General features: G+C 68.2%; 109 protein-coding genes (1 of these 109 cut by a window edge). 50 read left to right on the forward strand and 59 right to left on the reverse strand.

All coding sequences use genetic code 11. From position 1 onward, the window contains the following. The first annotated feature begins 87 nt into the window (after nt 1-87). The gene (locus tag OXS27_RS11570; RefSeq protein ID WP_267356345.1) at nt 88-783 is read left to right on the forward strand and encodes an esterase; all 696 of its coding nucleotides are present in this window, start codon (nt 88-90) and stop codon (nt 781-783) included. A gap of 3 nt (nt 784-786) precedes the next feature. Here the strand turns inward: OXS27_RS11570 and OXS27_RS11575 are convergent, their stop codons facing one another. The 3 genes from OXS27_RS11575 to OXS27_RS11585 all read right to left on the reverse strand — a co-directional run bounded on the left by OXS27_RS11575 (nt 787) and on the right by OXS27_RS11585 (nt 3835). Then, on the reverse strand, nt 787-1959 hold the full coding sequence (locus OXS27_RS11575; protein ID WP_267356346.1) for an HPP family protein: 1173 nt from the start codon (nt 1957-1959) through the stop codon (nt 787-789). Between the two features lie 83 nt (nt 1960-2042). Then, nucleotides 2043-3293 (reverse strand): formyl-CoA transferase, encoded by a 1251-nt coding sequence (gene frc, locus OXS27_RS11580; protein ID WP_267356347.1) that lies wholly within the window; start codon nt 3291-3293, stop codon nt 2043-2045. A 59-nt stretch (nt 3294-3352) separates the two neighbouring features. Continuing rightward, complete coding sequence (locus OXS27_RS11585) at nt 3353-3835, reverse strand: PAS domain S-box protein (RefSeq protein WP_267356348.1); 483 nt, start codon at nt 3833-3835, stop codon at nt 3353-3355. Nucleotides 3836-4133: 298 nt separating this feature from the next. Here OXS27_RS11585 and OXS27_RS11590 point away from each other — a divergent pair, with 298 nt between their 5' ends. Beyond that, nucleotides 4134-4787, forward strand: coding sequence for an ABC transporter ATP-binding protein (locus tag OXS27_RS11590; protein ID WP_243925617.1), 654 nt, complete (start codon nt 4134-4136; stop codon nt 4785-4787). Nucleotides 4788-4923: 136 nt separating this feature from the next. Next, nucleotides 4924-6165, forward strand: coding sequence for a capsule biosynthesis protein (locus OXS27_RS11595; RefSeq protein ID WP_243925616.1), 1242 nt, complete (start codon nt 4924-4926; stop codon nt 6163-6165). A 316-nt stretch (nt 6166-6481) separates the two neighbouring features. On the opposite strand, the gene OXS27_RS11600 is transcribed toward OXS27_RS11595, so the two are convergent. Further along, nucleotides 6482-6685: a hypothetical protein gene (locus OXS27_RS11600; protein ID WP_267356349.1), complete on the reverse strand. Its 204-nt coding sequence runs from the start codon at nt 6683-6685 to the stop codon at nt 6482-6484. 209 nt (nt 6686-6894) lie between these two features. Here OXS27_RS11600 and OXS27_RS11605 point away from each other — a divergent pair, with 209 nt between their 5' ends. Further along, entirely contained in the window at nt 6895-7227 is a 333-nt protein-coding gene (locus OXS27_RS11605) for a helix-turn-helix transcriptional regulator (protein ID WP_267356350.1), read from the forward strand. A 330-nt stretch (nt 7228-7557) separates the two neighbouring features. Here the strand turns inward: OXS27_RS11605 and OXS27_RS11610 are convergent, their stop codons facing one another. Next, nucleotides 7558-8136, reverse strand: coding sequence for a hypothetical protein (locus tag OXS27_RS11610; protein WP_267356351.1), 579 nt, complete (start codon nt 8134-8136; stop codon nt 7558-7560). Nucleotides 8137-8349: 213 nt separating this feature from the next. Here OXS27_RS11610 and flhA point away from each other — a divergent pair, with 213 nt between their 5' ends. After that, the gene (gene flhA / locus OXS27_RS11615) at nt 8350-10488 is read left to right on the forward strand and encodes a flagellar biosynthesis protein FlhA (protein WP_243925612.1); all 2139 of its coding nucleotides are present in this window, start codon (nt 8350-8352) and stop codon (nt 10486-10488) included. A gap of 461 nt (nt 10489-10949) precedes the next feature. Here the strand turns inward: flhA and OXS27_RS11620 are convergent, their stop codons facing one another. The 3 genes from OXS27_RS11620 to fliI all read right to left on the reverse strand — a co-directional run bounded on the left by OXS27_RS11620 (nt 10950) and on the right by fliI (nt 13976). After that, nucleotides 10950-12017 (reverse strand): lysylphosphatidylglycerol synthase domain-containing protein, encoded by a 1068-nt coding sequence (locus OXS27_RS11620; protein ID WP_267356352.1) that lies wholly within the window; start codon nt 12015-12017, stop codon nt 10950-10952. 137 nt (nt 12018-12154) lie between these two features. After that, nucleotides 12155-12562, reverse strand: a complete 408-nt coding sequence (gene fliJ, locus OXS27_RS11625) for a flagellar export protein FliJ (RefSeq protein WP_243925610.1) — start codon at nt 12560-12562, stop codon at nt 12155-12157. Nucleotides 12563-12623: 61 nt separating this feature from the next. Next, a complete protein-coding gene (fliI, locus tag OXS27_RS11630) occupies nt 12624-13976 on the reverse strand; it encodes a flagellar protein export ATPase FliI (RefSeq protein ID WP_243925609.1) in 1353 nt (450 codons plus the stop codon). Nucleotides 13977-14393: 417 nt separating this feature from the next. On the opposite strand from fliI, the gene OXS27_RS11635 reads away from it, so the two are divergent. Further along, entirely contained in the window at nt 14394-15095 is a 702-nt protein-coding gene (locus tag OXS27_RS11635; RefSeq protein ID WP_244008164.1) for a response regulator transcription factor, read from the forward strand. 88 nt (nt 15096-15183) lie between these two features. On the opposite strand, the gene OXS27_RS11640 is transcribed toward OXS27_RS11635, so the two are convergent. Next, nucleotides 15184-15945: a trypsin-like serine protease gene (locus tag OXS27_RS11640; RefSeq protein WP_267356353.1), complete on the reverse strand. Its 762-nt coding sequence runs from the start codon at nt 15943-15945 to the stop codon at nt 15184-15186. A 91-nt stretch (nt 15946-16036) separates the two neighbouring features. Continuing rightward, entirely contained in the window at nt 16037-17428 is a 1392-nt protein-coding gene (cysS, locus tag OXS27_RS11645) for a cysteine--tRNA ligase (protein ID WP_267356354.1), read from the reverse strand. 287 nt (nt 17429-17715) lie between these two features. Between cysS and OXS27_RS11650 the strand changes: the two genes are divergently transcribed. After that, on the forward strand, nt 17716-18063 hold the full coding sequence (locus OXS27_RS11650; protein ID WP_243925605.1) for a hypothetical protein: 348 nt from the start codon (nt 17716-17718) through the stop codon (nt 18061-18063). Between the two features lie 28 nt (nt 18064-18091). Here OXS27_RS11650 and OXS27_RS11655 read toward each other — a convergent pair whose 3' ends face one another. Next, complete coding sequence (locus OXS27_RS11655) at nt 18092-18604, reverse strand: CreA family protein (protein WP_267356355.1); 513 nt, start codon at nt 18602-18604, stop codon at nt 18092-18094. A gap of 158 nt (nt 18605-18762) precedes the next feature. Between OXS27_RS11655 and OXS27_RS11660 the strand changes: the two genes are divergently transcribed. After that, on the forward strand, nt 18763-19827 hold the full coding sequence (locus OXS27_RS11660; RefSeq protein ID WP_267356356.1) for a DUF2865 domain-containing protein: 1065 nt from the start codon (nt 18763-18765) through the stop codon (nt 19825-19827). Here OXS27_RS11660 and OXS27_RS32650 read toward each other — a convergent pair. Beyond that, nucleotides 19824-20774: a hypothetical protein gene (locus tag OXS27_RS32650; protein ID WP_346732988.1), complete on the reverse strand. Its 951-nt coding sequence runs from the start codon at nt 20772-20774 to the stop codon at nt 19824-19826. The genes OXS27_RS11660 and OXS27_RS32650 overlap by 4 nt on opposite strands. 258 nt (nt 20775-21032) lie before the next feature. Between OXS27_RS32650 and OXS27_RS32655 the strand changes: the two genes are divergently transcribed. The 6 genes from OXS27_RS32655 to OXS27_RS32660 all read left to right on the forward strand — a co-directional run bounded on the left by OXS27_RS32655 (nt 21033) and on the right by OXS27_RS32660 (nt 25608). Then, a complete protein-coding gene (locus OXS27_RS32655; protein ID WP_346732989.1) occupies nt 21033-22016 on the forward strand; it encodes an OmpA family protein in 984 nt (327 codons plus the stop codon). A gap of 490 nt (nt 22017-22506) precedes the next feature. Beyond that, nucleotides 22507-23715 carry an MFS transporter gene (locus OXS27_RS11670; protein ID WP_267356358.1) on the forward strand — a complete coding sequence of 403 codons (1209 nt, stop codon included), beginning with the start codon at nt 22507-22509 and terminating at the stop codon, nt 23713-23715. 98 nt (nt 23716-23813) lie between these two features. Further along, entirely contained in the window at nt 23814-24065 is a 252-nt protein-coding gene (locus OXS27_RS11675) for a type II toxin-antitoxin system ParD family antitoxin (RefSeq protein ID WP_267356359.1), read from the forward strand. Nucleotides 24066-24166: 101 nt separating this feature from the next. Next, a complete protein-coding gene (locus OXS27_RS11680; RefSeq protein ID WP_267356487.1) occupies nt 24167-24352 on the forward strand; it encodes a type II toxin-antitoxin system RelE/ParE family toxin in 186 nt (61 codons plus the stop codon). A gap of 111 nt (nt 24353-24463) precedes the next feature. Next, nucleotides 24464-25231: a class I SAM-dependent methyltransferase gene (locus OXS27_RS11685; protein ID WP_243925598.1), complete on the forward strand. Its 768-nt coding sequence runs from the start codon at nt 24464-24466 to the stop codon at nt 25229-25231. Nucleotides 25232-25506: 275 nt separating this feature from the next. After that, a complete protein-coding gene (locus tag OXS27_RS32660) occupies nt 25507-25608 on the forward strand; it encodes a hypothetical protein (RefSeq protein WP_346732990.1) in 102 nt (33 codons plus the stop codon). Between the two features lies 1 nt (nt 25609). On the opposite strand, the gene gltX is transcribed toward OXS27_RS32660, so the two are convergent. Continuing rightward, nucleotides 25610-26950, reverse strand: coding sequence for a glutamate--tRNA ligase (gene gltX / locus OXS27_RS11695; protein ID WP_267356360.1), 1341 nt, complete (start codon nt 26948-26950; stop codon nt 25610-25612). Nucleotides 26951-27103: 153 nt separating this feature from the next. On the opposite strand from gltX, the gene OXS27_RS11700 reads away from it, so the two are divergent. Further along, the gene (locus tag OXS27_RS11700; protein WP_267356361.1) at nt 27104-28381 is read left to right on the forward strand and encodes an FAD-binding oxidoreductase; all 1278 of its coding nucleotides are present in this window, start codon (nt 27104-27106) and stop codon (nt 28379-28381) included. A 3-nt stretch (nt 28382-28384) separates the two neighbouring features. Here OXS27_RS11700 and OXS27_RS11705 read toward each other — a convergent pair whose 3' ends face one another. Then, nucleotides 28385-28855: a hypothetical protein gene (locus tag OXS27_RS11705; protein WP_243925595.1), complete on the reverse strand. Its 471-nt coding sequence runs from the start codon at nt 28853-28855 to the stop codon at nt 28385-28387. Next, complete coding sequence (locus OXS27_RS11710; protein WP_267356362.1) at nt 28855-29268, reverse strand: hypothetical protein; 414 nt, start codon at nt 29266-29268, stop codon at nt 28855-28857. The genes OXS27_RS11705 and OXS27_RS11710 overlap by 1 nt, the downstream gene beginning before the upstream one ends. A 300-nt stretch (nt 29269-29568) precedes the next feature. Between OXS27_RS11710 and OXS27_RS11715 the strand changes: the two genes are divergently transcribed. Genes OXS27_RS11715 through OXS27_RS11725 form a run of 3 tightly spaced genes read left to right on the forward strand, consistent with a single transcriptional unit; the run spans nt 29569 to nt 32463 of the window. Continuing rightward, nucleotides 29569-30108, forward strand: a complete 540-nt coding sequence (locus tag OXS27_RS11715; protein WP_267356363.1) for a pilus assembly protein — start codon at nt 29569-29571, stop codon at nt 30106-30108. Continuing rightward, a complete protein-coding gene (locus tag OXS27_RS11720; protein WP_243925593.1) occupies nt 30102-30749 on the forward strand; it encodes a TadE/TadG family type IV pilus assembly protein in 648 nt (215 codons plus the stop codon). Before OXS27_RS11715 ends, OXS27_RS11720 begins: the two co-directional genes overlap by 7 nt. Beyond that, nucleotides 30733-32463: a TadE/TadG family type IV pilus assembly protein gene (locus OXS27_RS11725; RefSeq protein ID WP_267356488.1), complete on the forward strand. Its 1731-nt coding sequence runs from the start codon at nt 30733-30735 to the stop codon at nt 32461-32463. Before OXS27_RS11720 ends, OXS27_RS11725 begins: the two co-directional genes overlap by 17 nt. A gap of 88 nt (nt 32464-32551) precedes the next feature. On the opposite strand, the gene dksA is transcribed toward OXS27_RS11725, so the two are convergent. The 5 genes from dksA to OXS27_RS11750 form a co-directional block, all read right to left on the reverse strand. Beyond that, nucleotides 32552-32971, reverse strand: a complete 420-nt coding sequence (gene dksA / locus OXS27_RS11730) for an RNA polymerase-binding protein DksA (RefSeq protein ID WP_243925591.1) — start codon at nt 32969-32971, stop codon at nt 32552-32554. 174 nt (nt 32972-33145) lie between these two features. Further along, on the reverse strand, nt 33146-34162 hold the full coding sequence (locus tag OXS27_RS11735; RefSeq protein WP_267356364.1) for a hypothetical protein: 1017 nt from the start codon (nt 34160-34162) through the stop codon (nt 33146-33148). A 2-nt stretch (nt 34163-34164) separates the two neighbouring features. After that, nucleotides 34165-35538 carry an MBOAT family O-acyltransferase gene (locus OXS27_RS11740; RefSeq protein WP_267356365.1) on the reverse strand — a complete coding sequence of 458 codons (1374 nt, stop codon included), beginning with the start codon at nt 35536-35538 and terminating at the stop codon, nt 34165-34167. 185 nt (nt 35539-35723) lie between these two features. Then, nucleotides 35724-36422, reverse strand: coding sequence for an HAD-IA family hydrolase (locus tag OXS27_RS11745; RefSeq protein ID WP_267356366.1), 699 nt, complete (start codon nt 36420-36422; stop codon nt 35724-35726). A gap of 274 nt (nt 36423-36696) precedes the next feature. Continuing rightward, on the reverse strand, nt 36697-37944 hold the full coding sequence (locus OXS27_RS11750; RefSeq protein WP_267356367.1) for an Hsp70 family protein: 1248 nt from the start codon (nt 37942-37944) through the stop codon (nt 36697-36699). Between the two features lie 156 nt (nt 37945-38100). Here OXS27_RS11750 and OXS27_RS11755 point away from each other — a divergent pair, with 156 nt between their 5' ends. Continuing rightward, nucleotides 38101-39597 (forward strand): DUF87 domain-containing protein, encoded by a 1497-nt coding sequence (locus OXS27_RS11755; RefSeq protein ID WP_267356368.1) that lies wholly within the window; start codon nt 38101-38103, stop codon nt 39595-39597. On the opposite strand, the gene OXS27_RS11760 is transcribed toward OXS27_RS11755, so the two are convergent. Beyond that, on the reverse strand, nt 39598-40026 hold the full coding sequence (locus OXS27_RS11760) for a flagellar assembly protein FliX (protein WP_267356369.1): 429 nt from the start codon (nt 40024-40026) through the stop codon (nt 39598-39600). A gap of 243 nt (nt 40027-40269) precedes the next feature. Here OXS27_RS11760 and OXS27_RS11765 point away from each other — a divergent pair, with 243 nt between their 5' ends. From OXS27_RS11765 to OXS27_RS11775, 3 genes are read left to right on the forward strand one after another with little or no spacing between them, the layout of a single operon-like run. Beyond that, entirely contained in the window at nt 40270-41406 is a 1137-nt protein-coding gene (locus OXS27_RS11765) for a flagellar basal body P-ring protein FlgI (protein WP_267356370.1), read from the forward strand. Nucleotides 41407-41432: 26 nt separating this feature from the next. Then, nucleotides 41433-41777 carry a rod-binding protein gene (locus tag OXS27_RS11770; protein ID WP_267356371.1) on the forward strand — a complete coding sequence of 115 codons (345 nt, stop codon included), beginning with the start codon at nt 41433-41435 and terminating at the stop codon, nt 41775-41777. Beyond that, nucleotides 41764-42237, forward strand: coding sequence for a hypothetical protein (locus tag OXS27_RS11775; protein ID WP_267356372.1), 474 nt, complete (start codon nt 41764-41766; stop codon nt 42235-42237). Before OXS27_RS11770 ends, OXS27_RS11775 begins: the two co-directional genes overlap by 14 nt. Before the next feature lie 20 nt (nt 42238-42257). Here the strand turns inward: OXS27_RS11775 and OXS27_RS11780 are convergent, their stop codons facing one another. From OXS27_RS11780 to OXS27_RS11800, 5 genes are all read right to left on the reverse strand, one after another. Continuing rightward, nucleotides 42258-42578: a hypothetical protein gene (locus OXS27_RS11780; protein ID WP_267356373.1), complete on the reverse strand. Its 321-nt coding sequence runs from the start codon at nt 42576-42578 to the stop codon at nt 42258-42260. A gap of 1 nt (nt 42579) precedes the next feature. Next, on the reverse strand, nt 42580-42840 hold the full coding sequence (locus OXS27_RS11785; RefSeq protein WP_243925579.1) for a hypothetical protein: 261 nt from the start codon (nt 42838-42840) through the stop codon (nt 42580-42582). A 150-nt stretch (nt 42841-42990) separates the two neighbouring features. Then, on the reverse strand, nt 42991-44547 hold the full coding sequence (locus OXS27_RS11790; RefSeq protein ID WP_267356374.1) for a flagellin: 1557 nt from the start codon (nt 44545-44547) through the stop codon (nt 42991-42993). A gap of 2 nt (nt 44548-44549) precedes the next feature. After that, complete coding sequence (gene flgK, locus OXS27_RS11795; RefSeq protein ID WP_267356375.1) at nt 44550-46379, reverse strand: flagellar hook-associated protein FlgK; 1830 nt, start codon at nt 46377-46379, stop codon at nt 44550-44552. A gap of 31 nt (nt 46380-46410) precedes the next feature. Further along, nucleotides 46411-47757: a flagellar hook-basal body complex protein gene (locus OXS27_RS11800; protein WP_267356376.1), complete on the reverse strand. Its 1347-nt coding sequence runs from the start codon at nt 47755-47757 to the stop codon at nt 46411-46413. A 290-nt stretch (nt 47758-48047) separates the two neighbouring features. Between OXS27_RS11800 and OXS27_RS11805 the strand changes: the two genes are divergently transcribed. Both OXS27_RS11805 and OXS27_RS11810 read left to right on the forward strand, forming a co-directional pair. Continuing rightward, a complete protein-coding gene (locus OXS27_RS11805; protein ID WP_243925575.1) occupies nt 48048-48515 on the forward strand; it encodes a BLUF domain-containing protein in 468 nt (155 codons plus the stop codon). A gap of 8 nt (nt 48516-48523) precedes the next feature. Continuing rightward, on the forward strand, nt 48524-48982 hold the full coding sequence (locus tag OXS27_RS11810) for a response regulator (protein ID WP_243925574.1): 459 nt from the start codon (nt 48524-48526) through the stop codon (nt 48980-48982). A gap of 64 nt (nt 48983-49046) precedes the next feature. Here OXS27_RS11810 and OXS27_RS11815 read toward each other — a convergent pair whose 3' ends face one another. Beyond that, nucleotides 49047-50660 (reverse strand): peptide chain release factor 3, encoded by a 1614-nt coding sequence (locus OXS27_RS11815; RefSeq protein WP_243925573.1) that lies wholly within the window; start codon nt 50658-50660, stop codon nt 49047-49049. 179 nt (nt 50661-50839) lie between these two features. On the opposite strand from OXS27_RS11815, the gene OXS27_RS11820 reads away from it, so the two are divergent. After that, the gene (locus OXS27_RS11820; protein WP_243925572.1) at nt 50840-52369 is read left to right on the forward strand and encodes a DUF1800 domain-containing protein; all 1530 of its coding nucleotides are present in this window, start codon (nt 50840-50842) and stop codon (nt 52367-52369) included. After that, a complete protein-coding gene (locus tag OXS27_RS11825; RefSeq protein ID WP_267356377.1) occupies nt 52366-53553 on the forward strand; it encodes a DUF1501 domain-containing protein in 1188 nt (395 codons plus the stop codon). The genes OXS27_RS11820 and OXS27_RS11825 overlap by 4 nt, the downstream gene beginning before the upstream one ends. 240 nt (nt 53554-53793) lie before the next feature. Here OXS27_RS11825 and OXS27_RS11830 read toward each other — a convergent pair whose 3' ends face one another. After that, nucleotides 53794-54840: a low specificity L-threonine aldolase gene (locus OXS27_RS11830; protein ID WP_267356378.1), complete on the reverse strand. Its 1047-nt coding sequence runs from the start codon at nt 54838-54840 to the stop codon at nt 53794-53796. Between the two features lie 221 nt (nt 54841-55061). Between OXS27_RS11830 and rpsU the strand changes: the two genes are divergently transcribed. Continuing rightward, a complete protein-coding gene (gene rpsU, locus OXS27_RS11835; protein ID WP_243925569.1) occupies nt 55062-55397 on the forward strand; it encodes a 30S ribosomal protein S21 in 336 nt (111 codons plus the stop codon). A gap of 434 nt (nt 55398-55831) precedes the next feature. On the opposite strand, the gene OXS27_RS11840 is transcribed toward rpsU, so the two are convergent. Further along, the gene (locus OXS27_RS11840) at nt 55832-56224 is read right to left on the reverse strand and encodes a response regulator (protein ID WP_243925568.1); all 393 of its coding nucleotides are present in this window, start codon (nt 56222-56224) and stop codon (nt 55832-55834) included. Between the two features lie 320 nt (nt 56225-56544). Between OXS27_RS11840 and OXS27_RS11845 the strand changes: the two genes are divergently transcribed. Next, the gene (locus OXS27_RS11845; protein WP_267356379.1) at nt 56545-57330 is read left to right on the forward strand and encodes a class II glutamine amidotransferase; all 786 of its coding nucleotides are present in this window, start codon (nt 56545-56547) and stop codon (nt 57328-57330) included. Nucleotides 57331-57431: 101 nt separating this feature from the next. Beyond that, nucleotides 57432-58865, forward strand: a complete 1434-nt coding sequence (locus tag OXS27_RS11850; RefSeq protein ID WP_267356380.1) for an NAD-dependent succinate-semialdehyde dehydrogenase — start codon at nt 57432-57434, stop codon at nt 58863-58865. Nucleotides 58866-58873: 8 nt separating this feature from the next. On the opposite strand, the gene OXS27_RS11855 is transcribed toward OXS27_RS11850, so the two are convergent. Further along, nucleotides 58874-59080 carry a SlyX family protein gene (locus OXS27_RS11855; RefSeq protein ID WP_244008210.1) on the reverse strand — a complete coding sequence of 69 codons (207 nt, stop codon included), beginning with the start codon at nt 59078-59080 and terminating at the stop codon, nt 58874-58876. A gap of 835 nt (nt 59081-59915) precedes the next feature. Between OXS27_RS11855 and OXS27_RS32565 the strand changes: the two genes are divergently transcribed. After that, on the forward strand, nt 59916-61391 hold the full coding sequence (locus OXS27_RS32565) for a PAS domain-containing methyl-accepting chemotaxis protein (RefSeq protein ID WP_276592380.1): 1476 nt from the start codon (nt 59916-59918) through the stop codon (nt 61389-61391). Nucleotides 61392-61410: 19 nt separating this feature from the next. Here the strand turns inward: OXS27_RS32565 and OXS27_RS11870 are convergent, their stop codons facing one another. The 3 genes from OXS27_RS11870 to OXS27_RS11880 form a co-directional block, all read right to left on the reverse strand. Continuing rightward, entirely contained in the window at nt 61411-62568 is a 1158-nt protein-coding gene (locus OXS27_RS11870; RefSeq protein WP_267356381.1) for a GGDEF domain-containing protein, read from the reverse strand. Between the two features lie 339 nt (nt 62569-62907). Beyond that, a complete protein-coding gene (locus OXS27_RS11875; RefSeq protein ID WP_267356382.1) occupies nt 62908-66978 on the reverse strand; it encodes a Pls/PosA family non-ribosomal peptide synthetase in 4071 nt (1356 codons plus the stop codon). 111 nt (nt 66979-67089) lie between these two features. Beyond that, nucleotides 67090-67677: a histidine phosphatase family protein gene (locus OXS27_RS11880; RefSeq protein WP_267356383.1), complete on the reverse strand. Its 588-nt coding sequence runs from the start codon at nt 67675-67677 to the stop codon at nt 67090-67092. A 97-nt stretch (nt 67678-67774) separates the two neighbouring features. On the opposite strand from OXS27_RS11880, the gene OXS27_RS11885 reads away from it, so the two are divergent. Continuing rightward, the gene (locus OXS27_RS11885) at nt 67775-68749 is read left to right on the forward strand and encodes a polyphosphate kinase 2 family protein (protein ID WP_267356384.1); all 975 of its coding nucleotides are present in this window, start codon (nt 67775-67777) and stop codon (nt 68747-68749) included. 15 nt (nt 68750-68764) lie between these two features. Then, entirely contained in the window at nt 68765-69919 is a 1155-nt protein-coding gene (locus tag OXS27_RS11890) for an AAA family ATPase (protein WP_267356385.1), read from the forward strand. A gap of 13 nt (nt 69920-69932) precedes the next feature. On the opposite strand, the gene fabI is transcribed toward OXS27_RS11890, so the two are convergent. Further along, a complete protein-coding gene (gene fabI / locus OXS27_RS11895) occupies nt 69933-70757 on the reverse strand; it encodes an enoyl-ACP reductase FabI (protein ID WP_267356386.1) in 825 nt (274 codons plus the stop codon). 85 nt (nt 70758-70842) lie between these two features. Beyond that, nucleotides 70843-71769 carry a DnaJ C-terminal domain-containing protein gene (locus tag OXS27_RS11900; RefSeq protein ID WP_267356387.1) on the reverse strand — a complete coding sequence of 309 codons (927 nt, stop codon included), beginning with the start codon at nt 71767-71769 and terminating at the stop codon, nt 70843-70845. A 218-nt stretch (nt 71770-71987) separates the two neighbouring features. Here OXS27_RS11900 and OXS27_RS11905 point away from each other — a divergent pair, with 218 nt between their 5' ends. Continuing rightward, nucleotides 71988-72371: a VOC family protein gene (locus tag OXS27_RS11905; RefSeq protein WP_267356388.1), complete on the forward strand. Its 384-nt coding sequence runs from the start codon at nt 71988-71990 to the stop codon at nt 72369-72371. Nucleotides 72372-72476: 105 nt separating this feature from the next. On the opposite strand, the gene OXS27_RS11910 is transcribed toward OXS27_RS11905, so the two are convergent. Then, the gene (locus OXS27_RS11910; protein ID WP_267356389.1) at nt 72477-73235 is read right to left on the reverse strand and encodes a Crp/Fnr family transcriptional regulator; all 759 of its coding nucleotides are present in this window, start codon (nt 73233-73235) and stop codon (nt 72477-72479) included. 134 nt (nt 73236-73369) lie between these two features. Next, on the reverse strand, nt 73370-74254 hold the full coding sequence (locus OXS27_RS11915) for a glycoside hydrolase family 25 protein (protein WP_243925685.1): 885 nt from the start codon (nt 74252-74254) through the stop codon (nt 73370-73372). Nucleotides 74255-74456: 202 nt separating this feature from the next. On the opposite strand from OXS27_RS11915, the gene OXS27_RS11920 reads away from it, so the two are divergent. Further along, nucleotides 74457-74894, forward strand: a complete 438-nt coding sequence (locus OXS27_RS11920; protein WP_267356390.1) for a DUF488 domain-containing protein — start codon at nt 74457-74459, stop codon at nt 74892-74894. Nucleotides 74895-75318: 424 nt separating this feature from the next. On the opposite strand, the gene OXS27_RS11925 is transcribed toward OXS27_RS11920, so the two are convergent. From OXS27_RS11925 to OXS27_RS11940, 4 genes are all read right to left on the reverse strand, one after another. Next, entirely contained in the window at nt 75319-75708 is a 390-nt protein-coding gene (locus OXS27_RS11925; protein WP_243925555.1) for a catalase, read from the reverse strand. Nucleotides 75709-75739: 31 nt separating this feature from the next. Next, nucleotides 75740-75949 (reverse strand): hypothetical protein, encoded by a 210-nt coding sequence (locus OXS27_RS11930; protein ID WP_267356391.1) that lies wholly within the window; start codon nt 75947-75949, stop codon nt 75740-75742. Between the two features lie 114 nt (nt 75950-76063). Continuing rightward, a complete protein-coding gene (locus tag OXS27_RS11935) occupies nt 76064-76978 on the reverse strand; it encodes a DNA-binding response regulator (RefSeq protein ID WP_243925554.1) in 915 nt (304 codons plus the stop codon). Then, nucleotides 76971-80330 carry an ATP-binding protein gene (locus OXS27_RS11940; protein ID WP_267356392.1) on the reverse strand — a complete coding sequence of 1120 codons (3360 nt, stop codon included), beginning with the start codon at nt 80328-80330 and terminating at the stop codon, nt 76971-76973. The genes OXS27_RS11935 and OXS27_RS11940 overlap by 8 nt, the downstream gene beginning before the upstream one ends. Nucleotides 80331-80559: 229 nt before the next feature. Here OXS27_RS11940 and urtA point away from each other — a divergent pair, with 229 nt between their 5' ends. The 10 genes from urtA to OXS27_RS11990 all read left to right on the forward strand — a co-directional run bounded on the left by urtA (nt 80560) and on the right by OXS27_RS11990 (nt 90170). After that, nucleotides 80560-81816 carry an urea ABC transporter substrate-binding protein gene (gene urtA / locus OXS27_RS11945; protein WP_267356393.1) on the forward strand — a complete coding sequence of 419 codons (1257 nt, stop codon included), beginning with the start codon at nt 80560-80562 and terminating at the stop codon, nt 81814-81816. 158 nt (nt 81817-81974) lie between these two features. After that, nucleotides 81975-82901 (forward strand): urea ABC transporter permease subunit UrtB, encoded by a 927-nt coding sequence (urtB, locus tag OXS27_RS11950; protein ID WP_243925548.1) that lies wholly within the window; start codon nt 81975-81977, stop codon nt 82899-82901. A 14-nt stretch (nt 82902-82915) separates the two neighbouring features. Beyond that, nucleotides 82916-84100 (forward strand): urea ABC transporter permease subunit UrtC, encoded by a 1185-nt coding sequence (gene urtC / locus OXS27_RS11955; protein ID WP_243925546.1) that lies wholly within the window; start codon nt 82916-82918, stop codon nt 84098-84100. A gap of 7 nt (nt 84101-84107) precedes the next feature. Further along, on the forward strand, nt 84108-84893 hold the full coding sequence (gene urtD / locus OXS27_RS11960; protein ID WP_091712405.1) for an urea ABC transporter ATP-binding protein UrtD: 786 nt from the start codon (nt 84108-84110) through the stop codon (nt 84891-84893). A gap of 2 nt (nt 84894-84895) precedes the next feature. Further along, complete coding sequence (urtE, locus tag OXS27_RS11965; protein ID WP_267356394.1) at nt 84896-85660, forward strand: urea ABC transporter ATP-binding subunit UrtE; 765 nt, start codon at nt 84896-84898, stop codon at nt 85658-85660. Nucleotides 85661-85669: 9 nt separating this feature from the next. After that, on the forward strand, nt 85670-86689 hold the full coding sequence (locus tag OXS27_RS11970) for an alpha/beta fold hydrolase (protein ID WP_267356395.1): 1020 nt from the start codon (nt 85670-85672) through the stop codon (nt 86687-86689). Between the two features lie 62 nt (nt 86690-86751). After that, on the forward strand, nt 86752-87981 hold the full coding sequence (gene fmdA, locus OXS27_RS11975) for a formamidase (RefSeq protein WP_243925540.1): 1230 nt from the start codon (nt 86752-86754) through the stop codon (nt 87979-87981). Between the two features lie 149 nt (nt 87982-88130). Then, nucleotides 88131-88448 (forward strand): zinc ribbon domain-containing protein, encoded by a 318-nt coding sequence (locus OXS27_RS11980; RefSeq protein WP_243925538.1) that lies wholly within the window; start codon nt 88131-88133, stop codon nt 88446-88448. A 46-nt stretch (nt 88449-88494) separates the two neighbouring features. Then, complete coding sequence (locus tag OXS27_RS11985) at nt 88495-89550, forward strand: aliphatic amidase (RefSeq protein WP_267356396.1); 1056 nt, start codon at nt 88495-88497, stop codon at nt 89548-89550. A 50-nt stretch (nt 89551-89600) separates the two neighbouring features. Continuing rightward, nucleotides 89601-90170 carry an ATP-dependent Clp protease proteolytic subunit gene (locus OXS27_RS11990; protein WP_243925534.1) on the forward strand — a complete coding sequence of 190 codons (570 nt, stop codon included), beginning with the start codon at nt 89601-89603 and terminating at the stop codon, nt 90168-90170. 47 nt (nt 90171-90217) lie between these two features. On the opposite strand, the gene OXS27_RS11995 is transcribed toward OXS27_RS11990, so the two are convergent. The 4 genes from OXS27_RS11995 to OXS27_RS12010 all read right to left on the reverse strand — a co-directional run bounded on the left by OXS27_RS11995 (nt 90218) and on the right by OXS27_RS12010 (nt 94467). Continuing rightward, nucleotides 90218-91066 (reverse strand): oxidoreductase, encoded by an 849-nt coding sequence (locus OXS27_RS11995; RefSeq protein WP_267356397.1) that lies wholly within the window; start codon nt 91064-91066, stop codon nt 90218-90220. 11 nt (nt 91067-91077) lie between these two features. Then, the gene (locus OXS27_RS12000; protein WP_243925530.1) at nt 91078-93039 is read right to left on the reverse strand and encodes a cytochrome C oxidase Cbb3; all 1962 of its coding nucleotides are present in this window, start codon (nt 93037-93039) and stop codon (nt 91078-91080) included. 105 nt (nt 93040-93144) lie between these two features. Then, entirely contained in the window at nt 93145-94086 is a 942-nt protein-coding gene (locus OXS27_RS12005; protein WP_267356398.1) for a glyoxylate/hydroxypyruvate reductase A, read from the reverse strand. A 93-nt stretch (nt 94087-94179) separates the two neighbouring features. Next, nucleotides 94180-94467: a hypothetical protein gene (locus tag OXS27_RS12010; protein WP_243925526.1), complete on the reverse strand. Its 288-nt coding sequence runs from the start codon at nt 94465-94467 to the stop codon at nt 94180-94182. Between the two features lie 158 nt (nt 94468-94625). On the opposite strand from OXS27_RS12010, the gene OXS27_RS12015 reads away from it, so the two are divergent. Continuing rightward, nucleotides 94626-96098 (forward strand): MFS transporter, encoded by a 1473-nt coding sequence (locus OXS27_RS12015; protein ID WP_267356399.1) that lies wholly within the window; start codon nt 94626-94628, stop codon nt 96096-96098. A 53-nt stretch (nt 96099-96151) separates the two neighbouring features. On the opposite strand, the gene OXS27_RS12020 is transcribed toward OXS27_RS12015, so the two are convergent. From OXS27_RS12020 to otsB, 3 genes are all read right to left on the reverse strand, one after another. Further along, nucleotides 96152-97156, reverse strand: coding sequence for a glucokinase (locus OXS27_RS12020; protein ID WP_267356400.1), 1005 nt, complete (start codon nt 97154-97156; stop codon nt 96152-96154). Between the two features lie 191 nt (nt 97157-97347). Then, complete coding sequence (locus OXS27_RS12025) at nt 97348-97752, reverse strand: DUF4260 domain-containing protein (protein ID WP_267356401.1); 405 nt, start codon at nt 97750-97752, stop codon at nt 97348-97350. 27 nt (nt 97753-97779) lie between these two features. Then, entirely contained in the window at nt 97780-98523 is a 744-nt protein-coding gene (gene otsB / locus OXS27_RS12030) for a trehalose-phosphatase (protein WP_267356402.1), read from the reverse strand. Nucleotides 98524-98636: 113 nt separating this feature from the next. Between otsB and OXS27_RS12035 the strand changes: the two genes are divergently transcribed. Next, the gene (locus OXS27_RS12035; protein WP_267356403.1) at nt 98637-99146 is read left to right on the forward strand and encodes a DUF427 domain-containing protein; all 510 of its coding nucleotides are present in this window, start codon (nt 98637-98639) and stop codon (nt 99144-99146) included. 52 nt (nt 99147-99198) lie between these two features. Further along, a complete protein-coding gene (locus tag OXS27_RS12040; RefSeq protein ID WP_267356404.1) occupies nt 99199-100422 on the forward strand; it encodes a serine hydrolase domain-containing protein in 1224 nt (407 codons plus the stop codon). A 7-nt stretch (nt 100423-100429) separates the two neighbouring features. Here the strand turns inward: OXS27_RS12040 and OXS27_RS12045 are convergent, their stop codons facing one another. The 5 genes from OXS27_RS12045 to OXS27_RS12065 all read right to left on the reverse strand — a co-directional run bounded on the left by OXS27_RS12045 (nt 100430) and on the right by OXS27_RS12065 (nt 105329). Next, on the reverse strand, nt 100430-101050 hold the full coding sequence (locus tag OXS27_RS12045) for a DUF2147 domain-containing protein (RefSeq protein WP_267356405.1): 621 nt from the start codon (nt 101048-101050) through the stop codon (nt 100430-100432). Between the two features lie 198 nt (nt 101051-101248). Beyond that, nucleotides 101249-101779 (reverse strand): GNAT family N-acetyltransferase, encoded by a 531-nt coding sequence (locus OXS27_RS12050; RefSeq protein WP_267356406.1) that lies wholly within the window; start codon nt 101777-101779, stop codon nt 101249-101251. Nucleotides 101780-102016: 237 nt separating this feature from the next. Then, nucleotides 102017-102217, reverse strand: coding sequence for a hypothetical protein (locus OXS27_RS12055; protein WP_243925508.1), 201 nt, complete (start codon nt 102215-102217; stop codon nt 102017-102019). A gap of 97 nt (nt 102218-102314) precedes the next feature. Next, nucleotides 102315-103418, reverse strand: a complete 1104-nt coding sequence (locus tag OXS27_RS12060; RefSeq protein WP_267356407.1) for a helix-turn-helix transcriptional regulator — start codon at nt 103416-103418, stop codon at nt 102315-102317. Between the two features lie 597 nt (nt 103419-104015). Further along, on the reverse strand, nt 104016-105329 hold the full coding sequence (locus tag OXS27_RS12065) for an MFS transporter (RefSeq protein ID WP_243925505.1): 1314 nt from the start codon (nt 105327-105329) through the stop codon (nt 104016-104018). A 182-nt stretch (nt 105330-105511) separates the two neighbouring features. Between OXS27_RS12065 and OXS27_RS12070 the strand changes: the two genes are divergently transcribed. After that, a complete protein-coding gene (locus OXS27_RS12070; protein WP_267356408.1) occupies nt 105512-106663 on the forward strand; it encodes a dimethylmenaquinone methyltransferase in 1152 nt (383 codons plus the stop codon). Nucleotides 106664-106759: 96 nt separating this feature from the next. Here the strand turns inward: OXS27_RS12070 and OXS27_RS12075 are convergent, their stop codons facing one another. Beyond that, a complete protein-coding gene (locus OXS27_RS12075) occupies nt 106760-106957 on the reverse strand; it encodes a DUF2283 domain-containing protein (RefSeq protein WP_267356409.1) in 198 nt (65 codons plus the stop codon). Further along, nucleotides 106954-107226 carry a DUF4258 domain-containing protein gene (locus OXS27_RS12080; protein WP_267356489.1) on the reverse strand — a complete coding sequence of 91 codons (273 nt, stop codon included), beginning with the start codon at nt 107224-107226 and terminating at the stop codon, nt 106954-106956. The genes OXS27_RS12075 and OXS27_RS12080 overlap by 4 nt, the downstream gene beginning before the upstream one ends. 135 nt (nt 107227-107361) lie before the next feature. On the opposite strand from OXS27_RS12080, the gene OXS27_RS12085 reads away from it, so the two are divergent. Together OXS27_RS12085 and OXS27_RS12090 are read left to right on the forward strand one after the other, a co-directional pair. After that, nucleotides 107362-108045 carry an MFS transporter gene (locus OXS27_RS12085; protein ID WP_267356410.1) on the forward strand — a complete coding sequence of 228 codons (684 nt, stop codon included), beginning with the start codon at nt 107362-107364 and terminating at the stop codon, nt 108043-108045. 34 nt (nt 108046-108079) lie between these two features. Beyond that, complete coding sequence (locus OXS27_RS12090) at nt 108080-108652, forward strand: hypothetical protein (RefSeq protein WP_267356411.1); 573 nt, start codon at nt 108080-108082, stop codon at nt 108650-108652. Here the strand turns inward: OXS27_RS12090 and lptB are convergent. The 4 genes from lptB to htpG all read right to left on the reverse strand — a co-directional run. Continuing rightward, a complete protein-coding gene (gene lptB, locus OXS27_RS12095; protein ID WP_243925494.1) occupies nt 108547-109398 on the reverse strand; it encodes an LPS export ABC transporter ATP-binding protein in 852 nt (283 codons plus the stop codon). The two genes, OXS27_RS12090 and lptB, sit on opposite strands and share 106 nt — an antisense overlap. Nucleotides 109399-109406: 8 nt before the next feature. Beyond that, a complete protein-coding gene (locus tag OXS27_RS12100; RefSeq protein ID WP_267356412.1) occupies nt 109407-110087 on the reverse strand; it encodes an LptA/OstA family protein in 681 nt (226 codons plus the stop codon). Next, nucleotides 110084-110803, reverse strand: a complete 720-nt coding sequence (gene lptC, locus OXS27_RS12105) for an LPS export ABC transporter periplasmic protein LptC (protein ID WP_267356413.1) — start codon at nt 110801-110803, stop codon at nt 110084-110086. The genes OXS27_RS12100 and lptC overlap by 4 nt, the downstream gene beginning before the upstream one ends. Before the next feature lie 214 nt (nt 110804-111017). Then, nucleotides 111018-112147, reverse strand: the 3' portion of a protein-coding gene (gene htpG / locus OXS27_RS12110) for a molecular chaperone HtpG (RefSeq protein ID WP_267356414.1). It continues 703 nt past the right edge of the window; the window shows 1130 of its 1833 coding nt (coding positions 704-1833); its start codon lies off the right edge, out of view; the stop codon is at nt 111018-111020.

The raw sequence follows: 112147 nt of genomic DNA on the forward strand, positions 1-112147 counted from the left end.
CCCCCGCCGAGGGGGAGGGAGAGATGCGGATGCCATCGCTCCCATCCCGACAGCATCGAACCCAATCAGAGCGAGCGATGTCCTGAGATGATCGATCCCGACCTCGCCGGCCGCCTGAACTTTCGCCACCGCCTGCCCACCCAGCAGCCCCTCGCCCCAGGCCGGCATGACCTCGGCCTGTTTGCCGAGCGAGACGCGGTGCTGGTGGTCCCCGAAGGTCTCGATCCGCGCCGGCCCTGCCCCCTGATGGTGGTGTTCCACGGCGGCGGCGGCAGCGCCGAGCGGATCCTGCCGATGCTGGAGCGGCACGCCCACGCCGAGAAATTCCTGCTCCTCGCCCCGCAATCGCTGTTCCCGACCTGGGACATCGTCATCGCCGGCCACGGGCCGGACCGCGAGCGGGTCGCAACGGCGCTCGGCTACGTGGCGGACCGATTCCTGCTCGACCCGGGACACCTCTGCTTCGCCGGCCATTCCGACGGCGGCAGCTACACCCTCTCCCTGGGGCTCGCGAACGGTGACGTGGCGAGCCACCTGATCGTCTCGTCCGCGGGCTTCCTGTCGGCGCACCTGCAAGTCGGCGTTCCAAGAATCTTCCTGTCGCACGGCACGCAGGATGAGCAGATCCCCATCGACCGCAGCGCCCGGGTCCACGTTCCGGCTCTGCGCGAGGCCGGCTACCCGGTCACCTTTGTCGAGTATGACGGCCCGCACGCCCACCAGCCGGCCGTGGTGGCGCAGGCAGTCGCGTTCTTCCTGGACGATACATCCGACGCCCGTTGAGGCTCAGGCCAGCGCGGCTCGGGCCTGCGTGCGGAGCGGTTCCTCGGGCGCATCGGCCTCGGACAGGAGGGCCGGAATCAGGTCCGTCTGCGAGACGATCCCGACCAGCCGGCCGTCGGCGTCGACCACGGGCAGGTGGTGGAGCCCCGCCTCCGACATCCGCGGCACCAGGGCGGCGATGGGTGTATCGGGAGCGACCGGCTCGACCGCACTCATGATGTCGGCGGCGCAGCCATGGGGCGCCCTGCCCCGCTCGGCGGTCAGACGCAGGCGGCGGCCGAGTCCGAGCCGCGGCCCGGCCCGGTCCCAGGCGGCCTTGTCGAGAAGATCGGTCTGCGTGACGATTCCCAGCACCCGTGCGCGCTCGTCGGTGACCGGCAGCGCCTTGATCCGGTGGCGACGCAACAGCCGCATGGCTTCGTCCAGCGACGCATCCGGCGCCACCGCGATCACGTCGCGCGACATGATCGCCGCGCAGGCGATCGGCCCCGAGCGGCGACCGTAGACCCGCATCTGCACCCGCCGCAGGATCTGCTCCAGGTCGCCGCGATCGACATCGAGCAGCTGGTCGAAATCCTCCAGCGCGGCGTCGAGATCCGAGGCCCGGAACCCCACGCGGGCGTCGGAGGGCGGATCGGAGGTCCGCGGGCCGGCCGGGCGCAGGTGCGGGTAGGTGCGCCCGGTCAGGTTGTTGAACAGCAGGGCGGCGGCAAGCAGGATCAGCGAATTGGCCGCCACCGGCCAGAGCACGAAGCCGTAGCCCAGCGCGTGGATCGCGGGGCCGCCGAGGACCGCCGTCAGCGCCACGGCGCCGCTCGGCGGATGCAGGCAGCGCAGGAGCATCATCAGGGCGATCGCTACCCCAATAGCACAGGCCGCAGCCACGAACGGATCGGCGATCCAGGCCGCCGCCGTGACGCCGACCAGAGCGGCGACCAGATTGCCGCCGAGGATCGACCAGGGCTGGGCTAGGGGACTCGCCGGCACGGCGAAGAGGAGTACCGCCGAGGCGCCCATCGGGGCGATCAGGATCGGCAACGCATCGGCCGGGGCGGATGCCCGGCAGACGAGGCCGGTCGCCAGGATGCCCACTAGGGCGCCTGCGGCGGAGCGCAGGCGCTCGCGCTTGCTGACCGGGGTCAGCTCCGGCAGGAAACGACTGAGGAACGCACGCATCGGGTCCGAGGCTCACACATGGACAGGACGGCGCCGCGGCGACGCCGTCCTGTCTCAGGATCGCAGAAGGTGTCCGGTCCCTATCAGACCGCGCGGGCCTCGTGCATGGCCCGGATCTGCTCCTGCGTGTAGCCCAGATCCGCCAGCACCTCGTCGGTATGCTCGCCGAGCAGGGGCGAAGCCTTCACCTCGACCTTCATGTCGGAGAACTTGATCGGGCTTCCGACGGTCAGATACGTGCCGAGCTTCGGGTGCGCGACCTCGACCACGGTGCCGCTCTCGCGCAGGGACTTATCCTCGGCGATCTCCTTCATCGACAGGACCGGCGCGCAGGGGATGTCGTAGGTGCGCAGGATGTCCACCGCCTCGAACTTGGTCTTGTCGGCGAGCCATTCCTCGATCGTCTTGAAGATGTCGAAGATCTTGTCCTGGCGGGCCCGCGGGGTGTTGTAGGCGGGATCGGAGATCCACTCCTCCTTGCCGAGCACCTTGCAGATCGGCGCCCAGGCGTGGCCCTGAATCGTGAAGTAGATGTAGGCGTTCGGGTCGGTCTCCCAGCCCTTGCACTTCAGAACCCAACCCGGCTGACCGCCGCCGCCGGCATTGCCGCCACGCGGCACCACGTCGGAGAACTCCCCGTGGGGGTATTGGGGGTACTCCTCGAGGTAGCCCAGCGCGTCGAGGCGCTGCTGGTCGCGCAGCTTCACCCGGCAGAGATTGATCACCGAGTCCTGCATCGACACGGCGACCTTCTGGCCGGTGCCGGTCTTGTTCTTCTGGTGAAGGGCCGTGAGGATGCCGATGGCCAGATGCATACCGGTGTTCGAGTCACCGAGTGCGGCGGCGCTGACGGTGGGCGGCCCGTCCCAGAAGCCCGTGGTCGAGGCGGCACCGCCCGCGCACTGTGCCACGTTCTCGTAGACCTTCAGGTCTTCATAGTGGTGGCCGTCCGAGAAGCCCTTCACCGAGGCGAGGATCATGCCCGGGTTCAGCTCCTGGATTCGGGCCCAGGAGAAGCCCATCCGGTCGAGCGCGCCGGGGCCGAAATTCTCGACCATGACGTCGGAATCCTGGATCAGCTTCTCGAGGACTTCCTTGCCGGCCTGGGTCTTGGTGTCGAGGGTGAGCGAGCGCTTGTTGGAGTTCAGCATTGTGAAGTAGAGCGCGTCGGCGTCCTCGACGTGGCGCAGCTGCGTGCGGGTCACGTCGCCGGAGCCGGGGCGCTCGACCTTGATCACGTCGGCACCGAACCAGGCGAGGAGCTGCGTGCAGGCCGGCCCGGCCTGAACGTGCGTGAAATCGATGATCTTGATGCCTTCCAGCGGCTTGCTCATAGGGCGTCCTCCCTTGGAATGTTGGGCGTTCGGGTGAAGGCGATGCGCGGCGGGCCCGGTCAGGCCGGCACGGTGGCTTCGAGCTCGGCCACGCGCTGGCGCAGCCGCTTTTCTTCCGTCCAGCGCTCGGTCTCGTCGCGGATCACCGCCACGATCCCGGTCACCCGGTCGGCGGCGTCCCGCACCATCCCCACCGTGAAGGCGATGGAGAGCTGGCTTCCGTCCTTGCAGATGGCCGGCACCCTCAGGGTCTCTGCCCCGTAGCGGGTGGTGCCGGTCCGCATCGTCTTGGCGTAGCCGTCCCAGTGGCGACGGCGGTGCCGTTCGGGCGTGATCAGGTCGAGCGTCTGGCCGAGCGCCTCTGCGGCGGAGTAGCCGAAGATCCGCTCGGCAGCCGGGTTCCAGACGGTAATCAAACCCTCCGGATCGGCCACCACCACGGCGTCGCCGATGGCCGCGACGAGATTGGCAAACTCGGATCCTGACCCTGTCGTCGTGCTGGCCGCTCCGTGCGGGATCGGTTCCAGCGGGGGATGCGTCATGGGCGGCCTTTCTCTCCGGACTTGGAGCTAAAGTTCCGACTTACCGGTGCAGCGCCGGCGTTTAACCGCGCCGAACCGTTGGTATTTGGTATGCCAAATGTGGAATGGCGTCAACGACCCGCCAAGAGCTGCACTTTCATTCCGACCCGTTCTGTATCCCGGGGAATGCGCGCGACGGGGCCGGAAGCGGGGTCGGTTCGGCCTATCGTGTTCTCAGATTTGCCGCTTTCGGCGCGCAGGAGCGCCGCAGCCGACAGCTCGGACCGGCGGTTCGGCACCCCGCCCTGGAGTTCATCCGGTGATCCGTTTCGAGAAAGTCAGCAAGGTCTACCGCACGGACGGTCACAAGCGGACCATCCTCGAACAGGCCTCGTTCACCCTGAAGCCAGGCATTTCTTACGGGATCCTCGGCATCAACGGCGCCGGCAAATCGACCACGATGCGGCTGATCGCCGGGACGGAAGATGCCACCCGGGGCAAAATCTATCGCGGGCTGCGGGTCTCCTGGCCGCTGGGCTTCGCGGGCGGCTTCCACCCGAAGATGACCGGCCGCGACAACGTGATTTTTGTCGCCCGAATCTACGGCGAGGACCCGCGAAAGGTGCTGGATTTCGTCGAGGACTTCTCAGAGCTCGGCAGCTACCTCGACGTGCCGATCTACACCTACTCGTCCGGCATGGGCGCGCGCCTCGCCTTCGGCATGAGCATGGCAATCCCGTTCGATTGCTACCTGATCGACGAGATCACCTCCGTGGGCGACGCGCGCTTCTCGAAGCGCTGCGACGAGGTCTTCTCCCAGCGCCGCAAGAACGCCGACATCATCATGGTCTCCCACTCCATGGAGACGATCCGGCAATGGTGCTCGCAGGGCCTCGTGCTGCTCAACGGTCGCGCGATCATCTACGAGGACGTGAACGACGCCATCGAGGTCTACCGGCGCCTCAACGCGTGACGCGACGCCGTCCGCGGCTGGCGGACATGCTTTTGCCGTGACCGCGTGAGAGACGATCCGGACGCGTGTGCCGCTATGCGGCCGGGTGCTTCCGGACGGATCGACCGTCAGGGCCGGGGAGGCCAGGAATCAAGCCATGAATATGGAGATCCGGAAAGCCGAGGGGCAGCCGGTCACGACCGCGGAGCGCCAGCAGGCGATTACCGAGTCGCTGCGGCAGATCGCGCGGATGTCGCGCTTCGCCGATCGCAAGAAGGGCATCCGCTCCTACCAGAGCCACGTCAAGAACGACCCCTGGATCCCGATCCTGTTCGTGGTCTGCTTCGTGCTGCCGACGCTGGCCGGGGCCATCTACTACGGGTTGATTGCCTCAGACCGGTATGTGACCGAAGCGCGATTCGCGATCCGGCCGGCCATCGGAACAGCCGACAAGGCGGCTCCGGATTCGGTGGGAACCAGCGCCGGCGTTCCGAGCCAGATGGTCGCGCAGGACACGCTGATCACCAAGGAATACATCGTCAGCCGGCCCATGCTGGAATCGCTCGAGGCGCAGCTTCCGCTGCGCGAGTGGTTCGGCAGCGACAGCATCGATTATGTCTCGCGTTTCGACCCGAGCAAGCCGATCGAGAAATTCATCCGCTACTGGAAGCGGCGCGTCGACATCGACATCGAGCCCAATTCCGGGATCATGGCGGTCACCGTCGAGGCGTTCAACCCGGATCATTCCCTCGCCATCGCCAAGGCCGTCATGAAGGAGGCCGAGCGGATGGTGAACGACCTCAGCGTGAAGGCGCGCGAGGATGCGGTGGCGGAGAGCACCCGCGAGTTGAAGCTCGCCGAGGAGCGAATGACCAAGATCCGCCTCGCGATGCGCGACCTGCGCAACCGCGAAGGCGTGCTTGACGCCCAGAAGTCGAACGAAATCAATTTGAAGATGATCGCCGAGCTGCGATCTGCGCGGATCAACCTTGCGGTCCAGCTTGCCATCGGCCAACGGGATCTCGGTCCCGAATCACGCCGCATCATCGACATCAAGCAGCAGATCAAGGATCTCGACGAGAACATCGCACGGATCGAGCGGCAATCCGCCAGCCAGGATCCGGAGCAGAAGCGCCTTCTCTCGGACGCGCTGACGCGGTTCGAGGCCCTCGAGAACGATCGCAAGAACGCCGAGAAGTACTATCAGCAGGTGCTGACGGCCTACGAGCGCTCCCGGATGATCGCAGCCCGCCAGATCGAGTTCTTCAGCCCGATCGTGGAGCCGGTGCGGGCCGAATCCTCGACCGAGCCCCGGCGTCTCCTGATGATCAGCCTCGTCACGGCGGGCGCGGCGGTGCTGTTCGCCGCCTCCATGTTCGCGCGGAAGATGATGGCCTGAAGGTTATCGTTTGAGCCACACCGACTGGGCCAGAAAAAGCTCCGGACGTCCGGTCGGAATGATTCTCGACGACGATGATCCAATCCATCCGATCCCATTCTAAAGGACCGGAGCGCAGCGGAAGCCTCCAAGGCGCACTCCAGAAGGGTGTGTGATATCTGGAGCCCCCATCCAGGCCCGCGTCGGGGTCACCTCAGGTGAGGGGTATGGGTTGGACGAAGTGTGCGGGATTGGCCACTCAGTTAGCCCTCCCAAGAACGCCCCGAGAAGTCTGTCAGGGCTGAGCGCAGCCGCGGCCGCTTCTCAATGGTCTCGCTTAGCGAAGAGAGGCGCGGATCTGCCTCCGCACGCGGCGCCATCGCATTTGCTCGCGCATTTGCGACCGAAACCAAGCCGCCTGTTCTTCAATGAAGGCGGCCTCTTCAGGATCGTCCGGGTAGCGACCCATGATATCGTTTGCTAGCCGCTCGATCTCGGCGCGCGGGATCGACGCCGGCAGGATGAAGCCCCAGAGGATCATCAAAGCGATTGCACAGGCAGGGGGCGAGAGCGCGAGCGCGATTAGCAATCAAGCCGTAATCGAGGTTGGCGCTTCGGCCATCGGCATATCCGTAAACAAGGAACCGATTGATCATAATCAGAACCACTGATTCGTTAAGATAGGAATCAGAACTTTCAGTTCCTCTAAACCCGCCGTCCTACCTCCGATGAAGGCTCCGGAGGTGAGGCGTGGATCTCAGACAGGCATTCGGAACCAACGTGCGCCAGCATCGCCGGGCTGTCGGCATGACCCAGGAGCATCTGGCCGAGCGCGTCGAGGTTTCCATCGAGACGATCGGGAAGATCGAGCGCGGTGTTGCGGCACCGTCCTTCGACACGGTCGAGCGGATCGCTTCGGCGCTCCAGATCTCACCGCTCGCCCTGTTCGGCGCGGGCGACGGCGCTTTGCCGAACGGTGACCGGGGCCGATTGATCGCACACATCCAGGCGATCCTCGCCGACATGAACGAGGATCAGATGGCCCGGGCGGCGAAGATGCTCGACGCCTTCATGGGGCGCTAAGCGAACGGCCGCTCGGCTGGTCCTGTCGCGATAGTCGGCAGAGATGTGAAAGCTCCGCCGAGATGGATCCAGGCCCCCCTTTGCCGAGCGCATGCAGCGCCAGCGGAATGCGATCTGGGATCCAGCACAAGACGTCGCGCAGCGTCGATCTGGATCATTCTGAGCCGCTACCGCGGCGCTCTTTGTGCTGAATTCCGGATCAGGTTCCGCTTCGCTGCACCTGTCAGGGACAGGCGCTTCATAAGCCCAAGGCGCCGACAACGCGCGGCGCGCCCGGCCGACCCGCCTCCGAGATGTCGACTGCGGATCTCCGATCAACCCGGAACCGCTTCAGCGGCCGGCGCCCGCCGGCCCGACCGTGCCGCCGGTCCAGCCCTGCGCGCGCCAGCCCTCGGCGCGCTCGTCAAGATCGATCGAGCCCGCCTGAGCGAGGATGCCCAATACGCCGTCGGCCTGTGTCTCGTCGGCCCGGACGGTCACCAGCGTCCCGCCGCGACGCACGCCCTCGGCGTAGGTCTCGGCCTCGCCCTCGCTCAGTCCCGCCCCGGTGAGCCCCCCAATCAGCCCGCCGGCGGCGGCACCAACGCCCGCGGCCGTTACGGTCGCCACAAGCCAGCCCGCCGCCACCACCGGCCCGAGGCCAGGAATGGCGAGGAGCCCGAGGCCGGCGAGCAGGCCCGCACCACCCCCCAGCACCGTTCCGACCGTTGCGCCGGTGCCGGCTGAATCGACCGCCTCGTCCGGTTCGTGTGCCTTATCGATCGGCGACAGCGCGGCAGCCTCGGGGTCGGTCCGGTTCGAAATGATGCTGATGTCGCCATGGGCGATACCGGCGGCCTCGAGCTGATCCACCGCCCGGGCGGCAGCCTCGTAATCGTCGAACAGGGCGGTCAGCGCGCGTGCAGCCATCGGAATCTCCCGGATCGGTGGCGACGCTGCGGGCGGGATACGGCGGAGCCGATGCCGGGCGGGTGCGTTCACCGACCGGTCAAGCGGCAGAGGCGCGCCCGGTTCCCCACTCCGGCCGGTCTCGTCTTAACGGGCCGCTAACCATCCACCCGGCAGATCTTGCCGGGTTCGCTGCGGGGAACGCGTCCAGGCAGGCGGCGACGGGTGGGATCGATGGCGGACACGGCGAGCGCGCCGACACGGATGGGCCCGGCGGCGCTGCTGGGACAGTTCGCGCTGCCGACCCGCGGCGACATGCAGGCCCTGTCGAAGCGCTCGGACCTCATGTTCGCCACCGGCGTGCTGGGGATCCTCGCGGTTCTGATCTTCCCGCTCCCCGCGATGCTGCTCGACCTGCTGCTGGCGGTCTCGATCATCATCTCGGTACTGATCATGATGACCGGGCTGTCGATCGACAACCCGCTGGAATTCACCGTCTTCCCGACGCTGCTGCTCATCGCCACGATGCTGCGGCTCGCGCTGAATCTCGCCTCGACCCGCCTGATTCTCGGCCACGGCCACGAGGGCACGGCGGCGGCCGGCCACGTGATCGAGGCCTTCGGGCATTTCGTGATGGGCGGCAACTTCGTGATCGGGATCATCGTGTTCGCGATCTTGATCATCGTGAACTTCGTGGTGATCACGAAGGGTTCGGGCCGCATCGCCGAAGTCGCTGCGCGCTTCACCCTCGACGCGATGCCCGGCAAGCAGATGGCGATCGACGCCGACCTCTCGGCGGGGCTGATCGACGAGAAGGCCGCCAAAGCCCGGCGCTCGGCGCTCGAAGAGGAATCGTCCTTCTTCGGCGCCATGGACGGCGCCTCGAAATTCGTGCGCGGCGATGCCGTGGCGGCGCTGCTGATCACCTTCATCAACGTGGTCGGCGGCATCATCATCGGCGTGGCGCAGCAGGGCCTGAGCTTCGGCGACGCCGCCAAGAGCTACACGCTGCTCACCATCGGCGACGGCCTGGCGAGCCAGGTGCCGGCCCTGATCGTCTCCACGGCCGCCGGCCTGCTGGTTTCCAAGGCGGGCGTGAAGGGCGCGGCCGACAAGGCCTTGGGCAAGCAGCTCGCCCATTATCCGAAGGCGCTCGGCATGTCGGCGGCGGTGATGCTGCTGATCGCGCTCCTGCCCGGGATGCCGATGCTGCCATTCCTGCTGCTGGGCGGCGGCGCCGGCTATGCCGCGTGGCGGATCAACAAGACCGCCAAGGAGGCACCACCGCTGGATGCGGAGGGTGCGCCGATCGACGCGAAGGCGGTGGCGGCCGCGAAGGAGGAGACCGTCACCGATCTGCTCAAGCTCGACGACCTGAAGCTCGAGATGGGTTACGCGCTGCTCGCCCTCGTGAACGGCGAGGGCCAGGACCGGCTCACCGACCAGATCAAGGCGCTGCGCCGCCAGCTCGCAGCCGAACTGGGCTTCGTGATGCCCTCCGTGCGAATCCTCGACAACGTCCAGCTCGACGCCAACACCTACGTGGTGCGGGTAAAGGAGATCGAGGCCGGCACCGGCCGGATTTTCCCCGGCCAGTTCATGGCGATGGATCCGATGGGCGGGCAGGTCCAGCTACCGGGCCAGCACATGCTGGAGCCGACCTTCGGCCTGCCGGCGACCTGGATCGACGCAGCGCTGCGTGATCAGGCACAACTCAAGGGCTACACGGTCGTGGACGCCGCCACCGTGGTCTCGACGCACCTCACCGAGTTGATCAAGGCACACGTCTCCGAGCTTCTGAACCACGTCGAGGTCTCCAAGCTGCTGCGCGAGCTGTCGAAGGATCACACCGACCTGCTCAAGGAGATCGTGCCGTCGCAGATCTCCACGACCGGCATTCAGCGGGTGCTGCAGTTCCTCCTGGCCGAGCGCGTCTCGATCCGCGATCTCGGGGCGATCGTGGAGGCGGTCGCCGAGGTTGCGGGCGGCGTGAAGAACCCCCGCGACGTGGTCGAGCATGTCCGTGCCCGGCTCGGGCGCCAGATCTGCGCCCAGTATCAGGATCAGAACGGCGCGTTGCCGATCATCACTTTGTCGCCGGCCTGGGAGCAGGCCTTCTTGGAATCGATCGTCGGCGAGCGAGAGGAGCGCTACCTCGCGATGCAGCCCTCGAAGCTCAGCGAATTCGTGACGGCGGTGCGCGACCGCTTCGAGGCGGCGGCGCGGCAGGGCGAGATGCCCGTGCTGGTGACCTCGGCGCAGACCCGGCCGTTCGTGCGTTCGATCATCGAGCGCTTCCGCCGGGAGACCCCGGTGATGAGCCAGGCCGAGATCCACCCGCGCGCACGGCTGCGGACGGTGAGCTCGATCTGAGGGCAACACCGCCGCCGATGACCGAGCACGATGGCCCACTCTACCATGCAGGCGGGGGTCGAGAGCGTTGGAGGCTAGGCGCGCCGCAGCGGTGCGTTTGAGTCGAACCCCGTTCTGGGCGTCCTCATCCCTCAACCTATCCTTGTCCCGCACGGGCTACGATGTTCACACATCGCTGGCCGCGGGGTTCTCTCCTCCCCCTTGCGGGGAGGCTTTGGAGGTGGGGGTCGTGCAGATGGCACCGCTGCACCTCATCCCGAACCACCCCCACCCCTGGCCCCTCCCCGCACGGGCAAGAGGAAAGGCGCTCGGCTCTCAGGGCGATGGCGCCGGAGGGAGATCTGTGAATCGGTAGCCCAGACGAGAGACGGGACCCGTGCCACGTCTCGCGGCGATCACCAGCCCACGCTGCGCAGATCAGCAAGCCACTTCTGGAGCGGAGCTACGTCCGCTTGCCCGCCTCAGATCGCTTTCTGCTTCAGTTCCCGCTCGAGCTCATGGGGATTGAGCCCCGGGACCACGACCGGCGGATCCGGCACCACAGTCGCCTTCGGCCCGTGCGCCGCGGAGCCGATCGCCGCCGCCAGCCTGGACCGCTCGAACGCGATCACCACGACCACGGAGATCAGCGCCGGGATCCAGAAGTAGAAGATCCGGAAGATGATCACCGCCGCGATGATCGCATCCTTCTGCGCCTCGTCGGTGATGTGCATCGCGGTGATGAACACGATCTCGAACACGCCGAGACCGCCCGGGGCGTGCGAGGCGAGCGCGACCGAGAACGACGCCAGGAAGATCGCCAGCACCGGGATGAAACCCGGATTCATCGCGTCGGGAAGCGCGAAGTAGATGATGCCCGCCGCGCCCAGCAGCTCCAGCGGCGCCGCCAGGAGCTGGCGGCCCATGATGCCGGGCCGCGGATATTCCAGCTTGAACGAGCGGATGTGCAGCGGGCGCAGGCGCAGGATCGATCCGATCACGTACAGGCCGACGAAGGCCAGCATGCCAATGCCGACGATCAGTGCGGCCTTCGGATCGGTGAGGAAGCCCGGCAGCTTGCCGTCGAGCCGCGACAGCAGGTGCGGATCGACGACCAGCGTGAAGCCGCCGAGCAGGATCGTGCCCAGGAAGAAGGTGAAGGAGCAGAGCGCCACCAGCACGGCGACCTGCGCCGCGGTCAGGCCCTTGGCGGTGTAGGCCCGATAGCGCACCAGGGCGCCCGAGAAGACCGAAGCACCAATATTGTGCGACAGCGCGTAGGTCGTGAACGAGCAGAGTGAGACGAACAACAACGAGATGTGGCGGACGCCCAAATGTAGCAGTGCGATTCGGTCGTACCAAGCGAGCGCCGCGTAGGCGACCAGCGTCGAGAGCGCCGCGAGTAGGATCCGATGCGGCGGGATCGCCAGGATTGCGGCCCAGATCGCCGACAGCGAGGTCGACTTCAATTCCTGATAGAGAAAATAGCCCGATATCAAGACGGCGGCGAGGCCGATCAGTGGCCAGATGAACTCGCTAATCTTCTTCATGAACACCGACGCCCCGGGGATAACCCCTGATGCGCCGTCACGCGGCGCCCTGCAAGCGGCGTGACGCCACCAAGGGGCCCCCTTGTCAGCTGATCATGACGGTTTCGTGCCACGCACCGGCTCGGGGGCCGATCGCATCAGCCGCGGGCGCGGTTCAGTCCGATCCCGTCCATCGCGGCCTGGTCACGGACCAGTTCTGCGGCCCGCTCGGCAGTACGTTCGCGGTCGTTGAGGATCTCGACCTTCTTCAGCTCCTCGAAGGCCTCGCCGAGCTCGGCTTTGGCCTCTGCGAGCTGGCCCTCCAGGGCCTGGGCGGACTGGCGCATGTTGTCCCGGCGGGTGGCCGCCGCGCGGGCGTAGGTCGGGTAGGCGAAGTGGCCCACATCGGTGATGCCGGCGCGGGCCTCCTCGACGGCGACCTCGCGGTCGAGTTCCACCGCCATGCGCTGGAAGTCGGCCATCATCATCTCGATCTGGGTCACACGCCGGCGCTTCTCATCGACCTGGAAGCGGCGCAGGCGGATCAGCGTGTCACGCGATTTCATCAGGACGCTCACTCCACGCAACGCTCAAGGCCGTGCCGAGGATCGCGCCTGGCCCGTGCCCCTAGGCCCCGCCGACGATCTGACCGAGCCGTGCGTAACCATCGCCGATGGACGTTGCTTCTTCCTTACCCTGCCCAAGAAAAGCCTCAAGATGAGGCATGAGCGCCACGGCCTCGTCGACCTCCTGGGATGAGCCGGCGCGGTAGGCACCGAGCCGGATCAGCTCCTCCATATCGGCATAGGTCGAGAGCACCCGGCGCGCCCGCCGCACCACCGGCAGGTAGGCCGGATCGCAGGATCGCGGCATGGTCCGCGAGACCGAGCGCAGCACGTTGATCGCCGGGTAGCGGCCCCGCTCGGCGATGGCCCGCTCCATCACGATGTGACCATCGAGGATGCCGCGCACCGCATCGGCCACCGGCTCGTTGTGGTCGTCACCCTCGACCAGCACCGTAAAAAGCGCCGAGATCGTCCCCTGCCCCACCCCGGGCCCAGCCCGCTCCAGCAGGCGCGGCAATTCGGAAAAGACGGTCGGTGTGTAGCCCTTGGCGGTGGGCGGCTCGCCGGCCGCGAGGCCGATGTCACGCTGAGCCATGGCGAAGCGCGTGATCGAATCGATCATGCACAGCACCTTGGCGCCCTGATCGCGAAAATGCTCCGCCACCGAGAGGGTCACGTAGGCCGCGTTGCGGCGCATGAGGGCCGGTTCGTCGGAGGTCGCCACCACGACGACCGAGCGCGCGAGGCCGGCGGCACCCAGATCGTCCTGGAGGAACTCCTGCACCTCGCGGCCGCGCTCGCCCACGAGCCCGATCACCGCCACGTCGGCCGCCGTGTAGCGGGCGAGCATCGAGAGCAGCACCGACTTGCCGACGCCGGACCCCGCGAAGATGCCCATCCGCTGGCCGGCGCACATGGTCAGGAAGGTGTTGATGCAGCGGACGCCGAGATCCAGCGGGCCGCCGACCCGGGTCCGGGCATGGGCGGGCGGCGGATCGGCCCGCAGACTATAGATGTCCGGTCCCTGCGGCAGGGGCCCGAGCCCGTCGACCGGTCGCCCCAGGGCGTCGACCACGCGCCCGAGCCAAGCGCCCGAGGGGCGGATCGCCCCCGCGGCCTCGTCGCGCACGAAGGCCGGGCAGCCGCGGCGGACGCCCTCCAGGGACCCGAACGGCATGGCCAGCGCCCGGTCGCCCTGGAAGCCGATGATCTCGCAGGGGACCAGCCCGTGGCCGTTCGCGCCCTCGACGTCGATCCGCCCGCCGAGCCGCATCGCCGCCACGGGGCCGGCGACTTCCACCAACAGGCCCCGGATCGCCACGACCCGGCCGAACGTCTCCAGCACCTCCACGCGCTCCAGCGCGGCCTGCGCCGCTGCGAGGGAGGAGACGGATCTTGCCGAATCCTGTGTCATGAGCCGCGCTCTCAACGCTTCGTTTACCGGGCTCCTTAACACTGCGACCCACGAGCACGCAGCGGTTCGGTCCGGCAGAGGTTCACGGCCAAGCTCGATGAAATCGGGCGCTGTGTCCGGTGAACCACAGCTCGGACCGTAGCGTTTCGTGAGAAGTACTTAGACCGCCGGGGCGGACGCCCCGGTCGCAAGTGAAGCGGAATTACGGTCCCGGACGGGGTCGGGGGAGCCTTCTTTCTCCGGTCACGCTCGCAGATTGGCGAACGTAGCGCTTGCGGTCGGGAATCAGGTTTTGTTAACGATTAATCCATAGCGTCCCACGTCAAGAGCGACGAGGCGCCCGTCCACAGGCCGGTGGCGGGCGAACGACGGGACGTGTCTACGCGCTGATGCGGCCGGCGGGGCTGGGGACCGACGATGCGGGTACTTCTGATCGAGGACGACAGCGCGACTGCGCAGAGCATCGAGTTGATGCTCAAGTCCGAGAACTTCAACACCTACACCACCGATCTCGGTGAGGAGGGTATCGATCTCGGCAAGCTGTACGATTACGACATCATCCTCCTCGATCTGAACCTGCCCGACATGTCGGGCTACGAGGTGCTGCGCAACCTTCGGGTGGCGAAGGTGAAGACGCCGATCCTGATCCTCTCCGGCATGGCCGGCATCGAGGACAAGGTGAAGGGTCTCGGCTTCGGGGCGGACGATTACCTCACCAAGCCGTTCCACAAGGACGAGCTTGTGGCGCGGATCCACGCCATCGTGCGCCGATCGAAGGGCCATGCCCAGTCGGTCATCACCACCGGTGATCTGATCGTGAATCTCGATCAGAAGACCGTCGAGGTCGGCGGCGCCCGGGTGCACCTGACCGGCAAGGAATACCAGATGTTGGAACTCCTCTCGCTGCGGAAGGGCACGACGCTCACCAAGGAGATGTTCCTGAACCATCTCTACGGCGGCATGGACGAGCCGGAGCTGAAGATCATCGACGTCTTCATCTGCAAGCTGCGCAAGAAGCTCGCCAACGCCAGCTCGGGCAAGAACTACATCGAGACCGTCTGGGGCCGCGGTTACGTGCTGCGCGAGCCGATGGACAGCGAAGAGCGCATGGCGGTCTGATCCGCCAAGAGATCCGCTTCCGAAAAACCCCGTGCGGTCCGGCCGCGCGGGGTTTTCGCGTTCTCGATGGGCGCGCGGCTCCGAAACTTCAGCGCGCTTTCGAAAAGACCTGCGCGGCCGGCGCGATCACCACGTAGCTGCCGCACGGCGCGGCCCGGCTGATCACCGCGCTGGCGACGCCCCAGACGTAGAGGCCACGCCGGTCCTGGGCGACCACCGGCCCACCGGAATCGCCGAAGCAGACCCGGGCGCCCCGAGCCTGCGCGATGGTCAACCCGGTGCTACTGGCGGCCAGCGGCGTCAGCGTTGCCGTGCGCAGGCGCCCGACGCTGGTCCCGGACAGGCCGGCACCGGCGATCCGAAGGGTCTTCGGAACCCGCCCGGCATCGGCCGCCAGCGCGATCGGCCGGTGGCCGCGCGCCGGCTCCGTGAGGCGCAGCACCGCCAGATCCAGGGAGAGGTCGGCGAGGCTCACGTCGGGGGCCGCGTTCGGCAGCATCTCCCCCGGATCGGGGCTGTAGCGGGCCGCGACGCGCGCGCCGTAGACAGGCTGCGCCGGCTCGGTGCCGCGGAAGAAGACGACCAGCGCGCCGAGGGGATCACCGTTCACGCAATGCGCCGCCGTCAGCACGAGGTCCGGCGCGATGAGGACGCCGGTGCAGCGGGTGAGCTTCAGCGCCTCCTCGGGCTGCGTGATCGTGCCGATAGCGACGGTGGCCTGCGCCAGGGCGTCCCGCCCGGCCGGCGCGCCGCCCTGGATCGCTGCGGCCGGCCCGGCGAAGCCGAGCCCGAGCGCGAACGCCGATCCGGCGCGGGTGAGGCGCCACCCAAGGGTTCCAAAGATGGTCACGTGCGGATCCCTTTTTCCGGCGAACGGTCCTGCCTGACAGATGCCGCCCGCACGCTCCGGGGCAAGCGGGCGCGAGGACGCGGCCGAAACGTCAGCGCGCCACCGTCCACGTGGTCGTGCCGTCCTTGTTGTCCTTGACGGCCACGCCCATCGCGGTCAGCGCGTCGCGCGCCCGGTCGGAAGCCGCCCAATCCTTGGCAGCCCGGGCCGCGCGTCGTTCGGCGATCAGTGCGTCGATCGCCGCGACATCGACGCCGGAGGCGGCGACCGCATCCTGCTCCCGGTCGCTGCGGGTGCGTGCGAGGAGGCCGAACAGGTTCGCGCCAGCCCGCAGCGCGGCGGACTGCCCCTCCGAGCCGAGCCGGTGCAGCTCGTTGATCGCCGCCGGCGTGTTGAGGTCGTCACACAGGGCCTCGACGACCGCGTCGGGGATATCGCGCGCCACTGGCGCATCCCCGGCGGCGTTGTACCAGCGGTCGAGCACCCGGCTCGATTCCTCGAGCCCGCGCAACGTCCAGTCGATCGGCTGACGGTAGTGCGTCTTCAGCATGGTGAGCCGCACCACCTCGCCGGGCCAGTCCTTCAGCACATCGCGGATGGTGACGAAGTTGCCGAGCGACTTCGACATCTTCTCCCCCTCTACCTGGAGGAAGCCGTTGTGCAGCCAGACGTTGGCCATGACGGGCGTGTCGAAGCAGCAGCGCGATTGCGCCACCTCGTTCTCGTGGTGCGGGAAGATCAGGTCGATCCCGCCCGCGTGGATGTCGAAGGTCTGACCCAGATGCTTGGCCGACATGGCGGAGCACTCGATATGCCAACCCGGACGCCCCGGCTCGGGGATCCCGGCCGGCGACGGCCAGGACGGCTCGCCTGGCTTCGAGGGCTTCCACAGCACGAAGTCGAGGGGCGAGCGTTTGTAGGGCGCGACCTCGACCCGGGCACCGGCCTCCATCTCGTCGAGGGGGCGCTTCGACAGACCGCCGTACTCCGGCATCGACGGCACATCGAACAGGACATGGCCCGCAGCCACGTAGGCGTGGCCGGAGCGGACCAGCGCCTCGATCATCGCCACCATCTCGGCAATGTGATCGGTGGCGCGAGGCTCGATGAAGCGGGGGCGCTCGCCGGCCACGTTCACATTGTCAGGCATCAGTACGCCGAGGTCGCGCACGTCGCGGTGGAACTGCGCCAGCGTCCCATCGGTGAGTTCGCGGATGGTGATGCCGCGCTCGGCCGCCCGGGCGTTGATCTTGTCGTCCACGTCCGTGACGTTGCGCGCGTAGGTCACGTGCGCGGCGCCGTAGAGGTGGCGCAGTATCCGGAACAGCAGGTCGAACACGATGATCGGCCGGGCGTTGCCGATATGGGCGGCGTCGTAGACCGTCGGGCCGCACGCATAGATGCGGACATGCTCCGGATCGATCGGCGCGAAGCTCTCCTTGGCGCCGGTCAGCGTGTTGTAGAGCCGCAACATCAGCGCCATGAATCCCACCCTCCTCCCGGCGCGATCGCCGACGAAAACGAGCCTGCCTTCAGAGGCCTACGGGGCGCACGCGGCCAAGAAGGGCCGAAACGTGGCGCGGCGACCGGTGCCGCCACGGCATCCTGTTGCATCGCCGCGACGGCGCGGCTCGCGCGATGGGGCTAACGCAAAAGCGTGAGGAATTCGAGCAGGCGCTCGCATCGTGCGGGTAAGGCTTCCTTAACCGCGGCGTCGGACCGTCCGGGCAACGAACCTCACGCCGCAGTTCCTGTGCTCAAGGACCCTCGATGCGTCGCTCGGCAAACGGTATCCTCGCCCTAGTCACGGCCTTCGCCACCGCAGGTCTTGCGCATGCCGCGCTGGCCGGCAGCGACGGCGAGACGCCCGTGAAGGCGCCGAGCCACGTCGAGAAGACATTCCTCATCCCGTTGAGCGACGGCTACGGCGTCGGCGACTGCCTGACGACGCCCGGGAGCAGCTGCGGCCAAGTCGTCGCCAACGCGTGGTGCGAGGCTCAGGGTTACGCGGCAGCCAATTCCTACGGGATCGCCGCCGCCGACGAGTATACGGGCGCCATCAGCCAGCCCATCTCGACCCCGCTGGAGCGGCCGATCCGGATCACCTGCCAGGACTGACAGTCGAAGACCGGCCGCGGGGCCTACCCTACTTCATGGCGTCCGCGCATTTCGGTGCCAGCTCCGTGCCCCAGGGGGCGAGCGGTACCGCCGAGCTCGAGTTCTTCGGCGAGCCCTGGATCACCTTGTCGGAATAGACCATGTAGATCAGCGTGTTGCGCCGCGTGTCGCAGCCGCGCACGATCTGCATCGACTTGAAGATCAGCGAGCGGCGCTCGCTGAACACCACCTCGCCCTGGCTCAGCTTGCCCTTGAAGGCGACCGGGCCGGTCTGGCGACAGGCCAACGAGATGTCCGAGACATCCTCGGCCAGACCCAGCGTACCCTTGATCCCGCCCTTCTCGGGCTGCGTGTACCAGCAGGCGACACCCGCCACCGCCGGGTCGTCAATGCCGTAGACGACCAATTTGTCGTTCGGCGTGAGCGGCCGCCAGACCGTCGATTTGTCGAAAATCCGGTCCGGCTCCTGAGCGGCCGCGGGGCCCGCTGCCGCCATCCCCAGCGCCAGAACGCCAACATAGGTGAGACTCCGAAACCACATCACCGGCCAATTCCCCCTCAAGCTTGCCGATGGGATGTAGGGGGGGTGTTGCCGTCCTGCGAGGGGGCGTAGGATCGCGTTGCTTCGGCCCCGAAGCGCGGATGCGCCCCGCCCGGCCTTTTCGGAGCGCAGCGTACCCGGCCAACGCGATGCAGCTTATGCCTCAACGTCCGATCGTCCGTTCGCTCGGCCGCATCCTTTCGATTGCGGTCTTGGCCCTCGGACTGTCCAGCCCCCTCGTTGCGCCGGCTGCCGCGCAGGAGACACCGTCGGCCGCCGAGACGCGGCCGGTTCCGCAGATGCCCTCACCCCAGTGCCGGCGCTATCGGGCCGAGCTGGCGTCGATCCAAAACGGCGGCAGCACGACGCGGGCGCTGAACGACGAGATCGGGCGGCTGGAAGCCTATTACCGCGGCCTCAACTGCTCGGAGAAATTCCTGTTCTTCGATACGCGGCCACCGCAATGCGGTGCCGTGGAGCAGCGGATCCGCGCCCTCAAGGCCACCTACGGCGGCGCGGTGCTCGACGACGACGGAGCGCGCCGGCGCGAACTCCAGAGCCTCGTGGCTTCGACCTGCCCCACGCGGGAGACCTACGCGGCGAGCGGCGAATCCTATGCCCGAGGCGGCCCGCAGATGGTCTGCGTCCGGATCTGCGACGGCGGGTTCTTCCCGCTGCGCAATCTGCCCGAAGGGCGCGGCGGCGCGGACGAGATGTGCCAAGCGCTCTGCCCCGGCGCCGAGGCGCAGGCCTATTCGATGCCCTACGGCGACGATGCGCTGAAGCATGCCGCCACGGTGAAGGGCAGCCGCGCCTATACGAGCCTCGCCAACGCCTTCAAGTTCCGCAAGGAATTCGTGCCGAACTGCTCCTGCAAGCCTGAGGGCAAGACCTGGGCGCAGTCGCTGGTCAAGGCCGAGAGCATGCTGGTCCGGCACAAGGGCGACATCTTCGTGACGCCGATGCAGGCCGAGGCGTTGTCCCGCCCGAAGGTTAGGCTGACGCTGGTCGGCCGCGCCGACCGAACCGCCGCGGAACTGGCTGCCGACGTCGCCGGACGCGCTGTGAAGAGCAACGCGGAGGCGTCTGCCACAGGGCCCGACGCCGGCAGGGGCTGGGTCGACCCTGAAGCGCAGCCGTCCAATCGCGCCAAGCCGGATCACGTCGCCGTGCGCATCATCGCGCCGAATGTGATCGCTGTTCCACAGCGTCTTACCCCTTAGCGCGTACTTGCGGGGAACCAATCGTAGCGTTCCGTGTTCGGCTCGGCCTGACCCGATACGAGGCCTCGATGCGGCTCCTGCGATTGCTTCTCCTGACCGGCACCGTGCTGCCGGCTCTGACCTCCCTCCAACCGGCCGATGCGTCGCCGGGCCGGATCCTGCTGGCGCAGGGCGGTCCGGAGGAGCGTGGGCCCCGCGGCGGTGAGCCCCCGCGCGGTGGCCCAGGTCCGGAGCGCCCGCCGCAGGAACGTCCCGGCCCGCCGCAGGAACGTCCCGGCCCGCCGGCAGGACGCGAGCGGCCGGAGCCGCGTCCGGAGCGAGCAGCTCCGCCGCCGCGCGAGCGTCCCGAGCCGCAAGCCCCGCGTCAGGCCGAGCCCCCGCAACGGGAACGTGCGCCTGAGCGCCGGCCGGAACCGCCGGCCCCTCGTCCGCCAGCCCAGGAGCGGCCGGATGCTCGCCCGGATCGTCAGGAGCAGCGGCAGGACCGCCAGGACCGTCAAGAGCAGCGGTCTCCCAACGCGCGGCCGAACCGTCCGGAGCCGCGTTCGCCGGATGCCCGGCCGAACCGTCAGGAGCGCCAGCCCGACCGGGAGGACCGTCAACCGGATCGGCCCGCACCGGATCGGAACGGCGGTCCCGGCGCCCAGCCCCGGCCCGACAACGACCGGCCAGGGACGCCGCCGCGGCAACAGGGCCCCGATCGTGATCGCCGTGCGCCCGATGCCGATCGCCCGAACCCGCCGCCGGGTGCTCCCGGTCGGCCCGATCAGCGGCCCGACAACCAGCGCGACAACCGCCCGCAGCCGGGTACAGGACCCGGCGCCGAGCCGGGCCGTCCCATGCCGCCCAACACGGCTCCCGGAGCTCCCGGACGGCCGGACCAGCGCCAGGATCTTCAGCGCCAGAATCCACAGCGCCAGGATGTGCAGCCCGGTGACCGGCCGCAACCGAATGCCAATCCCGGTGCCGAGCCGAACCGTTCAGCTCCGCCCAACGTGGCGCCGGGCGTGCCCGGGCGGCCGTTCCAGCGTCAGGACGTCCAGCCCGATGGTCGCGCACAGCCGAATGCCGGCCCTGGCGCAGAACCGGGTCGCCCCGTTCCGCCCAACCAAGCCCCGGGCATCCCCGGGCGTCCATTTCAGCCGCCGGGTCAAGCCGGCGGCCCGGGCCAAGTCGGTGGCCCCGGCGGGCGCGCTGGAAATGGCGTGTTCAGCGCGCCGGGTCAGCCGGGCTACGTGCCGGGCGGCTTCCGCCAAGACGATAACGTCCGAAGCTTCGACCAAGTGGTCCGCGAGCGGCGCGAGTACAACGAGGACGGGCGGACCTACTACCGCGAGCCCGGGCGCATCATCGTGCGCGACCGTGACACCTACCTGATCCGCCACGACGAGAACGAGCGCTTCCGTGCCCTCGATCCGCGCGGCTACCGCTACGTGCAGCAGGGCGCCGATTTCTACAGCTACCTCGATCGGCCGGGCGGGGAGCAGGTCGTGACCGTGACCGCCGATGACGGGCGGATGCTGCGCCGGTACCTGCGTTATCGTGACGGCCGCGAAGTCGTGTTGATCGACAACAGCTACGCGGGCCCGATCCGCCCGATCTATGAGGACGTGGTGGTGCTGCCGCCCCCGGATATCCGGATCCCGCGGGACCGCTACATCGTGGATTACGCGCAGGCCGACGAGGGCGAGGTCTACGAGGCGTTGACGGCACCGCCGGTGGTCCCCGTCGAGCGCCGCTATACCCTCGACCAGATCCGCTACAGCCCGGACCTCCGGGCCCGGATGCGCTCGGTCGATATCAACGCGATCACCTTCGACACCGGCTCGTTCACGGTCACGCCGGAGCAGGCGGCGAAGCTCTCGGTGATCGCGGCCGCGATGAACCGCGCCATCCAGGCCAACCCGCGCGAAGTCTTCCTGATCGAAGGCTTCACCGACGCGGTCGGCTCCGCGATCGACAACCTCTCCCTGTCGGACCGGCGTGCCCAGTCGGTGGCGACCGTGCTCACCGAGCAGTTCCGCGTGCCACCCGAGAACCTGACCACGCAGGGCTACGGCGAGCAGTACCTGAAGGTGAACACGCAGGGCCCGTCGCGGGAAAACCGCCGCGTCGTCGTCCAGCGGATCACGCCGCTGCTTCAGCAGGGCGAGGGGCAGGGACAGGCAGCGCCACCGCCGCCACGCTGAGTGGAGAGGACGTCTCGATCGGGCGGCCGCCGTCGGCCGCCCAGTCCTTCACATGCAACGTCAGTCGGGCGGCCCGAGGCTGAGAAGCCACAGGCGCGCAAGGGCCTGCACATGAGGCTGGACGGCAGCATCGACGTTGCCCCTTCGAACCAGTCGCGCGGCAACCTGTTGATCCTCGGCGTGTTCAGCAGCCTTCCCGCCACCGACAGCCCGCGCCAACAGCTCCGCCACGGAGGCCGCACAACGCTCGTGCTGATCCGCGATTGCCTTAAACGCCAGAGAGCCCGGCGACCTGCCGCCCGGGGCGGATGCGCAGCGGTTGGCCGCGTTCTTCCACAGCATCATCAAGTAGGCGATCGCGTTCCAGGCGCGACGGCCCTACACGCGGGGCGTTGCGAACGCTGATCGCCCCGACAGCCCGATGCGCGGCAGTTGACGACGGCACCTGCGGACATCACCAACGCGCGAAGATCGGCAACGCGGGACGGGCATGGACAGCGAAGCGGACGGGCGGCTGATCCGGTCAGGCACGCCGGTCTTCCGCCGGACGGCGCTGGCATTGGCGGCCGCGGGGTTCTCGACCTTCGCGGTGCTCTACGCGGTGCAGCCCCTGCTGCCGATCTACGCCGCGGATTTTGGCGTGTCCCCGGCCGAGAGCAGCCTCGCCCTGTCGCTGCCCTGCGGCCTGCTGGCCATGGCGCTCTTGGTAGTCAGTCCGCTGTCCGAGATGTGGGGCCGCAAGCCCGTGATGCTGGCCTCACTCCTGGCCTCCGCGCTGCTCACCATCGTGGCCGCCCTGGTCCCCGGCTGGCATGGGTTCCTGATCCTGCGCGCACTCACCGGCCTCACGGCGAGCGGCCTGCCGGCGGTCGCCATGGCCTATTTGGCAGAGGAGATGGACGCGCAGGCGATCGGCCTGTCGATGGGCCTTCTGGTCGGCGGCAATGCGCTGGGCGGCATGTCGGGACGACTCATCAGCGGCGTGATGGCCGATCATGTCGGTTGGCGGATCGGGCTCGCCACGATCGGCGTGCTGGCACTGGCTGCGGCCGTTGCCTTCTGGCGCTGGCTGCCCCCCTCCCGCAGCTTCGTGGCGCGCCGGATGGCGTGGCGCGAGGTGCCGGGCAGCTTCGGCCACCATTTCCGCGATGCCGGCCTGCCATGGCTGTTCGTCGAGGCGTTCCTGCTGATGGGCGGCTTCGTCTGCATCTACAACTACATCGGGTTCCGCCTGCTCGATCCGCCCTTCTCTCTGAGCCAGACGGTGATCGGGCTGATCTTCTCGGTCTACCTCGCCGGCATGGTGAGCAGCCCGGTCGCCGGGGAGCTCGCCAGCCGGTTCGGCCGGCGGCGGGTGTTGTGGCTCGCAACCAGCCTCGGGCTCGCCGGGATCCTGATGACCCTCTTCGACAACGTCGTGCTGATCGTGTTCGGCGTCGTGGTCACGACGGTAGGCTTCTTCGCGGCACATTCGGTCGCGAGCAGCTGGGTCGGTCGGCGCGCGCGGCGCGACCGGGCGCAAGCCTCTTCGGTCTACCTGTGCATGTACTATCTGGGCTCCTCCGTGCTCGGCACGGCGGGCGGCTGGTTCTTCGCCCATTCCGGCTGGACCGGCGTGGTGCTGTTCGTGGGCGGGCTCTACGGGCTGGCGCTGGCCGTGGCCCTGCGGCTGTCTCGATTGGAGCCGCTGGCGTCATGAGCCGATTCGTGTGGTGGCCGCTGCGTGCGTGATGCTGCCGACCGATTCTTTGGCAGACGAGGTCGATTCCTGGCATCGTACCGCGAGGAGATTCCGACATGGCGACCATGACGATCTCGTTGCCCGACGCTTTGAAGGTTTGGGTCGAAGCTCAAGCCGGCGCAAGCCGCTATGCCAATGCCAGCGACTACGTGCGAGATCTGATCCGGCGGGACCAAGAGCGCCTTGGGAAGATCGATGATCTGCAAAGACTCGTCGATGAGGGCTTGGCGAGTGGCGTCAGTGACCGAACGGAAGAGGATACTCGTCGCCTCGGCCGGGAGAGGTTGGCGGTCCTTCGGGGCGAATGAGTTTCCGGACGACACAGCGGGCTGATGAGGATCTCGCAAAAGCCTACGCGGCGGGCGCGATCCGCTTTGGCGAGGCTGCGGTGGAACGGTTCTAGAACGGACTGTTCGCTGCGTTCCGGCTGCTGGCCGCTAACCAGCGGATGGCGCGCGAGCGCCAAGCGTTCGACCCGCCGGTGCGGCTCCATCCCTACGGCGCCCACATGATCGTCTACCTCGAAAACGGAGCGGGCATCCTCGTCATCCGCACCCTGCACGGGCGGCAGGATTGGGAACGCGCGCGCGCGTGAGCATAGCCTCCGCAGCGCTTGCTCAGCTTGCATGATTGCGGATCACGACAGCGCGAGGCATCGTCCCCGCGAGGTCGTACGCACGATGCGTCCGCTCCAGGAGACAAGCCCATGTCCGGGCGCAGCCACGCCAGCCACGTCGTCGACCAGTTCGGCGCGCAGGCCACGGCCTATGTCACCAGCGCAGTCCATGCGGGCGGTGCCGATCTCGATCGGATCGGCGCCGTGATCGGCGCGCTGCCGGGGGCGCGGGCGCTCGATCTTGGCTGCGGCGGCGGTCACGTCGCCTTCGCGGCGGCGGCGGCCGGTGCTGCGGTCACTGCCTATGATCTCTCGGCCGAAATGCTGGCGGCCGTCTCCGCCGAAGCAGCTCGGCGTGGGCTCGACCGGATCGAGACCCACCAGGGGGCGGCCGAGACGCTGCCCTTCGCGGATGCGAGCTTCGACGCGGTGCTCACCCGGTTCAGCGCCCATCATTGGCGTGACGTTCCGGCCGCCCTTGCGGAGGCGAGGCGGGTGGTGAAACCCGATGGCCTGCTCGTCGCCTGCGATGTGGTAGCCCCGGAGGATCCGCTGCTCGACACGCATCTCCAGGCGGTCGAGCTGCTGCGCGATCCGTCCCACGTGCGCGACTACCGGGTCTCGGAATGGCGCGCCATGCTGGAGGCTGCCGGCTTCGCGCCGGGCGCCGTCATGGCGAGCCGCCCGCGCATGGAATTCGCGAGCTGGATCGCCCGTATGCGCACGCCGCCGACCCATGTCGCGGCGATCCGGGCCATCCAGGCTTCGGCTGCCGCCGAGGTCACGGCGCATTTCCGGATCGAGCCGGATGGCAGCTTTCTGCTCGATTCGGTGCTGATCGAAGCACGACCACGCTGAACCGCGGCTCACGGTTCAGCGCAGCGCCTCCGTGCCGATGGCGCTGGTCCACGACGAGGACGGCCATTTCGACGGGCTCGTGACGCCAGCCAACATCCTCGACGCCATCGCGGGCGCGTTCGACTCCGCGCAGGCCGAGCCGGACGCGGTGCGTCGACCCGACGGCTCTGGCCGATTGCGGGCGCGATGCCGGCCGACGAACTGGCCGACCAGCTCGGCGTTCGGCTCCCGGCCTCGTCATCGCCACGCTTCATCGTCTGCCGGAGACTGGCGAGATCTGCCACATCGCCGACTGGCAGTTGGAGGTGGTGGATCTCGACGGACGGCGCGTCGACAAGCCGCTGGCGACCAAGCTGGAAACGGCCGAGGCGGAGTAGCTCAGGCCGCCTCACCCGCCAGCCGCCGCGCCGCCCGGTCCCGCCCGATCAGCGGCAGCAGACCGGCGAGATCAGGCCCATGCTCCAGCCCGGTGAGCGCGAGCCGCAGCGGCATGAACAGGCCCTTGCCCTTTGCCCCGGTTCGCGTCCGGATCTCGGTCGTCCAGGCTTTCCAGGTCTCGGGGCCGAACGGCTCGGGCGGCAGACTGTCCTGCGCAGCCGCGATCACCGCCGGCTCGCTCAGCACCGGCTCGACCGAACCGGCGACGACCCGCCACCACTCGGCCGCCTCCGCGACCCGGTTGAGATTGGCCCGCACCGCCAGCCAGAACGCCTCCGCGCGATCCGCTGGAATTCCAAGGTCCTCCAGCCGATCGGAAACATCCGCGTACGGCATGGCGTGGACGAGGCGTGCGTTGAGACCGTCGAGCTCCGCGGTGTCGAACCGGGCCGGCGCCCGCGAGATCTCGGCGAGGTCGATCAGGCCGGCCAAAGTGTCGAGGTCGGGGACCGCCCGGACGGATTCGGCGGAGCCGGTAAGGACGGCGAGGGAGCGCACCGCGGCGGGCTCGTAGCCGGCCTCGCGCAGGCCGCGCAGCGACAGGTGGCCGAGCCGCTTCGACAGCCCCTCCCCGTCCGCGGTGGTGAGCAGGTTGTGGTGGCCGAAGATCGGAACGGCGGCGCCCAGTGCCTCGAAGATCTGCACCTGCACACCGGTGTTGGTGACGTGGTCCTCGCCGCGGATGACGTGGGTGATTCCCAGGTCGGCGTCGTCCACGACCGAGGGCAGCGTGTAGAGGTAGCTGCCGTCGCCGCGGATCAGCACCGGATCGGACAGCGACGCGCAATCGACATGGGCCGGGCCACGGACGAGGTCGTCCCACGTCACGGTCCGGGCCTCCAAAAGGAAGCGCCAGTGCGGTCGCCGCCCATCGGCTTCCAGGGTGGCACGCTCTTCAGCGGTGAGCTTGAGCGCCGCCCGGTCGTAGATCGGCGGCTGGTTACGGCCGAGCTGGCGCTTGCGGCGACGCTCCAGCTCCTCCTGGGTCTCGTAGCATGGGTAGAGCCGGCCCGCGGCGCGCAGGCGATCGGCGGCGGTATCGTGCTGCGCCTTCCGGTCGCTCTGCCGGGCGAACAGATCGGGCTTGATGCCGAGCCACGCGAGATCCTCATGAATCGCTTGGGCGAAGGCCTCGGTCGAGCGTTCCGCATCGGTGTCGTCGAGGCGCAGCAGGAAGCGTCCGCCGGTCCGGCGGGCGAACAGCGCGTTCAGCAGGGCCGGACGGGCATTGCCGATATGGAGGTAGCCGGTCGGCGAAGGAGCGAAGCGAACGAGAGTCATGGTCCGCTCCATAGCCGATCTTGGGGCCGATGGCGCAGGACTTCATGGTCTTTGCCCGGCGCCCGGCTCATGGCGGCCCACCGGGAAGGCGCTACCCAGGGGCGTGGAAACCGGTCAGAAGGCTGCGCTTGGCGCTGCGCGGGACAAGGCTCGATGGCGACGGACGAGACGGCCGACATCGTGGTGATCGGCGGCGGGATGGTCGGTCTCGCCAGCGCCATCGCGCTGAAGGATCGGGGCCTCGATGTGGTCCTGTGCGATCCCGGCGAGGCCCGCGCCCGAACCTCCTACGGCAATGCCGGCGTGGTCAGCCGTGGGTCGATCCTGCCGATGTCGAGCCCGGCCCTGTGGGGCAAGCTCCCGGCCTATCTGCGCAACGCCGACCGTGGTTTGCGCCTGAACTACGCGCACTTGCCGCGGATCCTTCCCTACACGGCGCATTTCCTGGCGAGCGCCCGCGCCACCCGCTGGCGCCGGGCCGCCGAAGCGCTGCTGCCGCTGACGAGTGCCGCCTACCCGGCCCATGAACGCCTCGCGGCCCGGGCCGGGACGAGCGACCGGCTGCAGCGGACCGGATGGCTGAAGGCCTACCGCACCGAAGCGGCTTTCGCGGGGGCCGCCCTGGAGCGCGAGATCCTGGCCGGGCACGACGTGGTCTTCGACATCCTCGATACGGCGGCCCTGCGCGATCTGGAGCCGGCCGTGGTCCGACCCTACGCCAAGGCGATGCTGCTGACCGAGACCGGCTCGGTTCGCGAGCCCGGTCGCCTGATCGAAGCCTGCGAGGCGCTCTTTTCCGGTCTCGGCGGACGGCGCCTCCGGGGCAGCGTCGCGCGGCTGGCGCCCGATTCCGGCGGATGGCGGATCGATCTGGAGTCCGGTGCGGTCCGGGCCCGCCAGGTGGTTCTCGCGGCCGGCGCCGCCTCGGGAGCGATCGCGCGGCCGCTGGGCTACCGATTCGCGGTGGCGGCCGAGCGCGGCTACCATCGCCACTACGCCCTGCATCCGGAAAGCCCCCCGCTGACCCGGCCGGTGCTCGATACGGGCGCCGGCTCGATCCTCTCGCCGATGAGCGATCACCGGGTGCGCGTGCTGTCGGGCGTGGAACTCAACGCGAGCCACGCCGCGCCGGATCATACCCAGATCGAGGCGGCCTCCCAGGAAGCGGCCGGGACCCTGCGGCTGGGCGGACCCCTCGACAATACGCCGTGGCTCGGCTCCCGTCCCTCGACGCCGGACGGAATGCCCGTGATCGGCCGGGCGCCCCGACACGACGGATTGTTGTTCGCCTTCGGCCACGGCCATATCGGCCTGTCCACCGGCCCGATTACCGGGGAGATCGTCGCCGATCTCGCCACCGGCCGGAGCCCGGCGGTGCCGGTGGCGGCCTTCGCGCCGGAGCGTCTGCTGCGCTGGCCTCGCCTCTTCTAAACTTTAGCGCCAATCGTAGGGGTTGTACGGGTCGAGCGCCGCCTGGATCTTCCGCAGGATCGCGGGCTGGCGTTGGAGGTCGACATCGCGGGCCAACGCCCGGAGGAAGGCGCGGGGCCCGTGTTCGAGATCGCGGGTGAGGCCGTCATAGCGGTCGGACGGCTCGACGTGGGCGGGATTCACGGCAACCCGGTAATCGAGGCCGCAGGTCGGCGGATCGATCCCCAGCCGGTAGCAGATCCGCACCCGGGCGAAGGGCGCCTCCGGGCGATAATCGACGCGGTAGCCGCCGAAGCTGAAGGCTCCGCCAGTGACGCGCTCGGCATAGGCCAGGGTCTGAGCGACGGTGGCGAACCCGGCGGTGCGGCGGTCGCGTACGAGGTCGATGGCCGCGCGCTCGCTGGGGACGACCGATTGGGCGCAGGCGGCAGTGGAGACCAGCGCGGCCAGGAAGGCGGAGACCAGGGCTCTCATCACGGCTTCTTCATGCAGACCGCGACAGGCTGGGCATCCTTGGCGGCCTTCGCGGTCATGTCGAGGCAGCCGACCGTGGCGACGCCGTCCGTAACGGTGACGGACGGCAGCACCGCCATGCCCCGGCAATAGGCGCCGATCAACTCCTCGTCGCGTCGGCAGGCGACATCCAGCCGGATCTGGCTGTTTACGGCCGGACCTGCCGGCCCCGTGGGCCCGGGCGGGCCCCGTTCACCTGTAATTCCACGTTCGCCCGTCGCCCCGTTCAGGCCGGCAGGACCCTGCGGTCCCGGTGGCCCCTGATCGCCCTTCGGCCCGGGCGGGCCGGCCGGTCCCGGCTTCGGCTGATCGCAACCCGCCAGCGTAAGGGCCGCGATCGTGGCGGCCACGATCGCGGTCAGGGGGCGTTTCATGGAGATCTCCGGCCAAGCCTGCACCCGGAAGTGGTGCAGCTCACTCGACCGTCAATCGTGCGTGGGGACGCTCCGAGCCGGCGCGATCGGGCCGGAACCGGTGGGATAAGTTTCGTTCCGGGCCGACCCCAGCAATCGTATTAAGTCTTTGGTAAAAGCTCGATCCTACGAAGATACACGAGACTATTGCTGCGTAATTCACAGCGCATGACGGACATAAAACCAGGGTTTCCCGATCGAGGCAGAACGTTGGGTCGGCATCTGGCACGCCTCCGTGGCGCGGCCGATGGTGCCGCCGCGGTGGAATTCGCTCTGGTGAGCCTGCCCTTCCTCGCCCTCTGCGGCGCGATCTTTCAGGTCCTTCTCCAAATCTGGGCCACACAGAATTTCGACCGGTCCTTGCAGAACGCCGTCCGCTCGATCTTCACGGGTGAATTCCAGCAGGCGAATGCCGGGCAGACCGACGCGACCAAGCTTCTGGCGGCTCTGAAGACCACGATGTGCGGCCCGGCCAACGCCACCATCGTCAACATCTTCAATTGTCAGAACGTCAAGATCGACGTCACGACCTCGAGCACGTTTTCAAGCGCGAGCCCGACGATCCCGGTCAACAGCACGACCGGCACATGGAACACCAAATTCGGCACGAACTACGCTTGCGCCGCGCCGGGGACGATCGTGATCGTCACCGCGGCCGTGCAATTCCCGACCTTCTTCAACCTCATGGGGCTCAACACCCGGCAGTTCACGACCGGCAGCGGTGCCGGATCGAGCCTGCTAATCTCGACCGCGGTGTTCCGCACCGAACCGTACCAGACGAACGGGGCGAGCCCATGCTGAGGCGCCTGCCGCGCAAGGCCAGGCAGTTGCGGCGCGATCGCCGCGGCACGGCTGCCGTCGAGTTCGCCGTCATCCTGCCGGTCCTGCTGGCGATCTGGGCCGGCATGACCGAACTGGCCCATGCCCTCGACGAGTGGCGCAAGCTGACCGTGCTTGCCCGCACGGTCGCCGATCTGACCGCGCAGGGCGATACCAAGAATCCGATCAGTACGCCCCTGATGACCGACATCTTCGCCTCGGCGACAACGGTGATGCGCCCATTCAACACCGCGGATGCGAAGATTGTAGTCAGCGCGATGGGCGTCGGACTTTCGGGCTCGACCCTGATCCCGACCGTCTGCTCCAGCTATGCCACCGGCAACGCCACGCCGCGCAGCACCGGTCTGGCGACCGGCCTCACCGTACCGCCCGGCTATCAGACTCTCGGCATGCGCTACGTCCTTGCCGAGGTCAGCATCCCGTATGCACCGATGATCGGAAGCGCCCTGGTGAAGCTCGCCAAGGGTGTCAGCGGCACCATCACCTTCTCCAGCGTCGTTCCATGGCCAACGCGGGGCGGTAAAACCTATGGGAACAATATCTACACTGAGGTGGTGTTGCCCGGCGCGAACGCAGCGGCGTGCGATAAGTCGGCTCCGTAACGCACCCCACCGCTTCACCCGAGACCGCCGCGGCAACGTGGCGCTCCTGTTCGCTTTCATGAGCGTGCCGATGCTCATGCTCAGCGGTGCGGCCATCGACTACGGTTTCGCGACGCGGCTGGAAACGAAGCTCCAAGCCGCGACGGACGCCACCGCGCTGCTCCTCTGCCAGACGCCCGCGACCGCGACCCCGGCCGACCTGAACGCCCTGGCCCAGACGACGATGATCGGTGCCATGGGGGCGCCCAACCTCGTCGTCGACCCGCTGGCCATCACCAGCAACCCACGCCAGATCACCCTGACGGCGCACAAGCTGTCGACGACCTTCTTCGGCAAGCTGACCGGCACCACGCGCATCAACCCGGGCGCCACGTCTCAATGCGCCACGCCGATCCCGAAGACCTTCGAGATCGCGCTGGTGCTCGACAATACGGGGTCGATGGCCGCGTCGAGCGGCGGCCAGTCGAAGCTGCAGGCGGTGCAGCAGGCCGCGACGAACTTCGTCAACTACGTCTACACCAACTCGTCCTTCAGCAGCGCGACCCGGATCTCCATCGTGCCGTTCGCCGGGGCCGTGGCGGTCAATCCGACGATCTATCGGACCGCGAGCTGGATCGACCAGAACGCGCAGTCCAGCTTCCACTGGACCAACGTGACGAGCGCCAGCCAGTTCGGCTTCGCAAACCGGTTCGACATCTTCACAAAGCTGCAGAGCAGCGGCGTCAGCGGTTGGGGCTGGGGCGGATGCCTGGAATCGCTGCCTTACCCGCTGAACACCCAGGACGCCGCCCCGACCTCCGGCAACAAGGATTCCTATTTCGTCCCGTTGTTCGCCCCCGACGAGCCGGGCGACGCGAGCAGCACCTATAGCAACTTTAACGACAATACAGGCTCATACCGATCGTACAACAGCTACATCGACGACGACAACAGCAGCTTCTTCGGCACCTGCTCGATCAATTCGAGCTTGTCTTACGATACCGCCCTGGCCCGGGCGTGCAAATACGTGAACCCACGCAACGCCACGTCCAGCACCTATCTCGGGATCCCCAGCGGACCGAATTTCGGTTGCACGACGCAGCCGCTTCTGCCGCTCACCAGCAACCAGACCGCGCTCAAGAGCCTCATCGGCAACATGGCGCCGCTGGGCTCGACCAATATCTTCGAGGGCCTCATGTGGGGCTGGCGGACGCTCTCGCCGGTCAGCGTCTTCTCGTCCAGCTATGCTTCCATCAATCCGGCCGCAGCCGCGTCGGCGGCCTACACGACGACCTCGAGTCCGTCGAACGCTACGGCGATCAACAAGATCATGATCCTGATGACCGACGGCACGAACAGCTGGACGGCCAATCCCAACGCGCCGACCGGATCGCTGTATTTCTCGGCCGGCTACTTCCAGAACGCCAACCAGACGAGCGCCAACCCGCGGATGCCGCCGGGGCAGTACCAGAACGTCTCGGACGCCAACAGCGCCCGGAACGCGCTCGACGCATTGACTGCCACGGCCTGCGCCAACGCGAAGGCGGTCAACATCTCGATCTACACGATCGGATTCAGCGTCTCGACCGACCCGATCGATGCGGCAGGCCAGACGCTCCTGAAGAACTGCGCCTCCTCGGCAAGCCAGTTTTTCATCGCCAACACCGCAGACGACCTGATCGCGGCGTTTCAGAAGATCCAGTCGAGCATCGGCGCACTGCGTCTGACGCAGTAAGCCGAGCCAGCGCCTGATCGACCCGTGGGCGAATCAGCGGTCGCCTCCGCAGGATCGGCGACGCCTCGCAATGCCGACGGACGAAGGCTCAATCGTCCCGGTAGACCCGCTCGCGCCGCTCGTGGCGCTCCTGGGCTTCCAGCGACAGGGTCGCGATCGGTCGGGCATCGAGGCGGCGCAGGGAGATCGGCTCGCCGGTCTCCTCGCAGAAGCCGTAGGAGCCGTCCTCCAGCCGGGCGAGCGCGGCGTCGATCTTGCCGGTGAGCTTGCGCTGGCGGTCCCGCGCCCGCAGCTCGATCGACCGGTCGGTCTCCGATGAGGCGCGGTCGGCGAGATCCGGATGATTCTCGTTCTCGCTCTGGAGTGCGACCAGGGTGTCCTGCGCTTCGCGCAGGATATCGGTCTTCCAGCTCAGCAGCTTGCGCCGGAAGTATTCGCGCTGCCGGTCGTTCATGAAGGGCTCGTCGTCGGACGGGACGTAGCCGTCCTCCAGCGTCACCTTCGCCATGCGTCACCCTCGCTGGAATCGAGCCGCCCACCAGGGGATGGCCGGTGCGCGGCGATAACGTGAGGTGCCGTATAGTCGAGGCGGTCTATCGCGACAACGCGCCCGGGACTCGCCATGTGAAGGCGCCCCCCACTGTACCGCCGCGTGCGGCAATCCGGTCACGGTACAGACCTTTTAGTCTGTCATCCGTGTTCGCAAGCGAACAATTGCGTCGGCGATGTCCGTCGTGAGGATGCGGGCGAGCGGCAGCCTGTAATGCGTCTGGTCGAAGAACAGGTCGGGATCCCCGGCCTCGGGGCGCCCATCGCGCCAATCCACCACCGTGCTAGACGGATGCTCCGACAGCGCGGCTCGGACTTCGGCGCGGCAGGCCGCCTCGGCCACCGCCCGAGGGCTGCCAGCCGGCGGTTCCGAGCGTGCGTAGACCGGGGGGAAGACGATCACCACCGGCGTTCGCGCGGGGATCCGCGCGAGTTCGGCCCGCAGCCGGGCGGCGATCGGGAACGGGCCCCCGTGATGCGGCTCCGGCGTGGGGCTGGCGGGCTTCTCGAGGGCTGCCTTCTTGGCCGGGTCGATACCGAACCCCTGGCTGAGGTAATTGCGCTCGTAGTCCCACCAGCCATCGGCCGCGGCCGTCTTGTGCCGTGGATTCAGCAGCCAGCCGAGGCGGTTGATCGTCTCCTGAGCGGCCGGGAAGCGGATGAGGCCATTCAGGTAATCAGGCCAGCCTCCGAGCAGCCAGTAGGGAAAACCGTGCTCACTCGGGAAAGCGGGATCGTCGGCACACCAGAAGGCATCGGCCGAGAGGACGAGAGCTTCGGGCCGGGCGTGGTGCTGCAGATACCAATCGAGCACTGCAAATTGCTCCATCGGGCCAGTCGCCGGCACCGAGAGCTGGACGAACGGGATGCCGGTGAGCCGGGTCAGCGTCGCCGGCTCGATCAGTTGGATGTGAGAATTGCCGATCACCGCACCGGTATAGGCCGGATCGCGCCCGCGCACGGCCGAGGCGGTGCGCGGGCCCTGCGGCCGGACGGCGCCGCGGGACAGCAGGGTCGAGCGGCCGGTATCGTAGGGATCGACCAGCACCGCCAGCGCCAGATAGGCCACGAATACGCCGGCCACCGACAGCAGCAGGAACCGGGCGAAGCCCTGCCAGTCCCGGTCCGCGCTGGGTGGGGTCGCCGCCATGCTCAGAACTGGAAGTAGATGAACTCGTAGTTCGCATCGTCGCCGATCTTCAGCAGGACGAGGACGAACAGGAGCGCGAAGCCGAAGGCGAGGAGGCGCCGCGGCGGTAGCCGGCGGACGGCGGCCCAGGCGGTGGGCCCGATCGTGGCGACCAGGGCGGCGGCCGCGATGGTGCGCCATTTGAAGCCCGAACCCTTTGGGGCCAGCCCGAACAGACCCTTGAACACGATCAGCGCGGCATCGAAACTCGTCGCGCGGAACAGCACCCAGGTCAGCATCACGAACAGGCTGGTTAGCAGCCAGCCGACCGGGGCCGGGATCGCGATCCGGGCGCGGCGCGCCATCACGCCGGCGCCGAGGCCGACTCCGTGCAGGGCGCCCCAGGCCAGGAAGGTCAGACCGGCCCCGTGCCAGAGGCCGCCCAGCGTCATGGTGGCGGCGAGCGCCCCGACCTGCCGCGGCAGCCCGTGCCGGTTCCCGCCCAGGGGGACATAGAGGTAGTCGCGCAGGAACCGCGACAGCGTCATGTGCCAGCGTCGCCAGAAGTCGCGCAGCGAGGTGGCGCGGTAGGGCGCGTCGAAATTCTGCGGCAGGACCAGCCCGAACAGCAGTGCGATGCCGAGCGCCATGTCGGTGTAGCCGGAAAAGTCGAAATAGATCTGGAAAGTGAAGCCCAGCGTCGCCTGCCACGCCTCCGCGACCGTGACGACCTTCCCGGCGGCCGCCGCCTGGAACACGGGATTCACGTAGGCCGCGAGCGGATCGCCGAGGAACACCTTCTTGGCCAACCCCACCGTGAGCAGCATCAGGCCTCGGCTGAAGCGCTCGGCGGCGTCCGGCCGCGCGTAGGGCTCGGCGTCGAACTGGTGCATGATCTCGCTCCAGCGCACGAGCGGGCCGGCGAGAACCTGCGGGAAGAAGGCGATGTAGAGGGCGTATTTCACCAGCCCGAAGGATGGCGCGCGGCCGGCCCGCAGGTCGGCGAGGTACATGATGTGGTGGAAGGTGAAGAACGAGATGCCGAGCGGGAGAGCGAGCCCAAGCCGCGGCGCCTCCAAGCCCGGGATCAGGTTGGCGAGATCGGCCGCGAAATCGAAATACTTGAACACGCCGAGCAGCGCGAGATTGGCCGCGATGGCCGCCGGGATCAACCAGCGCCCGGGCCAGCGGCGATAGGCGCGGGCGACGCACCAGTTCGCCAGGATCGAACCAGCGAGCAGCGGAACGAAGCGGATGTCCCACCAGCCGTAGAACACGAAGGACAGGCCGACGAGGAGCGGCAACCGCCACGCCGGCGCGGCGCGCGCCACCAGCGCGTGCAGGACCAGGGCGGCGGGCAGGAAGGCGAGGAGGAAGACGAAGGAGTTGAACAGCATCGGGCGAGGCGGCGCGGAGGAGCCCGGATGGGCCGCCGTTGTCCTGAGCGGAAGGGCCCGCCTTGTCGGGGATCGTGCGCGGCCCGTCAATCGCCGCTCTCATCCGCTCGTGCCCCCTTGCGGGATCACAAACGGGCTCTTGCGCCGAACCGGTAGCCACTTCGGCAGAGAGCGCCCGAAGCCGTTCAGGAGACCGACAGCAGGTCGGGCAAACCCACAAGGTCGTTCAATTCGGCGTCCGGCGGCCAGTCCGGGTTCAGCGGCTCGCCTGCCCGATCGATCCATACGGACCGGATACCGAGTTCGTGACAGACCTTCAGGTCGGTGAACTGTCCCATGCCGACGTGCACGGTCTGCTCCTTCGTGACCCCCATGATCTCGTAGGCGTGAAGGAAAAGCCGATGATCGGGCTTGTAGGCGCGGGCCTGCTGGGCCGTGACGACGAAGTCGATCGGCACCCCGATCGCCTCGATGGAGCCGGCGATCAGGTCGTCGTCCGTGTTGCTGATGACCGCGAGCCGGTAGCGCGCGCGTAAGCGAGCCAGCGCAGCCGGGACGTCGGGATGCGGCTCGATCCGGCCGAGGATCGAGAACAGCGTTCCCTCGTCCTCGGGCGTCGCCGTATGACCGGCCTCGGCGAGCGCGATCGCGAGGGCGGACCGCAGGACAGACTTGTAGTCGCAGTAGGGCGGGCGTTGCTGGCGCTCGACGGCGGCGCTGCGCAGCCGGTCGGCCAGAGCGGTCGATTGGTCTTCCACTTCCGCCTGCGCGATGCGGCCGGCGAGGATCGCGCGGGCGGCGGACCGGACGGCGTCATGCCACTGAACGAGGGTGCCGTAGCAGTCGAAGGTAATGACGGTCGGCGCGGGTTGCAGTTGCAGCATGATCGGTCTCACCGGGCGGCCCTCAGCGGACTATCCCTGTCCGCAAAGTCCGGTTCCCACCCCCGAGCCAAAGTTGCGGCCGAACTCACGAGCGAACGCATTAGGAACGCACTGACGGCAGTTCGGGTCGCTGAGTTGGGTTGGGAGCAGCCCCTCGCATGGTCCTGCCGATACGATTCTGGCCCTGGCCCAGCTCACCAAACACAAGCGATGTGCTAAGCCGGGGCTGCATCGCCCCGGCCGCCAGGCCGGCAGCGCCATTGAGCGCTACGAGTCACCCTCGGCGCCGCGCCGCCTCGATGGTCAGCCCCAGCCCCACCGAACCGAAGATATCACCCTCCACCACCCGGGCCGACGGCAGGGCCGCCGTCAGCGCGGCGCGCAGATGCGGCAGGCCTGTGGAGCCCCCGGTGAGGAATAAGGCGTCGATCCGCTCCGGCGCCAGCTCGGCCTGGGCGAGGCAGCGGCCGATCCGTGCGGCCACCGAACGGGCGAGGTCGCCCGTCTGGACGGCGAGCGTCCCGCGATCGACCCGGGCCGCGAGCCCGCGCTCCACGAGGCCGAGGTCGAGTTCCGCCGCGCCGCCCTCGGAGGCCGCGATCTTGGCGCCCTCCACCGCACCCGCCAGGGCGTGGCCGCGCTCGCCCTCCACCGCCGCGTGCAGACGCGTCACGAGATCGGGCCGGGCGCAGTCGCGGATCACCTCGTCGATCTCGCGCAGGGTCTTCGCATTGTAGAGCCGGTTGATCGCTGACCACGTGGCGAGGTCGTGATAATAGGCGTTCGGCACCGCGAGGTCGGCGCGGCGCATCGGGCTGCCGAGGCCGAGCAGTGGCATCACGGTCGCGAGGCTGAGCTGCCGGTCGAAATCGGTACCGCCGATCCGCACGCCGTCATTGGCCAGGATGTCGCCGGCCCGGTCCACCAGGCCCCTGCGCTCCGGCGAGAGGCGCACGATCGAGAAATCCGAGGTGCCGCCGCCGATATCGGCCACCAGGGCGATTTCCTCCGACTCGACCTGCCGCTCGTAGTCGAGGGCGGCGGCGATCGGCTCGTACTGGAACGACACCGTGCGGAACCCGACCTCGCGGGCGATCTCCCGGAGGGTGTCCTCGGCGCGGCGGTCGGCCTCCGCGTCGCCGTCCACGAAATGGACCGGGCGGCCGTGGACCACGCTGTCGAGGGTCGCGCCACAGGCCGCCTCGGCCCGCGCCTTCACCTCCGTAAGATACCGCGCGATGATGTCGCGCAGGCGCAGGCGTTGGCGGCCGACCGGGGTAGCCTCGTCCATCAGCGGCGTGCCGAGCACGGATTTGAGGCCCCGCATCAGCCGCCCGGACAGGCCCTCCACGTAGGCCGCCGTGGCGGCGCGGCCGATCACCGGCTCCTCGCCGAGCTCGAAGAAGATCGCGCTCGGGATCGTCCGGTGCGCGCCCTCCAGCGGCAGCAGGATGGGTCCGTCCGGGCCGACATGCCCGAGGGTGGTGTTCGACGTGCCGAAATCGAGGCCGCAGGCCGCCATCGTGTCTTGGATCCGGGTTCTGTCTGGGAGGGGCGTCGCCGTAACAGGGCCGGAGCGTTGCGGTCCAGGCCGGAAACGGCGGGGCTGGTATCGCGGGAAGCGTGGACAGATGCCAGCAGACCGCCCGCAGCCGCCGCCGGCATGCTATGAGGCACCATGCGTTCCGACATCGATCTCGGCCTGACCGGCGAGCGCCCCGCGCTCCTCGACCTCACCGAACTGCTCGCCACGCGGCTCCTGGTGCAGGGCAATTCGGGCTCCGGCAAATCGCATCTGCTGCGGCGCCTGCTGGAGCAGAGCGCAGGCCTCGTGCAGCAGGCGATCATCGATCCCGAGGGTGATTTCGCCAGCCTCGCCGACAGCTACGGCCACGTCGTGGTGGAGGCCGACGGCGACGATGTCGCGCTGCAGCGGATCGCCGCCCGGGTTCGCACCCATCGGGTCTCGGTGGTGCTGTCGCTGGAGAACCTCGACGCCGACGCGCAGATGCGCGCCGCAGCCGCGTTCCTCGGCGGCCTGTTCGATGCGGACCGCGACCATTGGTACCCGATGCTGGTGGCGGTGGATGAAGCGCAGCTCTTCGCGCCCGCGGCGGCCGGCGAGGTCTCCGACGAGGCGCGGCGCCTGTCGCTGGGCGCGATGACCAACCTGATGTGCCGCGGGCGCAAGCGGGGTCTGGCCGGGATCATCGCCACCCAGCGGCTGGCCAAGCTCGCCAAGAACGTCGCGGCGGAAGCCTCGAACTTCCTGATGGGCCGGACCTTCCTCGATATCGATATGGCCCGCGCCGCCGATCTCCTCGGCCTGGAACGCCGCCAAGCCGAGACGTTTCGCGATCTGCCGCGGGGGCATTTCGTGGCCTTGGGCCCGGCCCTTTCGCGGCGCCCGCTCACGATCGCGGTCGGCCCGACCGTCACGGTGAGCCGGAGTTCCTCGCCGGTCCTGGTGCCGCTGCCGGAGGCGACGGAGGATGCCCGAGCGCTCATCCTGACGGCGAGCCCGCAGGAAAGCATGGTGCAGCTCGCACCGCGCCCGAAGCCGCGCCCCGCGCCGACGCCGGACGTGCTCGTCCAGTTGGCGAACTATCGGCCGCCGGCCCCCGCCGAGGAGCCCGACGAGGAACCGATGGACCCGGAGGCGCGCGAAGCGGCGCTCGCCGAGGTGCTGGCCTCGGTCCTGGCGGATGCGGATGCCGCCGCCTGCACGCCCGCAACCCTCTATCAGGACTTCACGGTCCGCTGCCGGATCCGGCGCCTGCGCGGCGACGCGATGGGCCTGCCCGAGTTCAAACGGCGTCTCGCCGTCGCCCGGGCCGAGGCTGGGGGCGCGGTCGCCGACGATTCCGGGTGGACGCGGGCGCAGGAGATCGCAGCCGGCCTGCCGGACGATCTTGCCGGGCTGTTCCTGGTGGTGGCCCGGGCGGCGATCGAGGGCGCGCCCTGCCCCACCGACACGATGCTGGCGGAAGCCTACGGCACCAGCTCGGGCGGCCGAGCCCGGCGGATGCTGGCCTATCTGGAGGAGCGCGGCGCGATCGTCACCCGCAAGGACCTGCGCGGCGCGCCGATCATCGCGGTACCGGATCTTGGCGTGGAAACCGGACCTGGCGAACCGCAATTGCTGCCGACCGGGCCGAAGCGGCGGGCGGGTTAGTCAGACGCCCCGGCGTGTTTCCAGCTTGGCGAGTTCCACCGCCGCCCGCAGCTCGATCTCGGCCATCAGGCCGTCGAGCCGTGGATCGCCCGAGGGACCCGATCGCTCGGCCAAACGGCCCGCGATCGCGCGCAGGTCCTGCGGCGCAACGCGGCCCCCGAGCAGCGCGGCCTTCAACCGGTCGAGGCCGTCGAGCAGATCCTGGCCGCGCTTGGCCGAGCGGCGGCGCCGCTCCTGCGGGGTTTCGCTCTCGGTTTGAAGCAGCAGGACCGCGTCGAGCCCGGCCAGCGACGTGGCAGCCGCCGGAGCGTTAGCGCCCGAGGTCGGGGTCGAAGCCGCGTCGAGGCTGAAGCCGGGGCCGCCTTCGTGACGCCGGGGGGCCGCGATGCCGCCTGCGCTCTGGATCGGCTGGCGAGTCTCGACGCGCATGATCCGGTTCGCGGTGCTCCCGGCGCCCCTGCGCCGCATCGGAAACTCGGCCCACGGGGTTAAGCGTCGGTAAACGAGCCGGCAGAAGCTGCCGGGTAGGCAGGTCCGGTGCCGGTGCCGGACGCCCACCGGGATCGCGGCTGTTTTCAAAAAGATAATGGTTTGAGATGCTTGGCAGCCGGCCGCTGATGGCACGGCGCTGGCAGGAGGACGGCAGGTCCGTTCACCCGTGAAACCCTCGGCATGCGCCCGCGCCCCGCGATCCGTCTCCTGCAAGTCCTGCTCGGCCTCGTCGCCGGTGCGCTGCTGCTCGGCGCCCTGTCGGGTCCGGCGCTTGCCCTGTCGCGGGTCAAGGACCTCGCCTCCATTGAGGGCGTGCGCCAGAACCAGCTCGTTGGTTACGGCATCGTGGTCGGCCTCAACGGCACCGGCGATACGCTCAACAACATCCCGTTCACCAAGCAATCCCTCCAGGCAATGCTGGAGCGGCTCGGCGTCAACACCCGGGGCGCCACGATGCGGACTCAGAACCTCGCCGCCGTCATGGTGACGGCGAGCCTTCCACCGTTCTCCGCACAAGGCACCCGGATCGACGTGACCGTCTCCTCGCTTGGCGATGCCAAGTCGCTTCAGGGCGGTACGCTGCTGGTGACGCCGCTGCTCGGCGCCGACGGCGAGGTCTACGCCCTGGCTCAGGGCTCGGTGGCGATCGCGGGTTTCGCCGCCGAGGGTGCCGCCGCCAAGATCACCCGGGGCGTGCCGACCAATGGCCGCATCTCCAACGGCGCCAATATCGAGCGCGAGATCGCGTTCAAGCTGAACGACGCCAAGGCTCTGCGCCTGTCGCTGCGCAACCCCGACTTCACCACCTCGAAGCGGATCGCGGCGGCGATCAACGATTTCATGGGCGCCGACACGGCCGAGCCCACCGACCCGGCCACCGTGACGATCCAGATCCCGGCCCGATACAACGGCAACATGATCCGCCTGATCACCGAGGTGGAGCAGCTGAAGGTCGAGCCCGATCAGACGGCGCGAGTGATCGTCGACGAGCGGTCCGGCATCATCGTGATGGGCCGCGACGTCCACGTCTCCACGGTGGCGATCGCGCAGGGCAATCTGACCATCACGATCACCGAGCAGCCGCAGGTGAGCCAGCCGGCCCCTCTCTCCAACGGCCGCACCACCGTGGTGCCGCGGACCGGCGTGAAGGTCGATACCGGCGAGGGCAACAAGCTGGCCCTGGTCAAGGAAGGCGTGAGCCTGCGCGAACTGGTCGATGGTCTGAACGCGCTGGGCGTCGGCCCCCGCGACCTGATCTCGATCCTTCAGGCCATCAAGGCGGCCGGCGCCCTGCAGGCCGAAATCGAGCTGATGTGACGACACCGTAAGGGGAGGGTACGATCATGCTGCAAGGTGCCACCATCACGGCGAACGTCGCCGCCAGCCTCGGAACCGCAGCGGATGGCCGCATCGGCCCCGCCAGCAAGGCCAAGGCCTGGAAGACCGCGACCGAGTTCGAGTCGATGTTCCTCGAATCGAGCCTCGACAGGCTGACGCAGTCTCAGGGGACCGACGGCCCGCTGGGCGAGAACGGCACGGGCGGCGGCGTTTACCGTTCGATGCTGACCAAGGAATACGCGGGACAGATCGTGAAGAGCGGCGGCGTCGGCATTGCCGATTCGATCTTCCGTGAAATCATGAAGATGCAGGGAGCAGCGAGCGATGGAGCGACCCATGCACAAGGCTGAGCAATTGCGTGTCGCGGATCGCGTGACCGCGGAGGCGCTGGTCGCGGGCGTGCTCGGCAATATGTCGGCGCTCGAGGCTGTGCTCGCCGAGGAAGCGGACCACGTCCGCGCCGGGCGGTTGCGGGAGGGGATCGCGGCGTCCGAGCCGAAAGCGGCGCTGGCGGCCGCCTACATGCAGAGGCTCGAGGTTGCCAAGGCGAACGCCGTGGCGCTGAAGCGTTTCCATCCCGAGGGCGTCGAGCGCCTGCGCGCAGCGCACCGGCAGTTCACCGCCGCCGTGGAAGCGAACCAGACCGTGCTCGACAGCGCCCGGACTGTGTCGGAAAGTCTGATCAAGTCCCTGGCCGAGGAGATCGGTCGCGCAAAGTTGCCCGCGACCTACGGCCGCCAGGCTCAGGCGCCCTCCCCTTATGGACGCGGCGTGCGCAGCGGACCCCTGGTCCTGTCCCGGAACCTCTAGGATACCGGCGAACGGGGCGGTCAGCGGCGGCCGTTGCCGATCCGCACGTAGGTCCGAACCTCGCCGAGATCCGTGTCGGCGCGATTGTCGATCGCGAGGCGACCCGCGACGAGCGGCGCCGCCGCCGGAGCGTGCCCGGCGCGCAGATCCATCCCGGCGGTCACCCGGCCGGAGATGCGCACGCAGCTGTCGCTGCCCGCCAGGCGCACGAAACCCGGCCCCTTCGACGGACAAGGCACTGGCCCAGGCGCCACAGGCGCCTTTGGCAACTCGGCGGCGTAAGCGGGGGAGCTCAGGAAGATGGCTGCCAGGAGCAAAGCCGGCAGCAGTTTTTCCGGCATCTCAGGCGGCCTGTCGCGTCAACTGCCGGTGCAGCGAATCGATATAGTTTTCAACCTGCGCGATGAACGCATCGCGATCCGGCTCGACGGTGCGCAGCCGTGCAAGATCACGCAGGAGGATGTCGAGGGCGATACCGCGTTCGTCCAGACGGGCGTAGCCAGCGGCGTACAGATCAATCGCCTGCTCCATGAGGACGATGGCGCCGACATCCGGCGTGGGACCAAGCCGGCGGAGACGCTCGACAGGTTCGGACAACGACATGCGAACCTCTCCTCACATCGGCGGCGACGCGAAGACGCATCCGCAACCCATGGTTCACTGCGGGAAAGCGGCGAGACTATGATCGCGGCGGCCGATCGAGATCGGCTTCACCAAAGAGGTGCGCGACGGCACATCGACCGCCGGACTTCCTCAGCTGATGTAATTGACGAGCGAGAGCTTCGAGAGCGTGGCGGTGATCTGGTAGCTCGCCTGAAGCCGGTTCTGGACGTCGAGGAGCTTGGCTACGACTTCCTCGGTCGGGGCCTGCTCGATCCCATCTATGGTATTCTGGACGGTGTTCTGGGTGGCCGCGTTGGTCGTGCCGGCATTGGTCAGGCGCGCGGACGCGAGCGAGAGCTGAGTAACGGTGTCCTGAACGCTGGGGCTCGTATACGCGGAGGTGAGGAGCTGTCCGGCCCGATCGACCACGGCCTGATAGGCCGTGTTGACGTCGCCGCTGGTCGTGGCCGGCAGGGCGTACGCCATCGTGGCGAGGCCGGTCAGCACTTTCTGGATCGAGGCATCGTTGGCCCGTGCGCCGGTGCCGACGCTGGCACTCGCGCTGATCTGGACCGATTGCGTGTCGATCGCCGGGGTGCCGGAATCCTCGCCCTGATACCAGAGGACGGTGCTGTCCTTGGTTCCAGCGACGTAGCTCGGCGTGCCGCTTGGGTCGGCGATGCGCGGGGGATAGACAGGCTTGTTGGCCGAGCCTGTGAAGAAGTTCTGCGCGGCGGTTGCCGTCGAGCTGGCCGCCAGAGTGGTTCCGGCAGCGCCCTTCAGGGCGTTCTGCAAGGCCCCGTTGAGGTTGTCCGCGGTAGCGGCCGGGCTTGCGCCAATCGAGAAAGTCGCCCCCGTTCCCGTAGACGACGTTTCCGTGGTCCCGCCGACTGCGGTGAGCGTCAGCGTCGTCGAGGTACCGTCGTGCATCTGCAGCGTAACCGTGACGCTGTCGCCGACAGCCGGCTGACCGGTCACGTTGAAGCTCACCGAACCTGGCGTGCCGGTTGTTCCGGTGACGGGGGCCGCGCTGATCGCGGTTGTCGACGACGAGGCATTGCCCAGCGTGAAGCCGAAGGTCCCGCGGGTCGCGTCATTCGGCTCCGAGATCTTCACCGGGTTGTTTCCGGCGGAAGAAACCGTCAGCCGACCCATCCCCGATCCGAGATCCGCCGCCACTTGGTCGGCAATGTATCCCTGCAGACCGAGCTTCTTGCTCCCGTCGTTGTTGATCGATCCGTTCAGGATCGTGGTCCCATCCACCACTGGCTGCGTGGTCGCATTGCCGCCGCCGAACAGGTAGTTGCCCGCCGCCGACTGGTTGAGCGTGTCGAGGGCGGTCTGCAGGCCCGACAGTGCAGTCGCGCGACCCGCGACACTGGTGGCCGCGGCGCTCTGGAGGCCGTTGTTGAGGGCGTTCCGGGCGCTCGTCCCGATCGTTGCGACCTGCGTCAGGCTGGTGACCGCGAGGTTCGTGCGCGTCTGGGCGATACCGATACCAGCGGCGTAGCCGGTGAGCGCGCTCAGCGTGGCCTGGGCGGAGAGCGCCGTCGACCGCCCGGAGCCGAGGCCACCATAGGTCGTCGCCACCTTTCCGCTGGAGACCTGATTCGACAGGTCGTTCAGCTGGTTCTTCAGCGCCGTGAGGTGCGAGGCGTTGCGGGCCGTGATGTAGGAGCCGGCCGCGAAGGGCGTGATCGTCGTCATGATCAGATCTGCAGCAGCTGGTTGAGCATGTCGCGGGCTGCGGAGAGCACGCGGGCGTTGGCACCGTAGGCGGTCTGCAGAGCGATCAGGTTCGACATCTCCTGGTCGATGTTGACCCCCGCCGCGGAGGAGAACCGGGCCTGCGCGGTGGAAAGCGCGGTCTGCTGCGTCGCGTCGATCGCATTCGCGTTCGCGGAAGCCGCGCCTTGCGTCGCGATGATGTCCTGCGCGAAGCCCGCCACGGTGGCGGTGTAGGGCGCCGAGACCCCGCCGATCCCGCTCGCCGACGAGAAGGTCATCGCCGTGGAGGTCAGGGCCGAGAACAGGAGCTGTGCGCGTTTACCGGTCGCGGTCGGGTCCGTGGCGCTCGTCGCCGTCAGGAACGCCGTGTTGGCGGAGATATTCTTGTTGATGGTGAGGCGTTGGGCCAGACCCGCGAGCTTCGATCCGCCGTCGAGCGAGCCCGTGTAGAGGCTGTTGCCCGCGCCGTCGACGAACAGCGCGATCTGCGGATAGCCCGATGCGGGATCCGCCGAGGTCGGGACGGTGATGCTCGCCGTCCCGGTGACCTGCGGGGAGGCGGCCGAACTCGTGATGGTGATCGCCGCGCCGATGCCGGACGCCGACAGGGTTGAATCGAGGGAATTCAGCGCCGCGCTGACTTGGTTCGGATCCACCGGGATCCGGATCTTCGCCACGAGGGCGTTGGCGTCTGCGGTCTGGCTCGCCGTGATCGGCGAGGCATCGTTGGACGCGACCAGGATGATGTTCCGGCCCGTGCTGTTCGCGTTGGCGGGGATGATCAGGGTGTTGCCGGCCTGGAGGCCGGTCAGATCGATCGCAGCGGAATTGCCAGCCCCCTGGGTCGCCGTCACCTGCTTGTTGGTGAGCGCGGTGGCGAGCCCGGCCGCAAGATCGTCGAGCTGGCGCTGAGCCTGCGGCAGCGTCTGGTCGCGCAATTCGAATTCGGCCGCGAGGCTGCCGGAGCGCAGCACATTCGGTGCGCCGAGATCGATGATGCCGCCGCCCGGCAGCGTGGCGGTGATGGTCCCGACCGAACGCTGGTTCGGATCGGTCGCGTAGGTCGACGTTGCGTTCAGGGTGCCGCGCCCGTCGAAGCTCAGGGAAGCCGCGGATCCCCGGTCGACCAGCGTCACGCCGGACTGGGTGATGACCGAGATCGTCCCGTCGCGCTGCGGGGTGGTCTTGACGTCCATGTAGCTCGACAGGCTCGTGACCGCCTGATCGCGCTGGTCCTGCAGATCGGCGATCGAGGCGCCGTCGGAGGTGTTCTGGATCTTGGTGTTCAGGTTCGCGATGCTGGTCAACAGCGCGCCCGCCGCGTTCGTATCGGAGCCGAGTTGCGCCTCGATCCCGCTGCGCAGGGACTGCACCGTACCGGCGGCACTGTTGATCTGGCTGGCCAGCGCCGAGGCATTGCCGAGGACCGTCGTGCGCGCCGCCGCGGAGGTTGGGCTTGCGGCCAGCTCCTGCAACGACTCGGTGAAGGTGTTCAGCGTGCCGTCGAGCGACGCCGCGGTGCCCGGTGTGCCGTACAGGGCATCGAGCTGCGTGGTGATTCCGGCCTTGGTGCTGGCGTAGGCAGCCCCCGACGTCTCGAGCCGCAGCTGGTTGAGCGCCGCAGCGTCGAAGCTGCGCGTGATCTGCCCGGCCGCGACCCCGGAATTGTTGGGGCCGGTGGAGACCGTCGAGAGCGTCCGCTTGACGTAGCCCGCGGTCCCTGCGTTGGCGACGTTCTGCGAGACGACGTTGATCGCCGCCTGCGTGGCGGCCAGCCCCGCGGTGGCGGTCGAAAGCGCATTCAGCGACATCTCACACCCTCCGCGGCCCGGCGCTCATCACTCAGCGGATCACGTTGAGCAGATCAGACATCATCGTCTGAGCCGTCGACATGACCCGCGTGTTCGCAGAATAGGCCTGCTGGGTTACGATCATCTTAGAGAATTCGGTCGCAATGTCGGTGTTGGATTGCTCGATGCTCGCCCCTGAAATCGTGCTGCCGTTGAGCCCGGTAAGCGGCGGACCGGAATCGACCGTCTGGAGATAGTTGCCGCTCGTGTCGCCCTTCAGGCCGTCCGGATTGGCGAACTGAGCGATGCCCACCGTGGCGATCGCCGCCACCGACCCGTTGGAAAACGTGCCGTTGACCTTGCCGTCGCTTCCGACATCGACGCTCGTCAAGGTGCCGGCGGAATTGCCGTCCTGGGTCAGCTTGTTCGTCGTGACGGCGCCGCTCGTATCCGAGTACTGCGTCAGGCCGCCGGTTCCGATGTTCATGCTGACGCTTGGAAACGTGTAATCGCCGATGGTGATTGCGCCGAGGGGAACAGGATTGGCGGTCGGCCCCAGCATCTTGCCGGTGGAGTCGAACGTGAAGTCCTGCCCGACATTCTGCCAAGCGCTCGCGGTTGCCGAGACTGTCGGGTCGGATGCGTAGAAGAGATTCCACGCCGCAGGGGTGTTGCTGGCTGGGTCGGCATCCTTCATCTTCGCCCAGCGCGTGCTCAAGGTCAGCGGCGCGCCGGTCGCCGTGTAGGCCGTGACCGAGGGGCCGGAGATGCTCTTGCTGACGAAATCCGGAGCATTCGCCGCAGTGACCGAGGCGCCCGCCGCGCCATTGAAGGTGTCGTCCTTCGTGGCGGCGTAATTGGCGGTCGCGGGCGTCGCCGGCAGGTTGGCGGCGTAAGTGATCGTGGTCGTCGCCTTAGCCGGAAGCGAAACGCTGCTGAGCTGGACGGGGCCCGTGCTGACCACCTGGCCGGTCTTCGGGTCGAGATTCGTGCCGGTGAGGTATCCGCCGGCGCCGTTGACCAGATAACCGTCCTTGTCCTGCGAGAAGTCGCCCCGGCGGGTGTACATGGTCGTGCCGCCCAGCGTCGAAGCTCCGTTCGCATCGCCGGTCTTCTGCACCACCGTGAAGAAACCCGTGCCGCTGATGGCCATGTTGGTCGGCACGGTGGTCGCGATGATGTTGCCGGCCAGCGTGTTGGTGAGTTGCGACTGCGCCAGGACGGAACCGGAGGTCTCACGCTTCGGAGTCGATTCGTTCATCAGGTCGACGAAGCTGGTGTCGACGCGCTTGAACCCGGTCGTCTGCGAATTCGCGATGTTTCCGGAGATGTTGCTGATGGCGTAGGATTGCGCCTGCAATCCGGAGACCGAGGTCTGCAGGGCTGAGAAAAGATCCATGGCGAGCGATCCCGATGCGCGCCGGCACGGCCCGCAGCCCCAAATGGCCGCAACCGCTGTGCCAGGGTTAAGCCCTTGAAAACACTGAGTCTGCTTCGGAGCGACCCGGCAGCCTTGGCAGTCTGGACGACCGGAGCCGGCAAATCCTGCCCAGCCGGCTCGTGATGGCCGGCAGCCCTCGTTTACGACGCGTTATCCGGACCCATGCGAGACTCGCCTTCGGCCAGAATCGGGTGCGGCGCGTCCTACCGGGAAGCGTCGAACCGCTGGGGATTTCAGGTCTCGGGATCATGCGGGCGAAACGGACGAGCCTCGTCCACATCATCTACTTCTCGCGCCTGAACCTGTCGTCGGACGCGGCGAAGCGGTCGGAGCAGATCGGCGATATCGGCCGCATCGCCCAGAAGAAGAACGAGTTCGCGGTCATCACGAGTTTCCTCGTGATCGAGGGCAACTTCGCCTGCCAGGTGATCGAGGGCGAGCGCTCGTCCGTCCACGAGACCTTCGACCGGGTCAGCGCCGACAGCCGCCATCGGGACGTGCAGATCAGCGAATGGCGCGAGATCGCCAAGCGCGAATTCGTCCACTCCTTCAAGAGCGCGCAGCGCACGCCCGGGAACGAGACGCTGTTCGCCAAGGCCAACCTGCTGCCGATGCTCCAGCGCGGCACACCGAAGGCCTCGGCGATCCACGGGCTGTGCCTGTCTCTGCAATCCGACACGATGTCCCGCCAGGGCATCGATCATCTCTTCGTCTGAGCCGCGCGATGTCCGAGAGCGATACGCCCCCGATCCTCATCGTCGATGATCAGGAGAAACTTCTCCGGCTGATCATCATGCTGATGACCCGGATCGGTTTCCCGGACGTCGAGGGCGTCACCAGTGCGCCCGAGGCCCTGGAGCGCCTGCGCCAGCGCCGCTACGCCCTGGTGATCTCAGACCTCGACATGGAGCCGATGGACGGGCTCAGCCTGCTGCGCGAGATCCGCGCCGACGATGCGCTGATGAACACGCCGTTCATGCTGACCGAATCGTCCTTCGACTTCGAGGATATCAACCTCGCTCACCAAGCGGGTGCCGACGCCTTCATCCTCAAGCCGTTCGACATGGCGGTGCTGAAGACGAAGCTGAAGCAGGTGCTCAACCGCAAGCCGCGCAAGCGAGAGGCGCCGATGGCGGCGGAATCGAGTTTGAGTGTGGAATTTCCGATGCTCGGGAAGTTTTAGGACCAGACCCCTTCCCTCCCCCGCAGAGGGGGAGGGAGGGCACGGTTCTGCCCACCCCTCCGCCTCACGCCGCCCGCTTCTGATAATCCTTCACATCAGTGAATCGCACCGCCGGGTAGCGCTCCTCCTCGTAGCGGAGCGAGAACGCCGTGGTCGCCATGAAGACCGGCGCCCCGTCGAGATCCTTCGCCATGGCCGAGCCGTGCGTGTCGATGAACTTGTCGAGTTCGACTTCCGAATCTGATTCGATCCACCGGCAGACCGAGAACCGCGAGGTCTCGTAATCCACCGGCAGGCCGTACTCGGCCTGGAGCCGCTCCTTCAGCACGTCGAGCTGGAGCGCGCCGACCACGCCGACGATCGCCTGGCTGCCGTCCTGCGGCACGAAGACCTGGACGACGCCCTCCTCGCCCATCTGCTGGAGCGCCTCGCGCAGCTTCTTGGCCTTCATGGCGTCGGTGAGCTTGATCCGGCGCAGGATTTCGGGGGCGAAACTCGGGACCCCGCGAAACACGATATCCTCGCCCTCGGTCAGCGTGTCGCCGATCCGGAGCGTGCCGTGGTTCGGGATCCCGACCACGTCGCCCGCATAGGCCTCGTCGGCGATGGCCCGGTCCTGGGCGAAGAAGAATTGCGGCGCCGAGAGCGAGATCGGCTTTCCGGTCCGCACCAGACGGGCCTTCATGCCCCGGTTGAGCTTGCCCGAGCAGACCCGCATGAAAGCGATGCGGTCCCGATGGTTCGGGTCCATGTTCGCCTGGATCTTGAACACGAAGCCGGTCATGCGCGGCTCGGTCGGCTCCACGAGGCGCTTGTCGGCGTCCTGGCCCCGGGGCGGGGGCGCCACCTTGGCCAGCCCGTCGATCAGGTCGCGCACGCCGAAATTGCGCAGCGCCGAGCCGAAGAACACCGGCGTCAGGTGGCCCTCGCGGAACGCGTCGAGATCGAAGGGCTTGAGCCCGCCCTCGGCGAGTTCCACCTCCTCGCGCCACGTCGCCGCCGCGCCGTTCTCGGTGAGCAATTCGTCGAACAGCGGGTCGCCCGGCCCGGAGACCGTCACCATCCCGGCATCCTCGGCGGCGTCGAGCCGGCGCACGCGGTTGCCGCCGAGCTCGTAGGTCCCGGAGAAGTTGCGGCCGGTGCCGATCGGCCACGTCACCGGGGCGACGTCAAGCGCCAGCGTCTTCTCGATCTCGTCCAGCAGCTCGAACGGGTCGCGGGCCTCGCGGTCGAGCTTGTTGATGAAGGTGACGATCGGGATGTCGCGCAGGCGGCAGACCTCGAACAGTTTTCGCGTGCGCGCCTCGATGCCCTTTGCGGCGTCGATCACCATCACGGCCGAGTCGACGGCCGTCAGGGTCCGGTAGGTGTCCTCCGAGAAGTCTTCGTGGCCTGGCGTGTCGAGCAGGTTGAAGACGCAGTCGCCGTACTCGAAGGTCATCACCGAGGTGACCACCGAGATACCGCGCTCCTTCTCGATCCCCATCCAGTCGGAGCGGGTCGAGACCCGGTTGCGCTTGGCCTTCACCTCGCCGGCAAGCTGGATCGCCCCCCCGAACAGCAGCAGCTTCTCGGTCAGCGTCGTCTTGCCCGCGTCCGGGTGCGAGATGATCGCGAAGGTGCGCCGCCGCGCCACCGGATCGGCCGGCTTCGCCTCGGTCTTGGTCTGCATCAGCATGGAGCGAGCGCTCTGGATCGGCGGAACGTGAGGGTGCGCCTCGGGCGCGGTCTCGGGATCGTGTAGCGGCACGCCCCGATATTGGCAAAGACGCGGGGCTCATCGGGACGTCCCTTCAGGGACCGTACACGAGCCCGGCAACAGGCTCCGTAGGCTGGTTCACGACCCGCGAGGCTGCCTTGGTACGCGACGCACCACGCTGTCTCCTGATCGCCGCCCTGCTCGTGTCGTCCGCGGGGCCCGGGCCGCAGGCGGCCGGCTCGCCCGTTCCCTCGGCGGCGGCCGATGTCGCCTTCCTCGACGCGCTGACCTGGGGCGCCACGCCCTCCGCCTTCGCGCAGCTCGAGGCCGAGGGACGCGCGGGCTGGCTGCACGGACAGCTCCATCCGCCCGCAGAGACACGGTTGCCGCCGGAGGCGCAGGCCGCCGTGGACGCGCTGACGCCGCTGGGCAGCCTGTTCGAGCGGGCCCAGGCGCTCGACGCACAGGCGAAAGCCTTCAAGGACATCCAGGACCCCGAAGCCAAGAAGGCCGGGCAGCAGGCGTTCCAGGCCGCACTCAATACGGCGGCCCGGAACGCCGCCTCATCCTGGGTGCTGCGCGCCCTCTACAGCCCGGACCAGCTGCGCGAGCGGCTGACGTGGTTCTGGTTCAACCGGTTCAACGTGCACCAAGGCAAGGCGACGCTCCGCGCCGCCGTGGGCGACTATGTCGACACCGCGATCCGCCCACACGCGCTCGGGCACTTCCGCGACCTGCTGATGGCGAGCCTGCGCCACCCGGCGATGCTGCGCTACCTCGACAATGCCGACAACGCCGCCGGCCACATCAACGAGAACTACGCCCGGGAGATCATGGAGCTGCACACCATGGGTGTCGGCTCCGGCTACTCGCAGGGCGACGTCGAGGCGCTGGCGCGGATCCTGACGGGGGTCGGCATCGACCTGAAACCCGAGGATCCCAAAGTCCGGCCCGATCACGCCGCCGATTTCCGCCGCGACGGGCTGTTCGAGTTCAACCCGAACCGCCACGATTACGGCGACAAGATTTTCCTCGGCACGCGCATCCAGGGCCGCGGCTGGCCGGAGGTCGAGGAGGCGGTGACCCTCATCGTCCACCATCCCGCCACCGCCACGAACGTCTCCCGGTCGCTCGCCACCTACATCCTCGGGCAGGCACCGGACGACGGGCTGGTGGCCCGGCTCGCCGCGATCTTCACCCGGACGGACGGCGACATCGCGGCGGTCATGGAGGCGCTGGTGCGCGAGCCGGCCTTCACGGCCGAGCGCGCCGGCGCCTTCAAGGATCCGGTGCGCTACGTCTTCTCGGCCGTCCGCATGGCCTATGACCAGCGCGTGATCCTCAATCCCGGCCCGGTGCTCGGCTGGCTGAACCGGCTCGGCGAGGGCCTGTTCAACCGCTCGACGCCGGACGGCTACCCGCTCGATTCCGCTTCCTGGAGCGGGCCGGGACAGCTCGCGACCCGCTTCGAGATCGCCCGGCAGATCGGCTCCGGCTCGGCCGGGCTGTTCAAGCCGCCGACCCCTGATCAGCCGGAGCAGCCGGCCTTCCCGGTTCTCGCCAACGGGCTCTACTTCACGGCCCTGTCGGGCAGCCTCTCGGCCTCGACGCGGGCCGCGCTCGCGCAGGCGGTCTCACCCCAGGACTGGAACACCCTCTACCTCGCCTCGCCGGAGTTCATGCGATGAACCGTCGTGATCTGATCCGCGCCTCGGCGGCGCTCGGCCTGTCCACGGTGGCGGGGCGCGTCTGGGCGGCGCCGAAGGCCGATGCCCGCCTCCTCGTGGTGTTCCTGCGCGGCGCCTACGACGCCGCCAACGTGGTGATCCCCACCGGCAGCGATTTCTATTACCGGTCGCGGCCGAATCTCGCCATCGCCAAGCCCGACGCCGCCGATCCCAAGGCCGCCCTGGCGCTCGACGCCGACTGGAGCCTGCATCCGGCGCTCCGTGAAACAATCCTGCCCCTCTACGCCAAGGGACAGGCGGCCTTCGTGCCCTTCGCGGGCACCGACGACCTGACGCGCAGCCATTTCGAGACCCAGGACACGATCGAGATGGGCCAGACCATCGGGGCCGTGCGCGACTACAATTCCGGGTTCATGGCGCGGCTGGCTACGGAGCTGACCCGGGTCCGCCCGATCGCCTTCACCGATCAGATGCCCCTGATCTTCCGGGGCGGCGAGACGGTGCCGAACATCGCCATCAACGGCGTCGGCAAGCCTGGCATCGACGATCGGCAGGCGAAGCTCATCGCCGCCATGTACAGCGGGACCAAGCTCGCCGGAGCCGTCAGCGAGGGCTTTCGCGTGCGCGACGAGGTCTACCGCTCGATCTCCGACCATGCGGCGCAGGCCGACCGCGGCGCGGTCTCGCCGAAGGGGTTCGAGCTGTCGGCCCGGCGCATCGGCCGGCTGATGCGCGACTCGTTCAACCTCGGCTTCGTGGATGTCGGCGGCTGGGACACGCACGTGAATCAGGGCGCCGGGACCGGCTACCTCGCCGATCGGCTGGGCGAGCTGGGGCGGGGCTTGTCCGGCTTCGTCGAGGAGATCGGGCCTGGCTGGTCCGATACCGTGGTGGTGGTCCTATCGGAGTTCGGCCGCACCTTCCGGGAGAACGGCAACCGTGGCACCGACCATGGCCACGGCAGTGCCTACTGGATCCTCGGCGGCGGCGTCCGGGGTGGTCGGATCGCGGGGCCGCAGGTGCGCGCCGACGAGGCCAACCTGTTCCAGAACCGGGACTATCCAGTGCTGACCAACTATCGCGGCCTGCTCGGCGGCCTGTTCCGACGTCTCTACGGCCTCGATCAGGCGAGCCTGCGCCGGATCTTTCCGAGCGCGGACCCGGCGGATCTGGCGCTGCTTTAAGTAGACTTGTGCTGGCGTTCCAACGGCACATGTCAGTCTTCCACCGACAGAGTAGCCAAGCGCAACCGGCCCCCTCTCCCGAGCGGGAGAGGGAACCCGCGCCTCATTCGGCGCCGGTGGCGTCACCGTCGTGGAACGTGAACTCGCTCACACGTCGTCCGAGCAGATCTTTGTGTAGCCACAGGTTTTCGCCGCAGAACCGGGTGCCCTTTTTGCGAGACCTGCTGCAGCGGCCTGGCCTCAGGCCGCCGCAGCCGTCAGCGCACGCAGATCCGCAACCAGCGCGTCCACCCGCTCAGGCTGCGCGTCCCAGGCGAACATGAACCGCGCCCCGCCGCCGATGAACGTGTAGAACCGCCAGCCCCGGGTGCGCAGGGCCTCCATGGTGGCGGGCGGCAGCGTCAGGAACACCGCGTTGGCCTCCACGGGAAACAGCGCCCGCACCCCCGGCAGACCGGCGACCGCCTCGGAGAAGCGCTGGGCGCAGGCATTGCCGTGGGCCGCGTTCCGCAGCCACGCGCCGCTCTCCAGCATCCCGACCCAAGGGGCGGCGAGGAAGCGCATCTTGGAGGCGAGCTGGCCGGCCTGCTTGCAGCGATAGCCGAAATCCTCGGCGAGATTGGGATCGAAGAACACCACCGCCTCGCCGGCATGCATGCCATTCTTGGTGCCGCCGAAGCACAGGACGTCGATGCCCGACCGCCACGTCATATCGGCGGGGCTGCAACCGAGGCTCGCGCAGGCATTGGCGAAGCGCGAACCGTCCATATGCAGGGCAAGCCCCAGCTCCCGGCAGGTGCCAGACAGCGCCCGCAACTCGGCCAGGGTGTAGACCTGCCCGGTCTCGGTGGGCTGGGTGATCGTCACCACCCGGGGCCGGGGGAAGTGAATGTCGCTGCGGTTGGTGGCGAGGCTGCGGATTGCCTCCGGAGTGAGCTTGCCACCCTCGGTCCGGACGGTGAGCAGCTTCGAGCCGTTGGAGAAGAATTCCGGCGCGCCGCACTCGTCGGTTTCGACATGGGCCGAATCGGCGCAGATGACGCTGTGGTAGGATTGGCAGAGCGCGGCAAGCGCGAGGGCGTTGGCGGCCGTGCCGTTGAACGCGAAGAACACCTCGCATTCGGTCTCGAACAGGTGGCGGAAGGCGTCGGCGGCCCTGGCGGTCCAGGCATCCTCGCCATAGGCCGGCGCGTGGCCGCGATTGGCCGCCTCCATGGCCGCCCAGGCCTCAGGGCAGATGCCGGAATAGTTGTCGCTGGCGAATTGCTGCGAGTCGTCCTGTCTCATCCCGGCAACCTAGCACGGCGGTCGCGCAGATCGATCGTGCGAACCGGTTGGAACTGGTGCGCGGTTGGTGTAATAGCCCCGTCAAGGCGTGTGCTCCACGCCGATTCGGAAACCGACGTTCCCGTCCCTCCCGGGTCCATCCCGGCCGAGGGACGTTGTCGGTTTCCAGATCGGCGGCGGGCTGCGCGAGCCCCAAATCCAGGTCCAGAGGATCAAGTCCGTTGCAGGTACTCGTTCGCGACAACAACGTCGATCAGGCGCTCCGCGTCCTCAAGAAGAAGATGCAGCGCGAGGGCATCTTCCGCGAGATGAAGCAGCGCAAGGCTTATGAGAAGCCCTCCGTGCGTAAGGCGCGTGAGAAGGCCGAGGCCGTCCGCCGCGCCCGCAAGCAGGCCCGCAAGACCGCGATCCGCGAGGGCCTGATCGCCGCGCCGAAGCCGAAGCCCCGTTTCCCCGCCGGCAGCCGTCGCCCCGGCTTCCCGTCGCCGTCGGCCACCCAGGGCCAGGGCGGCAACGCCTCGGGTCAGGTTCCGGTGACCCCGGCTCCCGCCGCCTGAACGACGACACCGCGACAAGAGAAAACCCGGCCCGCGCGAGCGGCCGGGTTTTTTCGTTTGGGTCGGCGCGATAGCGTTAGGGATGGCGGTTCAGCTCAGCGACGCGCCCGGCCTCCTCTGCGGGCCGAGACCGGCACGGGTTTCAAGCCTCGGCTGGCTCGACCATCGGCAGGATGAGACGCGTGTCCCGTCTCCCGCGCCGGAGAGGTCTGCTTTCGCAGAAAGCCGGGTGAGGGATGAGAACGTTCAGAACGCGGAACCGCCTGAACGCGCTGCGCCAGGGTGCTTTATTCTGATTATTCTGGACCCTCACCCCAACCCTCTCCCGCACGGGAGAGGGGGCGCGTCGGCGCTATGTCATCATCCGCATGCCGAACCGGTGTAGCCTTCAGCTCTGCAGAAGCAGGAAAAAAGGCCGACTGCGCCTCGCCCGCTCAAGCCGCCTTTGCAGCCATCGTTGCGTGCTCGGCCTGGACCAGCACGTCGAGCGCCCGCCAGGGCTTCTGCATGTAGACCGCCTGATCGGGCAGGCGCGCATCGCGGCTCGCGCCGGAGGTCACGACCACCCGAACGTCCGGCCAGCGGCGGCCCACCGCCTGCGCCAGGGAGACACCGTCCATGGCGCCCGGGAGGCGCACGTCGGCGAAGAGCAGCGCCACCGTGACGTCCGTGCGCTCCAGCACCGAGAGCGCGGCCTCGGCGCTTTCGCAGGCGATCACCCCGAGATCAGTCTCTTCCAGAACCGCGGTGGCAAGGTCGCGGACCGCCGCGTCGTCCTCCACGACGAGGGCCACCGGGTTGGAACACTCGGGCTGTGCGCGATCCATTGATGTCTCCTGAGCTGGGTGCGATGCCCCACACCGGGGTTACGACCTGCGAATGAGGCTTCTGATTCCCCGATTCGGCCATGCTGACCTGTCAACAGCCGGCTCACAAGAGTCCGCGCCGTCTGGGACGGCATGCCCGCCCTGCGATCAGTCCGCTGCACATTCGTGCGATGCGCCCGAATTTGGCGCATTGGCTGTGCGGTTAAGAAACTGTTCACCCGTGTGGACCGACTGTTAACATCCTGTGACGGAACGTCCCCACCCCGCGGCGAAGTTCCATCGGGTTCGCGTGGGCCAGAGCTGAAGGATCGTTGTCCGACATGTGCCGTTTCCTCGCCTACAGCGGTGAGCCGGTCTTCCTCTCCGACCTCGTCTGCGCGCCGACCCACTCGCTGGTGCACCAGTCGCTGCATGCCGATGAGGGGAAAACCGAGACCAACGGCGATGGGTTCGGTATCGGGTGGTATGCGGAGCGGCCGGAGCCCGGCGTCTATCGCGACATCTCGCCGGCGTGGTCGGACGAGAATTTGGTGAATCTCTGCGGGCAGGTGCGGGCGCGAACCTTCTTCGCCCATGTCCGGGCCTCGACCGGCACTGCGACCGCCCGGGCCAATTGCCATCCGTTCGTCCACGGCCGGCACCTGTTCATGCATAACGGTCAGATCGGCGGCTATCACCGGATCAAGCGCCGGCTCGAAGCCATGATCCCCGATGCGCTCTACGACAACCGCCGCGGCAGCACCGATTCCGAGGCGATTTTCCTGCTGGCGCTCGCCAACGGGCTCGAGCAGGATGCCGTGGGCGCCATGGCACGGACCCTGACGATCATCCGCGGATTGATGGACGAGGCCGCAATCTGTGAGCCTGTCCGATTCACCGCGCTGCTCACCGACGGCGAGACGCTGACCGCCTTTCGCTGGGCCTGCGACGGCCGCCCGCCGAGCCTGTACTACCGCGAGGGGCCGGGTGGGATCGTGGTGGTGTCCGAGCCGATCGACGGCTGCCGCGAGGGCTGGCGCATGGTGCCGAAGGGCGCAACGCTCCGCGCCCGCCACGGCAGCGCTACCCTCGTGGAGACGCCCGGGCTGGCCCGCGCCGCGGCCTGAGTGACAACCGGACCAGCCATGCCGCTGCGGGCATTGCCCGGGCGCGCCGAATGGCCACAATCCGCTGGCCGCCGATGCTGCGGCCATGCGGGATTTGATCGATGTATCCGGATACCGAGCTTCACATCGCCGGACGCTGGCGTGCGGGTGTCGAAGGCGAGACCCTCGCGGTCCTGAACCCCGCCACGGGCGAAACGATCGGCCGATGCGCGGTGGCCGGCATGGCGGACCTCGACGAGGCCCTGGCGGCGGCGGCCCGCGCCTTCCCCGTCTGGCGGAAGGTGGCGCCGTTCGAGCGCGGCAAGGTGATGCGCAAGGCCGCTGACCTGCTGCGCGCCCGGGTCGACGACATCGCCCACACCATGACCCTGGAACAGGGCAAGCCGCTGGCTGAATCGCGGATCGAGACGCTTGCGGCGGCCGACATCATCGACTGGTTCGCTGAAGAGGGAAAGCGCGCCTACGGCCGCGTGATTCCCGGCCGGGCCGATGGCGTGCTCCAGGCGGTGATCCGAGAGCCGGTCGGCCCGGTGGCCTGCTTCACGCCGTGGAACTTCCCGATCAACCAGGCGGTGCGCAAGATATCCGCGGCGCTCTGTACGGGCTGCACGGTGATCCTGAAGGGCCCCGAGGACACGCCGGCGAGCTGCGCCGCCCTGGTGCGCGCCTTCCTGGATGCCGGCATCCCCGGGGATGCGCTCGCGCTGGTCTACGGCGACCCGGCCGCGATCTCGTCCTACCTGATCGCGCATCCGGTGATCCGGAAGATCTCGTTCACCGGCTCCACGGTGGTGGGCAAGAAGCTCGCGGCGCTGGCGGGCGAGCACATGAAGCGGGCCACCATGGAGCTTGGCGGCCACGCACCGGCGATCGTGTTCGGCGATGCCGACGTGGACAAGGCGGTCTCGATCCTCGCCCCGGCCAAGTTCCGGAATGCCGGACAGGTCTGCGTTTCGCCGACTCGCTTCCTCGTGCACGATTCCGTGTTCGACCGCTTCGTGGAGGGCTTCACGACCTTCGCCAAGACCCTGAAGGTCGGCGACGGGCTCGATCCCGAGACCAAGATGGGCCCCTTAATCCACGGGCGGCGCCTCGATGATGTCACGGCGCTGACGGTGGACGCCGAGTCGGGCGGCGCCACCCTGCGCGCCGGCGGCAAGCGGATCGGAAACCGGGGCAACTTCTTCGAGCCGACCGTTCTCACCGAGGTCCCGCTCACCACCCGGATCATGAACGAGGAGCCGTTCGGCCCGCTCGCCATCATCAATCGGTTCTCGGACGACGAGGAGGCCCTGACCGAGGCGAACCGGCTGCCCTTCGGTCTGGCGGCCTACGCGTATACCCGCTCGGCCGAGCGGGCGGCCCGGGTGTCGAATAGGGTCGAGAGCGGCATGATCTCGATCAACCATCACGGCCTCGCCCTGCCCGAGACGCCGTTCGGCGGTGTCAAGGATTCCGGCTACGGCAGCGAGGGCGGCCCGGAGGCGCTCGACGCCTACCTCGTGATCAAGTTCGTCACTCAGGCGAATTTCTGACCGGCCACTCAGTAATGTGGGGGCGGCGGCTCGGGGCCGCGTGGGGATGCCCGGGCCGCCGCCTCCTCGACCTGCTCGCGCAGGCCCGCGATCAGGCGGGACAGGCGGTCGATCATACGCCACTGCTCGGTGACGGTGCGGTTCAGATCCTCGATCGTCGCCTCCTGTTCGGTGAGGCGCATTTCGAGACGGTCCATCCGGCTCGGCTCGTCCATCCCTGATCTCCTTCGGCCCGGCATCGGGCCGGCCGCGCGCGGATCGTTTTTGCGCACCTTGCGCCCGGCCCGCCGGAGGAGCCGAACGATCATGCGAATGCCCACCACGATCCCGGATCCCAAATCAGACCGCGCGGCACGCCACCTGATAGGCAGAGGTCCCGCGCGCACCTCTTTGACCCAAGCGCACCGATCCGCCTTCATTCGGAACCCGTCAACGCTTTGAGGGCGTCCGGGCGTCCATACAATCACGCATCGGAAAACGCGCGGCTGTACCGCTTGGTGTGATCCGCTCGATCAGCCTGATTCCCTCACTCATCCGCTGGACGGACGCCATCTTCTCCCACTCGTAAGAAGCTGTTGGAGGCAGGGGTAATTCAGGATGAGGCGTGGGCACCTTTTACGTCACCGCTACGCCTGCCCCGCCCATAAGTTCAGACGATCCAAGGCAGGCTGAGAATTGCCGCAGTCAGGAAAACGCGCTTCGCCTCAAGGTCGTTGGCGTCGGACTCAGACATGTCGATCCGCTCGCTCAAGAACCTTGACCATTTCCTCTCCGCACTCCCTGGATTACGACGCGGTGGATGTGCGCGGAGCGGGAGCCGTGACTTCGCCGATCACAGCATGGCCCTCGACATACACGCCGGTCGTTTGACGGCAGGGCTTGGACGCTCCGCTGGCCCAAAATTTGTCTTGGCCGAGCCCGATCGGCGACTCGTCTGTCTACCACCAGACAAAACCGGCCCTTCGGATCGATGTTCGGACAAATTAGAGCATTTTAAACCGTCTTACCGTAAATAATTAGACAGATGGACTAAATGGATCGGGGCTGACGATGGCAATGTTCGGGTCGCGTTCGGAAATGCCGCTGGCTGCGCTCGACCGGACCATGGGCCGGGTCGAGTTCGATCTGGCCGGCCACGTCACGGACGCCAACGCGATCTTCCTCGATGTCATCGGCTACAGCCTCGCGGAGGTGCGCGGGCGCCACCACAGCCTGTTCGTGTCTGAAGCCGAGCGCACGGGCCCGGGTTACGCCGCGTTCTGGGATCGCCTGCGGGCCGACCAGCCCGAGGTCCGTGAGTTCGCCCGCCTGACCAAGGACGGCCGCATCGTCTGGATCAAGGGGGCCTATACCCCGGTCCTCGACCGCAACGGAAAAACCGTCAAGGTCGTGAAGATCGCCACGGACGTCACGGCGGAGCGGGCGCGCAACGCCATGGACGCGGGCCAGATCGCAGCCATCAATCGCTCGCAGGCGGTGATCCATTTCGCCATCAACGGGACCATCACGGACGCCAACGCGAACTTCCTCGCCACCATGGGCTACACCCTCGATGAGGTTCGTGGCCGTCATCACCGGATGTTCATGCCCACCGCCGACGCGGCGAGCGCGGACTATCAAGCGTTCTGGGCCGCGCTGGCGGCGGGACAATATCAGGCGGGCGAGTTCCGCCGGATCGGCAAGGAGGGTCGGACCGTCTGGATCTTCGGCGCCTACAACCCGATCCTCGACGCGGACGGCAAGCCCTGCGCGGTGGTCAAGTTCGCCACCGACGTGACCCAGCAGGTCGAGGACCGGCATCGCCGGGCCGAGGGCCAGCGCGCCATCGACGGGGACATCGCGGCGATCCGGGATTCAATGAGCCGCGTCGTTCGGCAGGCCGACGAGACCGCCGAGGCGTCGAACCAGACCGCCCGCAACGTTCAGGCGGTCGCAGCCGGCTCGGAAGAGTTCTCCGCCTCCATCGAGGAGCTGAGCCGCCATGCCCTCGGGGCGAAAACCTCGGTCGACCAAGTGGTGATCCGTGCCGAGGAGGCGGGGGCGATCGTGGTCGGGCTGACCGGCGCCGCCGACCGGATCGGCGCCGCCGTGAACCTGATCCGCTCGATCGCCGATCAGACGAACCTCCTGGCCCTCAACGCCACGATCGAGGCCGCCCGCGCGGGCGCCGCCGGCAAGGGCTTCGCGGTCGTGGCCGCCGAGGTGAAGGCGCTCGCCGAGCAGACCGCCCGGGCGACCGGCGAGATCGGCAGCCAGATCGCGGCCGTCCAGGCGGAGACCGCCAAGGCCGTGTCGGCCATCGACGGGATCGGCGTGACCATCGAACAGTTGAGCGCGATCACGCTCAGCGTCTCGTCCGCCGTGACCGAGCAGGCGGCGGTGACCCGCGACTTGACCGAGAACATGCAGTCGGCCGCGCACAGCGTCGATACGGCGCGCGCCGCCATGGCCGACATCGCGGCCTCGGCCGCCCAGGTGGACCGCTCGGTGCGTCAGGTCTCCGAGGCGGCCCGCGCGCTGGCCTGAGCGGACGGCCTCGCCGGGCTCACGCGGCCTGGGCAGCGGCGCCCTCGGCGGCCACGGCCACCCGGTCGCGGCCACCATTCTTGGCGGTATAGAGCGCGGCATCCGCCCGCCGCATCAGCGCGTCGAACCCGATTCCGTCCCGGGTCTGGGCAATGCCGATGCTGACACTGACGCGCAGGTCCGGAAGCTCGGGCACGCGAAGGCCGGCAAAGGCCCGGCGCAGTTCCTCGGCCCGGGCCAGGGCCTCCGCGGCCGAAGCCTCCGGCAGGAAGCAAACGAACTCCTCGCCGCCCAGTCGCCCCAGCAGCGCATGCCGCGGCAGCAAGGACCCGGCCATGGCGCAGAACGCCACCAGGACTGCATCCCCGACCGCGTGGCCGTGGACGTCGTTGACGGCCTTGAACCGGTCGAGATCGAACAGGAGGAGCGCCCCGTCCTCGTCTGCGCCGAGCGCAGCCTCGGCGCCCTCCACGAAGGCGCGGCGGTTGCGCACGCCGGTGAGCGCGTCGGTGGAGGCGGCGATGCGCTGCTCCCGCTCGGCCCGCTCCTTCACGAGCGCCATGACGGTGAAGGCCGAGGCGATCGAGAACAGCATGGTCACGAAGCACAGGATCGCCACCCAGGGCGAAGCCAGCGGGTTCGGCCCGATCAGCGGCGGCGCGAGCAGCGTCGCGGGGATCCGCACGAAGTAGAAGGCCCCGTGCAGGGCCAGGACGGCACCGGCTGCGTACCGGGAGGCGAGCCGCTCCGAGCGGCCGCGCCAGAGCTCCACAGCCGCGGCACCGCAATAGAGGGTGGCGACCGCGGAGGCGTAGACGATGCGCAGCGCGATCGAGGCATAGAAAGCCGGGACGAGACATAGCGCGCACCAGACGAGCGCGCCCGCCAGGGCGAACCCCAGGCTCGGACGACGCTTCTCGAACGCGCGAACGCCGCACCAGATCAGACCGTAGGCGGCCAGCACCACGGCATTGGCCAACCCGATCGAGAGCAGATCCGGGATCTGGCCCCTCAAAGCGAGCCCGGCGCTTCCGGCCGCCCCGACGAGATGCGCCGCGACCCAGAAGGCGAGCGACCGCTCTTCGGGCGCCTGTCGCCATGAGGTCAGGAACAGCGCGCCCACCAGCAAGGCGATCGCAGCACTGACGATCAGCAGGGTGGCGGGATCAAGGTGCACGGCCGACCATCGATCTCCTGCCTGGACGCGGCACATGATGCCGACCGGGCGCGACTGCACACGCGCGCCGACGAATCAGTATATACAGCTATCGTTAGAGATTCATCTACTTCAAAGCGCTATATCGGCGCTGAAATCCGCCGGACCGCGGTAACAGAACGGTTCTCTATTGAACAAAGACGCGGCTGCCGAGCCTCGCTCCTGCCGAGGCGCGGCGAGGTCGGCGATTCGTGGCCCGAGTGCGCGGCTCGGGAGTGCAGGCAGGTTCGGCACGGGCGCGTGCAGCCACGCGGCAGCGTGCCGGACCCGACCGCATCAGGATCGGGTCCGTCTCCGCGTTCAGGCGGCGTGGATCACCGGGACCGCGGGGGCGCCTTCCCACTCGGTGTTGCCGGGGATCGACTCGCCCTTCATCACGATGGTGAGCGGGCGCAGCCGCGCGTAGTCGCCGACCTTGGTGTCGTACAACACCGTCGAGAAGGCGCCGACCGAGACGCCCTTGCCCACGACCACCCGGCCGATCTTCATGATCCGGTCCTCGTAGAGGTGCGTCTGGAGCGCCGAGACCCGGTTGATCGTGGCGTAGTCGCCGATCGTCACGCAGTCGAACTCGGTGATGTCGGTGGTCAGCATGCACACGCCCTGTCCGACCTTCACACCGAACAGGCGCAGCACCCAGGGCAGGAACGGTGTGCCCTGGAGATGCTCCAGCAGTACCTTTCCGGCGAGTCCCCAATAGGCCACCGCGATCGCCTCGGTGCGCATCGCCCACCACGACCACATCGGCTGCATGCCGGGCTTGTAGACGCCCATCAGCAGCCACTTCATCGCGATGACCGCCGAGGACTGGATCAGCGCGATGGCGACGCTCGCCGTGACGAAGCTGATGGCCAGCCCCCACCAATCCTTGTCGAGGATCGCCGGGTAGAAATACCAGTCGATCACCGTGATCGCGAGCGTGATGTAGAGCATCGGCGAGAACGAGGTCGCGAACGCCTCGAATACGCCGCGCCGGACCTTCGGCCACAGCCCCGGCTCGTAGGTCTGGGCGTTGGAGCCGAGATCGACCTTCTGGCGGGCCGGCAGCCGGATCGGCGGCGAGCCGAACCACGTTTCGCCCGGGCTCATGGCCTCGTTGGCCGGCGGCTTCGACTTGATGCCGATCAGCACGTCGTCCGGGATCACCGCGCCCGGCGGAACCACGGCGTCGTTGCCGACGAACACCCGCGCCCCTGTCTTGGTCGGCTCCAGGTGCATCCAGCCGCGCCGGATCTCCTCCTCGCCGTACACCACTTCGTCGGCGACGAAGTTCTTCGCCCCGATATCGGCGAGGTCGTAGCGCCCGCCGAGATTCGTGGAGATCTCGGCGCCGTGGCCCATCCGCGCGCCCATCAGCCGGTACCACGCGCGCATGTAGACGGTGGCGAACAGCGACGAGAGCGTCTCCAGCGTCACCTCGACGGCGAGCGCCAGCGACCATTTCCGCAGATAGAACAGCGAATGAATGGAGTAGGTGCCGGAACTGGTCCGGGGCAGCAGGACCCAGCGGATGCCGGCGATCAGCAGCACCGTGCCGGCGGTCATCAGCATGGCGGTCGGCCACGTGAGGATCGGCAGGTACCAGTGATAATCGACGTCCGTCATGTCGGACAGCGAGTCTGAGATCTGGTCGAAGATGAAGAAGGCCGGGAAGATCGGCAGCAGGCCGACCGCGGGGATCACGGCGAGCAGCAGCGTGTAGGCGGCCATGAAGCCGGCCCGGCGTCGCCAGGAGGCCTCGGCGGGCGCGGGCAGTGCGGCCGGATCCGCCATCCCGACCTTGCGCCCGGGGGACCCGTCCCAGATTTCCGCGGCCCCGACCCGCGAGCCGGTCGGAATCGTGGTGAGGTCGGCGATCTCCGCCTGCGGGCCGATCACGGTGTCGTGGCTGATCACGCAGGAGGTGCCCACCGCCGCGTCGGCGCCGATCGCCACCGGGCCGATGACCAGCTCGTTGCCGACGATCTCGGCGTTAGCAATCACGAGACGCCCGCCCAGTGACGCGCCGTCGCCGATGCTCAGGAGGTCGGGGGCGCCGACTTCGATGTCCGAGATCAGGGTGTCGTGGCCGATCTTCGCGCCCATCAGGCGCAGGTAGATCGCGATGGCCGGCGAGCCCTGGAGCCACTTCACGTGAACGAGGGCCGCCAGCCGCTGCGCCAGCCACCAGCGGAAGTAATACGCCCCCCAGAGCGGATAGCGGCCGGGCTTGGTCCGGCCCAGGATCAACCACTTGCCGGCCACGGCGATCACGGCGGTCACGCCGTTGATCGCCACGTAGACGAGGAGCAACACCCCGAGCTCTGCGAAGAAGCTCAAACCCCCGCCGGTAAGCAGCAGGTAGGTCACGAACATGCCGAGCCACTGCGCGGTGAAAAGCGCGATCACCACGGGCAGCGCGACCAGTTGCGCGAGGCCGCACAGCGCCCGGCGCAGCAGCGGGGGCGGCTCGAAGCTGAGGTCGCGGATTGCAGCCGCTGCGCCCATGCCGCCGGTGCGGGTGATCAGTGCGTCGGCCATCGCCCGCATCGTGCGCAGGGAATAGACGTCCGGCAGGGTGATGCCCGCCAGCGGCGGGTTCTCGCGCACCGCCGAGACGAAGCGGGCGGCCAGTAGCGAATGGCCGCCGAGATCGGCGAAGAAGTCGCCCTCCAGCGGGATGGGCTGGTTGCCGAAGATCTGCTTGGCGGCAGCGACGAGGGCAGCCTCGGTCTCGTTGGCGGGCGGCTCCTGCTCGCCATCGGCCGCCACCACGGTGAGCGGGGCGATCTTCAGAGCCTTGCGATCGACCTTGCCGGAGGTAAGTCGCGGCAGAGTCTCGGTCACCTCGAAATGGCCCGGGACCATGTAGGGCGGCATCTGGCCGGCCAGCGTCTTGCGCAGGGCAGCGGTATCGATGGTCTGTCCACGCTCGGAGATCAGGAAGGCGACCAAACGATCGACGCCGTCATCCTGCCGGAGCACCACGGCGGCCTGGTTGATGTCGGGCACGCTGCGGATCCGCGCCTCGATCTCGCCGAGCTCGACGCGGAAGCCGCGGATCTTCACCTGATCGTCGATCCGGCCGTGGAACACGATCCGCCCGGCGGCATCGAGGGAGACCGCATCGCCCGAGCGGTAGAGCACCGGATCGGTCCCGTCCGACGCGAACGGGTTGGCGATGAATTTTTCAGCCGTCAGCTCGGGCCGCGCGAGGTAGCCGCGGGCGACGCCGGGACCGCCGATCAACAACTCGCCCTGTTGGTCGTAGCCTAGAAGGCCCAGATCCTCGCCCGCCACGTAGACGGAGTAATTCGGGATCGGCCCGCCGATGGTGACCGGCTCGCCGGGCCGCATCTCGGCGGCGGTGGCCACAACCGTCGCCTCGGTCGGCCCATAGGTGTTGAACAGCTGGCGCGTGCCCGTGGCCCAGCGCGCCACCAGCGGCTCCGGCAGGGCTTCGCCGCCCAGCAGCACAAGGCGCACGGTCGGCAGGTCGCCGGAGATCATCGCCAGCAGGGTCGGCACGGTGTCGAGCACCGTGATGCGCTCGGCCTCCAGGATGCCGAGCAGCGATTCCACGTCGCCCATCATCGCGGGGCTTGCCACGAACAGCGTCGCGCCGACGAGGTACGGGACCCAGATCTCCTCCATCGAAAGGTCGAAGGCGACCGAGGCCCCCTGGAACACCACATCGTCGGCGCGCATCCCGTAGAGCGCGTTCCCCGAGCGCAGGAAGTGGCAGATGTTGGCGTGGCTGATGACGATGCCCTTCGGCACGCCGGTCGAGCCGGAGGTGTAGATCAGGTAGGCGGGGTGCTCCGGTGTCAGGCCGAGCGCGCGGAGATCGGGCACTGGCGCATCGGCCGGGGTGGCGGCGTCGAGATCGGCCGGTGTCAGCGCTGGCGCGGCATCGGGCGCGGCCGGCTTGAGCGCCGGCGAGACGAGGAGCGCCTTGGCGGCGGCATCCGTCAGGCACACGCCGACCCGGTCGGCGGGCGCCTCGGCGTCGAAGGGCAGCCAAGCGGCGCCCGACATCGTGATGCCGATCTGCGTCACCAGCAGTTCAGGGCCCCGGGCCATCCAGAGGCCGACCACGTCCCCCGGCCCGATGCCGCGATGGCTTAGCCCGGCGGCAATCCGGCCGGCGCGGGCCGCGACCTCGGCGTAGGTCAAATGTGGATGGACGCCGCCCGCCGCCACGTTCGCCCCGTCCACGAGGCAGGGATGGTCGGGCCGGGACCGGGCCGAGTCCCAAAAAATCTCGGCCAGCACCTCGTCGCGGATCAGGTCGGGCCTTTGCGCGCCCCGCAGGACGGCCGCGCCGGCATCGTGACGTCCGCCGTCCCCGGCAGCCGGTCCGGGCCGGGTCTTCTCGGCGACGTCACTCATCCGCTGCTCCGCTGGCCGGCCGCTGAGGTCGGCGCCTCCCGTGGCAGCCGCCCTATAGCCCACCGATCATGCCGTTATCGAGGCGGCTTTGCACTGCGCCCGCGCACGTGATCAAGCCCAGCGCCAACCACTGCGCTCCAGAATCAACACTTCGCCCTGACGGATGCCGAGCCGGGGCGCGGTGTAGATATCGAGATGCCCGAGCGAAACGAGCGCCGCCCGCGCGACACCGCCATGGGCGACGATGACCGTGTCCCGCTCCAACTCCGTGAGCAGCGGCCCGACACGCTCGACCAAAGCCGCGTAGCTCTCGCCGCCAATACCGGGCGGGCGGTGGTGCCAGCGATCCCGATCGCGGCCTGCGGCGCCGGCCGGATCCCGGCGCCGGATCTCCGCCCAGGTCGAGCCCTCCCAGCTCCCGAAGCTGATCTCGCGCAGCCGCGGATCCGTCCGGTAGGCGTCCGGCGGCAGGCCGAGTTGCGTCCGCAGGATTTCCATGGTCCGCCGGGTCCGCCTGAGCGGGCTGGCCACGAAGTCCGCGTCGGCCAGCCCCGGACCCGCCGCGGCGGCGAGGCGCTCCGCGACGGCGGCGGCTTGGCTCTCCCCATGCGCGTTCAGATCGATGTCGCGGCCACCCTGGAGGCGCCCCTCGGCGTTCCAGTCGGTCTGGCCGTGGCGGATGAAGTAGATGCTGACCAACCGTCTCAATCCCGTCCTGCGCCGGCACTCGGAACGGCTCGGAGCGCCAACCCGTTTTCGCCGACGGTCGGCAACACCCGGAAACAGGTCCTGCCTCATGTCGAAGAAGCACGGCAAGCATCATCGCGGCCAGAAGCACGAGGACGCTGTGACAGACAGCGCCGACCTGCACGGATCGGCCCGACCCTCGACGGCCCGCTGGGCCGGCGCCGTCGCGGACACTGCGCCGACCATGACGGGCGGACATGCTACGGTTTCCGCCCGCGCGGCCCCGGGAATCGTCACGGTCGAGCCGGGTGCGCCCTTCGACCTCCAGTCCGTGGACCCGCGTGCCGATGGCGGCCTCGACAAGGACTGGGCGAAGGACGCGCTGGCGAACGAACGGGCGCGCATCGACGCCCTCCAGGAACGACTTTACGCCGAACGCGCGCGCAGCCTGCTGCTGGTTTTCCAGGCGATCGACACCGGCGGCAAGGACGGGACGATCCGGTCCGTGCTCAAAGGCGTGAACCCGCAGGGCTGCGCCGTCACCTCGTTCAAGGTTCCGTCGAGCGACGAGCGCGATCACGATTTCCTGTGGCGCTATCATGCCCGGACGCCGGCGCGCGGCATGATCGGCGTGTTCAACCGCAGCCACTACGAGGACGTGCTGGTGGTGCGCGTGAAGGGCCTCGTGCCGGATGCGGTCTGGGAGAGCCGCTACGGCCGGATCAACGATTTCGAGCGCCTGCTCGCCGAATCGGGCACGACGATCCTCAAGTTCTTCCTGCACATCTCCAAAGCGGAGCAGAAGAAGCGCCTCGAGGCCCGGATCGCCGATCCGGAGAAGCATTGGAAGTTCGATCCGGCCGATCTGGTTGAGCGCCAATCCTGGGATGCCTATCAGCAGGCCTTCGCGGATGCGCTCACCCGCTGCTCGACGCCCGAGGCCCCGTGGCTGGTGGTGCCGGCCGATCACAAGTGGTTCCGCAACTACGTGATTGCGCGGACCGTCGCGGATACGCTGGAGACGATGGACCCGCGATTCCCGGAGGCCCCAAAGGGCATCGCGGATCTGACGGTCCCGGACTGATACGGGGAAGCACGCATGCTGGTGGTTCGCGACGTCACGGTGTCGGGTTACCGGTCGCTCCGGCAGATCAGATTCCCGGTCGAGGACCTGTCGGTTTTCGTCGGCGGCAACGGTACGGGCAAGACCAACCTCTACAGGGCGCTCGAACTGCTCCAGGCGGCCGCCACAGGCACGCTGACCCGCGACCTCGCCGCGGAGGGCGGGATGGAGTCGGCTCTCTGGGCCGGCCGGCGACGCCGGGGAGAGGCCGCCCGGATCCGCCTAACCGCCACCCTGCGCCATGAAGGGATCGCCCAGGATTTCAGCTACACGGTGGAGATCGGCCTCGTGCAGCAGGCCGGCGGGGCAACCTACGGCGCGGCTTTCCAGCACGAGCCACAGGTGAAGGCCGAGCGCCTGACGCTCCGGACCCGCGGCCGCGCGGCGGTGATCCTCGACCGCGACGGGCGCACCGGTTTCGTTCGCGACGGGGACGGCCGCAAGCGCTCCCTCGGCGAGGACTTGCTCCCGACCGAGACGGCGCTCGGCAGCCTCCTCGGCGCGACGGACCATCCGGAGATCGCCCTGGTCCGCATCGCCCTGACGGCGTGGCGCTTCCACCATGATTTCCGGACGGACGCCGACTCACCTCTGCGCCGACCCTGCCTCGCGGTTACGACGCCGACGCTCGCCTCGGACGGCTCCGACCTCGCGGCCGTCTTCGCTACCCTGGCGCATATCCGGCAGGACACCACCGAGATCGACGCGGCGGTCGATGCCGCATTTCCGGACGCACGTCTGGTGGTGCCGGTGCCCGGCCGCCACGCAAGCTTCGGCCTGCGCGTCCCCGATTTTCCCGCCCGGATCTTCGACCCGCCCGAATTATCGGACGGGACCCTGCGCTATCTGGCAGCGGCCGGCGCGCTGCTCGGCTACCGCCTGCCGCCGTTCATCGCGCTGAACGAACCCGAGACGAGCCTGCATCCCGATCTGATGGATCCGCTGGCACGACTGATCGCCCAGGCGTCGCGGCGCACGCAAGTCTGGCTGGTGACGCATTCCGAGCGGCTGGCGGCCAGAATCGCGGCGCATGGCGGCGCCCAGCCCCATATCGTCGTCAAGCGCGACGGCGAGACCTGGATCGACGGGCTGACGCTGACGGGAGCGTTCGCCGAAGCGGAGGAGGATTGAGCGCGCCGCGCTCTCAATCCTTGTCGAGCGTCAGATCCGGCGCATCCGGGTTCTTCATGCCGACGACGTGGTAGCCGGCATCCACGTGCAGGATCTCGCCGGTCATGCCGGCCGACATGTCGGAGACCAGATAAGCCGCCGTCTCGCCGACCTCGCCGATGGTCACGGTCCGCCGCAGGGGCGAATTGTACTCGTTCCACTTGAGGATGTAGCGGAAGTCGCCGATCCCCGAGGCCGCGAGGGTCTTGATCGGGCCGGCCGAGATCGCGTTGACGCGGATGTTCTTCGGGCCGAGATCGGCCGCGAGGTAGCGCACCGAAGCTTCCAAAGCCGCCTTGGCGACGCCCATGACGTTGTAGTGCGGCATCCACTTCTCGGCGCCGTAATAGGTCAGCGTCACGAGCGAGCCGCCCGGCCGCATGATCTTTTCCGCGCGCTGGGCCACCGCGGTGAACGAGTAGCACGAGACGAGGAGCGACTTGGTGAAGTTGTCCTCCGAGGTCTCGATGTAGCGGCCGGTCAGCTCGTCCTTGTCGGAAAAGGCGATGCAGTGGACCACGAAATCGATGCCCTCGGGAAAGACCCGTGCGGCTTGCTCGAACACGGCATCGATCGTGGACGAGTCGGTGACGTCGCAATGGCCGATGACGTGGGCGTCGAGTTCCTTGGCCAGCGGCTCGACACGCTTGCGCAGGGCGTCCCCCTGATAGGTGAAGGCCAGTTCCGCCCCGTGAGCGCGGGCGCTGCGGGCGATGCCCCAGGCGATCGAGCGGTTGTTGGCGACGCCCAGGACGATGCCCCGCTTGCCCGCCAGAAGGCCCTGCTCGTGTTCCGCCATGATCGATCCCGAAGCCGCGCGGCCCATCACGGAGCCGGGGGGCCTCCTTAGCGGAGGCCGCCGGGCGACGGAAGTCCGGCCCGCCTCACGCAGCCTTTGCGCCGCGACGTGACCGGGCGAATTCCATCAAGGCCGCATCCTCGCCCTCGGGCAGCACGATGGCCGTGGTGGCGAACAGGTCGCCGGCGCTCCCGTCCTTGCGCGGCAGACCCTTGCCGCGCAGGCGGAAGGTGCGGCCCGAACTCGTCATCGACGGGATCCGCATCTCGACGGCGCCGGTCAGCGTCGGCACGCGAATCGTGCCGCCGAGCACGGCATCCTCGAGGGCCACGTCGACGGTGGTGCGGAGGTCCGACCCGTCCACGGTGAAGTGCGGATGCGGCCGGATCCGGATGGTCAGCAGCGCGTCACCCGGCTCGCCGCGCGGTCCCGCACTCTGGCCAAGGCCGCGCAGCCGGATGGTCTGGCCGTCGACCATGCCCCGCGGGATGACCACGTCCACCTCCCGCCCGGTGGGCAGGTAGAGGCGCAGCTTCTCCTCGCTGGCGACCTGCTCGAGCGTCACCGCCAGTTCGGCGGCAACGTCATCGCCCTTGGGCGTTCCGCGCTGGCCGCCGGGGCCGGCGCCGCCTGCGCGAAACGCCTCGCCGAAGATGTGCGAGAAGATGTCCTCGCCCATTCCGCCCGCCATGCCACCGCCCATGCCGCCCTGGCGGCTGCGGGCCATGCCCTCGAAATCGAATCCGCCGCCCCGTCCACCGCCGAACCCTTCGAAACCGGTTGCGCGCGGCTTGCCGTCGGCATCGATCTCGCCGCGGTCGAACTGCTTACGCTTCTCGGCGTCGCCCAGGATCTCGTAGGCCGAGTTCGCCTCGGCGAACCGGTCCTTGGCCTTCACGTCGTTCTTGTTGCGGTCGGGGTGGAAGTCCTTGGCGAGCTTGCGATAGGCCTTCTTGATGTCGGCCTCGCTCGCCCCCTTGGCCACGCCCAGCACGTCGTAGGGATTGCGCATGGAACTCTTGGCTATGCGGTGTGGGAATTCCACCCGGATGTGGGAAGGCTGTTGCATACCTGCAACGTTGCTGGCGGCGAAAGTCTGCGGGTTCGCACGGGACGTCAAGCGGTGCCCCTCGCCGCGGAGGCAGAAGGTGCATAACGTCGCCACCCTGCCGGGTCGAAGGCTGCACGACAGCCGGTCCCGAGGCCGAATCGCGAGGAATTGAGGCCCCGATGCACTACGCCTGCGACCACATCCATCTGCGCAGCCGCGACGCGGTGCGGGCTGCGACGTTCTATGTCGAGACGTTCGGGGCCCGGGAGGTGAAGCGCATCGGCGGCGATCCGGTGCAGCGGGTCGTCCTCGATCTCGGCGGGCTGACCGTGTTCATCGAGCAGGCCCCGGCCGAGACCGCACCGGCCGGGCCGACGCCCTGCCTCGGCCTCGAGCATGTCGGGTTGCGCGTTGACGATCTCGAAGTTGCGATGGCCGATCTCGAAGCGCGCGGCGTTCCGATCCGCACCGGGATCACGGAGCGCGGACCGGGCCTGCGCATCGCCTTCGTGGAGGGTCCGGACGGGGCGCTGATCGAGATTTTGGAGCGCAAGGCGGCCTGAAGCGGGCGCATAAGAGCCCGTACGGAACGGGGAGTTCCTCGTGCCTTCCGAGCCGGCCGGAACGGAATTGTCGCCGACCGTGCTGTGGCGCGATCGGCAGCCTCCCTAGCCGTCCGCCGCTGCCATAGCTGTGCGGCTCGCCGGGCCGTACACCGTCCCCAGCACCGTCTCGCAGCGGATCCGCAGACGGGCGTGGCACTCGCAGGCACTGGCCGAGACGGCGTCACGGTCGAGGACGGTGATCCGCCCGCGCCCGACCCGGATCAGGCCCTGGTCCTGAAGCACCCGCAGGATGCGGGTCAGATAGGTGCGCTGGACCCCGAGCATCGCGGCCAGAAGCTCGTGGGTGACCGGGAGCGTATCGCCCTCGATCCGGTCCTGAATCGTCAGTAGCCAGCGGAGGCAGCGCTGCTCGATCGGGTGGAGCGCGTTGCAGGCCGCGGTCTGCAGCAACTGCGCCACGAAGCAATCGGCATAGCGCATGAACAGATCATGCAACGAAGCGGATCGGCCGGCCGCTTCCTGCAGCCGGTCGGCTTCGAGGCGCAGCACCGAACCGCCGATCTGCACCATCCCCTTGGCGAAGGCCGGTACGCGCCCCCCGCCGACGACCGCGCCCGCGGCCCCATCATGGCCGATGGTTGCGGTCTCGGCGGTCCGCCCGTCCCGGGTGGTCACGACCAGCGCGAGAATCGTATCGCGGCAGGGGAAGATGACGTGCGTGACCGCCGCACCGGCCTCGAAAGCCGTCTCACCGCGGGCGTAGGTGGTGCGCTCCAGATGTGGCGCGATCAGCGCCCGATCCGGGTCCGAGAGCGCATCCAGGAGCAGATTGCCCGTGGGGCCGGAACTTTCGATTGGCATCTGGCTGGGGACAATCTAAGATCCGTAGCTCCCGAAAGAATTCTCTCAGGTGCGCCCAGTCTTGACCGGGCTCCCACGCATAGCCCTCGCTGCCCGACGCTGAACTAACTTATATTGGCAATCACTCAGCGACGTTATTTGTCGGTGCAAAGTCCCTGTTCAGACAGGCGCTTATGCTCCCGAGGATCGCAATCCGTCGTCAGGAACGAAGCCCAATCCGACGGCGTACCGTAGAAAGCGTTACGGTCGACGTCGCCCCGCACGCCCGGGACACGGCCGGTAGACGTGAACTGCCAGAGCATCCATTTGCGATTGACGAACCGCTGCTCCGGCTCCGCCGCGGTGGAGCGCAACCAGTGCGGGTAGTCGGGCAGTTCGCCCTCCAGCACATCCTTGTGGAAGGTGATGTCGGTGTAGATGATCGGGCGCTTGCCGGTATAGCGCTCCATCTCTTCCAGCATCTCGGTGACCATCGCCAGGGCCTGCGCCCGCGGCAGCTTCTTCGGGCAGGTCTGGGAATGGCCGTTCCACTCGACGTCCAGTACCGGCGGGAGGGCGGTGGGATCGTTCGGGACGTTCCGCTTGAACCAGTCCATCTGCTCCCGGGCCGAGCGGCACCAGAACACGAAGTGGTAGGCGCCGCGCGGCACTCCGGCCCGAGCCGCGCCGTCCCAGTTGGTGCGGAACCGCTCGTCGACGTGGTCGCCGCCCTCGGTCGCCTTGATGAAGGCGAACTGCGTGCCGGAGGCCCGGACCGAAGCCCAGTCGACGTTGCCCTGCCACTTGGAGATGTCGATGCCCTGAATCGGGTGGAGCTTGGCCTTGGCCACACCGGGATGGGGCTTGGCATCGCCCTTGGTCGGATAGAAGTCGTTGTTCGACGCGCAGGCCGCCAACCCGGCGAGGATCGCCACCGCGGCGAACCGGCCGGCGAGCCGGCGGACCGCCCTGAGGCGCCCCGTCACGCCGTGCGCGTCGCCGAGGAAGGAAGTGCGCGAGAGCTGAGCAATTCGCGACATCAGTGTTGAGCCCGCCACCGAAGAAGCGCCAAAGACAGGCGTAATCGATGGCCCCAGCGCAGTTAACGGACCTTTGCGATCATTGCGGCGGAATTCCGAGACGCGTTGCATTGCCGTGACATACGCAGGGGATCCAGCGGTGTTGCACAGGATGACGCCCGGCTAAGTGCCGGGTTCACAAAGCGAGTTCGGTCACACCGCCGTGAGCAAGCAAATCTTCACCATAGGGTACGAAGGCCTGGATTCGGAGCAACTCGGCGGCATCCTGCGCGATGCCGGGGTCGGCATGCTGGCAGATGTCCGGGCAGTGGCGAATTCGCGCAAGCGTGGGTTCTCGAAGGGTGTGCTCGCGGCATCGCTGCAGGAGGCCGGCCTAGGCTATGCCCACCTGCGCAGCCTCGGCACTCCGAAATCCGGCCGGCAGGCGGCCCGGGCGGGGGATGCGGCGCTGCTGCGTCGGATCTACTGCGATGAGGTGCTCGACACCGCCGCCGGGCAGACGGCCCTCGACGACCTGTCGGCGATGGCCGAGGCGGCACCGCTCTGCCTGCTGTGCTTCGAACGCGACCCGTCCGTCTGCCACCGGCGCATCCTGTCGGAGCGGCTCACCGCGCGGGGATTTGCGGTGCGGGATCTCTGAAAGGTTGTTTCAGACAGCAGAAGACAGCAATCCGGATCAGACGCGTTGGCGGCCTCGCCTGCACTCTCGAAGGATATGGGTCCACTTTCCTGCACAGTGCTGCAGGGTCACAAAGCGGATGTGAAATCGACGTTGGTCATGAGGTCCGGCTGTCCAAACCTCCCATGCGACCGCCCTTTCACCTTTGCGCTTGCGGATTCACGCATCGGGTCTGGCTATATCGGTTCAGGGTCAAGCGCGGGTCCCCTCTCCCGTGCGGGAGAGGGGGCCTGTCGCGCTCCGCCGCCGGGGTCGGTGACCGCTGGAGATCTGTGAACGTCGTAGCCTCTTTGCGGTCGAGGGAGCGCGCGTGTCGCGGCCGGACTGCGATCTGTGACTATAATAGCTGCCGTAAAGGGAGATCCAAAGCGGTGCGTGCCCGCTCTCACGCCGAGAAGCGCGAATCCACCGAAGACCCGTGCGATGGTTGCAGGCGTGCGCCGATCGCGCCGGCGAGCCTTCGGAGCGGGCGCAGGGCCGCGCCGAGGCGCGATGGCGGGGCGATGCGCCGCGTCCGCCGATCCGAATCGGCCACCGGCTCGACCGGCATGTATAGCGCGTCGAAGAACGGGATCTCCAGGAGCGTCGAACCGGCGGCGTCGGTGATCACCATGGTGGCTGCGAGCAGCCGCGGATCGCCGCCGTGCTGGCGCATCAGGCCCTGCACGACGGTGCGGGCAGCGGCCCGGGCGGCCTCCGTGTCGGCGACCCATTGCACGGCCGAGGCCGGCAGCGAGGATTGCCCGAAACGAATCGTGAAATGAGCGTGGATCATGGGGGTTCCCGGAGAGGGACGAATCTGCGCGTCAGGCCGCCTGCGCGCCTTCGGCGGGCTCGGTGACCTCGGCGGCCGGTTTCGGATCGAAGGCCTCAGCCAGGAGTTCGAGGCGGCGGGCCATGTCGCGCACCTCGTTCAGCGCGATCGACTTCTGGCCTTCCTTGACCGCCCGGGTGATGTCGCTGACCTGCGTGGTGGCGATCCGCTTCAGTTCCTCGGCGAGTTGCTGGCAGGTCATCATCGCATCCGGCTCGGCTGGTCGATCTGAGCGGGGACCCTGCCGCGCCCGCGCTTACCAAGGCGTTTCGCCGGGGCGCGACGCCTGTGGACAAGATGGGGATCACGGCACCGCTCAATCCTGAAGATGGCGGGCCGCGATGATCGAGGCCGCAGTCCGGTTCTCCACGCCGAGCTTGGCGTAAATGCCTTCGAGATGCTTGGTGACGGTCCGGTGGCTCAACCCCAGGATCTCACCGATATCGCGGCTCGATTTGCCGCGCGCGAGCCAGAGGAGCACCTCCGCCTCCCTGCCGGTGATCGGCAGGCGCGCCCGAAGCCGCTCGACCCCCAGGGCGGGCTCCTCCCGCGACAGCCGGAGCAGGACCTCGTCCGGCGTGCGGCCGATGAAGCTCAGGGCGATCGCCGCCCCGTCGCGATCGGTCAACGTCAAGGGCGCGGCCACCCCGTCGAGGCAGCCCCGCAGCCAGTCGCGGGCCCGCAGGGGCAGGACGAAGACGCCCGAGGGATCGGCGACGAGACCGGCGAGCAGCCGCCCGGCCTGCGGCGTCGACCACAGCACGGTCCCGTTCTCCGCAACGGCGAACAGCGTCCGACCCGCGGTGTCGAGGGCCGCCCGGGCGCTCTGCGCGGCGCGGGCGCTCGCCAGATGCACCCGGATCCGGGCCAGGATTTCGTCCGGGGCGATCGGCTTGGTGACGTAGTCGATCCCGCCCGCGCTCAAGCCCTGCACGATGTGCTCGGTCTCGCTCAAACCCGTCATGAAGATCACCGGCACGCCCGCGAGTTGCGGCTTGGCCTTGAGCCGGCGGCAGGTCTCGAACCCGTCGAGACCCGGCATCACGGCATCGAGCAGGATCACGTCGGGGGTGATCTCGTCCACCAGCGCCAGGGCGAGGTCGCCGCCCACCGCGACAAGCACAGTAGCGCCCGACCGTTCGATCGCCTCGGTGAGGAAGCTCAACGTGTCCGGGGAATCGTCGACCACCAGGACAACGTCCCGGTTTGCCCGGCTCGGCGCCTCAGCCATTGCGGGCGAGCCCCTGCAGCACCGACAGGTAGCGGCGCAGGTCGTAGCCCTCCACCAGCCCGCGCATCTGCGCCACGAAGGCCGGGGGTGCCGACGCCTCCGCCTCCATTCGGCTCAAGGTCGCCTCGATGGCCCGGATATGGCCGATCCGCCCGAGGCGCAGCAATTCGCCGATCTGCTCCGGCCCGGGTGACTCCAGGGTCACGATGGGCTCGCGCGGAAGGGCGGCCGCGCCGGTCCATTCCAGCCGCAGCAATTTACCGACGCGCTCCATCACGTCGCGCAGGTCGAAGGGCTTGGCGAAGATCGCATCGTGGGGCGCGTCGTCGCCGCGCACTGGGCTGATCTCGTGGACGTTGGCCGACATCATGGCGATAGGGCAGGCATGGCCTGCGGCCCGCAGGGCCGCGGCGACCGCCCAGCCGCTCATCCCCGGCATGGCGATGTCGAGCAGGATCAGGTCGATCCCCCCGGCCGCGACCGCCGCCAGGCATTCTGGCCCGGAGCCGGCCTCCAGGACTGCGATCCCGTGCGGCTCCAGGATCGCGCGCATCAGGGCGCGGTGCGCACTGTCGTCGTCGGCCACGAGGACGGTTCGGCGGGCGCCCGCATAGGCCTGCTCCGGCGGCTCGGCGGGGGCGGGCAGGATGATCGGCATGGGCTCGGCCACCGAGGCGAGCATCAGCCGCAGCCGCGCCTGTGTGCCGCCGCCGGGCGCCGCCGCGATGGTGATCTCGCCGCCCAGCAGCTGCGCCAGCAGGTTGGCGATGGTCAGCCCCAAACCCGTCCCCGGCGTGCTGCGGGCGGCTGGCGTCGAGCCGCGCTCGAACGGCTCGAAGATCCGCGCCAGATCGGTCTCCGGGATGCCGGGGCCGGTATCGCGGATCGTGAACACGGCGATCTGGCTGCGATAGCTCAGGTCCAGCGAGACCCTGCCGGCCTCGGTGAACTTGATGGCGTTCGACAGGAGGTTGAGCAGCACCTGACGCAGGCGCTTCTCGTCCGTGGCGACGACGGCCGGCAGGATCTCGGGCCGCGCGAAACGGAACTCAAGCCCGGCCTCCCGGGCCTGGAGGCGGACCATGTCGACGAGCTGATCGAGGAAGTCGGCGAGCCGGACCTCGTCGCGGTGGATCTGGAGGCGCCCGGCTTCCATGCGGGAGATGTCGAGGAGGCCGTCGATCAGGCCGGACAGGTGCTGGCCGCTGCGCCGGATCACCCGGATCGCATTGAGCCGATGGGCCGGAATCGCGGGATCGGATTCGAGGAGCTGGGCATAGCCCAGCACGGTGGAGAGCGGCGTGCGCAGCTCATGGCTGATCCCGATGACGTAGCGGCTCTTGGCCTGGTTGGCGGCTTCCGCCCGCTCCTTGGCCTCCTGCAGCTTGGCGTCGGTGACCTTGTGGGCGGCGATCTCGGCTTCGTAGAGGGCGGTCTGGCGCATGGTCTCGGCCTGCGCGACGCCACGGCTTTCCTGCGCGAGCACGAACAGCCACGCCACCACGCCGAGGATCACCACCAGGGTGAAGAACACGCTGGTCAGCGCGGCGCGCAGGAACGCCCGGTGCTCCGGATGCGCGATCGTCGCGCTCGCATGGACGATACCGAGGATCAGGCCGATCACCGCGCAGAGCGTCAGCATCACCGCGAGGTAGCGGCCGAGCGGCGCGCCGATCCAGGCAGCGGTACGGCCGGGCAGGATCCGGGCAACGGCCGCCTGCGCTTGCACCTCCAGCCGGCCATGCGGCTTACACAGGTCGCCGCAGCGGGCATCGAGCGAGCAGCACAGGGAGCAGATCGGCGCGTCATAGGCCGGGCAATGGGCCATGTCCTCGCCCTCGAAGGGCAGTTCGCAGACCCGGCAGACCACTTCCGACGAAGGCCAGTCGGTCTGCGGCGTGCGGGCGAGATACCAGCGACCCGCCGTGGCCCACGCGATCGCCGGGGCGGCGGCGAAGGCCATCGCGAGCGTGAGCAGCGGTGCGAAGGGCTGGAGCGTTTGGCCGAGGAGACCGGTATAGGCGAGCCCGCCGCATGACAGCGCCAGCACCATCGCACCGGTGCCCACGGGGTTCACCGCGTAGAGATGCGCCCGTTTGAATTCGATGCCGGGCGGCGAGAGCCCGAGCGGCTTGTTCACCGCAAGGTCGGCGGCGAGAGCCCCGACCCAGGCCGAGACCACCGCGGCATAGAGCGGCAGCGTGCTCTCGATCGTCTTGTCGATCCCGAGTTCCATCAGCAGCAGCGCGATGGCGACGTTGAAGACCAGCCACACCACCCGCCCAGGATGGCTATGGGTCAGCCGCGAGAAGAAGTTCGACCACGCGATCGAGCCGGCATAGGCGTTGGTCAGGTTGATCTTGAGCTGCGAGACCAGCACGAACAGTCCGGTCAGCAGCAGCGCCGCCCGGCTCCCCTCCCCGGTCAGGTAGCCGAAGGCGATTGCGTACATGCGGGTCGGCTCGGCGGCGTGCTCGGGCGGTACGCCGTGGCCGAGCGCGAGCACCGCCAGCGCGGCGCCCAGCAGGATCTTGAGCATCCCCGGCAGGATCCAGCCGGCACCGCCGGAGAGCACCGCGAGCCACCAGCGACGATCGCGCCGATCCTTCGGTTCGGGGACAAATCGCAAAAAGTCGACCTGCTCGCCGACCTGCGCGAGGAGCGCCAGCAGGACGCCGGTGGCGAGCCCGAACCGGGCGAGATCGAAGCCGACAGCGCCGTCGAGGCCCGGGAAGCGCACGAGTGCGCGCAGCGGCTCCGCCCCCTGCGCGGCCACAAACACGAGCGGCAGCAGGCTGAGGGCGATCCAGAGCGGCTGCGACCAGATCTGGAACCGGCTGATCAGGCGGATCCCGTAGACCACCAGGGGAATCACGGCGCCCGCGCAGAGCAGGTAGCCGATACCGAGGGGCAGCCCGAAGCAGAGCTGCATTGCCAGCGCCATGATCGCCGCCTCGATGGCGAAGAACAGGAACGTGAAGCTCGCGTAGATCAGCGACGTGACGGTCGAGCCGAGATAGCCGAACCCGGCACCGCGGGTCAGCAGATCCATGTCGACGCCGTAGCGTGCGGCGTAGACCGTGATGGGAACAGCCGTGGCGAAGATGATCAGGCCGACGAGCAGCACCGCCGCAAGCGTGTTGGGGAAGCCCGCAGTCAGCGCGAGCGTGCCGCCGATCGCCTCCAGCGCCAGGAAGGAGACCGAGCCCAGCGCCGTCTGCGCCACCTCGAACCCGGTCCAGCGCCGCGCCTTCTTGGCGGTGAAGCGCAGCGCATAATCTTCCAGGGTCTCGTCGGCGACGAAGCGGTTGTAATCCCGACGGATCGGGATGATGCGCTGCACACCGGTCATGGCGCCGCGAACCCGCGCGCGCGCGAACACCCCCGTATTCGGGCGGCACTCATGTCGCTCGCGCCCAAGACCGGCATGACCTCACACTGTTCCGCCGCGATGGTGCAGCGCATGCAAGAGTATCGCCATACGCAAAATCGCGTATAGGCCGCGGCGCAACAGCAGACCTAGCCTGCGCCTGTCGATCCGGGCCGCCTCTGACGGCCCGGACGCCCACAGGGTCAGGCAGATGGCAGACGACACCGATCACGGCTTGCGCTCCCCGCTGCGGCGCAGGCTGCTCATGGGGCTGGCCGGCGCACCGGCGCTGGCGCTGATGCCGCGCACGGCCTGGGCCGCGGCGCCGACCGCGACGGTCAACACCACCGGTCTCGCCGTGACCGACACCGAGGTGACGGTCGGCATCCTGCACTCGATCACCGGCACGATGGCGATCTCCGAGACGGGTGCGCAGGAAGCGGAGAAACTCGCGATCGCCCAGATCAACGAGGCCGGCGGCGTGCTCGGCCGCAAGATCAAGATCATCCAGGAGGACGGTGCCTCCGACTGGCCGACCTTCGCCGAGAAGGCCAAGAAGCTGCTGGTCAACGACCATTGCGCCGCCGTTATGGGCTGCTGGACCTCGGCCTCGCGCAAGGCGGTGCTGCCGGTCTTCGAGCAGTATAACGGCCTGCTCTACTACCCGACCTTCTACGAAGGCCTGGAGCAATCCAAGAACGTCTTCTACACAGGCCAGGAGGCGACGCAGCAGATCCTCGCCGGGCTCGACTGGGTGCACAAGGAGAAGGGCGGCGACAGCTTCTATTTCATCGGCTCGGATTACATCTGGCCGCGCACCTCCAACAAGATCGCCCGCAAGCACGTGGAGAACGTGCTGAAGGGCAAAGTGGTCGGCGAGGAATACTTCCCGCTCGGCCACACCCAGTTCAACTCGGTGATCAACAAGATCAAGCTGACCAAGCCGAAGGTGATCTTCGCCGACGTGGTCGGCGGCTCGAACGTGGCGTTCTACAAGCAGCTCAAGGCGGCCGGCATCGACCTGTCGAAGCAGGTGCTGATGACAATCTCGGTCACCGAGGACGAAATCGACGGCATCGGTGGCGAGAACATCGCCGGGGCCTATGCGTGCATGAAGTATTTCCAGTCGATCGAGAACGAGAACAACAAGGCCTTCGTGGCTGCGTTCAAGAAGATGTGGGGCGAGAAGACCGTCATCGGCGACGTGACGCAGGCGGCCTATCTCGGCCCGTTCCTGTGGAAGATGGCCTGCGAGAAGGCCGGCTCGTTCGACGTCGACAAGGTGGTCGCAGCCTCGCCGGGCATCGAGTTCAAGGGCGCGCCGGAAGGCTACGTCCGGATCGACGAGAACCATCACCTCTGGTCGAAGACCCGGGTCGGCAAGGCCAAGCCGGATGGCCAGTTCGAGATCGTCTACACCAGCCCTGAGCTGATCAAGCCGGACCCGTTTCCGAAGGGGTACCAGTAGTCGAGCGCTCGAGATTGGTCCGCTTTGCTTAGCGGATCAGGCGCGGGTCCCCTTTCCCGTACGGGAGGGGGGTCTGTCGCGACCTTCAGAACTAGCACCGAACAATCCGCTCGGAGGACGCTCGCCCTCCGCCCGAACTTTAGCGGAAGACCGAAACAATGCTCGGCGATTATTCCTTCAGCGATCTCGGCGCCATCTTCGCCATGCAGGGCTTCGCCGGCCTGATCCTGTTTTCCGTCTACCTGCTGATGGCGCTCGGACTCGCGATCATCTTCGGCCAGATGGGCGTGATCAACATGGCCCACGGGGAGTTCATGATCCTCGGCGCCTACGTCACCTATCTGTGCTCGGCCTTCTGCCAGACCTACGTGCCGGTGCTGTTCCCGGTCTACTTCTTCGTCGCGATGGGGCTGGCGTTCCTGGCCTCCGGGGCGCTCGGCATGCTGGTGGAGTGGAGCCTGATCCGGTTCCTCTACAAGCGCCCGCTCGACACGCTGCTCGCAACCTGGGGCCTGTCGTTGATCCTCCAGCAGGCCTACCGGTCGATCTTCGGAGCCCGCGAGGTCGGCGTCGAATTGCCGTCCTGGCTGATCGGCTCGGTGCAGGTCACCGACACGATCGAGATCCCGGTCAACGGCCTGTTCGTGATGGCGATCACCATCCTGATCACCGTCAGCGTCGCCCTGTTGATCTACCGCTCGCGCTTCGGCCAGCAGGTCCGGGCCGTGATGGCCAACCGCGCCATGGCAGGGGCGGTCGGCATCGATACCGAGAAGGTCGACCGCTACACCTTCGGCCTCGGCTGCGGCATCGCGGGTATCGCCGGCTCGGCCTTCACGATGATCGGGTCCACGGGGCCGACCTCGGGCCAGCTCTACATCGTCGATACCTTCCTGATCGTCGTGTTCGGCGGCGCCGCCAGTCTGCTTGGTACCATCGCGTCGGCCTTCTCGATCTCCCAGACCCAGTCGACCCTGGAGTTCTTCCTCTCCGGATCGATGGCCAAGGTGATCACCCTGCTCGCGGTGGTCGGCATCCTGATGTTGAGGCCCCAGGGTCTCTTCACCCTCAAGGTCCGACGCTGAGGATCTTTTTCAAGATGACCAACCCCGTCCAGACCCTGACCAAATCTGTCACCGTGAACGACAACCCGTTCATGAAGCCGGTGGAGTGGCTCAGCCTGCTCCTGCTCGCCGGGGTGATCCTGGTTGTCCTGCCGATCGTCCTCGACAGCTTCCGCCTCAACCTCGTCGGCAAGTACCTGACCTACGCGTTCGTAGCCCTCGGGCTGGTGATCTGCTGGGGCTACGCCGGCATCCTGTCGCTCGGCCAGGGCTGCTTCTTCGGGCTCGGCGGCTACTGCATGGCGATGTATCTGAAGCTCGAAGCTTCGAGCGTCGCGAATACGAAGATCCAGTCGACGCCGGGGATCCCCGATTTCATGGACTGGAACCAGATCACCGCGATCCCGTGGTTCTGGCAACCGTTCAAGAGCCTGCCGCTGACTCTGATCTTGGTCGTCGCGATCCCGGTCCTGTTCGCGATGCTGATCTCCTTCGCGATGTTCAAGCGCCGTGTGGGCGGCACGTACTTCGCGATCATCACGCAAGCCATCGCGGCGATCCTGACGATCCTGATCGTCGGCCAGCAGGGCTATACTGGCGGCATAAACGGTATCACCGACCTGCGCACCCTCCACGGCTGGGACATCCGCACCGATAGCGCGAAGACCATCCTGTACTTCGTCAATGGCGGCCTGCTGATCGGCTGCATCCTGGCGGCCCAATACGTGAAGAAGTCCAAGCTGGGCCGCATCCTCGTCGCCATGCGCGACAAGGAGGATCGGGTCCGCTTCTCCGGTTACTCGGTGGCGGGGTTCAAGGTCTTCGCCTTCTGCTTCGCCGCCGGCTTGGCGGCGATCGGCGGAGCGATGTTCACCCTGCAGGTCGGGTTCATGTCGCCCTCCTTCGTGGGCATCGTGCCTTCGATCGAGATGGTGATTTACGCCGCCGTCGGCGGGCGCCTGTCGCTGTTCGGCGCGGTCTGGGGCACGTTGCTGGTCAACTGGGCCAAGACCAGCTTCTCGGAGAGCTTCCCGGATCTCTGGCTGTTCGGCCTCGGCGCCCTGTTCATCGCGGTGGTTCTGGCCTTCCCGAACGGTCTCGCCGGCATCTGGCGCGAGCACATCGAGCCGCGTCTCACCCGCCGGGTGAAGAGCCTGCGCGCGCCGCCGCCCGCCATCGTCCCGCCCCCAAGTGCGCCCGTTGGCGCCCCGGCCGAGTGAGGATCCCATGAACGCCGCGATCCTCTCCTCCCCCGTGGTCGGCGCCGAGGCTGCCCCGCCCGATCACCTCCTCGCCGTCGAGGCGCTGACGGTCTCGTTCGATGGGTTCAAGGCAGTGAACGACGTGTCGTTCTACGTCGAGCCCGACGAGATCCGGGTGATCATCGGCCCGAACGGCGCCGGCAAGACCACGGTCCTGGACCTGATCTGCGGGCGCACCCGGGCCAGCGCCGGCTCGATCAAGTACAAGGGCCAGGAGCTGACCAAGCTCTCCGAGAGCGCAATCGTTCAGGCGGGGGTCGGCCGCAAGTTCCAGACGCCGTCGATCTACGATGACCTGACGGTTTTCGAGAATCTGGAGATCTCGTTCCCTCGCGGGCGCTCGGTCTTCGGCGCCCTGACGTTCAAGCGCGATGCGGAAGTCCGCGACCGCATCCACGCCATCGCCGAGACGATCTTCCTGAAGGATCAGCTCAAGGAACGGGCCGAGTTCCTGAGCCACGGCCAGAAGCAATGGCTGGAGATCGGCATGCTGCTGATCCAAGACCCGGAACTGCTGATGCTCGACGAGCCGGTGGCCGGGATGAGCGTCGGCGAGCGGATCAAGACCGCCGAACTGCTCAACCAGATCATCAAGGGCCGCTCGGTGCTGGTGATCGAGCACGACATGAAGTTCGTCGAGGACATCGCCCACCGGGTGACCGTCCTGCACCAGGGCAAGGTGCTGTCTGAGGGTTCGATGGAGCGGGTCAAGAACGACCCGAAGGTCATCGAAGTGTATTTGGGACATTGACGATGGCGTCGCTTCAGACCGCGCGCGCGCCCGGCATCCAGGCGCCTCCGCTCGCCACGATCCCATCCGCCACGCCGGCGCTCGCCGTCGAAGACCTGCACGCCGCCTACGGCCAGAGCGAAGTGCTCCACGGGCTCACCTTCTCGGTGGCGCCGGGCGAGATCGTCGCCGTGATGGGCCGCAACGGCATGGGCAAGACCACGCTGATGAAGACCCTGATGGGTCTCGTGCCCGTGAAGTCCGGGTCGATCCAGGTGGAGGGCGCGGACGTGGCCGGGCTCAAGAGCCACGTCCGGGTCGTTAAAGGCCTCGCCTACGTCCCGCAGGGCCGGATGATCTTCTCGACCATGACGGTCCAGGAGAACATCGAGACCGGCCTGACGGTCACCGGCGCCCGCAAGGTGCCGCAGGACCTCTACGACATGTTCCCGGTCCTGTGGGAGATGAAGGGCCGGCGCGGTGGCAACCTCTCGGGCGGGCAGCAGCAGCAGCTCGCCATCGCCCGGGCGCTCGCGAGCCGCCCGAAGGTGCTGCTGCTGGACGAGCCGACCGAGGGCATCCAGCCCTCGATCATCCGCGAGATGGGCCGGACGCTCAAGAATATCCGCGACGCGCGCGGCCTTTCGATCGTCGTGTCCGAGCAGGTCTTGAGCTTCGCCCTCGACGTCGCCGACCGGGTGATCGTCATGGAGAACGGATCCATCGTCCACGAGGCCCCGCGCGACGGGATCGACGAGGCGGCGGTCGCCCGGTTCCTGTCGGTCTAGGGGCACAGCATGGCCGATTATGAGATCATCGAACTGGGCGACTTCGTGCTTCAGTGCGGCAAGACACTGCGCGCGGCCAAGCTCGCCTTCAAGACCATCGGGACACTGAGCCCGGCCAAGGACAACGCCATCGTCTACCCGACGTGGTACTCGGGCCAGCACACCGAGAACGAATGGCTGATCGGCCCCGGCAAGGCGCTCGACCCGGACAAGTATTTCATCATCATCCCGAACATGTTCGGCAACGGGCTTTCGTCCTCACCGAGCAACACGCCGGCTCCGTGGAACGGACCGCGCTTCCCCAATGTCACCGCCTACGACAATGTCCGTGCCCAGCACCGCCTCGTCACCGAGCATTTCGGCATCGAGAAACTGGTCCTCGTCACCGGCTGGTCGATGGGCGCGCTCCAGACCTACCACTGGGCGTCGATGTATCCCGACATGGTGCCGAAGATCCTGCCGTTTCAGGGTTCGGCCAAGTGCTCCCGGCACAACTACGTGTTCCTGGAAGGCGCCAAGGCCGCGCTCCAGGCCGACGCCGCCTGGGCCGAGGGCTGGTACACCAGCCCGCCGACCCGGGGCCTGCGTGCCTTCGGCCGGGTCTACGCGGGCTGGGGCCTGTCGCAGACCTTCTACCGGCTCGAAGCCGACATCACCCACATGGGCTACGCCTCGCTGGAGGATTTCCTGATCGGGTTCTGGGAAGGGCTGTTCTACCAGCGCGACGCCAACAACCTGCTCGCCATGCTGTGGACGTGGCAGCACGGCGACATCAGCGCCAACGACACCTTCAGGGGCGACGTCAAGGCCGCGCTCGGCGCGATCCGCGCCAGGGCGATCCTGATGCCGGCCTCGACCGACCTGTATTTCCCGCCCGAGGACAACGCCATCGAGGCGGCCGCCATGCCGAACGCGGAACTGCGCGTGATCGACACGTGGTGGGGCCACTTCGCGGGCGGGCCCGGCACCAGCCCGGACGACATCAGGGTCCTCGACGACGCGCTGAAAGAGCTGCTCGCGAGCGGGTGAGAGACGCGCATCGGCGCGCGGACGGGGCTTGCCCCGGAGAGTCAGGGAGCTGGAGACACGAGATGCCCGAGACGCTGATCAAGGTCGATCTCACGCAATCGGCCTACGACAACGACAAAGTGCACAACCGCTGGCACCCCGACATCCCGATGGTGGCGTATGTGAAGCCGGGCGCGGACTTCATCGTCGAGACCTACGACTGGACCGGCGGCTTCATCAAGAACAACGATTCCGCCGACGACGTGCGCGACATCGACCTGTCGATCGTCCACTTCCTCTCAGGTCCAATCGGCGTCGAGGGTGCCGAGCCCGGCGATCTGCTGGTGGTCGATCTGCTCGACATCGGCGCCAAGCCCGAGAGCCAGTGGGGCTTCAACGGCTTCTTCTCGAAGAAGAACGGCGGCGGCTTCCTCGACGAGCACTTCCCGCAGGCCCAGAAGTCGATCTGGGACTTCGAGGGCATGTTCACCAAGTCCCGCCACATCCCGGGCGTGCGCTTCCCGGGCCTGATCCATCCCGGCCTGATCGGCTGCCTGCCCGATCCGAAGATGCTGGAGACCTGGAACACCCGCGAGAAGGCGCTCTACGACACGAACCCGGAGCGCGTGCCTGCGCTGGCCACCCTCCCGTTCGGCCCAACCGCCCATATGGGCCGGCTCAAGGGCGAGGCTAAGGACGCAGCCGCAGCAACCGGCGCCCGCACGGTCCCGCCCCGCGAGCACGGCGGCAATTGCGACATCAAGGATCTATCGCGCGGCTCAAAAATCTACTTCCCGGTCTACGTGCCCGGCGCCGGACTCTCGATGGGCGACCTGCATTTCAGCCAGGGCGACGGCGAGATCACCTTCTGCGGCGCCATCGAGATGGCCGGCTGGGTCCATCTCAAGGTCGAGCTGATCAAGGACGGCATGGCGAAGTACGGGATCAAGAACCCGATCTTCAAGCCGTCGCCGATCACACCGAAATTCGACGACCACCTGATCTTCGAGGGGATCTCGGTCGACGAGCACGGCGGCCAGCATTACTTGGACGTGCACATCGCCTACCGGCAGGCCTGCCTCAACGCGATCGAATACCTGAAGAAGTTCGGCTATTCGGGCGCCCAGGCCTACTCGATCCTCGGTACGGCACCGGTGCAGGGCCACATCTCGGGTGTCGTCGACATCCCGAACGCCTGCGCCACGCTCTGGATCCCGACCAAGATTTTCGAGTTCGACATCAATCCCGGCGCCGACGGACCGACGAAGTTCCTCGACGGCTCGATCCAGATGCCGCTCTCGCCGGATCTGTGACTTGCTCCCTCTCCCGTGCGGGTGAGGGTTGGGGTGAGGGACGAGAACGCGCCCGAGACGTCGCACCCCTCACCCTGTCCCTCTCCCTCCGGGAGAGGGGACTTGAGGCTCCTGAAAACCCGCGCGCAATTCCGTCACCGGAGGCTCCGATGCCTGTCTACGACTACGCCTGCGAGGCCTGCGGCCCCTTCACGGTGATGCGGCCGATGGCGGAGTTCCGCGATCCGCATGCCTGCCCGGATTGCGGGGGCGCAAGCCAGCGGGCCTTCCTGACCGCGCCGCGCATCGCCGGCATGGACGCGGGGCTGCGGGCCGCCCACGCCACCAACGAGCGCAGCCGCCACGCGCCCAAGCGCTCGGGCAGCCACGGGGCCGGCTGCGGCTGTTGCTCGCCGAAGAAGGCAGCCGCTGCGCCCGCGGCTGCGAAGAGCTTTCCGAGCGCGCGGCCCTGGATGATCAGCCATTGAGCCGCGCTCGACCAGGGGACGATCAAGGTCAGAAGGACCCAACGCCATGATGCACGGAGACATCTCGTCCAGCCAGGACAGCGTCGGCGTCGCCGTCGTGAACTACAAGATGCCGCGCCTGCACACCCGCGCGGAGGTGCTGGAGAACGCCAAGGCGATCGGTAAGATGATCATCGGGATGAAGACCGGCCTGCCCGGCCTCGACCTCGTGATCTTCCCCGAATACTCGACCCACGGCATCATGTACGACGCCGCCGAGATGTACGAGACCGCCTCGACGGTCCCGGGCGCGGAGACCGAGGTGTTCGCCGCCGCCTGCCGGGAGGCCAAGGTCTGGGGCGTGTTCTCGCTGACCGGCGAGCGCCACGAGGAGCACCCCAACAAGGCGCCCTACAACACCCTGATCCTGATGAACGATCAGGGCGAGATCGTCCAGAAGTACCGCAAGATCATGCCCTGGACCCCGATCGAGGGCTGGTATCCGGGCGACCGCACCTACGTGTCGGACGGGCCGAAGGGGCTGAAGATCAGCCTGATCATCTGCGACGACGGCAATTACCCCGAGATCTGGCGCGACTGCGCCATGCGGGGCGCCGAGCTGATCATCCGCTGCCAGGGCTACATGTATCCGGCCAAGGAACAGCAGATCGTTATCTCGAAGGCGATGGCGTTTGCCAACAACGTCTACGTGGCGGTCTCGAATGCTGCCGGCTTCGACGGCGTCTACACGTATTTCGGCCACTCGGCGATCATCGGCTTCGACGGCCGCACGCTCGGCGAGTGCGGCGAGGAGGAGATGGGCATCCAGTACGCCGCCCTATCGAAGTTCCTGATCCGAGATTTCCGCGCCCACGGCCAGTCGGAGAACCACCTCTTCAAGCTCCTGCACCGCGGCTACACCGGCATGATCAACTCGAAGGAGAACCGGCACGGGATGTCGGAATGCCCGTACGAGTTCTACCGTCGCTGGATCGAGGATCCCGACGGAACCCGCGACGCCGTAAGGGCCATTACCCGTCAGAGCGTCGGCACCGAGGAATGCCCGATCGAGGGCATCCCGTTCGTCGGCAAGGGTGAAGGTGCGCCCGATCCAGTGCGCTGAAGCTGCCTCCAGCTCCACTGGCGCGCGCAGGCCGTTCGACCAGGAGAACCATGGACACGACTCCCCTCGACCCCACTGCCTTCCGCGCCCCCGCGGTGCTGCTTTCGGGCGCGGTCGATTACGACATGTACAAGGACTTCCGCCGCCAACTCGGCGCGGCGGGGGACCGCGAGATCGTCGTCATCGAATTGACGACGCTTGGTGGCGATCCGGAGGTCGCCCGGATGATGGGCGAGGACATCCGCTTCAACAGCGCCATGGACCCGAACCGGCGGTTCGTGTTCCTCGGCAAGGCGGCGATCTATTCGGCCGGCACCACGTTCATGAGCTTCTTCGCCCGGCCGAACCGCTACCTGACCTGCGGCACGCGGCTGATGATCCATGAGCGCAAGATGGACAAGCAGCTCCACGTCCAGGGGCCGCTCACGACCTGCATCGCCTCCGTGAAGGCGACGCTCAACGAGATCCTGTGCTCGATCGAGATCCAGAACGAGGGGTTTTCGAACCTTATCCAGGGCTCGGATGTGACCCTGGAGGAGGTGCTCGAGAAGGCGCCGTCGAACTGGTACTTGGAGGCCGAGGAGGCCAAACGGCGAGGCTTGATCGAGGGCGTGATCTAAGCCCCGTTATCGCTGCGCGGTGACGTGAGGGCCGCGGAGAGCGGAACTCACGCCACCGGGTAATCGGCGCCGAGGCTCTTCTCCCGCCACGCCTCGATCTCGGCGAGACGCTGCTTCAGCCGGGTCGTCACCGCGTCGTACCCCCAGGCACCGAGCACGAGGTGGCGTGGCGGATCCTCCATCTCGGTCACCTGGATCATCGCCTCGCCGGCGCGCACCGGGTCGCCGGCCTGGGTGCCGCTCTTCTCCGCCGTGGCCGTGAGGCGGGCACCGGCCGTCGTGGCGTAGTCGGGAATCGCATTCGGCGTCTGGATCAGCGAGCGTCCGGCCCAATCCGTGCGGAACGGCCCCGGCTCGATGCAGGTTACGCGGATCCCAAGCGGCCCGGCCTCGGCCGCCAGGGAATCCGAGAACCCTTCGACGGCGTGCTTGCTGGCGGCGTAGTAGCCAGAGGCGGGGAAACCCACGAAGCCCGCCACCGACGTGATGTTGAGGATATGGCCGGATGCCTGCCCCCGCATCACCGGCAGCACCGCCCGGGTCAGCGCAAACAGGCCGAACACGTTGGCGTCGAACTGGGCGCGGATCTTGTCGTCCTCACCCTCCTCGATCGAAGATTGATAGCCGTAGCCCGCATTGTTCACGAGCACATCGATCCGCCCGAACCTGTCTTGCGCGGCGCGCACGGACTTGGCGATCTGGTCCGCCCCGGTCACGTCGAGCGACAGGGGCAGGACGCGATCCTCGGCCCCCTGGGCGAGATCGGCGACCTTGGCGCGGTCGCGCGCCGTGACCACCGCGCGCCAGCCCCGTGCGATGACCAATTTGGCGAGCTCTCGGCCGAAGCCGGTCGAGCAACCGGTGATGAACCAGACCGGATCGGTGTTGTGCGTCATGGCGTATCCCGTCAGGGCGTTGCGGCCGGCTCCGTCAGGCGATCGACCGAGAGCAGGTAGGCGATCAACGCCGTCTGCTCATCGGGCGAGACACCCGCGCCGGCATCCGCCCAGAAGGCGTGCCCCTTTCCGGTAACCCGGGCAATGCGTGCCGTATCCGAGGCCGCGTTCGCGGCCACGACCTTGGCGCGGAGATCCCGGTCGACGAGCGCCCGCAGGCTGTTGGCGGGATCCGGCGCCACGCCCTTGTAGAGTGTGCCCGGGACGCCGAGCTGGCGCTCCGTGTCGGTCCCGACCGCGACACCGGAATCGTGCAGGTACGGCGCCGTCCAGGCGAGGCCGACGAGGTTCGGGACCTTGTAGCCACCCTCCGTTCCGCCCTGCCCCCAAGCGAGTTGAACCTGCGCCATGGCATCGCCCGCGAGCGGCACCGGCACGATCGCCGGCGTATCGGTCAGCGGGAACGGCGTGCCGACGGCGAACATCGTCGGCGGCGACAGGCGCGCCTCCATCTTCGCGCCGGCGCGGGCCCGGGTCGGTTCCGTGCCGATCTCGGCCTCCGGGATGACCCGGTGGTTGGTCAGCGCCGGGCCGGAATGGCAGGCGCCGCAGCCCGCCTTCTCGAACACGGCCCGGCCGGCCCGGACCTTGTCGGCATCCTGACCGCCGGCCGGCGGATGCAGCAGGTTCTGAAAGGCCGACATCGCGTTGTTGGCGTGGTTCACCGGCTCACCGGCCACCGAGGTGAACAGGCCGTTGTCGGTGACGTAGTTGGTCGCCGGATAGGTCGGCAGCACCGCGTAGCTGTTCAGGCCCGGCGAGGCCGGCGTCGGGTCGACGTTCTGCAGCACCGCGGACGGGCTCCGACTGCCGTCCGGCTTGTAGCGGAACGCCTCGGTGGCCGACCCGCGCAGAACGATGCCGAGATAGGTCTCGGGATCCATACCGAACAGCCAGGGCGCGGCCGCCGCGAGTTGGGTCGTGTCGGAATTGGCCGCATGCACGTTGTTGTTGAGCGACGATAGGCCCGAGAAGGGGCCGATCGCCTCGCGCCCGCTCCAGCTGTAGGGCTCGCCGTAGGCCGAAAAGCTCGACGGGATCGAGGTCGGGTTGGTGACCCGATCCGCCGACGAGTCGAAGCTGCCGGGCGGCCAACTCGCGACCTGCACCTTGGTCGCCGCCTCCACGGCCGCCGCGTCCGGCAGCGCCGGACCTGTCGTGGTCGAGCCCGTGTGCTGCGGGTCGGCCGTCGGCCGGGCATCGGCCTCCGGCACGCTGGCGTGCATGAAGTAGGCTGACGAGTTCTTGGCCAGTGCCATCAGCAGCCCGGCGTTAAGATCGATGTTCGGGGCGCCCTCCACCACCTTGCCGGTCCCGGGATCGACCGCGGCGTGGCAGAGCGCGCAGGTGATGCCCATGCGCAGGTGGCCGCGATCGTAGAACGTCTTGATCCCGATGATGAAAGCGCCGCCCTTCGGCACGTCGAGCCCGGTCGGGACCAGTTCGCCCGCCTTATAGACGCGGTCGCCGACGCGCATGTCACTGGCCATGGCGACCTGGAGATTGGTGGTGCCCTGCCCGCCAAGCTTTGCCACAGCGAGGGCGACCTGCGTCGGCGTCAGACCGCCGTCCAGCATGCCCATGACGTCGGTCAGGAAGACCTCGTTCCCGAACGTCTCCTGATAGAAGGCCTGCCGCCCGCGCTCGACCATGGCGGGATCGATCGCAACCGCAGTCCCACCCCGCGCCAATTCCGTACGGCCACTCGCCGTGGCGTTGAGGCGATCCGCCTCCGCCCGCGAAACCCGGCGTCCGAGGATGTCGAAGGCGGTCTGGATCGGGTAGCGGTCGGCGTTGAGCAGGTCCGCCCGGTCTGGCAGCGGCGCGTAGCTGAATCGCCCGAGGCTCGCGGTGGCGCCGACCGCAACGGCCACGACGCCGGTACCGATCAGAAAGCGGCGTGGCCAACCCATGATGTGTCAGAATCCTTCCGGATCCGCCGGCGCAAGCGCGGCGGTCGGGCATAAACACGCCGATACGGCCAGGGTTCACGGCCGCCGGCAGGACCGGGTGTCGCGTCAGTAGCCCCGGCTCTTATCGATGCCCTGCGGCGGCTGCCCGGTCCGCCGGAAATCGCGCAGGTTCGCCGCCACCGTCGCCCCCGCGGAGGGCAGATCGGTCGGGCCGGAGACATGTGGCAGCACGGTCACGCCTGGATGGGACCAGAGGGTGTCTTCGGCGGGCAAGGGTTCGGTTTCGAAGACGTCGAGCACCGCGTGCGCGAGGTGGCCGCTGTCCAGCGCAGCGATCAGGTCTGCCGTCACGACGATCGGGCCGCGGGCGAAGTTGATCAGTGCCGCGCCGGGCTTCAGCGCCGCCAGACGCTCGGCGTTGACGAGGCCGCGCGTCTCCGTCGTCAGCGGCACGAGGCAGACGAGGATGTCGCATCGGGCCAGCATCGCCGGGAGCGCCTCAAGCCCGTGCTCCGCCTCGAGGCCGGGGACGGATTTCGGGCTGCGGCTCCATCCGACCACGCGAAAGCCTGCGCCGAGGAGCCTGTCCGCGGCCGCGACCCCGAGAGCGCCGAGTCCCAGCACGCCGACCGTCGTGTCGGCGGGTTTCCGATAGGGGTGGGGCCGCCAGATACCCGCACGCTGCTGGCGTGCGTAGGTGGGCATGTCCCTCTGAAGGTAGTAGGTCCAGGCCAGCACTGCCTCCGCCATGGTGCGGGCCATCTCGCGATCGACCAGCCGCACGATCGGCAACGGCCGGTCGAAGGCCCCGACCAGCCGCTCGACGCCGGCCCAGAGGCTTTGCACCCAGACGAGGTTCGGCAGCGCCGCGACCTCCGCGGGATCGGGATTGGCCACGATGGCGACCTGGGCTGCCGCGCGCTCCGCATCGTCCATCAGGCGGAACGGGACGATCCGCTCCTCGGGCATCGCGGTCGAAAGCACCGCGAGATGATCCGCCTCCTGCGTCCGGCCCTTGCACCCGATGAGGGCGATCGCCTCTGCCATTCCCGACTCCGCTCGAATCCAGCCGCAAGGGCTGCGACGCACCAAGCAGGCGCTGTGCCCGAGCCGACGCGGTTCGCCAAACCCGCGGCGGGTTCAGCGCGCTTCGATCAGCGCTGGATAGACGAGGCGGACGCGGCGGCGGCTTAACGGAATCGGCGTCTCAATGCGGCCGCGGATGCTGCCGGTCGTGCTCGGCACCGCCGATTCGGTCGGACGCAGCCGCCACCGGTCGGCAACCGGCATCGGGACGCGAGGCTTCGGCCGTTCGAGATGCGCGTCGGCGCCCTTCGACGGGACGGTCGCGAGGCCCGCCAGGGTCATCAGGCTGAGCAGCGCGAGGCGACCGAGGCGGCGACGGGGGGAGGCAGAACGGAATGACATGAGGGGGCACCGCGTTGATGCCTCCTCTCTGCGCGGATCAAATGAAAACGGGTTCGAACCGAATCGATTCCCAACCCGTTCCCAACACCTGTCTGGTGTTTCGGTAAATGCGGGCTGGTCAGGCACGGTAAACGGCCCGTTCGGGAGGACATGCGCACATGACGAGCAAGGTCGAGGGGACCTCCGGAATGCCCGAACGGGCGCAGATCGGCCAAGTGATCGATACCGACATTTCGGCGCGCCTCGATCGGCTGCCCTGGGGCCGATTCCACGTCCTCGTCATTGTGGCGCTTGGGATCACCTGGGTGCTCGACGGGCTTGAGGTGACACTGGCCGGCTCCTTGGTGGGCGCCCTGCGCCAACCGCCGATGTCGTTCTCCGAATTCGACGTGGGGCTCGCCGCCTCCTGCTACCTCGTGGGCGCGGTCACGGGCGCGATCGGCTTCGGCTGGCTCACCGATCGGATCGGGCGCAAGAAGCTGTTCTTCATCACGCTCGCCCTCTACCTCGTCGCCACAGCGGCGACCGGCCTGTCGTGGAATGTCTGGAGCTTCTGCATCTTCCGGTTCTTCACCGGCGCGGGGATCGGCGGCGAGTACACCGCGATCAACTCGACCATCCAGGAACTGGTCCCGGCCCGGGTCCGGGGCTGGACCAACCTCGTGATCAACGGCTCGTTCTGGATCGGCGCGGCGATCGGCTCGTTCATGTCGATCGTGCTGCTGAAGCCCGAGGTGATCGACCCGGCCTGGGGCTGGCGGGTGGCCTTCTTCACGGGCGGCGCCATCGGCCTCGTGATCCTGCTGCTGCGGACCTGGATCCCCGAGAGCCCGCGCTGGCTCGCCACGCACGGCTACGCCGCGGAGGCCGACCGGGTCGTCACCGGCATCGAGAAGCGCTTCACCGACGAGGGCGTGACCCTGCCGCCGGTGGACGAGAGCAAGCGCATGAAGGTCCGCACCCGCGACCGCACCCCGCTCTCGGAAGTCTTCAAGGCGCTGTTCGTCACAAACCGGAAGGCGACCATGGTCGGCCTCGCGCTGATGATCGCGCAGGCTTTCTTCTACAACGCGCTGTTCTTCACCTATGCGCTGGTGCTGGAGCGGTTCTATCAGGTGCCGGGCAACAGCGTCGGCTGGTACCTGCTGCCCTTCGCGCTCGGCTCGTTCCTCGGCCCGCTGCTCCTCGGGCGGCTGTTCGACACGATCGGCCGGCGCCAGATGATCGCCTTCACGTACGGTATCTCGGCGGTGCTGCTCGCCGGTGTCGGCGTGCTGTTCCGCCTCGACGTGCTCGGGCCGGTCGGTCAGACCGGTGCCTGGATGGTGGTGTTCTTCTTCGCCTCCGCGGCGGCGAGTTCGGCCTATCTCACCGTCTCGGAAACCTTCCCGCTGGAGATCCGGGCGCTCGCCATCGCGGCTTTCTACGCGGTTGGCACCGGCATCGGCGGCGTCTCGGGGCCGTTGCTGTTCGGCACGCTGGTCGAGACCGGCTCGCGGGACTGGGTCCTGTTCGGCTACGGGCTGGGCGCCGTGCTGATGCTGATCGCCGCCGTGGTCGGCGGGATCTGGGGCACGGCGGCAGAAGGCAAGTCGCTGGAGGATGTATCGAGGCCGTTGGCGGCTGCGTAAGGCCGGGGGCGAAGTCCCTGGTCTCTAGTGCGGCTGGAGGCAGAGGGGGGCTGTTACGCCCCCTTCCGCCACACCTGCCCGTGGTAGACGAATGTTCCGCTCTCGTTGGCCAAAGCGGCGAGGCCCTGGAAGGCTGGGTCCTGTACGGTGATGACGCTGGTGGGGATCTTGCGCATCATCCCGGTGAAGGGGGCCTTCCGCTCGAAGGCTTCGCGAAACCCGCTCTCCTGCAGCACCCGGACGATCCGGGGCGCGATGCCGCCGCCGATATAGACGCCGCTGGTGGCCAGGAAGGTCAGTGCGAGGTCGCCGCAGACGCGGCCGAGCAGCCGGCCGAACAGCTCCAGCGTCTCGGCGGCGTGGGGGTCGGATGCGTCGAGCCCCGTCTCGGTCACGGCTGCGGGCTCGATCTTCTCGTGCGGCCGACCGGTGCGGACATGCGCCACCGCCGCGTGCAGCCGTGCGAGGCCGGGGCCGGACAGGATGGCTTCCACGGTGATCCGATCCTCGACCCGCTCCAGCGCGTGCCAGACCTTCTCCTCGAACGCGTCGCCCGGCCCGAAATCGGTGTGGCCGGCCTCGGTGGAGACGATCGCGAGTTGCGTCGAGTACGGCACCAAGGCCGCGGCGCCGAACCCCGTGCCCGGTCCCAGCACGACCCGCGCACCGCCGGAGATCGGTGGGCAGGGCCCGACCGGCGTGAGATCGTGCGGCGCGATGCCGGCGGCACCGGCCGCCACCGGCACGTAATCGTTGACCACCACGGCGGTGGACAAACCGAAATCCTCGGCGATGCGCTGACCGGCGATCTTCCAATGCGCGTTCGTCAGCTGAATTTCAGGCCCGTCGACCCGCCCGGCAATCGCCAGGATCGTCGAGCGCGGCGGCTTGCGATCGCCGGCCTTGGCGAGGGACGCCCGGATGGCGCTCGACGGATCGGGATGGTCCGCGGTCGCCTCGTGCGAGAGGAGCCGGGGCTGTTCCCCCTGCGCCTCGATCAGGCCGAACCGGGCATTCGTGCCGCCGATGTCGCCGACCAGGACCGGAAACTCGAACATCGCAAGGTGCCTCTGCTCGCTGAACCTTCGCGTTAGAGCCGTGCCCGATCGCGGTGCAATCGAGCGCGGCTCTAAGCCTTTGTCGTGACGCGCGCTCTGGCGCCGAACCGGGGTCCACTTCGGCGGAGAGCGCTCTCGTTCATTCGCCGCACATCCCCGATTGGGCAAGCCCCACCGACGACGGAATCGCCCTATCGGGGTGCCATCGCCGTCATCCGATCCCGGCCGATCGGGCCGAGATGCGTATCGCCGAACCCGCAAGCGTATTTGAGGCCGTATCCGAGCGTCCGATCAAGCCCGATATGGGCAAGCCAGATCAGGGCCAGCCCGGCGACGTGAGGCTGAGCGAGCACCAAAGCCACGCACAGGCCGATCAGGGGCGGCGTCACCGTATGCACCGCGTTGTACGCGATGGCGCCCGGGCCGGGGCCGGCGGCGTAGCCCAGCATGCTGAGATCGGGGACGAACAGAAAGGCGGCGAACATCCACCAGGACTGCCCGAGCCAGGCATAGGCGCCCACCGAACAGGCGAGCAGGCACGCCGCCTCGATCCGCAGGATTAGCCGGGGACCGCCGCCCACGAAGCCGTCGGCCATGCCGATCCTCCCCAGGCGCCGCCCGGCTCAGGCCGGCGGCAGCGCCGCCGGATCGATCGTACCGCCCGCGGCCCAGTCTTGCAGCAGGGCCCGGATCGCGGCCGGATCGGGCAGGCGATGGCGCGCGACGGTCTCGCCGTCACCGACCCGGACGGCGATACCGCCATCCGCGTTGACCGACGCGAAGGCGATCTCGTCCGTCCGGTCGTCGCCAAAAAAGACCGGAACCCGCCCGCGATAAGGGGGCTGTTCCATGATGGCGCGGATCGCATGGGCCTTGGTGGCCTGCGCCGGGACGATCTCACCGACCGCCTTGCCGAGCTGCAGCCGATACTCCGCGCCGAGCGCTTCGGCGGCCGCCTTGACCAGCGCCTCGGCGCGCGCCGCATCACCGGCGCCCGCGAGCCGCCAATGCACCGCCACGGAGGCGCCCTTGTCCTCGATCAGGACGTTCGGCAACGCGGCGCTCTCGGCTTCGAGTCGCGCGACCTGCCGGCGCAGATCCGGATGATCCTCCGCCCGGCTGCCGCTGAGGGCGCCACCGAGCCTGCGCTCGACGCCGTGCAGCCCGGCGGCATCGAGGCGCGCGGGCGCCAGGAAGCCATCGATCACCGCGACCGGCCGGCCGGTCACGATCGCCAGTGCGCCCCCGAGGCGTTCGCGCAGCCGCTGCAGCGTCTCCACGAGGCCGGGCTCCACCACGACCGCATCCGGGCGCGGCGCGATCTCGGCCAGCGTGCCGTCGAAGTCGAGGAAGAGGGCGATGTCCATCGCGGGTGATCCTGGGCTTGAATGTCGGCCCTGGGCTAGCATGGGCCGGCCTCCCGACAAACGGCCACGTGAGCGCCCTATATCGCCCGCGCATGCTCTGCACGGGGATCCACATGATCAGGCCGCCGACTCATCCGACACCGGATCCGATCAAGCCGGGCGAGGAGAGCGTCTGGGATTACCCGCGCCCGCCACGGCTGGAGCCGGTGCGGCAGCGGCTGCGCGTGGTGTTGGGCGGTGCCGTGATCGCCGAGACCGAGGCTGGCTTCCGGGTGCTGGAGACGTCTCATCCGCCGACCTACTACCTGCCGCCGGGCGATATCGCCGGTGGTACGCTCGTGAGCCCACGGCGCGCCGGCATCTGCGAGTGGAAGGGCCAAGCGCGGCTGTTCGACGTACAGGGCGGCGGCAGGACGGTCCCCGGAGCCGCCTGGACCTATCCGGATCCGACCCCGGACTTCCGCGCGATCGCCGGCTACGTCGCGTTCTACGCAGGGCCGATGGATGCCTGCTTCGTCGGCGGCGATCCGGTCACGCCGCAGCCCGGCAGCTTCTACGGCGGCTGGATCACCCCTGGCATCGTCGGTCCGTTCAAGGGGCCGCCGGGGACGATGGGCTGGTGATTTTCGTCGTCCGTCCCCTTACGCTTTCCGCCTGAATCGTCGTGGAGACGCCATGAGCGCGCTGACCGAAACCGACCCGAAGGCTGCTGGCTTCGATCCGACGGGTCTCGCCCGGATCGAGCCCTGGATGGACCGCCTCGTGGCGGAGGGACGGCTCGCCGGCCTGTCGGTCACCGTGACGCGCCGGGGGCGGCCCGCCTTCGCGCGGGCCTGCGGCCAGGCCGACCTCGTTCGCGGGACGCCGTTCACCCTCGACACGGTGGCGCGGATCTACTCGATGACCAAGCCGCTGACCTCGGTGGCGGTCATGCAGCTCTACGAGCAGGGCCTGTTCCAGCTCGACGATCCGATCGCGCGCGTCCTGCCGGAATTCTCGGAGATGCGCGTCGCGGTCGGCGGCAACCGCGCGAAGATCGAGACCGAACCGGCGCGCCGGCCGATCACCGTGCGGGATCTCCTCACCCATACGGCCGGCCTGACCTACGGCTTCATGGAGGCGACCCTGGTCGACGCGCAGTATCGCGAGCACGGGATCGACTTCCTGGCGCGGGAGGGCACGCTCGCCGAGATGACTGCCCGGGTGGCGAAGCTGCCGCTCCTCGCCCAGCCCGGCAGCGCCTGGAACTACAGCGTCGCCACCGACGTGCTCGGCCAATACGTGGCGGTGGTCAGCGGTCGGCCCTTCGCCGACTATCTCCGCGAGTTCGTGATCAAGCCGCTCGGCATGGTCGATACCGATTTCCACGTTTCGCCCGCGCTGATGCCGCGCTTCTGCGCCACCTACGCGTACGATCGGGAACGCCGGCTGCGTCTGTTCGACGATTCCGTGGAAACGGCGTTCGCGCACCCACCGGCCATCGCCTCGGGCGGGGGCGGTCTGGTTTCGACGAGCGCCGATTACCAGCGCTTCTGCCGGATGATCCTCAACCGCGGCACCCTCGACGGTCAGCGGCTGCTCGGCCGCAAGAGTGTCGCGCTGATGCTGGCGAACCATCTGCCGGGCGATCTCGCCGCGATGGGCACCCCGCGCTTCGCCGAGACCTCCTATACCGGGATCGGCTTCGGCCTCGGCTTCTCGGTGATGCTCGATCCGGCTCGCGCCCAGATCCTCGGCAGCGCCGGCGAGGTCGCCTGGGGCGGGCTGGCCTCGACGGCGTTCTGGATCGACCCCGCCGAGGATCTGTCGGTCGTGCTCATGACGCAGCTGGTGCCGTCCTCGGCGCTGCCGATCCGGCGCGAACTGCGCGTCCTGACCTACGCGGCCCTTGCCGCGTGAGGCCGGCTCACTCCTGAGCCGGCGCCCCAGCCGCGGGCTTCGGGGCTGCAGGCTTTGCGCCCGCCTTCGCGGTCGGCTTCGCGCCGGCGGCGGAGGTCGCGTATTCCGGGTCGCTGTGCGGGCCGTTCGGACCGTTGGTCGGCCCGGGGAGCTGACCCGGCACGAGATCGGTCACCTTGGTCCAGGTCTGCGACTTGCACAGGAAGGCGATCAGGCAGCCGCGGACCGTCAGCTCACCCGGCGCATCCGTCCAGATGGTGACGTCGTACGACTTGCCGTCCTCCGAATTGTAGATCTTGCCCTCGTAATGGGCGTCGGCGTTCGGCTTCAAGCCCAGGATCAGCTGGTGGCCGAGCGAGGGCCGCGCCTGCTTCTTCGGATCTGGGTTCTTGAAGTCGATCCGCGGCTCGCCCTTGTCGTTGAGCGGAACCTTCAGCCAGACCACGTAGCCGCACAGGCGGTCCGCCGCCGTCCCGCACTTCTCCAGGCGAACGCGGGCGCGCCCGTCCTCGGTGAGATACGTGCCGCTCGGATCGGCCGGGGTCGCGGCCTGCGCAGAGCCTGCGAGCGCGGACAGCGCCAGGATCGCGAGCGGCGCAACCCGGCGACCGATCGATGAAAACCGCATTCCCGAACTCCTCTATACCGCGGGCCGCCGTCAGATCCGGACCGCTTGCGTGAGGGAAGGCTCTCCCCTCACGTCATCGCGCGCGCACCGGGCCGAACGCCGGATGGCATGCGCCTCTGACCCGCCCTGTCCCGCGCGAAGTTGTCCGCATCATGACAGGACAGCCCAAGGCTGAAGGCGCCGAGCGAGATGTCGCTTCTACGCGCGCGTCGGCGGCGTGTCGCGGGCCGGGCCGAGCGGCCGCTGCATGAGCGTGACATCGAGCCAGCGCCCGTGCTTGTACCCGACCGCCTCCAACGTGCCGACCGGCCTGAACCCGTGGCGCGCATGCAGGGCCGTTGAGGCAGTCGAGCCGCTCTCGGCGATGATCGCGACGATGGCCCGGCAATCGATGCGTTCGCATTCGGCGATGAGGGCTTCGAGCAGGGAGCGGCCAATTCCGCCGCCCCGGGCCGTCCGCGCCACGTAGATCGAATCCTCGACGGTGGACCGGTAGGCCGCGCGCTGGTGATAGGGGCCGGCATAGGCATAGCCGGCGACCGCCCCGTCCCGGACGGCGACCAGATAGGGATAGCCGCCGTCGCGCAGGACGGTGAAGCGCCGGGTCATCTCGTCGAGCGTGGGCGGATCCGTCTCGAAACTGGCCGTGCTGGTGGTGACGGCGTCGCCGTAGATTGCCGTGATGCTCGGCAGATCAGCTTCAGTGGCAGGGCGTATCGCGTCGGTCATACGGAATCAGCCTGGTCCGAAAGCGTACCGGCAAGGCGAAGGGTTGCACATGACATTTGCAAGACTTGCGCCGTTGGCGACGCACAAATCAATCGCACTTCGCTTTCCCACCGCGTCGTTTGCCCCAGAACCTTGCTGTCAAGTACCGTAGCGCGTGCCGATACCGGTCGGATGCGGCAAAGGCGGATCGCGTCCGGTTCGCGGCTCGGATGCGCCGCGAACCGTAGGACTTCGGGCTTAGCCCTGCTTGGCCTTCTTGTTGGCGTTGTGGTGGCCGATGGCGCAGCCCGCAGCGGCGCCCATCTTGCCGTGTCCGGCCACATGCCCGGCGACGCCGCCGACCACCGCGCCCTTGAGGCAGCCCTTCGCCTCGGCCGGCGCGCCAGCGAGCACGGCGCCGATGGTCAGGGCAGAAATCAGTGCGATCCGATGGGTCATCGAGGTTTCTCCTAAACGTCGATGTTGCAACGGCGCAGCGGGCAGGCCCGTTCCGTCCTCGACCGCGCGGCACGCCCCCGCCCCACGGGCGCCGGGATCAGCGTGCGAGCCCTGCCACAAGCCGGACGAGATCCGCCTGCCGGGTCGCACCGGTCTTGGCGAAGATCGCCTTCAGCTGCGAGCGGGCGGTCGCCGCCGCGATGGCGAACCGGGACGCCGCCTCCGCGAGGGACTCACCCCCGGACAGGGCCTGCGCCAGGCGCGCCTCCGCGGGGGTCAGCCGATAGGCGCCTTGAAGGATTGCCGAGGCCGGGACCGGCATCGTCCCGGCCTCGCGGCACAGGAGCAGCGTCCGGCCCCCCGCGAACAGGCCCCGGCTCGGCCCGACCAGCGGCAAGACGTGGATCACGACCGGCTCCGCATCCCGGCGCGCCACCACGACGGCCGAGATCGGCGCCCGCCCGCACGGACGTGTCAGAGCCTCCAGCTGCCGCGCCGGCTCCGGATCCTCGGCGACGAGGCGTCCACAGGCGAGTTTCAGATCGCGGCCGAGCAGCGCCGTGAACGCCGCATTCCAGCACAACGCCTTCCCCTCGGAATCGAGGACCAAAGCGGCGCGCTCGATCACGTCGAAGGCCTGGTTCAGGCCGGCGAGCCGCGCCTTCTCGACCATCAGGGTCAACAGGCCCGCCCGTCGCAGAAGCGGCGACAGGGTCGCCAGCCGCTGCTGCTCATGCGCCTCATAGGGCCCCTGCGCCACCGTCCGCTGCAGCGACAGGCACCAGAGCCGACCTTTCACCTCGAACCCGACGCCCGCGAACCAGCGCAGGCCGCAGGAGCCGAGCAGATCCTGATAGTAGGGTAACCGCGCGATCTCGTCGGGGGAGGTGAAATCCAGATCGACCGTGACGCCGCGCGTTCGCAGCGTCGGCAGGCCGCGCAGGCGATGATCCTCCCGATGCCAGCCCTCATCGAAATAGCGGCGCGCGGGCTCGGCCAGCGATTGGGTGCACAGCGCGTCGAGTCCCGTCCGGTCCGTGCGCAGGAGCAGCGCTCCGGCGCTGCCGGAGCTGCGCGCGGCCCGCTCGATCAGGTCGGGCCAGCGGCTCGCATCGAGGACCGCTTCCTCGAGATCCTCCTGGAATCTCGACTCCAGATCGTCCCGCAATCGGGGGACGTAATCGCGTTCCAGGCCAGACATTTGACCGGCCTCCAGGGACACTTATTCTACGAGCCCGACGCTCCAGATACAAATGTACACACTCAAAATCTGATATCCATCAAAATTTATATACTATCCCCTCGATCGCAACGTTATTACAGTATCGGATTGAACGGATACCGATATTAGGCAACGCGAAGGAAAGAAAATGCGCGGCTTTCCCCCTTGATTGCTGCCCGATCGCCGTTGGGGATTTCGATACCGGATTGGACCGGCGAATTGGCGCATCACGGGGCGGACGTCGGACGTGGCGGCGACGCAACGGCAGTATGGCCAAGCCATCCGAAAACCCCATCACCCTCATCCGAGAGTGCGGGCGAGATCCTCACGGAATGCGTGCAAAGTCGGTCACATCAATGCGCCGCCGCGCTCTCCTCCCCCTTGTGGGGAGGAGTTGGAGTTGGGGGGGCGCAGGAGGCACCGGACGGCTCGATCCTGCACCACCCCCACCCCTGCCCCGCCCCACAAGTGGGAGGGAAAAGGGCTTGAATTTGAGCGTATTACCCGTCGGCGCGCGCCGAGCTGTTGGCCATTTCGCCAGAGGGCGCGCGGCGCGGCCCGTGCGCCGACGCTGGCCTACTCGGCGGGGTGCAGGCCGCCGACGAAGCCGTTCGTCGGAGCCTCTTCGGTGATCGGCTCCTGAATCAGCGTCCAGTACCCGAGCGCCGCCACCAGGGCGATCACCGCGCCGGTGATGAAGGCCATGGAAAAGTGGCCCGTCCCGCCCACGATGAACCCGGTCACCATCGGCGCCAGGGCGCCGCCGATGTAGCCGCCGAAATTCTGCATCGCGCCCAGCGAGGCGGTGCAGCTCGCCGGCGCGGCCACCGAGGCCATCGCCCAGGCGGCCGACGAGCTCATGTAGACGAGGAACAGCGAGGCCGAGATGCTGGCGATGGCCAGCGTGTCGCTCGGGGTCAGGGCTGCCACCACGGTGAAGAACGCCGTCGCCACCAGGGACGCGGCCATCGGGATCTTGCGGCTGCGGATCGGATCGACGCCGCGGCGCACCAGCATGTCCACGACGCGGCCGCCCAGGATGCCGCCCATGACGCCGAACGCGAACGGAATCGAGCCGATGAGCCCGGTCTTCTGCAGGGTGAAGTGGCGCTCGATCTCCAGGTAGCTCGGCAGCCACGCGGTGTAGAGCCACGTCATGTAGATGCAGCCGAAATAGCCGACAATCATCCCCCAGCTGGTGCGGAAGCCGAACAGCCGCCGCCACGCGCTCCAGGTGACGGAGCGGCTCGCGTTCGGCGCGTCGCCCTCCTCCAGGAAGGCGCGCTCGGCCGGCGTCAGGTTCGACTCGCGCGGGTTGCGGAAAACCGCATAGACGAGAGCGGCGAGCATGAGCCCCGCCCCGCCCATGATCACGAACATCGCGCGCCAGCCGAAGCTGACCATCAGGAAGGTCAGCAGCGGCAGGGCCAGGAAGGTGCCGAGCGAGGAGGCACAGTTCCAGATCCCCGTGGCGGTGCCGCGCTGGCGAATGTTGAACCAGTCGCGGGAGACCCGGGCGCAGGTCGGGAAATGCGGCGCCTCGCCGATGCCGAGCACGATGCGCGCGCTTACGAACTGCCAGAACGAGGTGACGGCGCCGCCCAGCATCTGGCCCAGCGACCAGCAGGTCAGGCCGAGGGTGAGCGTCAGGCGCGGGCCGAGCCGGTCCGCCAGGGCACCGGCCGGGAGTTGCGCGAAGGCGTAGGCCCACAGGAAGGACGAGAGAAGCAGGCCCATGTCGGGGATCGACAGGCCGAGATCCGCCCGGATCAGCGGATTGGCGACCGCCAGCGTCGCACGGTCGACGTAGTTGACGACCCCGGCCGTCACAAGCAGCGCGAGCGAGACGGTCTGGATGCGCTTGACGCGCGGTGAAGCGGCCAGGGCCATGGCGTTTCTCCCGAATGACGGGCCCGTTCGGGGCTCCGGGGCCGTCCGGTCATTTGCGACTCAATGACGGCCCACACGCATTCTGCATCGAACGCCGCCGGACGGAAGAGCCGTCACCCCTCGCCTCGGGGAGCCTGTCGTCGTAGACCGTCCTCCTCCGTCACCGTCCGAGACAGCTCCGCGTGCGCCTGACCCAGATCACCCATCACGACCTCGACGGCTACGGCGCCTCGACGGTGGCGGCCGCCTGCGCCACGGTTGAGCGCGTCATCCATGTGCCGCGCTACAGCGATGTCGGCCCGGTTCTGGAGGACGAGGTCAAGCGCCTCGGCCGGGCGGCCGAGGGCGAGACCCTGCTGATGACCGACCTCGGCCTGGAGGAGCAGACCATCGCGGGCCTCAAGAAGTTCGCCGCGCTGAACCGGCGCCGCGAGGAGGGTCGCAAGCACCGCCTCGTCGTCCTCGACCATCACGCCTCGTCCCTCGACCAGTTGCGCCGTCTCGGGCTGGACACGTCCGCCGACGCGGGACGGCCGGGCCTCAACCGGGTCGACATGGAGGATCCGGAGATCGCGATTCTGATCGAGGAGGACATCTGCGCCACGCGGATGACCTTCGAGCATCGGGCCCTGTTCGCGACCCATGAGCCCCAGACCGACCTGACCAGCCTGCTCGCTGCGATCGACGCCGTCGATATCTGGCGCAAGGACAGTCCCGCCTTCCGGGGCGGTTTGGCGCTCGACGAAATGTTCTGGGAGGCGGTGTCGAGCTTCGTGCCGGTGGGGCATCCCTGGCACGACCGGTTCGTGTCCGACATCCTGCTCGCTGCGGCCGAGACCCTGCGGACGGGGGCGAGCCCGGCCGAGCTCGAACAGCGCGCCACCGCGATCCGCACCGGCGTGGTCGAGGCCCTGTTGCGCGACGCGCCGGACGACGATCCCGCACTCACCACACGCATGCGCCTCGCCCGGGCACTCGCCCGTTCGGACGCGCTGTTCCGCCCGTTGAAGGACGGTACGCTCCTGTCCTTCGCCCTCGATTCCGGGACCTTCCAGCGGGTCTCCGACCTGATCATGGATGCCGGCCGGGCGACGCGCGTGGTCAACGTCCAGCGGATGGGCACGCTGTCGTTCCGCTCCAACAACGGCACGGCGCTCGATGGCGCCCGCCTGTTCCGCGGCGGCGGCCACCGGGACGCCGCGGGCGGCCGGCTTCAGAACGGCTCGGCTTTCTCGATGGCGGATGCCATCGCGCAGGTGGAGCCGGTGCTGAATCCGGAGAAGCCCGCGGGCTCGGATAGCCCGTTCGCGGCGCTGAAGAATTGGAAAGGCTGATGTCGGCGGCGTTGGCCGCCCATTCGGAGGAGCGCTTGCTGCTCCCGTCATGAGGGTGGGCGGAACGCCGTAGAGAAGGGACGCTTCGCAATCGGCTCACGCCGCGTGAGGCTGTTCCAACACAGCCCCGGGCGCCACCTGCTTGCTGGCGTTGAGGATCTCGACGCCGACGATGCGGCCGTCCGCATCCAGATCTACAATGAAACCGGGACGGATTTCCTCACTCTCGACCACGCACGTCTCGGCGAGGCGAATATACAGCGCGTCAACGACGGGGTCGTACTCGGATTTCATCGCGTCTTCCTCCAGTCGCGCGTACGACCTCGATCAAGCAAAGCCGTAACGATCAAGGCTTCCGCGCCGTCCTGAAGCGGCTCGTATACCACGCGCAGCACACGATCGTCGCGTTCGGGCACGCGACCGAAGGCGCGGAGACGCCCGGGGTAATCGGGATCCACTTCGACGAGTTCCGGATCCGCCAAAACCCGCTCGACCCAAAGCGGTTCGATCGCACGCAGCCGCATGCGTCCGAGCGCATGATCGCTCCAGTGTACACGAACCATTTCCACGGCCGTCCCCCTCGCACCGCGAACGCGGTTTCTTGGCCCTCCAACATTCTCCTGTCGCGCGCCAATCCGAACGTATCCACAGCCCTCGCCGAGCGTGGCCACTGTCCGGCACAAGAGACACCATCGCCCATGCACCTTAACCGTGCGAGCCTCCGCGTCCTGATCATCCTCGCGGTTGCGCAAATCATCGGCTGGGGCAGCGTCGGCCTCACTGCGGTCGTCGCCCCCCAGGTCGCAGCCGATCTCGGGATGGACCTGCCCTCGGTCTTCGCCGGAAACTCAATTTTCTACGCCACCATGGGCATGTCCGCGCCGATCCTCGGGCGTGCCTTCGTCCGGTACGGAGCCAGAACCGTCATGACGGCCGGACGCGCGCTGGCGGGTCCGGGCTTCGTCGGGCTGGCCCTGGCCGGCGGTCCGGTCTCGTATTGCGCGGCCTGGATCGTCCTCGGCGTGGCCGGCAGCGCGACGCTGACCAACGCGGCCAACATCCTGCTGAATGAGATCGCCGGGCCCGGCGCCCGGCGGGCCATCGCGGCTTTGATGCTGGCGACCGGCCTGTCGAGCAGCCTGTTCTGGCCAACCACGGCCTTCCTGACCGGTCTCGGCGGCTGGCGCGGCACCTGTTTCGTCTACGCGGCGGCGATGTGGTTTGTCTGCCTGCCCCTGTATCGGTGGGGCCTGCCACCGCGCGCGGAGCCCGCCGCCGGGATCGAGCCGCTACCGGCTACCCGAGCCGCAACCGCGGATAAGCACATTCTGGCTGATCGCCTGCGGGATCACCCTGAACGCGTTCGTTACCTTCGGTCTTAGCGCCACGCTGATCGAGTTGCTCGTCGCCGAGGGCTTGAGCCGGCCTGATGCCGTCGGCTACGGCTCGATGCTGGGTATCGTCCAAGTCGGTGCGCGGGGCATCGACTTCCTGGGCGGCGGCCGATGGGACGGGTTGATCAGCGGCGTGTTCGCCGGCGTTCTCGTGGTGACGGCGCTGCTTCTGCTCGCTGCAGGCAGCGGGACCGCAGGCGCGGTCATGGTTTTCATCCTGATCTACGGTCTCGGCAGCGGCATTCTGGCGGTCGTACATGCGACCCTGCCGCTCGCTTTCTACGACAAGTCCGCCTATGCGCGCGCCGCCAAGGGCATCGCGCTTCCCCTGAACCTCGTGACGGCGGTCGCCCCGCCGTTCCTGGCGACGGTCCTGACGACGTTCGGCTGCGAGGCCGTCCTCCTGCTGGCGGCTGGATGCGTGCCGACCGCAACGGCGACGTTCCTGGCGCTGACGCGCCGCCGCCCCGGCGGGGGCCAAGCTGGCCCTCAGAGCTTGAAGTCCTCGCCGAGATACAGCCGCCGCGCCTCGGGGTTCGCCACGATCTCCTCGGGCGTGCCCTCGGTGAGGATGCGGCCGGAATGGGCGATGTAGGCGCGGTCGATCAGGCCCAGCGTCTCGCGGACGTTGTGGTCGGTGATCAGCACGCCGATGCCGCGCTGCTTCAGGTGCTTCACCAGATCCTGGATATCGCCCACAGCGATCGGGTCGATGCCGGCGAAGGGCTCATCCAGCAGCATGAAGGTCGGCGAGGAGGCGAGCGCCCGGGCGATCTCGCAGCGCCGCCGTTCGCCACCCGAGAGCGCGATCGAGGGCGACTTGCGCAGGCGGGCGATGTCGAACTCCTCCAGCAGGGAATCGAGCTTGCGCGCCCGCTCCTTGCGGTCGGGCTCGGCCACCTCCAGCACGGCGCGGATGTTGTCCTCGACGCTCAGGCCCCGGAAGATCGAGGCCTCCTGCGGCAGGTAGCCGATGCCGAGCCGCGCCCGCTGGTACATCGGCAGATGGGTGATCGGCAGGCCGTCCAGGGTGATGTCGCCGCGATCGGCCGCCACGAGCCCGGTGATCATGTAGAAGATCGTGGTCTTGCCGGCGCCGTTCGGTCCGAGCAGCCCGACCGCCTCGCCGGTGCGGACGGTGAGCCCCGCCTCGTGCACCACGGTTCGGGCACCGTAGCTCTTGCGCAGGCCGCGCACGCAGAGGATGCCGGGGCCGCCGTCATCCACCGCGGACCGGTCCGCGGGCCCGGCGTCCTCCGGCTGGCGCGCCCGTCGACCGAACAGGCGCCCGAGCCAGCCGGCACGGGTCGCCGGCTCCTGCGGACCGGCCTGGAACGCCACGGCGCCGCTCAATCGACCTGCGCCTTCGGCTTGGGCGGCGGCTGCGCGCAGCCCTTCGCCTTGCCGTCCTTGCCGTCGGCCTTCTCGCCCGGCACGAACAGAGCCGAGACCCGACCGCCCGCGACCGGGTCCATGTTGGCCCGGCCGCTATTCATGTCGTAGACCAGCCGCTGGCCGCGGGTGACGTTCTGGCACTGGCTCAGCACGACGTTGCCGGTCAGCACGATGCGCTTGGCATCCTGATCGAACACCGCGTGGTCGCCGGTGGCGACCTGATCCTTCTGCACCACCGTCACCGGGCCGGCGCAGTCGACCTTCTGGATGCCGTTCTCGGCCGGGTTCCGCGGGGCTGCCGCCTCGGCGCCCTCGTCCTTGCCCGCACCCTTGGCGTCCATGCCGGACGTATCCTTCCCGGGAGTATCCTTTCCACGCTTGTACGTGACCGTCATGGTCGAGCACCGGATCGTGCTATCGCCCTGAACGGCCACGACGTTGCCGGCGAAGACCGCCTTGTTCTCCCGGTCGAACACGTCGAGCCGATCGGCGTCGATCTTGATCGGATCCTTGCCGCTGCCGCCGATATTGCCGAACGGCGAATCCTTGCGCGCCGCCGGCTTCTCGGCCAGCGCCGGACCGCCCAGGACCAGCCCGGACGCCAGGACGGCGAAGAGAATGCGGAGCACGCTCACCGGGCATCCTCCGCCGGCCGCGCATCCGAGGTCTGGATGCGCAGCGGGGCCTTGTCGGCCTGATCCTCGTTCACGATGACCACGTGGACGTTGCCGACGAACGAGATCCGCTTGCCGCTCTCGACCACGTCGAGGGCGTCAGCGTTCACGGTGGCGCGCGAACTCGACACGGTCACCGGCTCCTGCGACGTGATCGCGCCGGTCTTGAACGTCACGGCGGCCGAGCGCAGCCGCGCCTCCTCGCCCTTGTCGGTCCAGATCCGGATGTCGTCCTTGAGATCCAGGGCCTCGCGGGCGCTGTCGAACATGCCGGAGGCAGCCGACAGGCGGGCGATGCCGCCCTGGTCGTCGGTGGCGATGTGGCCGCGCATGTGCTGCAGTTCGATCAGGCTCGGCTTGCGCACATCCTGCAGGGCGGCGTCCGCCGTCACCTCGTAGCCGCGGGTGCCCTGGCGGAACCCCGCGAGCCGCGGATTCTCCATGCGGACCTTCGAGCCGGCAAGCGTCACGGCGCCGACCGAGACGCCGGGCAGGTGAGCCGCGAAAGGATTGAACAGGTAGGCCAACAGCAGCGCAACCGCGCCGCCGGCGGCCACCGGGATCAGGCGACGCATCGTGCGCACGCGGCCGCTGTGGCGGTACGCCCGGGCGTGAGCCCGGGTTCGCGCCGCCGCGACCGCCTGTCTGGTGCCGGCTTCAGCCTCGACCGGGTTCATGCAGCGTCCGTGAGGCGCGGCGGTCCGCGCGCGAAAGGGATCGGATCAGACGCCTGCGGCCCCCACCGCGCCCGCGCCAGCGACCGGGCAATGCTCCCGGCCAGTGGCGAAGTTATGGCTTGACCATTTCCGTTTGATCAACCGAACTTATCAATGGCCTTGCGGCATGTGCGTAGACACACGCCGCAAGGCCCGCGCTTTGTTCCGCCCCACCCTACGCGGTGTGCGCTGCCGCGAGCGCCGCCGCCACCGTGCGGGCGAAGGCCGCCGGATCGCGCGGGCTGTCACCATCCTGGATGCGGGCGAGGTCGAGCAGCGTGCCGGCCGCCTGCGGCACCTCCGATTCGGGCGCGGCAGCGAGCGCACGAATCAGCGGGTGGCGCGGATTGATCTCCAGCACCGGTTGACCGGCGCCGGCGCGTCCCGCCCGGCGCATCAGGCGCTGCATCTGCAGATCGGGCCCACCGGTGCCGGCCGAGAGCACCACCGCCGAATCGACCAGTCGGTCGGTGGTGCGCACATCCGAGACCTCGGTGCCGAGCGCCGTCTTCACGGCAGCCACGAACGTCTCGATGCCCTCGGGCGCCTCTGGCTGCTCACCTTCAAGGGCGAACTTCGACAGGTCGAGCCCACCCTTGGTGATCGAGCGGAGCGGCTTCTCTTCGAACGTACCGAGCTGGTCCGGCCAGAAGGCGTCGACGTGATCCGAGAGGAGCAGCACCTCGAGGCCGCGGGCCTTGAAGCCCTCAAGCTGGGGCGACGATTTCAGCGCCTCGGCATCGTCGGCGACGAGGTAGTAGATCGCCTCCTGCCCGTCCTTCATCCGGGACACGTAGTCGGCCAGCGAGGTCCAGCCCTCCACCGCCGAGGAGCGGAAGCGCAGCAGCGGGGCGATCTCGCCCCGGCGCTCGAAGTCCTCGTAGATGCCCTCCTTCAGGACGGGGCCGAAATTCTCCCAGAACGGCTGGTAGCCCTCGGCATCCTTGGCCCGGTTGGTGAGTTCGGACACGACGCGGCCGGTCACCGCCCGCCGGATCCGGGCCAGCGCCGGGGTCGATTGGAGCATCTCGCGCGAGACGTTGAGCGGCAGGTCCTCGGTATCGACCACGCCCTGGACGAAGCGCAGCCACGGCGGCAGCAATTCGGCCTCGTCGGTGATGAACATCCGCCGCACATGCAGGCGGACCTTGCTCTGCCGCTCGTTCTCGAGCGCCTGGAACGGTTTGGAACCCGGGATGAACAGCAGCGCGGAGAAGTCGAGCTGCCCCTCGGCGCGCCAGTGCAGCGTCGCCCAGGGCTTGTCGAAGTTCATGCCCAGCGAGCGGTAGAACTCCTCGTACTGCT

This window comes from Methylobacterium sp. GC_Met_3 (genome assembly GCF_026540775.1).
Classification (GTDB): domain Bacteria; phylum Pseudomonadota; class Alphaproteobacteria; order Rhizobiales; family Beijerinckiaceae; genus Methylobacterium.

Bases quoted from the DNA above. Each gene is read 5' to 3' on its own strand.
- OXS27_RS11570 (WP_267356345.1), top strand. From the start codon at position 88: ATGATCGATCCCGACCTCGCCGGCCGCCTGAACTTTCGCCACCGCCTG.
- OXS27_RS11575 (WP_267356346.1), bottom strand. From the start codon at position 1,959: ATGCGTGCGTTCCTCAGTCGTTTCCTGCCGGAGCTGACCCCGGTCAGC.
- frc (WP_267356347.1), bottom strand. From the start codon at position 3,293: ATGAGCAAGCCGCTGGAAGGCATCAAGATCATCGATTTCACGCACGTT.
- OXS27_RS11585 (WP_267356348.1), bottom strand. From the start codon at position 3,835: ATGACGCATCCCCCGCTGGAACCGATCCCGCACGGAGCGGCCAGCACG.
- OXS27_RS11595 (WP_243925616.1), top strand. From the start codon at position 4,924: ATGAATATGGAGATCCGGAAAGCCGAGGGGCAGCCGGTCACGACCGCG.
- OXS27_RS11600 (WP_267356349.1), bottom strand. From the start codon at position 6,685: ATGATCCTCTGGGGCTTCATCCTGCCGGCGTCGATCCCGCGCGCCGAG.
- OXS27_RS11610 (WP_267356351.1), bottom strand. From the start codon at position 8,136: ATGGCTGCACGCGCGCTGACCGCCCTGTTCGACGATTACGAGGCTGCC.
- flhA (WP_243925612.1), top strand. From the start codon at position 8,350: ATGGCGGACACGGCGAGCGCGCCGACACGGATGGGCCCGGCGGCGCTG.
- OXS27_RS11620 (WP_267356352.1), bottom strand. From the start codon at position 12,017: ATGAAGAAGATTAGCGAGTTCATCTGGCCACTGATCGGCCTCGCCGCC.
- fliJ (WP_243925610.1), bottom strand. From the start codon at position 12,562: ATGAAATCGCGTGACACGCTGATCCGCCTGCGCCGCTTCCAGGTCGAT.
- fliI (WP_243925609.1), bottom strand. From the start codon at position 13,976: ATGACACAGGATTCGGCAAGATCCGTCTCCTCCCTCGCAGCGGCGCAG.
- OXS27_RS11635 (WP_244008164.1), top strand. From the start codon at position 14,394: ATGCGGGTACTTCTGATCGAGGACGACAGCGCGACTGCGCAGAGCATC.
- cysS (WP_267356354.1), bottom strand. From the start codon at position 17,428: ATGGCGCTGATGTTGCGGCTCTACAACACGCTGACCGGCGCCAAGGAG.
- OXS27_RS11650 (WP_243925605.1), top strand. From the start codon at position 17,716: ATGCGTCGCTCGGCAAACGGTATCCTCGCCCTAGTCACGGCCTTCGCC.
- OXS27_RS11655 (WP_267356355.1), bottom strand. From the start codon at position 18,604: ATGTGGTTTCGGAGTCTCACCTATGTTGGCGTTCTGGCGCTGGGGATG.
- OXS27_RS11660 (WP_267356356.1), top strand. From the start codon at position 18,763: ATGCCTCAACGTCCGATCGTCCGTTCGCTCGGCCGCATCCTTTCGATT.
- OXS27_RS11670 (WP_267356358.1), top strand. From the start codon at position 22,507: ATGGACAGCGAAGCGGACGGGCGGCTGATCCGGTCAGGCACGCCGGTC.
- OXS27_RS11675 (WP_267356359.1), top strand. From the start codon at position 23,814: ATGGCGACCATGACGATCTCGTTGCCCGACGCTTTGAAGGTTTGGGTC.
- OXS27_RS11685 (WP_243925598.1), top strand. From the start codon at position 24,464: ATGTCCGGGCGCAGCCACGCCAGCCACGTCGTCGACCAGTTCGGCGCG.
- gltX (WP_267356360.1), bottom strand. From the start codon at position 26,950: ATGACTCTCGTTCGCTTCGCTCCTTCGCCGACCGGCTACCTCCATATC.
- OXS27_RS11700 (WP_267356361.1), top strand. From the start codon at position 27,104: ATGGCGACGGACGAGACGGCCGACATCGTGGTGATCGGCGGCGGGATG.
- OXS27_RS11705 (WP_243925595.1), bottom strand. From the start codon at position 28,855: ATGAGAGCCCTGGTCTCCGCCTTCCTGGCCGCGCTGGTCTCCACTGCC.
- OXS27_RS11710 (WP_267356362.1), bottom strand. From the start codon at position 29,268: ATGAAACGCCCCCTGACCGCGATCGTGGCCGCCACGATCGCGGCCCTT.
- OXS27_RS11720 (WP_243925593.1), top strand. From the start codon at position 30,102: ATGCTGAGGCGCCTGCCGCGCAAGGCCAGGCAGTTGCGGCGCGATCGC.
- dksA (WP_243925591.1), bottom strand. From the start codon at position 32,971: ATGGCGAAGGTGACGCTGGAGGACGGCTACGTCCCGTCCGACGACGAG.
- OXS27_RS11735 (WP_267356364.1), bottom strand. From the start codon at position 34,162: ATGGCGGCGACCCCACCCAGCGCGGACCGGGACTGGCAGGGCTTCGCC.
- OXS27_RS11740 (WP_267356365.1), bottom strand. From the start codon at position 35,538: ATGCTGTTCAACTCCTTCGTCTTCCTCCTCGCCTTCCTGCCCGCCGCC.
- OXS27_RS11745 (WP_267356366.1), bottom strand. From the start codon at position 36,422: ATGCTGCAACTGCAACCCGCGCCGACCGTCATTACCTTCGACTGCTAC.
- OXS27_RS11750 (WP_267356367.1), bottom strand. From the start codon at position 37,944: ATGGCGGCCTGCGGCCTCGATTTCGGCACGTCGAACACCACCCTCGGG.
- OXS27_RS11755 (WP_267356368.1), top strand. From the start codon at position 38,101: ATGCGTTCCGACATCGATCTCGGCCTGACCGGCGAGCGCCCCGCGCTC.
- OXS27_RS11760 (WP_267356369.1), bottom strand. From the start codon at position 40,026: ATGCGCGTCGAGACTCGCCAGCCGATCCAGAGCGCAGGCGGCATCGCG.
- OXS27_RS11765 (WP_267356370.1), top strand. From the start codon at position 40,270: ATGCGCCCGCGCCCCGCGATCCGTCTCCTGCAAGTCCTGCTCGGCCTC.
- OXS27_RS11770 (WP_267356371.1), top strand. From the start codon at position 41,433: ATGCTGCAAGGTGCCACCATCACGGCGAACGTCGCCGCCAGCCTCGGA.
- OXS27_RS11775 (WP_267356372.1), top strand. From the start codon at position 41,764: ATGCACAAGGCTGAGCAATTGCGTGTCGCGGATCGCGTGACCGCGGAG.
- OXS27_RS11780 (WP_267356373.1), bottom strand. From the start codon at position 42,578: ATGCCGGAAAAACTGCTGCCGGCTTTGCTCCTGGCAGCCATCTTCCTG.
- OXS27_RS11785 (WP_243925579.1), bottom strand. From the start codon at position 42,840: ATGTCGTTGTCCGAACCTGTCGAGCGTCTCCGCCGGCTTGGTCCCACG.
- OXS27_RS11790 (WP_267356374.1), bottom strand. From the start codon at position 44,547: ATGACGACGATCACGCCCTTCGCGGCCGGCTCCTACATCACGGCCCGC.
- flgK (WP_267356375.1), bottom strand. From the start codon at position 46,379: ATGTCGCTGAATGCGCTTTCGACCGCCACCGCGGGGCTGGCCGCCACG.
- OXS27_RS11800 (WP_267356376.1), bottom strand. From the start codon at position 47,757: ATGGATCTTTTCTCAGCCCTGCAGACCTCGGTCTCCGGATTGCAGGCG.
- OXS27_RS11805 (WP_243925575.1), top strand. From the start codon at position 48,048: ATGCGGGCGAAACGGACGAGCCTCGTCCACATCATCTACTTCTCGCGC.
- OXS27_RS11810 (WP_243925574.1), top strand. From the start codon at position 48,524: ATGTCCGAGAGCGATACGCCCCCGATCCTCATCGTCGATGATCAGGAG.
- OXS27_RS11815 (WP_243925573.1), bottom strand. From the start codon at position 50,660: ATGCTGATGCAGACCAAGACCGAGGCGAAGCCGGCCGATCCGGTGGCG.
- OXS27_RS11825 (WP_267356377.1), top strand. From the start codon at position 52,366: ATGAACCGTCGTGATCTGATCCGCGCCTCGGCGGCGCTCGGCCTGTCC.
- OXS27_RS11830 (WP_267356378.1), bottom strand. From the start codon at position 54,840: ATGAGACAGGACGACTCGCAGCAATTCGCCAGCGACAACTATTCCGGC.
- OXS27_RS11840 (WP_243925568.1), bottom strand. From the start codon at position 56,224: ATGGATCGCGCACAGCCCGAGTGTTCCAACCCGGTGGCCCTCGTCGTG.
- OXS27_RS11845 (WP_267356379.1), top strand. From the start codon at position 56,545: ATGTGCCGTTTCCTCGCCTACAGCGGTGAGCCGGTCTTCCTCTCCGAC.
- OXS27_RS11850 (WP_267356380.1), top strand. From the start codon at position 57,432: ATGTATCCGGATACCGAGCTTCACATCGCCGGACGCTGGCGTGCGGGT.
- OXS27_RS11855 (WP_244008210.1), bottom strand. From the start codon at position 59,080: ATGGACGAGCCGAGCCGGATGGACCGTCTCGAAATGCGCCTCACCGAA.
- OXS27_RS32565 (WP_276592380.1), top strand. From the start codon at position 59,916: ATGGCAATGTTCGGGTCGCGTTCGGAAATGCCGCTGGCTGCGCTCGAC.
- OXS27_RS11875 (WP_267356382.1), bottom strand. From the start codon at position 66,978: ATGAGTGACGTCGCCGAGAAGACCCGGCCCGGACCGGCTGCCGGGGAC.
- OXS27_RS11885 (WP_267356384.1), top strand. From the start codon at position 67,775: ATGTCGAAGAAGCACGGCAAGCATCATCGCGGCCAGAAGCACGAGGAC.
- OXS27_RS11890 (WP_267356385.1), top strand. From the start codon at position 68,765: ATGCTGGTGGTTCGCGACGTCACGGTGTCGGGTTACCGGTCGCTCCGG.
- fabI (WP_267356386.1), bottom strand. From the start codon at position 70,757: ATGGCGGAACACGAGCAGGGCCTTCTGGCGGGCAAGCGGGGCATCGTC.
- OXS27_RS11900 (WP_267356387.1), bottom strand. From the start codon at position 71,769: ATGCGCAATCCCTACGACGTGCTGGGCGTGGCCAAGGGGGCGAGCGAG.
- OXS27_RS11905 (WP_267356388.1), top strand. From the start codon at position 71,988: ATGCACTACGCCTGCGACCACATCCATCTGCGCAGCCGCGACGCGGTG.
- OXS27_RS11910 (WP_267356389.1), bottom strand. From the start codon at position 73,235: ATGCCAATCGAAAGTTCCGGCCCCACGGGCAATCTGCTCCTGGATGCG.
- OXS27_RS11915 (WP_243925685.1), bottom strand. From the start codon at position 74,254: ATGTCGCGAATTGCTCAGCTCTCGCGCACTTCCTTCCTCGGCGACGCG.
- OXS27_RS11925 (WP_243925555.1), bottom strand. From the start codon at position 75,708: ATGATCCACGCTCATTTCACGATTCGTTTCGGGCAATCCTCGCTGCCG.
- OXS27_RS11930 (WP_267356391.1), bottom strand. From the start codon at position 75,949: ATGACCTGCCAGCAACTCGCCGAGGAACTGAAGCGGATCGCCACCACG.
- OXS27_RS11935 (WP_243925554.1), bottom strand. From the start codon at position 76,978: ATGGCTGAGGCGCCGAGCCGGGCAAACCGGGACGTTGTCCTGGTGGTC.
- OXS27_RS11940 (WP_267356392.1), bottom strand. From the start codon at position 80,330: ATGACCGGTGTGCAGCGCATCATCCCGATCCGTCGGGATTACAACCGC.
- urtA (WP_267356393.1), top strand. From the start codon at position 80,560: ATGGCAGACGACACCGATCACGGCTTGCGCTCCCCGCTGCGGCGCAGG.
- urtB (WP_243925548.1), top strand. From the start codon at position 81,975: ATGCTCGGCGATTATTCCTTCAGCGATCTCGGCGCCATCTTCGCCATG.
- urtC (WP_243925546.1), top strand. From the start codon at position 82,916: ATGACCAACCCCGTCCAGACCCTGACCAAATCTGTCACCGTGAACGAC.
- urtD (WP_091712405.1), top strand. From the start codon at position 84,108: ATGAACGCCGCGATCCTCTCCTCCCCCGTGGTCGGCGCCGAGGCTGCC.
- urtE (WP_267356394.1), top strand. From the start codon at position 84,896: ATGGCGTCGCTTCAGACCGCGCGCGCGCCCGGCATCCAGGCGCCTCCG.
- OXS27_RS11970 (WP_267356395.1), top strand. From the start codon at position 85,670: ATGGCCGATTATGAGATCATCGAACTGGGCGACTTCGTGCTTCAGTGC.
- fmdA (WP_243925540.1), top strand. From the start codon at position 86,752: ATGCCCGAGACGCTGATCAAGGTCGATCTCACGCAATCGGCCTACGAC.
- OXS27_RS11980 (WP_243925538.1), top strand. From the start codon at position 88,131: ATGCCTGTCTACGACTACGCCTGCGAGGCCTGCGGCCCCTTCACGGTG.
- OXS27_RS11985 (WP_267356396.1), top strand. From the start codon at position 88,495: ATGATGCACGGAGACATCTCGTCCAGCCAGGACAGCGTCGGCGTCGCC.
- OXS27_RS11990 (WP_243925534.1), top strand. From the start codon at position 89,601: ATGGACACGACTCCCCTCGACCCCACTGCCTTCCGCGCCCCCGCGGTG.
- OXS27_RS11995 (WP_267356397.1), bottom strand. From the start codon at position 91,066: ATGACGCACAACACCGATCCGGTCTGGTTCATCACCGGTTGCTCGACC.
- OXS27_RS12000 (WP_243925530.1), bottom strand. From the start codon at position 93,039: ATGGGTTGGCCACGCCGCTTTCTGATCGGTACCGGCGTCGTGGCCGTT.
- OXS27_RS12005 (WP_267356398.1), bottom strand. From the start codon at position 94,086: ATGGCAGAGGCGATCGCCCTCATCGGGTGCAAGGGCCGGACGCAGGAG.
- OXS27_RS12010 (WP_243925526.1), bottom strand. From the start codon at position 94,467: ATGTCATTCCGTTCTGCCTCCCCCCGTCGCCGCCTCGGTCGCCTCGCG.
- OXS27_RS12015 (WP_267356399.1), top strand. From the start codon at position 94,626: ATGACGAGCAAGGTCGAGGGGACCTCCGGAATGCCCGAACGGGCGCAG.
- OXS27_RS12020 (WP_267356400.1), bottom strand. From the start codon at position 97,156: ATGTTCGAGTTTCCGGTCCTGGTCGGCGACATCGGCGGCACGAATGCC.
- OXS27_RS12025 (WP_267356401.1), bottom strand. From the start codon at position 97,752: ATGGCCGACGGCTTCGTGGGCGGCGGTCCCCGGCTAATCCTGCGGATC.
- otsB (WP_267356402.1), bottom strand. From the start codon at position 98,523: ATGGACATCGCCCTCTTCCTCGACTTCGACGGCACGCTGGCCGAGATC.
- OXS27_RS12035 (WP_267356403.1), top strand. From the start codon at position 98,637: ATGATCAGGCCGCCGACTCATCCGACACCGGATCCGATCAAGCCGGGC.
- OXS27_RS12040 (WP_267356404.1), top strand. From the start codon at position 99,199: ATGAGCGCGCTGACCGAAACCGACCCGAAGGCTGCTGGCTTCGATCCG.
- OXS27_RS12045 (WP_267356405.1), bottom strand. From the start codon at position 101,050: ATGCGGTTTTCATCGATCGGTCGCCGGGTTGCGCCGCTCGCGATCCTG.
- OXS27_RS12050 (WP_267356406.1), bottom strand. From the start codon at position 101,779: ATGACCGACGCGATACGCCCTGCCACTGAAGCTGATCTGCCGAGCATC.
- OXS27_RS12055 (WP_243925508.1), bottom strand. From the start codon at position 102,217: ATGACCCATCGGATCGCACTGATTTCTGCCCTGACCATCGGCGCCGTG.
- OXS27_RS12060 (WP_267356407.1), bottom strand. From the start codon at position 103,418: ATGTCTGGCCTGGAACGCGATTACGTCCCCCGATTGCGGGACGATCTG.
- OXS27_RS12065 (WP_243925505.1), bottom strand. From the start codon at position 105,329: ATGGCCCTGGCCGCTTCACCGCGCGTCAAGCGCATCCAGACCGTCTCG.
- OXS27_RS12075 (WP_267356409.1), bottom strand. From the start codon at position 106,957: ATGAAATCCGAGTACGACCCCGTCGTTGACGCGCTGTATATTCGCCTC.
- OXS27_RS12080 (WP_267356489.1), bottom strand. From the start codon at position 107,226: ATGGTTCGTGTACACTGGAGCGATCATGCGCTCGGACGCATGCGGCTG.
- OXS27_RS12085 (WP_267356410.1), top strand. From the start codon at position 107,362: ATGCACCTTAACCGTGCGAGCCTCCGCGTCCTGATCATCCTCGCGGTT.
- lptC (WP_267356413.1), bottom strand. From the start codon at position 110,803: ATGAACCCGGTCGAGGCTGAAGCCGGCACCAGACAGGCGGTCGCGGCG.